Source organism: Dictyobacter sp. Z7_2, from assembly GCF_057551105.1.
In genome coordinates, this window is record NZ_BAAJPE010000002.1 from 4,151,944 (window position 1) to 4,267,286 (window position 115,343).

At 50.6% G+C, this 115,343-nt stretch carries 84 protein-coding genes and 2 rRNA genes (2 of these 86 only partly in view); 39 read left to right on the top strand and 47 right to left on the bottom strand.

Annotated features, from left to right (window positions below):
• From AC27N8_RS30880 to AC27N8_RS30900, 5 genes are all read right to left on the bottom strand, one after another.
• Positions 1–1,093, bottom strand: partial view of a UvrD-helicase domain-containing protein gene (locus AC27N8_RS30880; protein ID WP_487072735.1) — the 5' portion only. Its footprint begins 1,049 nt before the window's first position; 1,093 of the gene's 2,142 nt are visible here — the first part of the coding sequence; its start codon is at positions 1,091–1,093; the stop codon falls past the left edge of the window.
• 360 nt (positions 1,094–1,453) lie between these two features.
• Entirely contained in the window at positions 1,454–4,333 is a 2,880-nt protein-coding gene (locus AC27N8_RS30885; RefSeq protein WP_487072737.1) for an ATP-binding protein, read from the bottom strand.
• A gap of 188 nt (positions 4,334–4,521) precedes the next feature.
• Positions 4,522–4,923 carry a hypothetical protein gene (locus tag AC27N8_RS30890; protein ID WP_487072739.1) on the bottom strand — a complete coding sequence of 134 codons (402 nt, stop codon included), beginning with the start codon at positions 4,921–4,923 and terminating at the stop codon, positions 4,522–4,524.
• Between the two features lie 106 nt (positions 4,924–5,029).
• Positions 5,030–6,619, bottom strand: coding sequence for a hypothetical protein (locus AC27N8_RS30895; protein WP_487072741.1), 1,590 nt, complete (start codon positions 6,617–6,619; stop codon positions 5,030–5,032).
• A gap of 39 nt (positions 6,620–6,658) precedes the next feature.
• Positions 6,659–7,294 (bottom strand): DUF4388 domain-containing protein, encoded by a 636-nt coding sequence (locus AC27N8_RS30900; protein WP_487072743.1) that lies wholly within the window; start codon positions 7,292–7,294, stop codon positions 6,659–6,661.
• Positions 7,295–8,266: 972 nt separating this feature from the next.
• Here AC27N8_RS30900 and AC27N8_RS30905 point away from each other — a divergent pair.
• From AC27N8_RS30905 to AC27N8_RS30930, 6 genes are all read left to right on the top strand, one after another.
• Positions 8,267–9,747 (top strand): 16S ribosomal RNA (locus AC27N8_RS30905).
• Positions 9,748–10,057: 310 nt separating this feature from the next.
• Positions 10,058–13,037, top strand: a 23S ribosomal RNA gene (locus tag AC27N8_RS30910).
• Together the 16S and 23S rRNA genes form the textbook arrangement of a ribosomal RNA operon.
• Positions 13,038–13,322: 285 nt before the next feature.
• Positions 13,323–14,741 (top strand): APC family permease, encoded by a 1,419-nt coding sequence (locus tag AC27N8_RS30915; RefSeq protein ID WP_487072745.1) that lies wholly within the window; start codon positions 13,323–13,325, stop codon positions 14,739–14,741.
• A gap of 205 nt (positions 14,742–14,946) precedes the next feature.
• Positions 14,947–16,626, top strand: a complete 1,680-nt coding sequence (locus AC27N8_RS30920; RefSeq protein WP_487072747.1) for a peptide ABC transporter substrate-binding protein — start codon at positions 14,947–14,949, stop codon at positions 16,624–16,626.
• 89 nt (positions 16,627–16,715) lie between these two features.
• Positions 16,716–17,339, top strand: a complete 624-nt coding sequence (locus AC27N8_RS30925) for a cyclodeaminase/cyclohydrolase family protein (RefSeq protein ID WP_487072749.1) — start codon at positions 16,716–16,718, stop codon at positions 17,337–17,339.
• Positions 17,336–18,199 (top strand): bifunctional 5,10-methylenetetrahydrofolate dehydrogenase/5,10-methenyltetrahydrofolate cyclohydrolase, encoded by an 864-nt coding sequence (locus tag AC27N8_RS30930; RefSeq protein ID WP_487072751.1) that lies wholly within the window; start codon positions 17,336–17,338, stop codon positions 18,197–18,199. Before AC27N8_RS30925 ends, AC27N8_RS30930 begins: the two co-directional genes overlap by 4 nt.
• A gap of 68 nt (positions 18,200–18,267) precedes the next feature.
• Here AC27N8_RS30930 and AC27N8_RS30935 read toward each other — a convergent pair whose 3' ends face one another.
• Both AC27N8_RS30935 and AC27N8_RS30940 read right to left on the bottom strand, forming a co-directional pair.
• The gene (locus AC27N8_RS30935; RefSeq protein WP_487072753.1) at positions 18,268–19,740 is read right to left on the bottom strand and encodes a sensor histidine kinase; all 1,473 of its coding nucleotides are present in this window, start codon (positions 19,738–19,740) and stop codon (positions 18,268–18,270) included.
• A gap of 343 nt (positions 19,741–20,083) precedes the next feature.
• Positions 20,084–20,581, bottom strand: coding sequence for a hypothetical protein (locus AC27N8_RS30940; protein WP_487072755.1), 498 nt, complete (start codon positions 20,579–20,581; stop codon positions 20,084–20,086).
• Between the two features lie 433 nt (positions 20,582–21,014).
• Between AC27N8_RS30940 and hemA the strand changes: the two genes are divergently transcribed.
• The 7 genes from hemA (at position 21,015) to hemB (ending at position 27,609) form a co-directional block, all read left to right on the top strand.
• Positions 21,015–22,376 carry a glutamyl-tRNA reductase gene (gene hemA / locus AC27N8_RS30945; protein WP_487072757.1) on the top strand — a complete coding sequence of 454 codons (1,362 nt, stop codon included), beginning with the start codon at positions 21,015–21,017 and terminating at the stop codon, positions 22,374–22,376.
• Positions 22,282–23,280, top strand: coding sequence for a hydroxymethylbilane synthase (hemC, locus tag AC27N8_RS30950; protein ID WP_487072759.1), 999 nt, complete (start codon positions 22,282–22,284; stop codon positions 23,278–23,280). The genes hemA and hemC overlap by 95 nt, the downstream gene beginning before the upstream one ends.
• Positions 23,273–24,139: a uroporphyrinogen-III synthase gene (locus AC27N8_RS30955; RefSeq protein ID WP_487072761.1), complete on the top strand. Its 867-nt coding sequence runs from the start codon at positions 23,273–23,275 to the stop codon at positions 24,137–24,139. The genes hemC and AC27N8_RS30955 overlap by 8 nt, the downstream gene beginning before the upstream one ends.
• Before the next feature lie 75 nt (positions 24,140–24,214).
• Positions 24,215–24,985, top strand: coding sequence for a chlorite dismutase family protein (locus AC27N8_RS30960; protein WP_487072763.1), 771 nt, complete (start codon positions 24,215–24,217; stop codon positions 24,983–24,985).
• Between the two features lie 3 nt (positions 24,986–24,988).
• Positions 24,989–26,299: a glutamate-1-semialdehyde 2,1-aminomutase gene (hemL, locus tag AC27N8_RS30965; RefSeq protein WP_487072765.1), complete on the top strand. Its 1,311-nt coding sequence runs from the start codon at positions 24,989–24,991 to the stop codon at positions 26,297–26,299.
• Positions 26,296–26,595 (top strand): hypothetical protein, encoded by a 300-nt coding sequence (locus AC27N8_RS30970; RefSeq protein WP_487072767.1) that lies wholly within the window; start codon positions 26,296–26,298, stop codon positions 26,593–26,595. Before hemL ends, AC27N8_RS30970 begins: the two co-directional genes overlap by 4 nt.
• A gap of 36 nt (positions 26,596–26,631) precedes the next feature.
• Positions 26,632–27,609, top strand: a complete 978-nt coding sequence (gene hemB, locus AC27N8_RS30975) for a porphobilinogen synthase (RefSeq protein WP_487072769.1) — start codon at positions 26,632–26,634, stop codon at positions 27,607–27,609.
• Positions 27,610–27,663: 54 nt separating this feature from the next.
• Here hemB and AC27N8_RS30980 read toward each other — a convergent pair whose 3' ends face one another.
• Positions 27,664–27,825, bottom strand: coding sequence for a hypothetical protein (locus AC27N8_RS30980; RefSeq protein ID WP_487072771.1), 162 nt, complete (start codon positions 27,823–27,825; stop codon positions 27,664–27,666).
• 469 nt (positions 27,826–28,294) lie between these two features.
• Here AC27N8_RS30980 and AC27N8_RS30985 point away from each other — a divergent pair, with 469 nt between their 5' ends.
• Positions 28,295–30,283, top strand: a complete 1,989-nt coding sequence (locus AC27N8_RS30985) for a glycoside hydrolase family 15 protein (protein ID WP_487072773.1) — start codon at positions 28,295–28,297, stop codon at positions 30,281–30,283.
• Between the two features lie 183 nt (positions 30,284–30,466).
• A complete protein-coding gene (locus AC27N8_RS30990) occupies positions 30,467–31,675 on the top strand; it encodes a class I SAM-dependent rRNA methyltransferase (protein ID WP_487072775.1) in 1,209 nt (402 codons plus the stop codon).
• Between the two features lie 15 nt (positions 31,676–31,690).
• Here AC27N8_RS30990 and AC27N8_RS30995 read toward each other — a convergent pair whose 3' ends face one another.
• The 3 genes from AC27N8_RS30995 to AC27N8_RS31005 all read right to left on the bottom strand — a co-directional run bounded on the left by AC27N8_RS30995 (position 31,691) and on the right by AC27N8_RS31005 (position 33,355).
• Positions 31,691–31,927 (bottom strand): hypothetical protein, encoded by a 237-nt coding sequence (locus tag AC27N8_RS30995; RefSeq protein ID WP_487072777.1) that lies wholly within the window; start codon positions 31,925–31,927, stop codon positions 31,691–31,693.
• Complete coding sequence (locus AC27N8_RS31000) at positions 31,908–32,627, bottom strand: MBL fold metallo-hydrolase (RefSeq protein ID WP_487072779.1); 720 nt, start codon at positions 32,625–32,627, stop codon at positions 31,908–31,910. Before AC27N8_RS31000 ends, AC27N8_RS30995 begins: the two co-directional genes overlap by 20 nt.
• A gap of 140 nt (positions 32,628–32,767) precedes the next feature.
• Entirely contained in the window at positions 32,768–33,355 is a 588-nt protein-coding gene (locus AC27N8_RS31005) for a TetR/AcrR family transcriptional regulator (protein WP_487072781.1), read from the bottom strand.
• A gap of 142 nt (positions 33,356–33,497) precedes the next feature.
• On the opposite strand from AC27N8_RS31005, the gene AC27N8_RS31010 reads away from it, so the two are divergent.
• Complete coding sequence (locus AC27N8_RS31010) at positions 33,498–34,310, top strand: hypothetical protein (protein WP_487072783.1); 813 nt, start codon at positions 33,498–33,500, stop codon at positions 34,308–34,310.
• Positions 34,311–34,341: 31 nt separating this feature from the next.
• Here AC27N8_RS31010 and AC27N8_RS31015 read toward each other — a convergent pair whose 3' ends face one another.
• The gene (locus tag AC27N8_RS31015; RefSeq protein ID WP_487072785.1) at positions 34,342–34,791 is read right to left on the bottom strand and encodes an SRPBCC family protein; all 450 of its coding nucleotides are present in this window, start codon (positions 34,789–34,791) and stop codon (positions 34,342–34,344) included.
• A gap of 140 nt (positions 34,792–34,931) precedes the next feature.
• A complete protein-coding gene (locus AC27N8_RS31020) occupies positions 34,932–35,363 on the bottom strand; it encodes an SRPBCC family protein (protein WP_487072787.1) in 432 nt (143 codons plus the stop codon).
• 375 nt (positions 35,364–35,738) lie between these two features.
• On the opposite strand from AC27N8_RS31020, the gene AC27N8_RS31025 reads away from it, so the two are divergent.
• Positions 35,739–36,956 (top strand): hypothetical protein, encoded by a 1,218-nt coding sequence (locus tag AC27N8_RS31025; RefSeq protein ID WP_487072789.1) that lies wholly within the window; start codon positions 35,739–35,741, stop codon positions 36,954–36,956.
• Between the two features lie 189 nt (positions 36,957–37,145).
• Entirely contained in the window at positions 37,146–38,621 is a 1,476-nt protein-coding gene (locus tag AC27N8_RS31030; protein ID WP_487072791.1) for an acyltransferase family protein, read from the top strand.
• A 9-nt stretch (positions 38,622–38,630) separates the two neighbouring features.
• Here the strand turns inward: AC27N8_RS31030 and AC27N8_RS31035 are convergent, their stop codons facing one another.
• Together AC27N8_RS31035 and AC27N8_RS31040 are read right to left on the bottom strand one after the other, a co-directional pair.
• Positions 38,631–41,567: a sensor histidine kinase gene (locus AC27N8_RS31035; protein ID WP_487072793.1), complete on the bottom strand. Its 2,937-nt coding sequence runs from the start codon at positions 41,565–41,567 to the stop codon at positions 38,631–38,633.
• A 296-nt stretch (positions 41,568–41,863) separates the two neighbouring features.
• Positions 41,864–43,117 carry a YihY/virulence factor BrkB family protein gene (locus AC27N8_RS31040; protein WP_487072795.1) on the bottom strand — a complete coding sequence of 418 codons (1,254 nt, stop codon included), beginning with the start codon at positions 43,115–43,117 and terminating at the stop codon, positions 41,864–41,866.
• 228 nt (positions 43,118–43,345) lie between these two features.
• Between AC27N8_RS31040 and AC27N8_RS31045 the strand changes: the two genes are divergently transcribed.
• Entirely contained in the window at positions 43,346–43,630 is a 285-nt protein-coding gene (locus tag AC27N8_RS31045) for a J domain-containing protein (protein WP_487072797.1), read from the top strand.
• Here AC27N8_RS31045 and AC27N8_RS31050 read toward each other — a convergent pair.
• Positions 43,597–43,848 (bottom strand): hypothetical protein, encoded by a 252-nt coding sequence (locus tag AC27N8_RS31050; protein WP_487072799.1) that lies wholly within the window; start codon positions 43,846–43,848, stop codon positions 43,597–43,599. The two genes, AC27N8_RS31045 and AC27N8_RS31050, sit on opposite strands and share 34 nt — an antisense overlap.
• A complete protein-coding gene (locus AC27N8_RS31055; RefSeq protein WP_487072801.1) occupies positions 43,841–44,572 on the bottom strand; it encodes a zinc ribbon domain-containing protein in 732 nt (243 codons plus the stop codon). Before AC27N8_RS31055 ends, AC27N8_RS31050 begins: the two co-directional genes overlap by 8 nt.
• 200 nt (positions 44,573–44,772) lie before the next feature.
• On the opposite strand from AC27N8_RS31055, the gene AC27N8_RS31060 reads away from it, so the two are divergent.
• The 4 genes from AC27N8_RS31060 to AC27N8_RS31075 all read left to right on the top strand — a co-directional run bounded on the left by AC27N8_RS31060 (position 44,773) and on the right by AC27N8_RS31075 (position 52,433).
• Positions 44,773–46,029, top strand: coding sequence for an MFS transporter (locus AC27N8_RS31060; RefSeq protein WP_487072803.1), 1,257 nt, complete (start codon positions 44,773–44,775; stop codon positions 46,027–46,029).
• A 445-nt stretch (positions 46,030–46,474) separates the two neighbouring features.
• Positions 46,475–48,571 (top strand): DNA gyrase/topoisomerase IV subunit B, encoded by a 2,097-nt coding sequence (locus AC27N8_RS31065; RefSeq protein ID WP_487072805.1) that lies wholly within the window; start codon positions 46,475–46,477, stop codon positions 48,569–48,571.
• Between the two features lie 6 nt (positions 48,572–48,577).
• Positions 48,578–51,082 (top strand): DNA gyrase/topoisomerase IV subunit A, encoded by a 2,505-nt coding sequence (locus AC27N8_RS31070; protein ID WP_487072807.1) that lies wholly within the window; start codon positions 48,578–48,580, stop codon positions 51,080–51,082.
• 610 nt (positions 51,083–51,692) lie between these two features.
• Positions 51,693–52,433: a hypothetical protein gene (locus AC27N8_RS31075; protein WP_487072809.1), complete on the top strand. Its 741-nt coding sequence runs from the start codon at positions 51,693–51,695 to the stop codon at positions 52,431–52,433.
• A 122-nt stretch (positions 52,434–52,555) separates the two neighbouring features.
• Here AC27N8_RS31075 and AC27N8_RS31080 read toward each other — a convergent pair whose 3' ends face one another.
• Positions 52,556–55,405, bottom strand: coding sequence for a tetratricopeptide repeat protein (locus AC27N8_RS31080; protein ID WP_487072811.1), 2,850 nt, complete (start codon positions 55,403–55,405; stop codon positions 52,556–52,558).
• A gap of 317 nt (positions 55,406–55,722) precedes the next feature.
• On the opposite strand from AC27N8_RS31080, the gene AC27N8_RS31085 reads away from it, so the two are divergent.
• The gene (locus AC27N8_RS31085; RefSeq protein ID WP_487072813.1) at positions 55,723–58,110 is read left to right on the top strand and encodes an FHA domain-containing protein; all 2,388 of its coding nucleotides are present in this window, start codon (positions 55,723–55,725) and stop codon (positions 58,108–58,110) included.
• 55 nt (positions 58,111–58,165) lie between these two features.
• Here the strand turns inward: AC27N8_RS31085 and AC27N8_RS31090 are convergent, their stop codons facing one another.
• Positions 58,166–60,373 (bottom strand): protein kinase domain-containing protein, encoded by a 2,208-nt coding sequence (locus AC27N8_RS31090; protein ID WP_487072815.1) that lies wholly within the window; start codon positions 60,371–60,373, stop codon positions 58,166–58,168.
• Between the two features lie 171 nt (positions 60,374–60,544).
• Here AC27N8_RS31090 and AC27N8_RS31095 point away from each other — a divergent pair, with 171 nt between their 5' ends.
• Both AC27N8_RS31095 and AC27N8_RS31100 read left to right on the top strand, forming a co-directional pair.
• Entirely contained in the window at positions 60,545–60,802 is a 258-nt protein-coding gene (locus tag AC27N8_RS31095; protein WP_487072817.1) for a hypothetical protein, read from the top strand.
• Positions 60,803–60,814: 12 nt separating this feature from the next.
• Entirely contained in the window at positions 60,815–60,967 is a 153-nt protein-coding gene (locus tag AC27N8_RS31100) for a hypothetical protein (RefSeq protein ID WP_487072819.1), read from the top strand.
• A 66-nt stretch (positions 60,968–61,033) separates the two neighbouring features.
• On the opposite strand, the gene AC27N8_RS31105 is transcribed toward AC27N8_RS31100, so the two are convergent.
• Both AC27N8_RS31105 and AC27N8_RS31110 read right to left on the bottom strand, forming a co-directional pair.
• The gene (locus AC27N8_RS31105) at positions 61,034–62,905 is read right to left on the bottom strand and encodes a phosphoenolpyruvate carboxykinase (GTP) (RefSeq protein WP_487072821.1); all 1,872 of its coding nucleotides are present in this window, start codon (positions 62,903–62,905) and stop codon (positions 61,034–61,036) included.
• Between the two features lie 372 nt (positions 62,906–63,277).
• A complete protein-coding gene (locus AC27N8_RS31110; RefSeq protein ID WP_487072823.1) occupies positions 63,278–63,775 on the bottom strand; it encodes a hypothetical protein in 498 nt (165 codons plus the stop codon).
• A 254-nt stretch (positions 63,776–64,029) separates the two neighbouring features.
• Here AC27N8_RS31110 and murB point away from each other — a divergent pair, with 254 nt between their 5' ends.
• Positions 64,030–65,046 (top strand): UDP-N-acetylmuramate dehydrogenase, encoded by a 1,017-nt coding sequence (gene murB / locus AC27N8_RS31115; protein ID WP_487072825.1) that lies wholly within the window; start codon positions 64,030–64,032, stop codon positions 65,044–65,046.
• Positions 65,047–65,061: 15 nt separating this feature from the next.
• Here the strand turns inward: murB and AC27N8_RS31120 are convergent, their stop codons facing one another.
• The 22 genes from AC27N8_RS31120 to AC27N8_RS31225 form a co-directional block, all read right to left on the bottom strand.
• On the bottom strand, positions 65,062–66,405 hold the full coding sequence (locus AC27N8_RS31120; RefSeq protein WP_487072827.1) for a sensor protein KdpD: 1,344 nt from the start codon (positions 66,403–66,405) through the stop codon (positions 65,062–65,064).
• A gap of 112 nt (positions 66,406–66,517) precedes the next feature.
• Complete coding sequence (locus AC27N8_RS31125) at positions 66,518–71,362, bottom strand: NACHT domain-containing protein (RefSeq protein ID WP_487072829.1); 4,845 nt, start codon at positions 71,360–71,362, stop codon at positions 66,518–66,520.
• A 226-nt stretch (positions 71,363–71,588) separates the two neighbouring features.
• Entirely contained in the window at positions 71,589–72,260 is a 672-nt protein-coding gene (gene kdpC, locus AC27N8_RS31130; protein WP_487072831.1) for a potassium-transporting ATPase subunit KdpC, read from the bottom strand.
• A gap of 156 nt (positions 72,261–72,416) precedes the next feature.
• A complete protein-coding gene (gene kdpB / locus AC27N8_RS31135) occupies positions 72,417–74,594 on the bottom strand; it encodes a potassium-transporting ATPase subunit KdpB (protein ID WP_487072833.1) in 2,178 nt (725 codons plus the stop codon).
• A 55-nt stretch (positions 74,595–74,649) separates the two neighbouring features.
• A complete protein-coding gene (gene kdpA, locus AC27N8_RS31140) occupies positions 74,650–76,389 on the bottom strand; it encodes a potassium-transporting ATPase subunit KdpA (RefSeq protein ID WP_487072835.1) in 1,740 nt (579 codons plus the stop codon).
• 32 nt (positions 76,390–76,421) lie between these two features.
• Complete coding sequence (locus tag AC27N8_RS31145) at positions 76,422–76,517, bottom strand: potassium-transporting ATPase subunit F (protein WP_487072837.1); 96 nt, start codon at positions 76,515–76,517, stop codon at positions 76,422–76,424.
• A 176-nt stretch (positions 76,518–76,693) separates the two neighbouring features.
• The gene (locus AC27N8_RS31150) at positions 76,694–77,098 is read right to left on the bottom strand and encodes a response regulator (RefSeq protein ID WP_487072839.1); all 405 of its coding nucleotides are present in this window, start codon (positions 77,096–77,098) and stop codon (positions 76,694–76,696) included.
• 90 nt (positions 77,099–77,188) lie between these two features.
• Positions 77,189–77,686 carry a hypothetical protein gene (locus AC27N8_RS31155; protein WP_487072841.1) on the bottom strand — a complete coding sequence of 166 codons (498 nt, stop codon included), beginning with the start codon at positions 77,684–77,686 and terminating at the stop codon, positions 77,189–77,191.
• Positions 77,687–77,814: 128 nt separating this feature from the next.
• Positions 77,815–78,537 (bottom strand): response regulator transcription factor, encoded by a 723-nt coding sequence (locus AC27N8_RS31160; RefSeq protein WP_487072843.1) that lies wholly within the window; start codon positions 78,535–78,537, stop codon positions 77,815–77,817.
• The gene (locus tag AC27N8_RS31165) at positions 78,534–80,201 is read right to left on the bottom strand and encodes an ATP-binding protein (protein WP_487072845.1); all 1,668 of its coding nucleotides are present in this window, start codon (positions 80,199–80,201) and stop codon (positions 78,534–78,536) included. The genes AC27N8_RS31160 and AC27N8_RS31165 overlap by 4 nt, the downstream gene beginning before the upstream one ends.
• Before the next feature lie 171 nt (positions 80,202–80,372).
• Positions 80,373–82,706, bottom strand: a complete 2,334-nt coding sequence (locus AC27N8_RS31170) for a DEAD/DEAH box helicase (RefSeq protein ID WP_487072847.1) — start codon at positions 82,704–82,706, stop codon at positions 80,373–80,375.
• On the bottom strand, positions 82,703–83,716 hold the full coding sequence (locus tag AC27N8_RS31175; RefSeq protein ID WP_487072849.1) for a BREX system ATP-binding domain-containing protein: 1,014 nt from the start codon (positions 83,714–83,716) through the stop codon (positions 82,703–82,705). The genes AC27N8_RS31170 and AC27N8_RS31175 overlap by 4 nt, the downstream gene beginning before the upstream one ends.
• Positions 83,694–84,059, bottom strand: coding sequence for a BREX system ATP-binding domain-containing protein (locus AC27N8_RS31180; protein WP_487072851.1), 366 nt, complete (start codon positions 84,057–84,059; stop codon positions 83,694–83,696). The genes AC27N8_RS31175 and AC27N8_RS31180 overlap by 23 nt, the downstream gene beginning before the upstream one ends.
• 9 nt (positions 84,060–84,068) lie before the next feature.
• Entirely contained in the window at positions 84,069–87,518 is a 3,450-nt protein-coding gene (locus AC27N8_RS31185) for a TerB N-terminal domain-containing protein (protein ID WP_487072853.1), read from the bottom strand.
• A gap of 453 nt (positions 87,519–87,971) precedes the next feature.
• Complete coding sequence (locus AC27N8_RS31190; RefSeq protein WP_487072855.1) at positions 87,972–89,723, bottom strand: RICIN domain-containing protein; 1,752 nt, start codon at positions 89,721–89,723, stop codon at positions 87,972–87,974.
• A 311-nt stretch (positions 89,724–90,034) separates the two neighbouring features.
• Positions 90,035–91,957, bottom strand: a complete 1,923-nt coding sequence (locus AC27N8_RS31195; protein WP_487072857.1) for a glycoside hydrolase family 127 protein — start codon at positions 91,955–91,957, stop codon at positions 90,035–90,037.
• A gap of 23 nt (positions 91,958–91,980) precedes the next feature.
• Positions 91,981–92,811: a carbohydrate ABC transporter permease gene (locus AC27N8_RS31200; protein WP_487072859.1), complete on the bottom strand. Its 831-nt coding sequence runs from the start codon at positions 92,809–92,811 to the stop codon at positions 91,981–91,983.
• Between the two features lie 28 nt (positions 92,812–92,839).
• Positions 92,840–93,802 (bottom strand): carbohydrate ABC transporter permease, encoded by a 963-nt coding sequence (locus tag AC27N8_RS31205; protein WP_487072861.1) that lies wholly within the window; start codon positions 93,800–93,802, stop codon positions 92,840–92,842.
• Between the two features lie 127 nt (positions 93,803–93,929).
• On the bottom strand, positions 93,930–95,252 hold the full coding sequence (locus AC27N8_RS31210) for a sugar ABC transporter substrate-binding protein (protein ID WP_487072863.1): 1,323 nt from the start codon (positions 95,250–95,252) through the stop codon (positions 93,930–93,932).
• Between the two features lie 282 nt (positions 95,253–95,534).
• Positions 95,535–96,632, bottom strand: coding sequence for a LacI family DNA-binding transcriptional regulator (locus AC27N8_RS31215; RefSeq protein ID WP_487072865.1), 1,098 nt, complete (start codon positions 96,630–96,632; stop codon positions 95,535–95,537).
• 195 nt (positions 96,633–96,827) lie between these two features.
• Complete coding sequence (locus tag AC27N8_RS31220) at positions 96,828–97,301, bottom strand: DinB family protein (RefSeq protein ID WP_487072867.1); 474 nt, start codon at positions 97,299–97,301, stop codon at positions 96,828–96,830.
• A 203-nt stretch (positions 97,302–97,504) separates the two neighbouring features.
• Complete coding sequence (locus tag AC27N8_RS31225; protein WP_487072869.1) at positions 97,505–97,852, bottom strand: DUF4342 domain-containing protein; 348 nt, start codon at positions 97,850–97,852, stop codon at positions 97,505–97,507.
• Between the two features lie 400 nt (positions 97,853–98,252).
• On the opposite strand from AC27N8_RS31225, the gene AC27N8_RS31230 reads away from it, so the two are divergent.
• The 6 genes from AC27N8_RS31230 to AC27N8_RS31255 all read left to right on the top strand — a co-directional run bounded on the left by AC27N8_RS31230 (position 98,253) and on the right by AC27N8_RS31255 (position 103,917).
• Positions 98,253–98,891 (top strand): TetR/AcrR family transcriptional regulator, encoded by a 639-nt coding sequence (locus AC27N8_RS31230; RefSeq protein WP_487072871.1) that lies wholly within the window; start codon positions 98,253–98,255, stop codon positions 98,889–98,891.
• Between the two features lie 184 nt (positions 98,892–99,075).
• On the top strand, positions 99,076–100,641 hold the full coding sequence (locus tag AC27N8_RS31235; protein ID WP_487074780.1) for a multicopper oxidase family protein: 1,566 nt from the start codon (positions 99,076–99,078) through the stop codon (positions 100,639–100,641).
• Positions 100,641–101,162 (top strand): hypothetical protein, encoded by a 522-nt coding sequence (locus AC27N8_RS31240; RefSeq protein ID WP_487072873.1) that lies wholly within the window; start codon positions 100,641–100,643, stop codon positions 101,160–101,162. Before AC27N8_RS31235 ends, AC27N8_RS31240 begins: the two co-directional genes overlap by 1 nt.
• Before the next feature lie 63 nt (positions 101,163–101,225).
• Positions 101,226–102,455 carry an FAD-dependent oxidoreductase gene (locus tag AC27N8_RS31245; protein WP_487072875.1) on the top strand — a complete coding sequence of 410 codons (1,230 nt, stop codon included), beginning with the start codon at positions 101,226–101,228 and terminating at the stop codon, positions 102,453–102,455.
• Positions 102,456–102,641: 186 nt separating this feature from the next.
• Positions 102,642–103,055 (top strand): EVE domain-containing protein, encoded by a 414-nt coding sequence (locus AC27N8_RS31250; RefSeq protein WP_487072877.1) that lies wholly within the window; start codon positions 102,642–102,644, stop codon positions 103,053–103,055.
• Between the two features lie 25 nt (positions 103,056–103,080).
• On the top strand, positions 103,081–103,917 hold the full coding sequence (locus AC27N8_RS31255) for an aminotransferase class IV (protein WP_487072879.1): 837 nt from the start codon (positions 103,081–103,083) through the stop codon (positions 103,915–103,917).
• A gap of 75 nt (positions 103,918–103,992) precedes the next feature.
• Here AC27N8_RS31255 and AC27N8_RS31260 read toward each other — a convergent pair whose 3' ends face one another.
• Positions 103,993–104,619, bottom strand: coding sequence for a helix-hairpin-helix domain-containing protein (locus tag AC27N8_RS31260; RefSeq protein WP_487072881.1), 627 nt, complete (start codon positions 104,617–104,619; stop codon positions 103,993–103,995).
• A gap of 175 nt (positions 104,620–104,794) precedes the next feature.
• The gene (locus AC27N8_RS31265; protein ID WP_487072883.1) at positions 104,795–105,121 is read right to left on the bottom strand and encodes a hypothetical protein; all 327 of its coding nucleotides are present in this window, start codon (positions 105,119–105,121) and stop codon (positions 104,795–104,797) included.
• A 66-nt stretch (positions 105,122–105,187) separates the two neighbouring features.
• Here AC27N8_RS31265 and AC27N8_RS31270 point away from each other — a divergent pair, with 66 nt between their 5' ends.
• A complete protein-coding gene (locus AC27N8_RS31270; RefSeq protein WP_487072885.1) occupies positions 105,188–105,928 on the top strand; it encodes a spheroidene monooxygenase in 741 nt (246 codons plus the stop codon).
• 48 nt (positions 105,929–105,976) lie between these two features.
• Here the strand turns inward: AC27N8_RS31270 and AC27N8_RS31275 are convergent, their stop codons facing one another.
• The gene (locus AC27N8_RS31275; protein ID WP_487072887.1) at positions 105,977–107,044 is read right to left on the bottom strand and encodes a hypothetical protein; all 1,068 of its coding nucleotides are present in this window, start codon (positions 107,042–107,044) and stop codon (positions 105,977–105,979) included.
• A gap of 460 nt (positions 107,045–107,504) precedes the next feature.
• On the opposite strand from AC27N8_RS31275, the gene fxsT reads away from it, so the two are divergent.
• The 5 genes from fxsT to AC27N8_RS31300 all read left to right on the top strand — a co-directional run bounded on the left by fxsT (position 107,505) and on the right by AC27N8_RS31300 (position 114,661).
• Entirely contained in the window at positions 107,505–110,135 is a 2,631-nt protein-coding gene (fxsT, locus tag AC27N8_RS31280; protein WP_487072889.1) for an FxSxx-COOH system tetratricopeptide repeat protein, read from the top strand.
• 137 nt (positions 110,136–110,272) lie between these two features.
• Positions 110,273–111,514: an NAD(P)/FAD-dependent oxidoreductase gene (locus AC27N8_RS31285; RefSeq protein ID WP_487072891.1), complete on the top strand. Its 1,242-nt coding sequence runs from the start codon at positions 110,273–110,275 to the stop codon at positions 111,512–111,514.
• A 290-nt stretch (positions 111,515–111,804) separates the two neighbouring features.
• Positions 111,805–112,980: a hypothetical protein gene (locus AC27N8_RS31290; protein ID WP_487072893.1), complete on the top strand. Its 1,176-nt coding sequence runs from the start codon at positions 111,805–111,807 to the stop codon at positions 112,978–112,980.
• A gap of 108 nt (positions 112,981–113,088) precedes the next feature.
• Complete coding sequence (locus tag AC27N8_RS31295) at positions 113,089–113,370, top strand: mycoredoxin (RefSeq protein WP_487072895.1); 282 nt, start codon at positions 113,089–113,091, stop codon at positions 113,368–113,370.
• Positions 113,371–113,488: 118 nt separating this feature from the next.
• The gene (locus tag AC27N8_RS31300; RefSeq protein WP_487072897.1) at positions 113,489–114,661 is read left to right on the top strand and encodes a cysteine desulfurase family protein; all 1,173 of its coding nucleotides are present in this window, start codon (positions 113,489–113,491) and stop codon (positions 114,659–114,661) included.
• 96 nt (positions 114,662–114,757) lie between these two features.
• On the opposite strand, the gene gnd is transcribed toward AC27N8_RS31300, so the two are convergent.
• Positions 114,758–115,343, bottom strand: partial view of a phosphogluconate dehydrogenase (NAD(+)-dependent, decarboxylating) gene (gene gnd, locus AC27N8_RS31305; protein WP_487072899.1) — the 3' portion only. Its footprint extends 431 nt past the window's final position; only the last 586 of its 1,017 coding nucleotides appear in the window; the start codon falls outside the window, past its right edge; the stop codon is at positions 114,758–114,760.

Sequence of the window (115,343 nt, forward strand, 5' to 3'; positions counted from 1 at the left end):
GCATCTTGAGGCGACGTTCCAGCAATGTTCCCTCAAAATTTGTCGCTGTGATGGCTTGCCGCAAGTATTGATGCGCTTCTTGATTGGTATTGATGAGGGTTGGATTTCTCACCTGACCAAAGTGGTCGAGAATCGTGTAGGCCATACTATCAGCTGTACTGACCTGGACATACTCTGCTCTGGGACCCAGGAACTGCTGGAGTTGTTGCTGTGAAGATTTAATTAAAGCGTTCGTGTAGGTGGTGAAAAGTATCCTGGGCTGGCTTTGACCAGATTGGAGCAGCTGATCAAGGATCGAGCGTACGCGATAGAGTGCTACGGTACTCTTCCCTGTGCCGGGACCTCCTTTGACCAGGTTTGGGCCGCTGGTGCGCAATGACCATGTCGCATATTGCTCCTGTTCAGGCGACAGCAGAAGCAGAAAGTTCAAGAGATCTCCCTCTTTGTAGCGCAACAGATCGTTGGCGTCGTTGAGGACCAGATCTGGCTGCTGAATCGCTTCGCTCAGCGAGGGGGGATAGAGATAATCGATGAGGCGTGAAAGCGTCTTTTGATCGATGCCCTCGCAATTGAGCAAGCTATCCTCATCGACGATACTGAGTAGGTGCGAATGATATTCTTCAGTCACCCTTAGCTTGTTAAGTAGCTCGACTGTGATCGGCTCCGGCAATGCTGACTCTTGTTTGGATGTCTCGCAGGGGCCTCCCGTGGACCATGTTGACCATGTTGACCATGTTGAATCCTTTGTATCGGTTTCATCGAAGTTGATATCTAGATCGCTTAACTCATCTGTATCCAGATCGTCGTCATTGGTAACGAGATGCTTCTCATAGATATCCTCTTTGCGGATCGCAATTTTATAAATCGAGACCGTCTTCTGACTAAATGTATAAATAATGCGATATCGTCCGGAGCGCGCACGGTAGAGCCTCCCTGGCAGGTGGAGCAGCTGTTTCTTTGTCTTGCCGTCTGGTAGAGGATCTTGTTGCAACTGTGCCACCTTTTTGAGGATATTTTGCATATCTTTGAGGGGCAGTTTGCTGATATCGTCCAGCACAGTGGGCTTGATCAACGATTGTCGTTGTGTATTCATCAGAGGAAAAGCCCTTTCTACGGAGTCCGAATAGGACTGGAGATTTAGGAAGACGCCTGGTGCATTTAATCGTCTGCTTGCTTCTCGATGGGTTTGATGATTAGTATACCGTTTCATTCAGCAAAATGCTAGATAAAAATATCTATTGGGTATGCTTCATTTTTTTTGCAGTCGAACGCTTGCGTACGATGTCCCAGTTTCTCGTAAGAGACAGCAGCATCTCGTCACGCCGCGCTGGGGGCCTGATCGTACGTCGAGTGGAACATCGCACGCAAGCGTTCGACGCTACGGTGTCCTCGCTTCGCTCGACACAAAAGCGTTTTTAAGCAAGGGCAGGAGTTTTATGATAGGTATAATTACTCACATAATCTGATCAAGAGGCGTTTTGCTGCCTTTCAGCCAGAGCGTGCGGAATTCATCTTCGTCGAGGTGTTGACGGGCGATGGCGATGGCTTGCCTGTAGTCATGACGATAGGTGGGTGGCATGGGGGCGACGATGGCGGACCGTGTGGCGGCGGCCGCCCCCCACATCTGGACTGCCTGCCTGACATCTCCGTGGGTGGCCTGATAGTTCCCGTAGGCTTCCAGGAAGGTGGCCGCAGGTTCTCTCTCTCCCAGCTCTTTGAGCAATTTTGCGCTCTGCTGGAAAAGCTCTTGTGCAGTTTTATGATCATCTCGGTTGGCGGTCAGTTCTGCCAGCACGAGCGATGCTTCGGCGATGCCGAAACGCTCATTCATCCCCTTGAAGATGGTGAGGCTTTCTTCGATGAGATCATATGCTTCATCGATATATTTTGGGTCGGTGGACAGGATCTGGCTGAGCAGCGTGAGGGCATATCCCATGATGCGCCGATTGCCTGTTGCACGTAAGAGGGTAAGGCTTTGCTCCGCAAGCGAGCGAGCTTTAACTGGATCTGTCTGTGCGAGGAAATGGGTGCGTGCGATGTGAAAGAGTGGATATGCGCTGCTGTATTGCTCTCCCGCTGCTTTGTTGCTTGCCAAAACCTCTTCCAGGAGGGCGAGCGCCTGGGGATAATTGCATTGGACGATGGCGATCTGTGCCAGGGCGTTCTGGACCGATGAGACTTTCTGGGTTTCGTTGTACTCCAGGTAGATAGCCAGAGCCTCTTCGAGCAAGCGGCGTGCTACTTTGTAGTTGTTTTTGACGAGTGCGAGATTTCCTTGTAAGCGTAGGATGTTGGCCATGGCTGGTTTGTTGCCGTTGTTGCGGAAGAGGATCTGGCTTTCCCGTAGGAACGTTTCGGCCTGAAGCTGATCATCCAGCATGAGTGCCAGAAAGCCAGCCTGATGGAGTGCCTGTGCTTTGATCTCAGCGGAGACCTTCTGCTCACTTTGTAATGCCCGCTTCAGAACCGCCAGACCTTCATGCATATAGCCACGCGTTTCCCAGAATCTCATCAATGCAACGCAGAGACGTAGGGCTTGCTCTGTACGCTCTGGATTGGGATTTGTACTGTCTAGCAGCCATTCAAGCGCGATACGTATATTTTCATAGGCATGATCCAACTGATCAAAGCCGTGGATTAGCTCTGCGCCTGATAGGAGTGGCACGCTACGCTCTACCCAGTCCAGGAAATAGTCACTCTGAGCTGTGCGAGCTGCCGTATCTTCTCCCGCTGTGACGAGGCATTCGGCTCCATACTGGCGCAGGACGCGTAAGAGCCAGAAGTATCTACCATCTGACCCTCTATCATCGAGCTGCACCATGCTTTTATCGGCCAGCTCCTCGAGCACCTCATAGATCTCACCCTCTATTGGACTGACCGCCATGCATATCTGCTCAGCCGCCTCCAACGATATCGCGCCCGCGCACACTGTCAGCCGGCGGAAGACAGCTTGTTCCGCCGGCTCGAGTAGATCATAGCTCCAGGCGAGCGCTTTCCGTAAGGTGCGCTGACGTTCGGGGAGATCCTGTGCTTTCCCCGTGAGGACAATCATCCCTTGCTCCAGATGCGCCAGCAGGGCCGCAGGAGAGAAATGTCTGGAGCGTGCCGCGGCCAGCTCAATCGCCAGAGGCATTCCATCCAGGCGCTTGCAGATCTCCACAATATCGGCCCTGTTCGCCGTTGTCAGCTTAAAGTCCGGCGTCACCGCGTGGACTCTCTCCAAAAAGAGGGCGATGGACGCACAATGCAATAGCTCTTCTGTATCCTTTTCCTGTTTGTGTGTTGGGAGGGGGAGCGGTTGGACTTCAAAGATCCGCTCTCCTTGCAGATGCAGGATGATACGGCTGGTGACGAGGATTTTAAGCGTTGGACAACTCATCAACAGATCAGCTATGAGCAGGCGCGCTGGTAGCACCTGTTCGAAATTGTCCAATACGAGCAGCACAGATTGCTCTCGTAAGGCCTCTTTCACTTGTTTGGCCTGCGAGGAGCCTTTCTCTTCCTGGATACCCAATGCCTGAGCAATCGCGGCAATGACTCCTGCGTTATCTTTTAATTGTTCAAGCGCCACGAAGCAAATAGTATCGACAAAGAGATCGGTCAGCTCTGTGATTACCTGCAAGGTCAACCGTGTCTTGCCGACGCCAGCTGCTCCGATGAGCGTCAGCAGGCGCACCTCGGGACGGCGTAACAGCGTACAGATGGTACTGATCTCTTGCTCTCGTCCCACAAAGGAGGCCGTGGGCGAGGGGATGTTTCTCAATGGACGCTGCGAACTTAAGGTTGCGAGTGGTGGAAAGGTTGTCGGCAAGTCTGGAATGAGCAATTGAAACAGTCGATTGAGTCCAGAGATATCCTTGAGGCGATACTCGCCAAGGTCCAGAAGCTCGAAGGAGTTGGATTGCTCTGAAACAACAAGATCGTGGGTCGCCTGCGAGAGGAGCACCTGTCCACCATGTGCCGCACTCATGATCCGCGCCGCTTGATGGACATCCAGGCCGATATAGCCCTCCTCGGCGGGCTGTGGCTCGCCTGTATGCATCCCCATGCGTATCCGCACGCGTACCCCATCGGGCCAACTGGCTGTGAAGATGGCTTGTTGCGCTGTGACAGCCGCCGCCAAAGCATCCTCGGCACTCTCAAAGACCACAAAGAAGGCATCACCTTGAGTATCGACCTCATAACCGCTCCATTGCTGGAACGAGGTGCGTAGCAAGCGTCGGCACTCACGTAACAGATCGGCATAGCGGCTGCCAAGTTGGCGCACAAGGCGCGTTGATCCCTCGATGTCTGTGAAAAGTAATGTGAGTGTGCCTATCGGGAGCTGTTTCATCGTATGAACAAACCTCAACTACGATCAGATAGAAAATGTGTATATCTCTTCTCTATCTTAACTCTCTCGATGCTATCACACAAGTACCCAATAGTTCTCAGAGAGCGATACGTTTTCCCAGAAGAGGTCAAGACCACGGCGCTACGTCGGCTGGCGTTTGCGCCGTGGGCGAAAGGGTATTTCCCCGCTCAGGATTTGAAGAGATTGGGGTTGTTGAAGATCGCATTGACCATGATGATGGCAACGCAGACAACCGCATAGGGAATGATGCCGGGTACACCCAGTATTCCAAACATAATCGCGGTCAGTGGTACAAGTACGCATACGGAGACGATGGCCAGGGCCAGACGCATCCCCGCTAGAGGCGTCGAACTTTTGGTGTAGACTTTCCCCATTTGACCCTGTCCGAGGTTCATGTGTGGTGCCAGCGGATCGGCATAGGGATCATCATAAGGAGTATTCTGCGTAGGCGGCGTCTCGTAGGGTGGCCGATATTGTTGCTGCTGGCTATAGCTGGATGCACCTTCATATTTGCCATAATCAGGTGCTTGCTGTTCCTGTCTTGCATTGCTTGAATTCTGTGGCATCATGAATAAAAAATACCTCTTTCTTTCCCATTGAAAATGCCTCGTCTACCGCTCGTAGTATCTGTAGAATCTACGTATTGTTGAGTGCAAGGTTTCAGATCTTTCCGGCTTAGTGACCAATAACTGTCTGAAGCTCTTTGACGATTTTTTCAAGCTGTTCTGCTGACTCATTCGATGTGCGTGAACCTTCATGTAGCTGTTCGGCGACCTCGGTTGCCAGTGTCAGGGCGGTATCCAATTTTTGATTACTGGAACCCAGATAGGTTGATGCGTTTTTTACATAGGCCATGAGCTGCGCGATTTGTTCAATGCGCATCATGTTCTCGCGCATGTCTACCTGTTGCCATGTTTGAGCCAGCGTATGTATCATCTGCAATAGTTCGCTGGATGCGATATCGGTGGCACGCGTATAATAATTCACCGATTTTAAGCCTACCTGTGAAGATTCAACCACCCACATCTGTGATGAGGCTGCGTCTTGCTGGCGACTGGATAATGCATTGAGATATTTACTATTATTCTGTAGCTCGGTCACGGCACGCATAATTGGACGCGAAATGCCTCGCCCCACCAGTAATCCGATGATGGCTACGACCAGTGAGGTTAGAATTGCCACGAAAATAATGTTTGTTTGTTGCTGTTGCGCTACCGCTGTCTCCGAGCTGACTGGGCTTAAAACGATATAGTTCCAGGGGACCAGCGCTGTATTCATTTGCTGTCGTACAATCTGGTATTGTGTTGTTTCTCCGGCTGGCTGTTCCTGGATGCTGGACGATTGCTTATCTGATTGAACTTCTCGTGCGATTGCTGGATCACTCACCAGAGAGATGGGTTGGGTTGAGCCGAAGCGTTCTTCGCTGCTCAAGATCTGTTGCTCGCTTGTGCCTAGCGGAGTCAAACTGGTGAAGCGTTGCCGGGTATCCGCATCGATAATGCGAATATTATTATCATCAACTATATAGGCATAACTATCTGCGCCATTGCTTCCTGTGTCGCCCTGGACAATACTTGTAATGTATCTGAGGTTGAGGGTGGCTCGTAAGATGCCGATAGGAGCCGGGGGCGATTTCGTGGTCTGCGTCGACGCTGCTGCGCTCGCTTGAGCCGTTGGGGTGGCCGCCATGATGGGGGCATAAATATCGACGGTGCTTTCGTTCGTCTGCGCTGAATAATAGACTGGCGAAATAAATGTTTTGCCTGCATTTACCAGTGCTAGATCTTCGGCTGGAATTAACGATTTTCCGTGTGCCTGGACGAGTTTGGGCGTAGGATAGGCCAGGAGTAGCTGTCCACTCTTGCTGAAGATCGTCCAGTCTTTGTAATCTTTACTGCGAATCATACCAATCTCAACAATATAGTATCCGCCAATTGTCGCATCGGTCTGAAAGTCCAGCGAACCCGGCTGATCGACGGTCAGCATCCTTTGGACGTTGGGGACCTGCGAGGCTGCTTGTTGAACCGTCTGGACATCGAGTACGCGCTCTTGCAAGTAGTTATTGATGAGTTGGACGTTGGTTTGGGCATCGCGCACCATGGTTTTATTGGCCTGGTTGATCAATGCTGGCGTTGTCTGTAGATAAATAAATGCGAATGTGACAATCAGTGGAATGATAGCTGCGAAGACAAGCGCTACAGAGATGAGAAAGGGTAAAGATCTCCATCGATGTTTGCGCGGCGAAGAACTATCCTGTTTAGCCATAATGATGGTTGGTTCCTTTTCTTGAAAACTGGTTGGAATTTATAGGAAGATAATACCGATGCGTTCTAAATCGTAGAGAAGTTTTTGGACCTCTTGTGGACTATGGTTCAATAGGCGTGCCAGATCCTGGAGATTCCTCTCTTCATTAATTAAGAGGAACAGGCGCATATGCAAACGAGATAAACCAGCGCTCTTCAGGTACTGTAGGCTTTCGGCTTCTTGATGCGTACGCCCGGGGATGATGAGAGCTGCCGGTGCGTTGAGTGGATCTTGCGAACGCATGCTGGCTCTTCCTCCGGGTATGCTATTGGTCGCCGATGCTTGAGAGTACGGAGGGATGGCTTTTTTCGCATTCATTGATTGCGATGGGATCGATGGGGGAAGGGGACTTGTCCTGGGGGGCATTGCAAGAGGAAGCTGCTGTGGTTCCGTGTTTGTCTCAACTGTCGCAAACATAAAGCGACATTCTTCCCAGCTGAGCAAGGCATTGAATGCCTTTTGACGCGATAACTTGCCCAGTTTGACATCTGTGATTGCTCCGTGTACGAACGTAATCCACCCCTCTTCGATGACCTTTGACTGGTGCGTTACCGTCAAGATGCCGCTCTTGTTGCCAAGCTGCAAAACCTGGATAACGCTTCTTAATTGAGATGCCTGAGTTCCACGTTCCGACATGGACATGTTCACCTTTAATAATGGTTAGAGTTGTAACATCCGGCAAAGTTTATGCATCTTTTTGGGTCTCTTGGGATTATTTCAGGAGCTAACACTATTTCTAGGTTGCTAACAACGCAATCTAGAAATGCTCACATAAATCAGTTGTATACTTTATCTCTGGTATATTAATAGTTGATGTGGTTTTATTGTAATCAAAGTGGTACGTCGGCGTTACCTGATCTGATCTATCTTTCCTTCATAGTATCTGAATAGTTTAGCTCATTATTACTTATAACGTTTTTACATATCTTCATCAAGGGGATGAGAGGGACAATCTAAAACTCCATTCGCTTCAAATTTTAAGGAAGATTGATGATTAACACCAATAGTCATAGGGCTTGACAGGAATGTCTGCCTGTGGCATAATCACAAAGCTGTCAAAAAGCGACAATCACTGCATCTTCTTCTGAGAGTATGTGCTCCTGTCCTTGTATATCAGTTGTGCCACGCTAAGGTGGCTCTCCGAGATTCATCTCGCTGGACCTTCCCAACATTGGTTGAGACTTTCCTGTAGGATGCGTTGGCTCTTTTTTCGATCCTCTGACCTGTCTTGACAGGCCGAACGACACGAATCACGAGTTTTCGGAACCGCGCAAAAAGAGCGCGAAAAACGCTTGACAAAGCACAAGGGATATGCGATACTACAGCTACGGAACGAGCGAGACACAAAACAACGAAACGCTCGACCCACACGAAAACAGACGTTTTCGTAGATTGTACCTTGACAACTGAAGAGTGGAAAGCAGAACAGTAACTGGAACACACAGGTGTTCCACGTTCCTGTCAATTCGGTCCCACATGTCATGTGTGGTGACCATTAATCTCTGCGAATTTATAGCCAATGTTAATGTAACTTGGTCATGATCGCAACTTAACGCATATGCTTTTTCGCATCTCGTCCGCTGTGATGAGGTGTTTTATAAAAAACATTTGATGGCGAGTTTGATCCTGGCTCAGGATAAACGCTGGCGGCGTGCCTAACACATGCAAGTCGAACGCTCTGAGTAATCAGAGAGTGGCGGACGGGTGAGTAACACGTGGGCAATCTACCCCGAGGTGAGGAATACCGGCGAGAAATCGCCGACAATACCGCATACGCTCCGCAAGGAGCAAAGTCTGCAAAGACGCCCTGGGATGAGCCTGCGCTCGATTAGCTCGTTGGTGGGGTAATAGCTCACCAAGGCTTCGATCGATAGCTGGTCTGAGAGGACGATCAGCCACACTGGGATTGAGAACGGCCCAGACTCCTACGGGGGGCAGCAGTGAGGAATTTTCGTCAATGGGGGCAACCCTGAACGAGCAACGCCGCGTGCAGGAAGAAGGTTTTCGGATCGTAAACTGCTTTTCTCTGGGACGAGAACGGACGGTACCAGAGGAATCAGCCTCGGCTAACTACGTGCCAGCAGCCGCGGTAATACGTAGGAGGCGAGCGTTGTCCGGAGTTACTGGGCGTAAAGCGCACGCAGGCGGTCAGATCAGTCTGGAGTGACAGTCGTCGGCTTAACCGACGAAGTGTTCTGGAAACTGTCTGACTTGAGGGCTTCAGAGGGACACGGAATTCCGGGTGGAGTGGTGAAATGCGTAGATATCCGGAGGAACACCAATGGCGAAGGCAGTGTCCTGGGAAGTACCTGACGCTCAGGTGCGAAAGCTAGGGGAGCGAACAGGATTAGATACCCTGGTAGTCCTAGCCGTAAACGATGACCACTAGACGTTGGGGGTATCGACCCCTTCAGTGTCGCAGTTAACACGATAAGTGGTCCGCCTGGGGAGTACGGTCGCAAGATTAAAACTCAAAGGAATTGACGGGGACCCGCACAAGCAGCGGAGCGTGTGGTTTAATTCGATGCAACGCGAAGAACCTTACCAAGGCTTGACATGGATTTGCACCAGCGGTAATGCGCTGTCTCTTCGGAGCGGATCCACAGGTGCTGCATGGCTGTCGTCAGCTCGTGTCGTGAGATGTTGGGTTAAGTCCCGCAACGAGCGCAACCCCTGTCGTTAGTTGAACTGATCTAACGAAACTGCCATTTCAAAATGGAGGAAGGCGGGGATGACGTCAAGTCAGCACGGCCCTTACGCCTTGGGCGACACACACGCTACAATGGTCAGGACAAAGAGTTGCCAACCCGCGAGGGGGAGCTAATCTCGTCAAACCTGGCCTCAGTTCAGATCGGAGGCTGAAACTCGCCTCCGTGAAGGTGGAGTTGCTAGTAACCGTAGGTCAGCACACTACGGTGAATACGTTCCCGGGTCTTGTACACACCGCCCGTCACACCACGAAAGTTGGCAACACTTGAAGCCGCTGGGCTAACCCTTCGGAGAGGCAAGCGTCGAGGGTGGGGTCAGTGATTGGGGTGAAGTCGTAACAAGGTAGCCGTACCGGAAGGTGCGGCTGGATCACCTCCTTTCTAGGGAGCTACCGTCGAGGTTCGTGGATTCCATGAACGTTTCTAACTCGACGCACTTCCAGGTCGACACAGGACATGGTACATCTGTCCAGCATATCTGCGCTGGTTTCCACTCTCCAGAGGTTGGGGTTTCGCCCCACGGGCTACGGCTTGTGGTGTGCGCCAATCTTGCACGTTTACAACTGCATAGGATATCTCTTCAATTTTGCTGAGCACACAGTGTGGTCAGCCGAAACTGAAGCAGAGGATCGAAAGTTTTTATCACCAACAGATAAAATGTCAAGCATTCAAGACATGACAAAGATGTAGAGAACAAGCTACACAGAGTACGAGGTGGATGCCTTGGCGCTGAAGACCGAAGAAGGACGCGGAGACCGGCGAAACGTTTGGGGGGAGCTGCATGCAAGCGATGAGCCCCAAGATTCCGAATGAGGCAACTCTTCCAGAGTGATGTCTGGAAACCGCCTGCTGAACACATAGGCAGTGACGGGGGGCAGTGGGTGAACTGAAACATCTCAGTAACCCGACGAAAAGAAATCAACCGAGATTCCCGTAGTAGTGGCGAGCGAACCGGGAACAGCCCAAACCGGAGGTTCTTCGGAACAACCGGGGTTGTAGGACCGATATCAAGCAATGATGAACTACTCGAAGGCGTTGGAAAGCGCCACCAGAGCGGGTGAGAGTCCCGTAGAGGACGGTTTGTCAACGTGGATCGGTATCCTGAGTACCACGAGGCACGTGAAACCTTGTGGGAAGCTGGGGGGACCACCCTCCAAGGCTAAACATCTTCAGCGACCGATAGCGAACAAGTACCGTGAGGGAAAGGTGAAAAGCACCCCGAGAGGGGGATGAAAGAGACCCTGAAACCACGTACTCACCAGCAGTCAGAGGCCACTGTCTCTTGCGAGACCAAGGGCTAATGGCGTGCCTTTTGTAGAATGATCCGGCGAGTGCATCGTCGTAGCCTGGTTAACCAACGGTAAAGTTGGGGAGCCACAGAGCAATCGAGTCTGAACAAGGCGACCGTTGCGGCGATGCGACCCGAAACCGTGTGAGCTATCCATGAGCAGAGTGAAGCGGATGTGACAGTCCGTCGAGGCTCGAACCCACCAGTGTTGCAAAACTGGGGGATGACTTGTGGATAGGGGAGAAATTCCAATCGAACACGGAGATAGCTGGTTCTCCCCGAAATGTATTGAGGTACAGCTGCATGATTGAGAACTATCCTGGAGGTAGAGCACTGAATGGGCTAGGGGCCTTTTGCGGGTTACCAAACCCAACCAAACTCCGAATGCCAGGACAGATTGCATGCAAGTGAGACAGTGGGGGCTAAGCTTCATTGTCGAAAGGGAAACAGCCCAGACCATCAGCTAAGGTCTCTAAATATGCGCTTAGTGTCAAAGGGAGTCATTTCGCCCAAACAGCCAGGATGTTGGCTTAGAAGCAGCCATCATTGAAAGAGTGCGTAATAGCTCACTGGTCGAGTGGAGTGGCACCGACAACGTATCGAGGCTCAAGCGCGTTACCGAAGCTATGGAATTTTCTTTGACGTTTACGTCAAAGAGGGTTGGTAGGGGAGCGTTCTGGAGGCAGAGAAGCCAGATTGAAAGAACTGGTGGAGCGTCCAGAAGTGAGAATGCCGGAATGAGTAGCGTCATGTCTGTGAAAACCAGACACACCGAATGCCTGAGGGTTCCTGGGCACCGTCAATCGTCCCAGGGTGAGTCGGGTCCTAAGCCGAGGACGTCATAGTCGTAGGCGATGGAAAGCAGGTTGGACATTCCTGCACCGGAGTACTTCGTTACGAGCAATGGGGGGACGCGGTAAGGAAGGTGAGCCCATCGAATGGACAGGATGGGTCTGTATATGGAAGCGCGACGCCGAGGAAAATCCCGGAGTCCTGTGCGTGACCAGTGCAGCGAGCGGTCGCAAGACTGCGGAAGTCATTGCGCCCTACGCCGCCAAGAAAAGCCTCTCGCCAGAAGCCTACTCCGCCCGTACCGCAAACCGACACTGGTAGGCAGGGGGAAATCTCCCCAGGTGATCGAGCGACCCTCTGTTAAGGAACTCGGCAAATTGACCCCGTACCTTCGGAAGAAGGGGTGCCCTAGTAGCGATGTCTTTTCGGAGATGGCGTGAGGGGGTTGCAAGAAATTGGCTCAACCGACTGTTTACCAAAAACACAGGTCTCTGCGAACGCGAAAGCGGAAGTATAGGGGCTGACTCCTGCCCAGTGCCGGAAGGTTACGAGGAGCGGTGATCGTAGCTGCGAATCTAAGCCCCGGTGAACGGCGGCCGTAACTATAACGGTCCTAAGGTAGCGAAATTCCTTGTCGGGTAAGTTCCGACCCGCACGAAAGGAGTAACGAGTTGAGCACTGTCTCGACAGAGGACTCGGCGAAATTGAAGTACCCGTGAAGATACGGGTTACCCACGACAGGACAAAAAGACCCCGTGGAGCTTTACTACACCTTGATCTGGATACGAGGTGGATCGTGCGTAGCATAGGTGGGAGTCGGAGAACCTATCCTTGTGGGGGTAGGGGAGACAGCAGTGAAATACCACTCTCGATACAGTTTGTGTCTCATGCGTCACCGTGATCCGGGACGCAGACAAGGTCAGGCGGGTAGTTTGACTGGGGCGGTCGCCTCCCAAAGAGTAACGGAGGCGCCCAAAGGTTCCCTCAGGGTGGATGGACATCACCCATAAGAGTGTAAAGGCAGAAGGGAGCTTGACTGCAAGACGGACAGGTCGAGCAGGGACGAAAGTCGGGCTTAGTGATCCCACATTCCCGAGTGGAAGGAGTGTGGCTCAACGGATAAAAGCTACCCCGGGGATAACAGGCTTATCTTGCCCAAGAGTTCACATCGACGGCAAGGTTTGGCACCTCGATGTCGGCTCGTCGCATCCTGGGGCTGGAGTAGGTCCCAAGGGTTGGGCTGTTCGCCCATGAAAGCGGCACGCGAGCTGGGTTCAGAACGTCGCGAGACAGTTCGGTCTCTATCCGTCGTGGGCGTAGGAGAATTGAGGGGCGTCATCTCCAGTACGAGAGGACCGAGATGGCTTGACCGCTGGTGTGCCAGTTGGCCTGCCCAGGCCACAGCTGGATAGCTATGTCAAGAAGGGATAAGCGCTGAAGGCATCTAAGCGCGAAGCCGCACCCAAGATGAGTTCTCCCAACACTTTCGAGTGTTTAAGATCCCAAGCAGACGACTTGGTAGATAGACGACACGTGGACATCCGGTAACGGACGGAGCGAAGTCGCCCTAATGATCGAGCGGCTTGTTTCACAATGTATCTTCATCATGGACTTTGAATGCGGGTTCTCTGCTTCAGCAATTGGCTGACAGCACGGTGCTCGGCAAAATTGAGGACAGATCCTATGCAGTATGTACTCTTTCGAGAAGAGAGGCTTTACTCACACGAGTAAGGTCTTTTTTTGTTGGACCGTAACGTCGTAAGCTTGACAAGAATAAGCTCAAGAACTATTCTAATAAAGGAACACGTAAATCTTTACATGTTCCTTTATTTATACAGTTTTCTCTTCAACCAGAGCAGCCTTAAGGAGATGTACTGTGAGCACATTCGATGTCAACACCCCCGCTGAGGACTCTTCTACACGTCAGGAGACCAATGGATTTATTCGCAGTATTAAATTACCTACTGCGATTGCCATTAACATGACCCAGATGTGTGGTATTGGACCATTTATCACAATTCCACTTATGGTCGCAGCCTTTGGTGGTCCACAGGCCATCATCGGCTGGATCGCGGGAGCTATTCTGGCTCTGGCCGATGGATTGGTCTGGTCCGAACTTGGTGCTGCCATGCCCGGTGCTGGTGGAACGTATATTTATTTGCGCGAGGCATTTCAGTATCGTACGGGACGCCTGATGCCTTTCTTGTTTGTCTGGACGATCGTTCTTGCGATCCCTCTGATTATGTCCACTGGCGTGATTGGAATCGTCCAATATATGGGCTACCTGTGGCCGAATATGAGCTGGATCGAAATCCATGGAATTTCCCTTTTAATTGTCGCGCTCGTTGTCTTTGCGCTCTATCGACGCATCGAATCGGTGGGGATACTTACTAATATCCTGTTTGGTATTATGTTGCTCACGATTGGGACAGTCATTGTTGCCGCATTGACTCACTTTCAGGCATCACTTGCATTTGCCTATCCAGCCAACGCGTTTACACTTGACGGCCACTTTTTTGCTGGCCTGGGTGCTGGCCTGCTGATTGGCATCTATGATTACCTGGGATATAACACGACGGCCTATATGGGAGATGAGATTAGTAATCCTGGTCGTGTGATTCCCTGGTCTATTATCGTTTCCGTGTTTGGTATCATGCTCCTCTATCTCGTATTGAATATTGGCGTGCTGGGAGTGGTTCCCTGGCAGACTGTGGAGGGCTCATCCTCGATTGCTTCACTGATTCTGGAGACTGTCTGGGGCAAAGGTGTATCCAGCGTCGTGACTGTTCTGATCATTATTACGGCCTTCGCCTCAGTTTTTACGGGCCTGCTGGGCGGCTCGCGGGTCCCATACAACGCGGCACGCGATGGATTGTTCTTTCGTCAGTTTGGCCGATTGCATCCACGATTACACTTTCCCCATATCGCTCTCATCGTGATGGGCTTAATTACTGCCATTGGCTCCTTCTTTACGTTAACAGTAGTTCTCAATATGTTGATCGCCGTTACCGTAATTGTTCAGGGTATAGGACAGATCGTCGCTTTGATTGTGTTAAGACGGAGACAACCACAACTGAAACGTCCATATCACATGTGGCTCTATCCGTTGCCGTGCGTCATTGCTTTGATTGGTTGGGGTTATGTCTATTATGCCAGCACGTTGCAGCCCATATTACTCTCGTTGGGATGGCTCGCGATCGGCGTGATTGCCTTTCTTATCTGGGCACGTGTTGAGCATACATGGCCTTTCGGGCCAAAAGAGATTCGCGAGGCCTACATCGAAAAGGAAGTATAATTGAAATAATAGATCTGCGATGCTTCGAAGAGAGACTTTACTCGTTATGAGTGAAGCCTCTTTTTGTTATGGTGTGGTAATCATCTGCTTTTGTTTGTCATTGGGGACGACCTCCGTTATAATGTGTCTTGATTCTATGGTGCTGCTTGCGTCTGGTAGGTTGCACTTTATATGCATAAAATTTTTTATAGTGAGAGGTCAAAGAATGCCCTATCGTTCTTCATATATATATACTGAACACGTGCGGATGTGGCGTACGCCCTCGCTACTGCTTGTCTTATGTTCGCTCTTGCTTCTCTTATCGGCCTGCACGAAGAGCGGGACGCTGATCGGGAATGGGACGCCCGCAGCGACGCAGACTTTGACGATTCCTCTGATCGGAGTCACCAATGCGCCGGCGTTCGATCCAACGCTTGAGCAGGATGCCAATGGCCGCATTCTGATGAATATGCTCTATAGCGGGCTGGTGCGTACAGATCGAACATCGCAAGTGATCCCAGATCAGGCGACCTGGGATATCTCATCTAATCACAAGATCTATACATTTCACCTCAAGTCGGGCATTACTTTTGCCGATGGTACGGCAGTGACCGCTCAGACCTATGTTGACTCCTGGACGTATGCCTTCCGTGCCACCAACCAATCCTCGCAGATTGCGGCTGAAGCCTCTATTATTGATGGGGTGAGTCAATTGCACACAGGGAAGTCCAAAGTACTCTCAGGTGTGCGTGCGCTTGCTACAGATACCTTGCAGGTGACACTGACCCAACCGGCACCCTATCTATTGGCCCAATTGGCGAACCCTCTCTTTTTTCCGATGAACCTGAAGCTGGTAGCGGCCTCTCAAGGAGCAACATGGCCGGTCTCAGTTGTCAAGCAGGGAGTGGGTACGGGTCCATTTATCGTGAAAGACGTTGTACCGGGGATAAGCATGTTGCTGGTGCCCAATCCTCATTACTATGGAAACAAGTTAACATTGACTCAGGTGACCGTCTCCTTTCAGAATGATGCGCGTGTCGCCTACACAGCCAACCGAAATAGCAATTATGATCTGGTCTGGAACCTGGTGCAGGATGATCAACTAGCAGCTAATCAACTCCAGGGCTTTACGAGTGCCGAGCTGCTTCAGACCGATGCTTTATTTTTTAATATCACACAGGCACCATTTAATTCTGTCGCGGTTCGCCAGGCCTTTGCGGCAGCCATCAATAAGCAAACATACGCTCAGACTACTTTAGGCAACACTGCCCTACCGGCGGGTAGTATGTGGCCATCCAATCTGTCATGCTTTCAAGGCAAGCAGTACACCAAAGTAGCTGATCCGTCGTCCGCGGTGGCGTCCTACAACACCGCGCAGGCTAAGCGCCTGCTGAAATCCGCTTATCCTGATCAAAAGAGCATTCCAGCCATCACCTTTTCGTATCCGGTTGGTCAGATGACTCCCGCGATGGCCACTGCACTACAACATATGTGGCAGGCCTTGCCGGGCATCAAAATCAACGTGCAGTCATTGGATCTCTACTCTTATCAACAAGAGCTAAAAAATCATACACTCCAATTTGGCTTGATCAATTGGAAAGCTAAATTCGCAGATCCGTATGCCTTTGCAGAGCCTTTTCTCTCCACTTCCTCGCAAAACGTAGCACAGTGGCACAACTCTGACTATGATCAATTGATCACTCAAGCTAATGCGGCAACAGGTGCTCAGCGCCAGAGTCTCTACAGTCAGGCTGAACAAGTATTGCTGAAGGATGCACCGGTGATTCCACTTGATCATCAATGTATGGCCGGACTGATCCCCAACTGGATTGAGGGTATTTCTATCAATGCGCAGGGACTCTACTTTGGGGATTGGTCGCAGGTGAAGATTTTGAGCCATACATAACTTTGATGTGCGTGCTAAAATTGTGGTGGGCTGCTTTGATCTTTTCTGACAGCCAGAGGAAATTGATGATGAGGAAGATAAATTAACACATGTATCTAGATAAACCATTACAAACATATCTTGATGATCTGGCGTCGGCGCAGTCGACGCCGGGAGGTGGCTCGACTGCTGCTCTGAGCGGAGCTATGGGTTCTGCACTGGTCTGTATGGTCTCGCGTCTGACCTTGAGCAAGGCTGATTATGCCCCTGTTCATGAAGAGATTGAAACGATTATCTCGCGGGCTGAGGGACTGCGGAGTCGCTTTCAAGAGTTGATGCAGGCTGATATCGATGCCTATGGAAAGCTGTCTGCCTGCTTTAAATTGCCGCGTGCCACGGCTGAGGAGAAAGCTTTGCGGACGCATGCGATCCAGGCCAGCCTGGTGGATGCCGCTCTGGTCCCGCTTGAGATGGCTGATCTGGCGGCGGAGCTGGTGCACTATTGTCAGCGCGTGGCGGAGATCGGCAATAAAAATGTCCTGAGCGATATCGCGACCGCTTCTATGATGGCGTCAGGAGCCGCTACAGGAGCTTCCTGGATGGTGTATGCCAATATTAACTCGCTCAAGGATGCCACGCGTGTAGAGACGTTGAAACAACGTCTGCATACTGCTCTGGATGCTGTGGCCGTGGGAAGCCAGCGTGTGGTGACGACGATAGGGGAAAGAGTTTGACTGCTACAATTTTGAATGGTCGCGCGATGAGCGCGGAGTTGAAGAACGAGCTACGTGAGGATGTGCAGCGTTACAGACAAGCATATGATCAGGCACCTGGGCTGGTGATCGTGCGAGTTGAAGGGGATGCAGCCTCTGGTTTTTATAGTAAAGCCATCCTGCGTTTTGCCAACGATATTGGTGTGACGGCTCGTTTAGAATCGTTATCCGAGCAGACCTCAGCCGACGAACTGCGTGATACGCTGCTGCATTTGAATGCTGATCCTGCGGTGCATGGCATTATTGTGCAGATGCCTTTGCCTGAGCATCTTTCGCAAGAGATCGTCGTGAACACGCTTGCGCCTGAGAAAGACATCGATGGTATCAGCGTCCTGAGCGCGGGTAAGCTCGCGCTGGGACAGCCAGGCTTCCAACCATCGACAGCGGCCGCCGTGATGGAGATTCTCGCACGGAGCCAGACTCCTCTGGCGGGCAAGCATGTCGTTGTGTTGGGACGAAGTAATGTGGTTGGTAAGCCATTGGCCTTGCTCCTATTGCAGCAGCATGCGACTGTTACCATCTGTCATTCGCGCACTACCGATCTACCATCCTTCACGCGTCAGGCCGATATTCTGATCGCAGCCGTCGGGCGTCCATTGATGGTGAAAGCCGAGTGGATACGTCCGGGAGCGGTAGTGATCGATGTGGGCATCAATGCGTTGCCCGAAGGAGGTATGGTGGGGGATGTAGACTATGCAACTGCTCAGGATGTGGCCGGAGCGCTTACGCCGGTTCCTGGAGGCGTCGGACCCCTGACGAATGCATTGCTTTTGAAACAATGTGTCGAGGCTGCCTGGCGCCAGTCCTCCACGCGCGTGTAATCCTTAATTTATCGCACATCCTGTGCCAGGGCGCTCAGATATCAGATCAGGTGAGCGCCCTGGTACGGCTAGCCTGGTTCAGAGCTTTGCAACGTAAACCAGAAGGTCGTGCCTCGCCCCGGCTTGCTCTCAACGCCGACCTCGCCTCCGTGACGCTCTATAATCGAGCGGCTAATATAGAGCCCCAGGCCAAAACCTATGCCTGATCCACTCTGTACCTCTGTCTGTTGCACGCGATAAAAGCGTTCCCAGATCCGTTTCTGATCTTTCGCTGTGATACCTGGTCCATCGTCGTGGACGGCGATACGTATCTTCGAGCCTTCGCGTCGAACATCAATGCTGACAGGCCGATTTTCCTGACTGTACTTGAGGGCGTTCGAGAGGTAGTTTGTAAGTACCTGCTCGATGTGGTCACGATCGATCCTGACCTTGAGCGTTTTTTCCAGGTCATTCATCTGGATGGTGCGATTAGGGTTGAGCTGCCGTTGCTGATTGACGATTTCTTGCACCAGGGTCGACAGATTTTGCTCTTCTAAGCGTAGCTCCAGCTTTTTATCCTGGATACGCGAAATCAGTACCATGTCGTTGATGAGCTGGGTCAGGCGGCGAATCTGATTATCTGCTCGCGTGAGGAGAATCTGGATGTTCTCAAAACTTTGTTTATGTTCTTCAAGCGTGATATTTGTACGCTGTATCTCACGTCTGGTTGTCCGCAGAAGGATTTGAATTGTCCCTTTGATTGTTGTGATTGGCGTTTTGAGCTCATGAGCGGTCACTCCTAAAAAGTCGTTCATACGCTGATTGGCTTCGTGCCAGGCAATACGATGAGCCTGGGCCTCTGCCTGCTGCGTGGCTGTGCCCTCCTTCGACTCGGCTGATGATGCCTGCTGTCCCACTTCAGTCTCTAAAAGTTTTTCTAGCTCTGTCTGTGTGCCAAATGCCTGCTCGAACTGGCTGCGAATTGTTTCATCTTTTTCCTGGACCGTTTCTGGATCAGCCTCTATCCAGTTATGGCATGTGCGAATGTGGGCAAAAAGCGCCGTGAGGAAAGCGTAGTGTTCTCCCAGGAGGCGCTGGAGCTCTTTGCGGCAATGAGGCGCACGTTGTCGTTGTATGAAGAGATGAGCAATACAGGCGAAGAAGGCAATTTCCATCTGCATATCCTGCTGTGGCCAGGAGTTGAAGGTCTGGGGAACACCTTGCATGCGTGTCACATGTTGCATAATCTCTTGCTCGGTTGGCAGAGGCGTGCGTAAGAGCGTTATAATCTCATCGGCTGCTACCCCGTGCGTGTTGAGCACAATGCAGTGATGACGCAGGTCATAGGGTATCGCGCAGATGTACGAGAGATAGATGAAGATCTTCTCTTTGACGACTGGAGGCAGCGGGTTGTCAATGTAGGTGACACTCGTCTGATGCCAGAACGAAGCTAACAACTCGACGTTATTCTGGACGGCTGTGAAGTATGGGGGAATAAAGCCAAAATATTCCTTGATGTCATGCAATAATGATGAGGTAGTCAATTGATTTGAATCAGGCATCTTTTATTCCTCCAAATTAGATTTGATTGCCACAGGTGATACTTATCTATCCTCGCAAGTATCAGAAGGTAGGTATCATCAATTTTTGTGCGTTGTCGGTGGGGATAATAATGTTATAGTGGCATACATCTGCTTTGGTGGTTGTCATGTATGTATATATCTTTATCTCCACAATCGATAAGCATAAAAGTGATTGCTTTGACAACTCTCTCTATGGGTAACGGTTCAGGAGTGTTATTTAGATGCATGCTTGTCTCTTTGTTGAGCATGCATCTAAGGTGAAATATAAAAATGTGGGCAGATATTGGTTCTCTTTGCTGGTCTGTGGAGGAGATAGGATTGGTTATGCTCTTCCCGATTGTCGCCGACGAGCCGAGGCGGCATTTTTTCTTCGCTCTCGACGACGTTGAGCCTGTGCCGCACGCTGTTGAGGGGTGAGATCGGGCGGATTTGTCGTTGTCTCGGTCTCTACTATATGTTCTGCCGCGACCGGGCTAGCTACCCGTGTATTTTGGGCGCGCCGCGACCTGATGCGTTGGAATAATAGGACTCCCAGGATAACTGCCGCGAGAATCAGGGCCACGGTATAGAGAGGGATGACAATGAACGCTTGCGATTCTGGGAAGAAACCACTGGAAATGCCAGCGTTCAGCAGCAAGACGATCCCCAGCAGCGCGTATTCAAAGCCAGTTAAAATCGCTGTCTGCTTGTACCAGATAGCCCGACGGCCCAGCGCTCGTATCGCCTGCATACGCTTGCGTCCCATATAGAGATTAAAGAGCCCGATGGCGATAAAGAGCACGCTTAACAGTGCTGCAAAACGTGCATCAATACGAAACATATATGATAACTCCTCAAGTAGCATCGTGCCCTCGGGCAGATGTTCCACTCGACGTATGATCAAGCACACGAGCATGTGACGCTACTATATTAATGATGTATTGATATCATACAACTTTTTGTCGGTATGAGAAAATCGTGATCGGCGTGAAATTTATAGCTCAATTGAGTGTCACATATAAGGAATATGTTCTGTATGCATGATGTTTTCCTTTCTATATGAGATTTTTAAGCTGAGTGTTTGAGATTTTGGCAGAATGTCTGCAATTTGAAAGTAGGGCACTGTATCGCGTGAGCGCTGGCTATTGCAGGCCGGATTGCTTCTCCTAAGGTGTTTTCCTGATGAGATATCGGGAATTAAAGACTTGACTAACCCAAAAAAAACGCTAAAATCTCTATAGACTATAAATTATTTAGAGGTTTATGAGGTTTGCATGCATATCATTGTTGTCGGCGTTGATCACACTACCGCTCCTATTGCATTGCGTGAGCGCCTCGCATGTTCTGCTCGTTATATCCCGCAGCAACTCCAGGAGGCCCGCAAGGTCTCCGCTGAAAGTGTGCTCCTTTCCACCTGTAATCGCGTGGAGCTCTATGCTGTTTGCCAGGATGTGACTCAGGGACGTCGCGCTTTATTACAGGTTCTCAGTGAGACGCGTCAGGTGGATCTTGCCGAATTGGAATCCTATTGTTATTGCTTCTCCGATCGGCGTGCCGTCGCACATCTCTTTGGAGTCACCAGTGGCCTTTTCTCGCTGGTGCCAGGTGAGCCGCAGATTCAGGGGCAGGTGGTCGATGCGCTGGAGATTGCTCAAGGTGGTAGCTTTGCGGGACCTTTGACCTCGGCATTATTTCGAGCGGCCGTTGTCGCGGGAAAACGTGCACGTAGTGAGACCAGCATTAGTCGCAATGCCGTCTCATTGAGCCATGTTGCCGTGCAACTGGCGCGTCACCTGTTAGCAGATTTTCACCAGGCGCATGTGTTGCTGATTGGTTCAGGCAAAATGAGTGAACTGGCAGCTCGTAATCTCAAAGATAACGGAGCTCGTCAGGTTGTGCTTGTCAATCGCACCCAGGCGCATGCTGAAGAGCTGGCGGCCGCACTTGAGGCGACCCTGCGTCCTTTCCAGGAGCTTCCGGAGGCGTTAGTCGATGCTGATGTCGTTATCAGTTCGACTACGGCTCCGCATGCGATTCTGACTCCTGATTTGATGACACAAGTTATGGAACAGCGTCAGCAGCGCTCGCTATTGCTGATCGATATCGCCATGCCACGCGATGTTGATCCGGCGGTAGGAGAGCTGGCTGGCATCCATCTTTATAACCTGGATGACTTGCAGTCCGAGGTCGAGCGAGGTATCCAATTACGCTTACAAGAGACCGAGCATGTGCAGGCCATTATCGAGGAAGAAGTTCAAGCTTTTGAGCGTTGGCAAGCGTCCCTCAGCGTCGTAAGCACGATCAGCGATATGCGTCAGCGTGCTGAAGCCGTGCGCCAGCAGGAATTGACGCGCACCCTGCGTCAACTTTCTCCTACACTTTCCGAGCGTGAATTGGGCGTGGTCCAAGAATTAACCCATCGTTTAATGAATAAATTATTGCATACTCCAACCTTGAAATTAAAGGAAGCGGCAGTGGCGGGTCAGGGACATATCTATACTGAAGCTATGCGCTATCTGTTTGACCTGGAAGAGAATAATCATGAAAGTGACCATCGGAACACGAGCCAGCCGGCTCGCAATGATACAGACCAATTGGATCATTGCCAGATTACATCAGCAGTGGCCCAATCTTGAGGTTGAGGTCCAGCAGATTCGTACCACTGGCGATCGTGTTACCAGCATGCCGCTCTCGCAGATCGGCAGCGACGGCGTCTTTGTGACGGAGATCGAGAATGCCTTACACGATAGGCGGATCGATATTGCAGTTCACAGCCTGAAAGATTTGCCGACCGTACAGCCAGAGGATCTGAGTCTGGTTGTCGTGGGACCACGCGAAGATGCCCGTGATATCTTTGTGTCGCGTGTGCCCTTTGAGATTGTCGATCGTACATTGCAGCCAGTCGCAGCAACGGATCAGAGTATCCCCTTGCGGGTCGGTACCTGTAGTCTGCGTCGTACCGCGCAACTCAAAGAAATTGCCCCTCAGGCAGAGATCTTATCGCTGCGTGGTAACGTTGACACGCGCCTGCGCAAGCTCGATGCTGGCGAGTATGATGGCATTGTACTGGCAGCAGCTGGACTGCATCGCATGGAGATGCAGGAGCGCCTGGCGGGGCGTATGACATATTTCCCTTTTGAAATGTGCTTACCTGCTCCGGGTCAGGGAGCCATCGCGCTTGAATGTCGTAGCGAGCCTGGCCTGCTGGAGCTCCTGCTGCCTTTGCGTGACGATCTCGTCCAGGCGGCAACCAGTGCTGAGCGCATGTTTATGTATCGCCTGGGAGCTGGTTGCTATCTGCCGGTAGCAGCATACGCCTCCGTAGCTGGCGAGATATTGACGCTGAATGGGCTGGTGGCGAGCCTGGATGGCGAGAAGCAGATCCGTCTCGAACGTTCTATCGCCTGGACCGCTACGTCGACGCTGGCAGCGGCCGAGCTGTTGGGAATTGCTCTGGCCGAGCAAGCTCTGGAGCTCGGAGCGCAGGATATCATTCGCGAGATCGCTCTTCCTCGTGACCAGGAGCGTCTGAATGTCTGAACTACATGGAGCTGCCTTGCAGGGGAAGCGTATTCTGGTGACACGTACACGAGAACAGGCGAGTGTGCTGAGCGAGCAGCTCCGGGTCCTGGGTGCGACACCCATTGAGTTTCCGACTATTCGTATCGTGCCACCTCAGGACTGGACTGTTCTGGATGCCGCTCTGACGCGCTTATATACGCGGGAGCAGCCTGTCTACGATTGGCTGATCCTGACCAGTGCGAACGGTGTCCACATCTGCATGCAGCGCTTACGTACTCTGGGTTACGATCCCGCCGCCCTACGCGGTGTTCGTGTGGCCACCATCGGACCGGCCACGGCGGCAGCCTTGCAGCAATACGGCGTCGCCACCAACCTGATCCCGGATGAGTATATCGCTGAAGGAGTGGCCAGTGCTTTATTTGCCGATGCGCATGACCATCAGATATCATTGAAGGGACAGCATATCTTGCTTGCCCGTGCCGCCGAGGCGCGTAAAGTTCTGGTCACGGAGCTTGAGCAGGCGGGTGCTCTGGTGGATGAGGTGCCTGCTTATACGACTGTTACCGTCGATCGCGATGACGAGCAGGGACGTCAGATCCTCCAACTCTTGCAACAGAGGCAACTCGACCTGTTAACCTTTACCAGCTCATCTACTGTCAGAAATTTTGTGCTCTGGCTCCGTAGCTGCGCTCCTGACAGTGACGCGGCAGAGGCTCTGCTGGAGATGGTTCGGCAGAACGTCCAGCTTGCCAGTATTGGTCCCATTACATCGCAGACCGCGCGTGAGCTAGGCCTCAAAGTTACAATTGAAGCCAAAGAATTCACTATTAATGGTCTGGTTCAAGCGCTAGTGTTATATTTTTCTCCTCACAGATGAGGCGCGTGCGGCACATATTTCGTTATGAGCGCAACGTTTCTGTGAAGACTTTTATCAATAGGACGCGAGGAAATTATGGTAGAGCAAGCAACTCATACACAGACAAATGATACCCCACAGGTAGCTGCCAATCCGGCCCCTGCCCAGCCCAAAGCGAAGCAGCCTCGACAGCTTGTACGTTTTAGCTTTTATAAATTGGATAAGCAGTGGCAGTTATTGCCTGCCGATGTGCGTGAAGAAGGCAAGCGACAGCTCAAACAGATCTACAGCGACTATGCTGCTCAGGATGAACTCATCCGCACGTTTTCTCTTTACGGCGTCCGCTCGGATGTCGATTTTATGATCTGGCAGGCGACCTACGATATTGATAACTTACGCCATCTCAATAGCCTGTTCCGCCGCAGTATCATGGGTCCCTATCTGATTGAGGAGCGCTCTATGCTCTCTATGACCAAACGGTCAGTATATGTAGGCAAAAACGCTCGTGGAGCCCATGATCCGCGTCTGGTGATCACGCCGGAGGATAGAAAATATCTGTTCGTCTATCCTTTCATCAAGACGCGTGCCTGGTATGCCCTCTCGATGGAGGAGCGCAAGCGCATGATGGGTGAGCATATTCGTGTTGGCCTGACCTATCCGAGTGTCTCGCTCAACACCACCTACTCATTTGGCATCGACGACCAGGAATTCGTGGTCGCCTTCGAGACTGATAATCTCTCAGACTTTCTTGATCTCGTCCAGGAGCTACGCGAGACCGAGGCCAGTATGTATACACTGCGCGATACGCCTATGTATACCTGTATTGCTGAGCCATTTGATCAGATTTTAGAATCTTTGGGAGCGTAAACGATGGTCACATCAGACTCAAGCACGTTTTCGCTGGAGCATTCTCATACGCTGTATGAGGAAGCGCTGGAGCTCCTGCCCGGAGGCGTAAACAGTCCTGTACGAGCCTTCCGCGGTGTGGGAGGTGAGCCTGTTTTTATCGAGCGAGCAGAGGGGCCATATCTCTATGATGTCGATGGTCATCGCTACCTGGATTATGTTCAGTCCTGGGGGCCGATGATTTTAGGGCATACTCATCCCTCGGTCGTTGAGGCGGTCATCGAGGCCAGTCGACGCGGCTTTAGCTTTGGAGCTCCCACGGCGGCGGAGAGTGAGCTTGCACGTCTGGTGATTGACTCGGTGCCTTCCGTCGAGATGATCCGCTTTGTCAACTCAGGCACCGAGGCGACTATGAGCGCTTTGCGCCTGGCTCGTGCCTATACGCGACGCGATAAGATCATCAAGTTCAGTGGCTGCTATCACGGACATGCCGATATGCTGCTGGTTCAGGCTGGATCAGGTGTGGCGACCATGGGCCTACCCGATAGTCCTGGCGTCCCGGCATCTACCACGTTGAATACACTGACGGCCAGCTATAACGACGCCGCTGCGGTAGCGGCTCTTTTTGCCCGTTATCCCGATGAGATTGCGGCGGTAATCGTGGAGCCGATTGCTGCCAATATGGGCCTGGTGCCTCCCGTGCCAGGCTTTTTAGAGCGTTTGCAAGAGTTAACGCAACAATATCATGCGCTCCTGATTTTCGATGAGGTGATGACCGGATTCCGCGTCGCTCTGGGAGGAATGCAGGAGCGCGTACAGATGACTCCTGACCTCACCTGCTTTGGAAAAATCATCGGAGGAGGTCTACCGGTCGGTGCCTACGGTGGACGGCGTGAGATCATGCAACTTGTCGCCCCGGCTGGACCAATGTATCAGGCAGGAACGCTCTCGGGCAATCCACTTGCCATGGCAGCTGGCATTGCTACACTCAAAGAACTGCGCAAGCCGGGACAATACGAACTCCTGGAGAGCAAAGGCCAATTTTTAGAAGAAGGCATCAAGAAGGCGTTACGTGATAAGCAGATCGAAGCCCAATTCAAGCGTATTGGAGCCATGTTCTGTCTCTACTTTACCGCCGAACCAGTACACAACTACGAAGACGCCAAACGTTCAAACACAGAGTACTTCGCGCAGTATTTCTGGCGCATGTTGGAACGTGGCATCTATCTGCCGCCATCGCAATTTGAGTCATGTTTTATCTCGCTGGCCCTCACGGACGCCATGCTTGAAGAAACAATCCAAGCGCTCTCTGAGACCCTGACGATGTCCATGTGACGTACGATCAAGCCGGCGATGTTGCGCTCTTTCAAAGGTCATCGCAACATCACCTGGACAAGAACGATGATCCCTTGCGCCAGGCGTCCAAGTCAGCCGACGTAGCGGCGCGGCTCCGCCGTGCTGTCACTGGACGCACGACACCGTCCCACGTGCTGATGGAAGCAACGCCGACGAGACAATTCAGAGTGGGAAGATCACGCAATGGAACCCCATGTGGAGCATGGTCGTACGAGTCACAGACAGCACAGCGGAGCCGCGCCGCTACGTCGGTGGGCGTCTTCTTTGAAATGTAATATTTTCCATACGAACTAGCCTATGTAGGAGGCAATATGAATAATTTTCCGCATGTCCGTTTGCGGCGTTTGCGCCAGAGCGAGAAGTTGCGTGGCCTGGTTCGCGAGACGCATCTGCGTGTCGACCAGTTGATCTATCCAATGTTTATTGCGGAGGGCCTGACGGAGCCGCGTGAGATCTCGTCGATGCCAGGTATCATGAACTGGCCGCTTGACCAGATCGGGCAAGAGGTCCAACGGATCGCTGCATTAGGCATCCCGGCGGTCTTGCTCTTTGGCATTCCCAATGAGAAGGATGAAGTTGGCTCGCAAGCATACGCCGAGACAGGAGTTATCCAGGAAGCGATCCGCCGCATCAAGGCGGCCTCGCCTGAGACGCTGATTGTAACCGATGTCTGCCTGTGCGAATATACCAGTCATGGACATTGTGGCGTGATCCATAACGGGACCGTTCAGAATGATGAGTCGCTGACTTTGCTGGCACAGATGGCTCTCTCGCATGTTGAGGCGGGAGCCGATATCGTTGCCCCTTCCGATATGATGGATGGTCGCGTGGGCACCCTGCGCCATGTCCTGGATGAGCATGGCTATAATCAGACGCCGATCATGGCCTATTCGGTTAAATACGCCTCTGGCTTTTATGGACCGTTTCGCGAGGCTGCTGGCTCGACGCCCCAATTTGGAGATCGCCGCTCCTATCAGATGGACCCGGCCAATGTGCGCGAGGCTTTGCGCGAGTTGGAACAGGATATCCTGGAGGGTGCCGATATGGTGATGGTGAAGCCTGCGCTGTCCTATCTGGATGTCATTCGTCAGGTCCGTGATCATTGTGACCTGCCGCTGGTGGCCTACAATGTGAGTGGCGAGTATTCGATGGTCAAAGCGGCGGCTCAGCAGGGCTGGATCGATGAGCAGCGTGTGGTGATGGAGATCCTCACGGGTATTCGTCGTGCGGGAGCCGATATGATTATCACTTACTTTGCGCCTGAGGTTGCGCAGTGGTTGAGGGAGTAGTTGGGATCAGGTAAAAAGCGCTGGTCAGTTGTTGATAAGCGCTTTTTATTTTGTCTAGGATCGTTTCATACGGCTGGCTACAAAACGACAGAAACCCGCGAATAATAATGCTTTACTGGCCTCGCCCATCAAGGCGGCCAGGAAGCCGATAGTTAGCCCAACGGTAATACCAATTCTGCCCGCTGGATGGCGCATAAGTTGTTGAAGTGCCTGCATATCTGCTTGCCTCTTCTCGTGAAGTGAAATCATATTTGAAAACTACACACGGATCAACTCATCTTAAGTCGTAATCAGATTTTTCTGTGAAGAACCGTGATCCTATTCATTGCAAGGTAGCATATACAGGCTATTTTTGTCCAGCAGCGGGACAAGAGATTTGAAAGATACTACAATGGGCGTATTCCAAAAAGCCGACCTGAAAAGAGCAATGGAACAGTGATTTTTATCGAAGTGGTAACCGCAAATTAAGCGGCCTCTGGCGTACTCTGAAGGTCCTATGGTGGCCAAAAGGTTTGAAAAAAGTACGGACCGGGAAATCTTGTTACTATTCGCTACTCTACTGCGTTTTTCTTTGGTATAAGCTGCTAAATTTATTAAGGATTTTCTAAGCTTTCTCTAAGGTGGCTTTTTCTAATGTTAAGGTTTGTCGTTATTCTAGATTTTCAAAAGAGAGAAGTGTTGTGTAATGGTTGGGATGAACGAACTCAATCGCACATATCTGCCGATTAATTCGTATGGCGTCATCGGAGATTGCCATTCAGCGGTACTTGTATCGCCAGATGGGTCAGTAGACTGGGGATGTCTACCGGACTTTGATAGCCCGGCCATCTTTTGTCGTTTGTTGGATGCTGAACGCGGCGGGTATTTCCAGATCGCTCCAAGCGAAGGAACTATTCCTGGTTCACAGCGTTATCTACGCGGAAGCAATGTCTTGCAGACACGTTTTGCCAGCATTGCTGGTGAGATTGTTCTCACCGATTTTATGCCCGTTGAGACGTTGAATGCGTGGCCTTATCAAGCCATGAGTAACAATACCTGGACACGCGAAGATGGCTCTTGCCATTGTCTGGTACGCATCGTTGAGTGCGTCCACGGCGAGATGTCTGTGACTATGCGGCTCAAAGTCAGCCCCAATTATGCCTCTGATATGAGCGGGGTTGAACTCATTTCTGAACACCTGGGCGCTTTGATCTCAGGTGGTGATCAGCATGTTGCGCTGGCTATCGTGGGAGCATCCTTGCTGCCATCCTATTCGGTGCAAGTGGTGAAAGAAGAGAACGAACTTCATCCATCGGTCGTGGCGAAGGTCGTATTACGCGAGGGAGAGCGCTTGCTCTTCGCGGTTGGCATGGGCCGTACCGCACGTGCTGCTCGTCGACTCGTGCAGGAAGAATTGCCGACGCGTAACTTTGACGCGGAGCTGGCCTTTACCCTCCACGCCTGGCGTACCTGGATTGCCGGCAGCACCTATCAGGGTCCCTATGCCGATAAAGTTGAGCGTAGTGCGCTGGCCTTGAAGCTGATGACCTATGCGCCATCGGGATCCATTGTGGCCGCCCCGACGACCTCCTTACCAGAACACATGGGTGGAATTCGTAACTGGGATTATCGCTTTACCTGGTTGCGTGATGCAACCTTCACTCTCTATGCATTTAATGTGCTGGGCTTCACTGAAGAAGCACGCGCCTTTACTCACTGGTTGCGTCGCCTCTCTTACGCAAATGGTGAAGACCTTCAGATTATGTATGGCATACGAGGTGAACGCGAGCTCCCTGAACAATTGTTGCATCATCTCAGTGGGTACTGTGACTCCAGTCCGGTACGTATCGGGAACGATGCCGCGCACCAGAAGCAGATGGACGTCTTTGGCGAGGTGCTTGATTGTATCCATATGTATCGCCGCCAGGGCTGCTTCGAGCGCTATGGCGAGACGCTGGATGGACCTCTCTGGAGCATGATGCGCATGCTGGTTGACCATGTCTGTGCGCATTGGCACGAGCCAGATGCTGGTATCTGGGAAGTACGCGGCGAGCCACGACATTTTGTCTACTCAAAAGTTATGTGCTGGGTCGCTCTGGATCGTGGTATTCGTGCCGCAGAACAGATGGGACTTGAGGCTGATCTTGTGCGTTGGAACACCATTCGCGATCAGATTCGTGCCGATATCCTGATCAATGGCTATGATACGCATCTGGGAGCCTTTACGCAATCCTACGGTTGTGGCGCACTGGACGCCTCCAATTTATTGCTGCCCCTGGTCGGTTTTATCGCGCCCGATGATCCACGCATGCGCTCGACCGTCGACCGCACTATCGAGCAGCTGACCGACGAGCAAGGTTTTGTCTATCGCTATCGCTCGGATGATGGCCTGGAGGGAGAAGAAGGAACCTTCGCCATCTGTACATTCTGGCTGGTGGATAATCTCGCCATGCAGGGACGGGTTGATGAGGCTCGCTCATTATTCGAGCGCTTGACTTCATACGCTAGCCGTCTGGGATTATTCTCTGAAGAAATTGATACGAAAGATAACGTGGCACTGGGTAACTATCCCCAGGCGTTCACGCATATCGCGCTCATCAACAGTGCAAACAACCTGCGCAAAGCAGAGATTCGCCTCTCTGAACATCACACGGATCCTGTGATTGCAGCCATTCGTTTGCAGAAACAGCCTTAAGAGCTCAGAAAATTTATTATCCCGCAATCATTTCATTTATCAAGATCGAAGGCGCTTACAAGCGCCCTCGGTCTTTTTGGTTCCATCGCCCGAGCGTGCAGCATGAAGAGTTCTCTGTAGCCCTGCTTGTCTACGTATGCGATAATGAGTCGATTGTATAATTTTGTGAAGGAGTATGTGGCATTGGTCTCATCTATTCGTTATCCATCGGCAAGTCTGAAACCTCATCGTGAGAAAAACTTGTTGGCTGGACATCTGTGGGTTTTTTCTGGATCGTTACAACAGCCGCCGCACTGGGTTGAAGATGGCGGGTTGCTTGATGTAAAGTCCTCAACGGGACAATTTGTGGGGCGTGGATACTATAATTCTCATACCGATATCGCGATCCGCCTTTTAACACGCGATGCGGTCGACGTTATCGACGCACAATTTATTCGTCGACGCCTTCGTCATGCGCTGGCTCGTCGCAAAGTCTTTGAGCTGGATGACGAGTACACGAATGCCTATCGCGTCGTAAACGCCGAAGGCGACATGTTACCCGGCCTGATCGTTGATCGCTACGGCGATGTGTTTGTGATTCAAGTTCATACGGCTGGTATGGAGCGTCTGTATCCGCTCGTTGTAGATGCTCTGATAGAAGAGACCGAGGCAAAAGGTATCCTGCTACGCAACGACAGCCAGGCGCGTCGCCGCGAGGATCTACCTCTAGAGCCCCCACGAGTGGTCTTTGGTGAGGTCCCCCCTCTGGTACAGGTGCTTGAAAACGGTATCAAGATTCTCGTCGATGTCTGGTATGGCCAGAAGACGGGCCTCTTCCTGGATCAGCGTGATAAGCGTAAAGCATTGAAGCAATACACCAAAGGACAGCGTGTCTTGAACTGCTTCAGTTATACGGGAGGCTTCTCGCTCAACGCCGCCTTGAGTAAAGTCCCGGCCCATGTCACGAGCGTGGATATCTCCGAGACCGCCATCGAAGCCTCGAAACAAAACTTTGAGCTCAACGATATCGACCTTGCGCAGCACGAATTCATCGTCGCCGACGTCTTTGAATACCTCGAAGCCGCACGTATTCGCGGAGAAGTCTTTGACGTAGTTATCCTTGATCCACCCGCCTTCGCCAAATCGCAGCGAGCCAAAGATCAAGCCCTCAAAGCGTATCAGAACCTGAACTCGCTTGGCATCCAGGTCTTAAAGCGCGGAGGTATTCTCCTGACCTGTTCCTGCTCCAACATCGTCAGCATGGACGAGCTAAAAGACATCGTCGGAACAACTGCTCAGCGCCTCCACCGGCCCTTCAGCATCCTGGACACCTTCACGCATGGCGTCGACCATCCCGTGCATGGATCTATGCCCGAAACAGCCTATCTGAAAGCCATCATTTATCGCTTATAACTATGTAATACTCAGTCAACCTATGAATAAAACCCCTTTGCCCACAGCGTCAACGCTCACCAACGTAGCGGCGCGGCAATTCGCTTGATCGCGACGTACCGCCGTGCTGTCTGTGACTCGTACGACCACGCTCCACATGGGGTTCCATTGAGCGATCTTCCCACGGTGGGACGTGTTCGTGCGTCCAGTGACAGCACGGCGGTACGTCGCGATCAAGCGAATTGCCGCGCCGCTACATGAGCTTGTCGGCAAAGGCGCGGATGGCCGTTGCGGCGTCTCCAATGAAGGGCTTGCCATGTCCCAGGCAGAGTGTAGCCACATTCAGCGCGGCGACCTTCTGAATGGATCGTTTGGCTTCATCCAGATCGGGGCTGGCGGCTGCCATGGGCAAGATCAATTTTCCGGTCGGCGTGCGCATGATGAGATCGCCACCCAGCAATAGACGCTTCTCTTCCTGCCAGAAACTGGCATGACCGAGGCTGTGTCCGGGAGTATCGATTACCTTCAGGCCCGGCAGTACCTCGTCAAGATGATCTCCCTCTTTAAATTCGTAGTCGGGCTTGACCGCTATCTCAAAGCGCATCTGACGTTGTACCCAGACATCCTGGATCAGACGATCCATGCGGCTGAGTTGTGCCCGTGGAGGTAGCACAAACTTGCGCTCGCCGCGTAGTACCGAGCTCTCATAGCCCTGATGAGCATAGACTTTCGCTCCGCTCGCCTGCTGGAGAGCTGCCAGACTCCCATAGTGATCAAAGTGGGCGTGCGTGATGAGGATACGCTTGATCGAGCTTATCTGATGCCCAGCTGACTGGAGATCCTTTTCAATCTGTGGCAGGGAATTGGGGATGCTCGTGTCGACAAGCGTCAATCCATCGGCAGCTTCAATCACGTAGATACGCCCCAGGCGCAGACCTTCAATGCTAGAGATACCATTGAGAATGTGGTACATATCTTTTCTCCCACCTGCAAGTGGTCATGGCCTCATGCAGGATGACTTATAGTGCCACTAGTACCAATCAGTACTAGTGGCTGCGTAAAAAAAAGAGGAGGAGTATCAGTTCCTCAAGCCAAAGAGTCGCGTATGGATGGTTAAGATGCTGTTGAGAGCAAACCTAGTAATGCGTTGCGTTCCTCTCGCAAGGCAGCGGGACTTTTCTGAATGCTTGCCAGCATCAGGCTGCCTTCCAGCCAGGATGTGATGAGAGAAGCCAGTACTTTTAGTGGGAGATCAGAGCGTATCTCTCCCTGATTTTTCCCTGTTTCGAGGAGTTGAGTGAAAACGTCGGTCTGCTGCTGGAAAAAATCAGCCAGGCGCAGACGAATAGGCTCATTTGTTTTCCCTGCCTCCACCATCATCGAGATCAGCGGACACCCTCCGGTACAGTTACGCTCGACAAGATCCTGGATCAGCCAATCTATATAGCGCTCGAGCCTGGGCAAGAGTGCTCCGCTTGCTTCAAGCACATATTCTCGAAAATGTAGGTGCAGTGCGGAGATATCGTGTTCAAGCACCGCCAGAGCCAACTCATCTTTACTTTTAAAATGGTAATAAATGTTTGACTTGGACACACCGCTATATTTGACCACGTCATCCATACTTGTGCTGATGAAACCGCGCTCAAAGAAAAGCCTGGACCCTATTTTGATGACGTATTCACGATTAGATATGCTTCTCATGATTAGTACTATACAGTACTAATATTATCCTGTCAAGCTTCTATATGAGCTCGAAATAGGGTAGCAATCAGGATAGATAATTTGCTCAGAAGTAAGTATACTTGTGTATACAAGTTGATTTTATTGAGGGGAGGTTAGCTGGATGCCATCTAGACGTAAAGTAGAATTGCGCGTTACGAATATGGGTTCTGATGACGGGTTAGACTCTGGATCTGATACCCCTACAGCTCCCCGTGCGCCTGAGCGTGCCGATATTATCCGAAACACTGCCACTCGCAAAGAGACATTGAGTGAACTTGGTCGTCGCTTATTAAGAGAAGAGCAACCTGATTATGGAAATAATCCACGAGCTATATCCGGTGATCAAAGATCAAAACCTCGTATCGGGGTAGATGATCATTTTAAAATATCAGAGTACGTTGCTGAAAATGGGCGAATTTTATCTTATCCGGTGAATTCACAAGACCTTGACCATCGCTTAAAAGAAGAATTAAGGAAAATAGATCCCCCACCAAGGTATCATGATGGTCACGTGCCAATGACTTCAGCTGATCAGTATCGTTTGCCACAGCCGGAGGCTCCCTCTACATCTACAAATCAAAGAGGTTGGTCAATGCCTTTGGAACCTGATAGAAGGCAAGATATGATGTCTGCATTGGAGCAACAAAGAGCTACTGAAGGTAGCCGCGATAGATCTGCTAACTCTCCACTAAATAGTCAGAAGGACTCAAGTATACGGAGATTTTTAAGATTAGATCGCTCAAAAAAGGAAAATGATTTAGCCACACGCAGAGAAGCAGACTTAGAAAATCGTAGAAGATTCAATCAAAGCCTTAATCAGTCCAGCAATCGTGAATATAGGGTCGATAGATATAATACGGGATCCTCTGACAATCAGCCGCGCCCTGACAAGTCGCGAGGGGGACCATCTGGAACTGGTCAAGATGGGCAATAAGATTTTGTTTCCCCCACATTATCTTTATGTATCAGGAGTTGGCAGTTTGCAACTTTGCTTTCAGACATGAAAAGAATTGTCCTGTCAACTTCTCGGCTGTGCTGCTCATCAGACGTGCTCCTACGCTTGCCAGCGTGCCTCCGACCACCACATGCGCCTCCCAATCCATGCGTGTGACTTCCTCTGACACGGCTATCAGGTGCATATTTCCTGAGAGATCTACGGTACTGCCGGGAGCCTTACCGCGTCCTTTGACGACCATCAAATCCGGCTCATGCATCTCGGGACGTGTGACATCCAGTGTGAACTTGGCTTTCACTGGTCCGACCCCTACTGCGACCAGCGCCTTCCAATGTTCAGGTCCCAACTCTTCCAGACTCTGAAAGCCTGGGGCACATTCTGCCACTTTATGGACATCGGATAAATAGTCCCATACCACCGTAACTGGGACAGCAATCTCCTGCGAACCAGAAAATTCCATGACGAACAACCACCTTTCGAAGCTATATGCATATTCTATCGATATCGTCATAAAAAGACAAGAGCAACGCAGCAATCCTGCACTACTCTTGTCTCATTGTTCTCAGTCGAAGAGATCCGCTGTGAACCATTGGGCGTGCTTTAGAGGGATTTTTCCAGGTTTTTGAAGAAGGTGTTCAGGGAATTTTTGACGATGCCTTCTCCAATTGGATTATTAGCAACAGCCACGAGTCCCTCAAGTTCGGCATTAGCGTTGTAGCTTAATAAAGAACCTGTGGCCTCGTCGGCTATATTGATCTGTGCGAGTGCATTGATTGAGCCACCACGGCCCTGGCGGACGAGCTGAAGCTCCAGGTAGTTTGGATTCTGGGTGCGCGGAATAGCAGCGGTGAGAGCATATGGTCCATGCAGTTTTGGCAAGGACGTGGTGATCTCGATGGCCAGATGGCCGGCATCTGGGAAGCTGACACTGCTGGCTCCAGGAATGCTATTTTTTAGTATCTCTGGATTGAACAGGGCCTGATATACTTGAGCGCTAGATACTGCAAATTTGTGTGTTCCACTTAACTTCATGTAGGAAAATCCTTCCTTTTCGCTTCGGAAAAAATATGCTCATTGGGCCGTACCCCTTGTTGGGAGGCGCTGGCACATTAGCAGATCTGTTACTAAACGCGCATTCACTATCTAAATACACGCCCGTTTTGATCTAGTAGTAGATCCGTGGCTATTGTAACGGTTTCTGACAATACTTTCAAGTGGGGTAGCTGGAAGTTTTCATTTCTGCTCGGAACTGTTCGTGTCGTTGTAACAGGTACCGCTTAACAGCTATGCAATCCGTTGTAAGGCAAATGGCCTATGCTTGTTTGTTATCTTGCTATTTGTGCTATACTGTCGCTGTGTGTTCCAATATGTATCGTGTAACTAATGCGTTGGACTTCTGGAGTTGCGATGGTTTTGGATGAAGAACATAATGAGCAAAATCAGCAAAAATGGTTTTCTCGTGTTGCACGGGAGCGTCAAGATCTTTCTGTCTCTGTCGAGGAGACGTTAGGAGTTTCGATTCAAGAAGAGTTTAGCTGGTTGGATGATGAGGATACTTATGAGTCGACAGATGGTTATCCATCTGCGCCGGATGTATCTGTGTTTCCACCGCGCTTAAGTCTCCAATCCAGACCCATGGAGGCTGCCTCTTCTGGATATGCCGCTCAGGCTGATTTGCGTTCATCTGCTGTTGTTCCTTCGTGTGAGGTGGGAGGGGGAGATTCTGGTGCCCCAACACAAAATTCGAATATCCTGACGCGTTTTGCGCAGCGCCTGACGGCGTCGTTTAGTGCACTGAGCGTAAATATGCCGGGAGTTGATCCCGCACCGATGGATCAAGCCGGTCAAGCGCCGCCGCTGGACTTTGATCGGAAAGCCTCTTCCCTGGCATCTATTGCTGATATCGAGGTGTGTACAACCTCTACGATGACAGGATCAATGACGAGTGCTCAGCGAACACAACGAACGCCTCAGACACCACCGGCGCCGCAGGCCCAACAACCTGCTACCCCTGCAACCTCCCATAGCGAAGGCGATGGCACTCAGACGCGGCAGCGTCTGGCTGGCCGCACTACCAGGATTCGCCTTGAGGTGGTCCCTGGTCCTGATAACAAGAAGACCTCTCAGGCGGCTGTATGGGATGCGCGTCCGTTAGAAGTCGCTGAGGCTGAGGCAAATACTACAGGCATGCGCTTGCCGATTGCTCCTTCACATCGAAGTGATGCTGGCTCAACCAGCGCTCATCTGCCTGCTATGCAATCCGATCGAGATGCAGTTGGTCTGACCAGTGCTCATCTCTCGGCCATTGATCCTCAGCGGGATCTGGCTGGAGGTACCGGGGTTCATTTTCCTGACAGTGATCTTTTTGAGCCGAGTTTGAAAACAATGCAAGGAGCGTTGTCCGGCACCGCACGCTTTGAACGTGGACAGAGAGAGTTAACCATCTCAAATTCCTCTGTAACCGCCTCTAGCGTCGTCCTGGTCACGCTGATCACCAATCCTGGCCCGGTCGTCGTCCAATATATTTCTCTGCAACCGCAGGATAGCTTTACTGTTCACCTGACCGCGCCGGCTACTACAAGCGTCTCATTCAATTATCTGGTGCTTTTAGCCGAGCTCTTCTAATCGCAACGTCCCCACGACCCGTGTCGAGCACAGCGAGGACACCGTAGCATCGCACGCGAGCGTGCGATGCTACGGTGTCCTCGCTGTGCTCGACCGTCTGGATCATCCTTTCATCTTCAGTCGTTTTTTTGTGTGCTTTATACTAGAATCAAAGCAGCAAAATTAACGAAATGAAATGGAAGATGTTTGATGTGGAAAAGGAATGAGACGCTTATACTCTGGCGTCAACAAGTAGCAGAAAAAGCACACACTTATAGTCAATCGGTGACACGCTCCCTGGAGGATGGGAAGCAGAAAAATCCGATTTATGCCCTGGACGGTGTTCGTGGTCTGGCCTGTCTGGGAGTTGTCATGTTTCATCTAAACCTCTGGACCCTCTTTACGCATGCCTGGTATCCGTATCTCGATGACGGGGGGGCTATGTTCAGTTCGCTGGCTTTGTTTGGCGAATCGGGAGTGCTTCTTTTTTTTCTTCTTTCAGGTTTTCTCCTGTTTATGCCCTTTGCCAGAGCGATGCTCTTCGATAGCGCCTGGCCTTCGCTCAGACGCTTTTATCTGCGGCGTGCCTTTCGTATTTTGCCAGGCTATTATGTGGCCCTGTTTTTGATGCTGCTCTTTGTCAATCCGACCTTTTTGCAACCTGCATATTGGAATAAATTGTGGCTCTTTCTGACCTTGCGCATGGATTTCCCACTGACCTATCAGCAGCTGGATACGCCTTTCTGGACTCTGGCTATCGAGTTTCAATTTTATATGCTCCTACCGTTGCTTGCAGCTGTAATGGGTCGGATTGTGGCCTGGGGCTCATTGAAGCTACGTTTGATCAAGTTGACTACTTGTCTGATCGTAATGTTTGCCTGGGGAATGCTCATCCGCTACTGGGGCTTCAAGGTAGCTGACACGCATCAGTGGGATTTCCTGATACCTCATGGCATCGCTGAGGCATTGCGGCCCTATATCTTCGGGACCGTCGGAAAGTTTTTTGAGTCATTTGCGCTTGGCATGCTGATCTCGATGGTGTATATCTACTTTCAACATGCGCCCGTCACCAGCAAGCAATTGACGATTGTACAGCGTCTGAGTCCTATCCTGTTCGGATCAGGCATAGTTCTCCTGTTTTTCGTTAACATCTGGCATTATTATGTGATTTACATGATTCATAAAACTTTTCATTTTCTGGACCCCTATCAGGCCTTTTTGACGGGTTATCGGGACATTTTTATGCAGGTTGGCTATTCGCTTGGCTACGCATTCTGTCTCTTCGGATTGTTACATGGCTCAGCAAAACTCAGGCGTCCCTTTGCCTGGGCACCGCTTCGCTGGTCAGGTTTTATCTCTTTCAGTCTCTATATGTGGCATTATCCCTTTGTACTGTACTTTGTCTCGGTACTTTTACCGCGCTTTCAGTCCCTGCAATGGAGTTTAACTGCACAGTACAGTGCAGCTTTGCTATGGATCATTGTCACGACTATTCCACTCTCAGTGGTCCTCTATCAGTGTATCGAGCGGCCTGGTATTCGTCTGGGAGAAGTGTTGTGTCAACTATTGATCAGGAAGAAATCGGCGGTCGAGGCAGGTGTGACGGTAGCTGTCCCGGCACCAGTCGAGGCTGAACTGCCGATACATGTTTCTTCGGCAGGGAAGAGGAGTCGGCGTCGAGGATAATCGCATCCTTTATGCCCGTGATGGATGATCTTTGTCCAATGCGGGCAACGTCACGACGAAGCTGCTGCCCTCGCCGGGGATGCCGCTACTTTTGACGCAGATTGAACCTTCATGCAAGCGTAGAAATTCCGCGACCACATATAAGCCCAGTCCCACACCACTTGTCTGACTCTGTCCAATATTCGGAGCGCGATAGAAGCGCTCAAAGAGATGCTGTTGCGCCTCCAGTGGTACGCCGATCCCTTTATCTGAGATACTAATTTCGAAGCTATCAGGTTCGATTTTCGTGTGTCGATGTTGCAGGGAGATAGTGATCGGTCCCCCTTGCGGACTATATTTGATGGCGTTCTGGAGTAAATTGACAAAGATCTGTTGCAGTCGCGCTTGATCGCCACGTATCATATAGGGTCTGGCACTTCTGGCGACGCGATAACTGATTTGATGTTTGGGTGAAGTTGTACCGTGCTTCATAACGATGTCTTTGAGCAACGTATCCAGATTAAGATCCTCTGAGACCAGTTTAATCTGTCCCCGGTTGATGCGTGTCACCTCCAGAAATGTGTTGACGATATTGGTGAGCTGATGCGTCTGCTCGTCGATGTAGGAGATACTTTCGTTCAGGCGCTCCTGGAGTTTGGGATCGACGTCGCTGGCTTTGCCGAGCAGGCGTGACATCATCTGGCTGTGTGCCAGAATGATGGTTAATGGCGTGCGAAATTCGTGCGCCGTAATCGCCAGGAATTCGTCTTTGAGCGCATTTGATTCACGCATCGTGGCCTCATTGGTGCGAGCGATCTCGGCCTCCTGCTGCCAGCGCGTTTGCTCAATCGCCAGACCTGTGAACTGGGCAATGCCCTCCAGGATCGTCATATCCCAGGCATTGAATTCGAGCGCTGTGAGCGGGCGCGTCGCATTTAGATCCTCGGCTACTGCGGATGGATCATATTTGGAGAGAGTTGAGCGATCGATTAGGAGCATACCCAGCAAGCGCTTATTATAAGTGATAGGTGTAGCCAGCACGAGTAGATGCGTTATGCTGTGGTTATCATCAGATATCTGATCTTCACTAATCAGCGTTGCCCGACCGTCTCTCATGTGCTTAAAGAAATCGTTATACTGATAATGATTGAGCTGCTCGTCGGGAATGAGCCAATGAGCCTGTTTCTGGAGCCACTGCGTGAGCTCCTCCGGGATAAATCCCATCGAGAGGAGCGGGGTGAAGCGTTCCTGCTCTTCGTTGTAGATGTGCACGAGACCACGTTCACTATTCATCGTTGTCAGCGTCATGGCGAGCACGCGAGAAAGTATCTCCTTGATCTCGGTGATGCCAGAGATGGCTTCGGCGGCGTGCAACATAAACTCTAATGCGCGGCGGATGCGTTGCTCTACCCGGACCTGTTCGGTGATATCGCGAAATGCGCTCACGATCCCGATGCGATTTTGATGATTATCCAGTAATGGTTCGATATTGACTTCGATGGCATGCTCACTCCCGCCAGGATTTTTGCTGAGGAAGCGTTCGCCTCGAATACGTTCACCGGCCAGTGCGCGAGTGAGGGGAAAGATCTCGGGGGCGAGTGGTTTTCCCGTGAGTGTATACATGGGATGGTGTTGGAGATAGTTTGCCAGCTGTTTTTTTGTTGTGCGCGTAATGTCGATGAAGCGCGAGGCGTTATGATTGCTCAAGAGGACTTTTCCCTGTACATCAAGCACGATCAATCCCTCGGTCATGGCATTGAAGACTGCATCGAGCGTATTGGCGTGCTCATGCGCCAGCGCCTCGACGCGCCGAGTCTCTGACAGGTTATGGGCTTTATCGATGGCAAGTGCGCAGTGGGCTGCGATGTCCTGCGCAAAGGCAATATAGCCGGCTGAGGGGGAGCGTGTTTTGTGGGGATAACTGATAAAGGCAAAACCCACGCACCTTTTTTCCTGGCTGTATTGTCTTTTGGGGCTAACCGTTTCTGGCTGTGCCTGGGTGCCTCCAACGAGCAGGGGGACGATCAGGACGTTTTCCATGCCGAGGTAGTGAAACCAGGTCTTCTCGGCATCTGTGAATTGATCATGATAGATAAATTGTGGCGTCTGCTTCTGGCTGATCGCGACACATTGCGGGAACGTTGCGAGTAGAGCCGGCGGTGCCGTCAACGAATAGGCCAGAGCGCTTTGATTAGCCAACTGAAGTCGCTCTCTTTCAAGTAGCGCAATCGTGACGCGTTGCGCGTAGAGTCCTTTGGTCAGATGGCGAGCGGCGATCTCTAAGACATGCGAGAGCTCTTCGCCTGAGTTGACCGCCATTGCGACTTCATAAATGGATTGTGCGCGGGCGATCAAGCGTTCTGCTCGTTGCTTCTCCAGTTGTGCTTCCTGATAGAGACGAGCATTGTCGATTGCCACTGACGCTTGCTGTCCAATTGCGCGTGCTAATTGCTGCTGATCATGAGAAAACTCCGTGCTTTGCCCTGGATTATCGAGTGACATCAGGCCAACCGGACGATCTTCTCGCATCAGCACTACGAGCAGGATGGAGCGTACAAAAAACTTATCTGCCATGGCGGTCAGAGCGTGTTCGGTTTTGAGATCGTGTACGGCCAGTGGTGCGTTTTGCTGCAACACTTTTTGGATCGTGGGACTCTCGAAGGGGATTTTTCCTTGATGCCACATCCGATCGGCTATGTTCAGGCGTTTGCCCGTCATACTCTGCGTAGTCATATGATAGGCTGATGGGAGAAAATATGTCTGGCTTTCGTTGAGGAGCCAGACGGCGCAGCGTGACACTTCGCAAGCCTCTGTCGCTCGCTTGACGAGTACCTGTAAAATGCGGGTGAGGTCGAGTGAAGAAGCTAGCAATTCTGCCAGTTCTCGGAGCAGTTCACTTTCGCGCAAGGCTTTGAGCAAGCGTGTATGCTCCTGACCATGGCCGGTTAATGGACGATCACTTTTCATGTGCTCTTTAACCTCTTCATTATGAACTGCTTGCGCACGCATCACTTTTGATTGTCGACCACTTGTTTCTCTTGTATGTTTGCATGAGGTTTTTTTCAGTCGAGTCAAAGTGTAGCAGATTAGTCTAGCGTGCGTCAAGAAAAGCACGAGGAGGGATATGAAGTTTTTTCTTATCAGAGATAAGAGATTGGGAGTTTTCTATGGCCATTCAGATTTTGCCCTGGGAAGCCAGCAGAAAGCGGTCTTCCCAGGGCAAAACGGAGCAGGATGGTCTGGCTGGCGAGATTGTTCAGCGCCTATTTGCTCTGACGCAGCCGTAACGTTTCGATTAGCAGGGCCAACACTGATCCTCCGATCACGGCGACCGCTGTCGGGAGACTTTTGGTATCACTTTCTTTTTTGTTGTTGTTTTTCTGTTCCTTGCGTGTCAGCTTTTGAACGTGTTCTTCCTGTTTCTGCATGTTTAAGTGGAGATTCTCTTCTTCTTGCTGGCGTGATCTGGCGATATGTCTATCGTCGGCCTTCTCCGTTGGCTTGGGATCAATATGATGAGGCGATTCCTCATCAGGAAGATCGTCATTCAAACGCGCTCCCATCGTGCCGATAAAGGTGGCGAGGTTGTTTGGGAGTGGTTGAACATCTTCGAAGAAGAATGCGTTGACTTCTGCTCCCAGCATGAGAATGAGGGCGAAGTAGTAGAAGAAGGCCAACAAGATGACTGTGAAGGCTATCTGTCCCGAGTAACTATTCATGAAATGGCCGATGTACAGTGGGAAGAGTGCTATGAATAATTCCAGCAGGATCGCCGCTACAATCGCTCCTTGCCAGCTTTTTTTGAGCTGAATGCGTTGGTTCGGTACAATCATGTAGATGGCTTCAAACAGGAGGAAGGCAGCTAATAACCCCCCTGCATAGCCAGCTAAAAGCGCGATCACGCTATTGGAGGCCACGGTTGAGAGAAACGGGATGGCTTTTAGCTCTGGATTGGTTTTGACAAGATTCAAAATGATTGAAGGCAAGGTGGCTGCAAACACCATAATCGGGACCAGAACGGTGAAAATGAGCATCATACCGATGGCGACCAGGTTCTGACGTATCATTGGCCGAGGGCGCACGCGATAGATAATGTCCATGCTATTTTCCATGGCGACAAAGAGTCTTGATCCGCCAAAGATCGCCAGGATTGTGGCCAGAACAGCCAGAAAGCCTGCCGATTGTGATAAGCGTTGCGTAACGCTCTCCACCAGACTCTTCTGAGCATCGCCCAGCCCCGGTATACCTTTGATGCCGTTCAGAATAGAGGCGCCGTGTCCCTGTTGTCCCGGAATCAAGATGAGGGCGAAGGTTAGAACTGCGACGATGGCGATGGCGATCGGTAACATCGCTGTGAGCAGGCTATAGGCCAGAGCGGCCGAGAACGTCGTTGCCCAATCATTGCTAAACTTGCGCAAGAACGCGCTCATTGGTTTGGCCCCTTTTCCTGCTGACGAGAGTAGTCCGGTCGCTTTGTGCTTGAAAGAATGGTCTTCATGATGCGTTTCACTTGCCATGTAACACCTCCCTGTTGGATCTTGTGCTTGTGATAATTAGTATAATCGCGTTGCAAATATTTGAAGAAACGGTTACGATTGAATGCTATAGCTGACTCCTTATTCACGAGTAATAACCTCTTCACGTTTCATTATCCGAACAAATCGAGTATAGTATGGAAGTATAATTGAATTGATCTATGAGCTAGCCATAGCATTGATGTCATTTGACTGGGAAACATATCATACATGAATTCACGACAGCCAAAATCAATCATTTTTCTCTTGTGGGATGCCATGCGGATAGGCGCAAGAACCTTCTGGCATAGCACAGCCAATCCGGCACGACCATATATGCAACGCCAGCAGGCGCTGGCGGTGCTAGGACTCCCACTGAATGCCACTCCTGATCAGATCAAGCGCCGTTATCGTAAACTAGCCAAGCGCTATCATCCCGATCGTGGAGGTGATCCCAAGCAGATGCAGCGCATCATCGCTGCCTATGAGGTGTTGACCAAAGACGCCGCGAAATGACCCCTGAAGAAGCCAGGCCAGCCGACGTAGCGGCGCGGCTCCGCCGTGCTGTCACTGGACGCACGACAACGTCCCACCGTGGGAAGATCGCTCAATGGAACCTCATGAGGAGCGTGGTTGTACGAGTCACAGACAGCACGGCGGAGCCGCGCCGCTACGTCGGTGGGCGCCTCACCCCATCGCCTTCCGGGGATGTTTGGGATACACTCCTCAGGCAAAGCGGGCGCCGCAGACGTTACAAAAGCGTTTGCCGGGTCGTATACGTGCTCCGCATTGATCGCAGAAAATCGCGTTTGCTGATGCGGGTTGTGCGGGCGCAGGCTGTGGAGGTGGTGGCACAGAGCGTTGCGTAGGTATCGACGGTGCAGGCTGTGCTGGTTGCACTGGTTGTGCGGGTGGCACATAAGTAGGAGTGTTTGTCTGTGGAACTGCTGGCTGCTGCGTCGACTGTGTTGTACTCGTGCCCTGCGCGGCCTGCAAAGTTCCCTGGACCATTTTTGTCGCCTTGACCGCCATGCCGCCGATCGTGCTCGCTATTTTGAGTCCTTTGTTGATATCTTCCATATCTTTTTTGAGGCGATGGGTGGGTGGTAAGATCGTTGAGTCCGAGACTTTGGTGAAGTAGTTGGGACCAATCTGCATCGCCGAGCCGTCGGCGGCCAGATGCGCTTGCTCGTTGCCGCCGTTGTCGAATTGCATGCTGACGAGCAGTCCCTGCTGCGTATAGCCCCCTTCCAGACGTGTTTCGGCGACCGTTGTCGGTGCCTGTTGCCCCTGGAGAAAGGATTTGGCGGCGTTAGCGGCACGGCTGTGATTTTGGGTGGTCAGTACGAAACGTCCGTTGTTCTGGACGACCAGACGATCGATGCGTGACGTAAAGTAGTCTAATCCTACTCCTGAGCTATGCACACATTCGTATTGTCCTGTGATTGGTTTCATCATCTTCTTTATGCATCCTGAGTTGTTGCTTGTGGGATTATTTCTATAGTATCACATCTTGCTAGCCAGCGTAGTGGGGCCTATCATTACTACGTATGAGGGCCTCTGCAGTTGTGATACACTGTGGCTATATATATTCATATTTTGATGTAAGCTTGCTCAACAAACACTCCTCATGTGTTAGACACTGAAAGTAGGAAATCATGTCCAGGGCCGATCAGGCAGCAGGCAAGACAAAAGGTCTTGTCCATTTTATTGCGCCACTTACCAGAAATCCATTGCTGCATAACCGCGTCCTTATCTCCATCTCGCTGGTAGTCTTTGCGGCCTACACTGGTATTGGGATGGTTGGCCCTGTACGGGTGCTGTACGCCGAATCCCATGGAGCCTCACTGGCAATCATTGGGGCTATGGCCTCAGCCTATCTGATCTCAAACTTTGTCTTCCAGTATCCAGTTGGCTGGCTTGCCGATCGCTGGGGATACAAGCGCGTGATGGTGGTTGGGCTGCTTGCTCAAGCGATCCTGGCGGCCGTCTATCTCTGGATCACCGATCCGGTCTCATTTGTGGTCTTGCGCTTCTTCGAAGGCATCGCGGCTGCGGCCCTGCTGCCGCCTGCACGTGCTATGATCAATGATACCGTGCCACCCGAGCAGCAAGGAGAAGCCTATGGTCTATTCAGCGCCTTTTTCAATGGAGGCTTCTTGCTGGGACCTGGTATCGGTGGTGCTCTGGCCTCGCTTGGCTACTCGATGCCATTTATCGGAGCGGTGGTCTTTCGTCTGATCGCTGTTGTCGTCGTTGTGACATTGATCAAAACCCCTGAGCGTGCCATGCGCGTCGTGGGAGAGAAGCGTCAGACGGCTTTAGTGACGTATAGACTACTCTTTACGCCGCCTCTGGTAGCAGCGTACCTGATTGCTTTTGGAGACTATCTGTACGTGGGCTTTGATCTGACGTTGATGCCTCTCTGGATGCATGATCATTTAGGGGCTTCCGTCGCGATTATTGGGCTCTCCTACATGCTCTGGGCGATCCCGAACATGATCCTGTCGCCGATCGGTGGCCGTATCGCCGACAAACGGCGTCGCTCGACACTTATTCTCACATTTGGTCTGTCGCAGGTGCCGCTTTACCTTATCTATGGCCTGGCGAATACCTGGATGGTGGTTGTTATCTTCTTTGCCGTGCATGGAGCTATCTACGCGCTCATCCAGCCCGCCGTTGACGCGCACGTTGCCGCATCGGCCAGCAACAGCATGCGAGCGGGCATCCAGGGACTTTATACCACCTTTGGACTCTTTGGTGCGTTTATCGGAAACAGCGGCTTTGGTCCTCTCTACCAGATCAACTTTCGTCTGCCATTACTGGTGATTGGGCTGACCTACGGCATCTTTGTCCTCACCGGCGGCCTGATCATTCGCGCCGCAGAAAAACGCAAACTCCCCACTTATGCGTGATCTGTCAACCTGCCTGGGAGGACCTTTGGCTGTGACTTTTCCGGGTCTGTTTGGTGGAGAGGGAATAGAATTCTATCGTCTCTGGGTTATTGTGGGCATGTAACTATTCTGGCGATCGGTGCGTAAGTAGATGATAATGGTCCTGACTATCGGATGCAAAATACGACTTTCCTGGACCGTGGCTATAGCCCAAAGGTATCTTACTATTGATCATTTGCGATGTCGCCTTATAATGTTGCAAGCGTCACTACTAAAACGGTGGCAGATTTATGAAAGATAGAATCGCGATTCCGCTTCTCTTTTTTGCAGAAACGAAGAGAAAAAAGGGCTGCCTATCATCTTGCAGAGTCTAGAACTTTTGGTCGAATCGTGTCTTGACTTTCGGGAATGAAGGCTGTATGCTGAATAAGCAATCAAAGCATTCTGAAGAGAGGTACAAGGGTAGATGTTTCGTTCCCCTAACGCACTCCCTCCTATGCGAGATGAGTCGGATGCCAAGCATGAGCAACTCTCTCTCTTTGCCACAAGGAGAACAAGTGAAATTACAGAAGATATGGTTCCAAACACAGTAGAAGCAAAAAAGCCAACACGCTCAAAAAAGAGTGCGGATACGTATTCGTCCGCAGATATCCAGGTCCTTGAGGGCATAGCAGCCATCCGACATCGTCCAGGAATGTACATAGGTTCGACCTCCATGTCCGGCCTGATCCATCTGATCTGGGAGGCGCTGGACAATGCCGTGGATGAGGCGGTCGCTGGCTACGGCAAAAATATCTGGGTGCAGATCGATGAGGCAGGATGGGTCACGGTTCGTGACGAAGGGCGTGGTATGCCTTTTGATCCCATGTTGTATCAGGGTGAGTACCTTCCGGCGGCGACCGTGATCTTGACCGTGCCGCACTCTGGTGGCAAGTTCGCCGAAGGAGCGTATAAAACCGCTGGCGGGCTCCACGGCGTTGGTTCGACCGTCATCAATGCGCTCTCCGAGAAACTCGAATTGATCATCTGGAAAGATGGTCAACAATTTATGCAGACGTTTAGTCGTGGAGTAGCCTTACCACATCAAATTACGCCCTGTGATCCCAGGCTCCATGGGACGCAATTGCGCTGGATCTATGATAATACTATTTTTGATCCTGATGTTTATTATTCTCTTGAATCATTGGAGAGTCGTCTCAAGGCATCCACCTATCTCAATCGTGGCGTCACCTTCCATCTGAATGCCTGGGACGATGTGAGCAATGAGCCGGTAGAGCGTACGTTTTATTCGCGTGATGGCTTACCCGATTATGTGCGTGATCTGGCCACAACGACGAGTACTCCATTATTTAAAAATGTGATTAGCATCTCAAAAGATAAAGATGATGTCCGAGTTGAGGTTGCGCTGCAACCTACGACTGGCTATAAAATTTCGATGTACAGTTATGCCAATGCTGTTCGTACGCGTGATGGTGGTGTGCATGAGACCGGTTTCAAGGCGGCTCTAACAAAAGTTATCAATGATTATGCACTTAAATGGAATGTGATCAAGAATCGTGAGCGTGATGGTTTCCGACCAGAAGTAATTCAGCAGGGTCTGAACGTCGTAATCTCGGTCAAGCTCACCAATCCGCAATTTCAGGGCCAGACCAAAGATCGCTTGAATAATGCTCCGGTTGAAGGACTTGTGCGCTCGGTCGTCGATGAGGGTCTCAAAGACTGGATGGAGAACAACGCCAGTGTCGGCAAGGACTGGTTGAAGAAGATCCAGCAGATGCAGAAGGCTCGTAATGAAGCTCAACTGGTCGAAGAACTGGCACGCGCTGGTACCAAGAAAAATGGCGAACTGATCGATACCACGTTATCGAAGAAATTTTTGCGCTGCAACACCTCAGACCCATCGCGAGCGGAGCTCTTCATCGTTGAGGGAGACTCGGCCGGCGGCAGTGCCGGTCAGGGACGCTTCTCCGAGTTTCAGGCGGTCTTGAAGCTCAAAGGGAAGCCGCTCAACGTAGCCAAGGCTGATCTCAAGAGCATAGTTGAGAACGAAGAGATCAGAACCATTATCAACGTGTTAGGGACCGGGACACGTGATTTTTTTGATATCAGTCATCTCAAATTCAGTCGCGTGATTATTGCCACCGATGCTGATGTCGACGGTCTGCATATTCAATGTTTATTATTGACATTATTCCATCAAGAATTTAGTGACCTGATTGAGCAGGGACATGTCTATATCGCCTGCCCGCCTCTGTATTCGGTGAAGTATAAGGGCAAAGTGCAGTGGCTATTGGATGATGATGCACGTCTGCAATTTATTAAAGTCCATCCAGATGCGCAGGGATTAGAGTATAAGCGCTTCAAAGGTCTGGGTGAGATGAATCCCAAAGAGTTGCGTGATACGACCCTGGACCCCGCTCGCCGTATGCTCAAACGTGTGACCATGGAGGATGGCGTACTGGCGGCCAAGCTGGTTGCGGAACTGATGGAAGATAAAAATGCGGAGCGCAGGCGTAGCTTCCTGGCTGAGCATTCCCGCAAAATCAAGGAACTGGACGTGTAAAAAGACATGGCTCGTAATATCACAGAAACAGATAATTCAGAAGTTGGCATTATTCGCGAGGATTTTTCCGTAATTCTGTCGCAGGCCTTTGCGACATATGGACTCTCAGTCGTGACCGACCGCGCACTTCCTGATGCTCGTGATGGTCTCAAGCCAGTGCAACGGCGTATCCTGGCAGGCATGCTTGAGGCTCGTTATCTCTCCTCGCGCACGACTGTCAAGAGCGCCGAGGTGGTGGGATATATCCTCGGCAACTATCATCCGCATGGTGATGCCTCGGTCTACGATGCGGCCGCACGTATGGCTCAGCCCTTTACGTTGCGCTATCCCTTGATCGAAGGCCAGGGCAATATGGGGAGCGAAGATGGTGATGCGCCGGCCGCTTATCGCTACACCGAGATGCGTCTCTCGCCGATCGCCGAAGCGCTGATGGCAGACATCGAGCGTGAGACAGTGCCGTTGCAGCCAACCTATAAGCAAGATCCCAGAGTGCTGGAGCCGGATTATCTACCGGGACGCATCCCGCCGATTGTCAATCCATCGAGCGGCATCGCAGTAGGCATGTCCACCAACATCCCGCCGCACAACCTTGGTGAAGTCATGCGTGCCTGCATCGCCCTGCTCGATCGGCCCGCTATGACGGTTGATCAGATCCTGGAATACATCCCCGGACCAGATTTTCCGCAGGGTGGTCGCATTGTGGGCACCGAAGGCATCCGGGATTATTTTACGACCGGCAAGGGACGTATCTTTGTGCGTGCCGATGTGCGTCTGGAAGAGACGCCGCGTAGTCGTGCCCTGGTTGTCACGCAGATTCCGCCGATTGGACGCGATAAAGTCAAAGCATCGATCGTCAAAGCCATCAATGCACGGAAAGTTGAAGGCATGATCGTCGATATGCGTGACGAAAGCGATACAGAAAAGGGTACACGTATCGTGCTTGAGTTGCGCAAGGATGCTGATGCTGCTCAGGCGCTCACACAGCTTTACAAAGACACCGATCTCCAGATCGCGCTCTCCTTCCAGATGGTCTTTTTGTTTGGCGAATCGATGCAGCCTGGACGCCAGCCCAAGCAGGTAGGAGTCTTAGAGCTTTTAAACTACTGGAACAATCATCAGATCGACGTGTTGACTCGTCGTGCGCAATATGATCTGCGCAAGGCTCAGGAACGTCTGCATGTCGTGCAAGGATTGGTGATTGGTGCTGAGCATGCCGATGAGATTGTGAAGATTTTCCAGCAGGCCGAAGATCGAGCCTCAGCGCGTCGCGAGATCGAAGCGCGTTACCAGCTCACGACCATCCAGTCGGATGTCATCTCCTCGATGACGCTGGCTCAGGTGACGCGTCTGGACGCCGGGAAATATGCCAAAGAGCAAGAAGATCTGCTCGCCCGTATCGCCGAACTGGAGCATCTGCTGGGAGATCGCAAAGTATTGATCACTGCACTGAAAAAAGAGATGCAGCAATTGATCAAACAATTTGGCGACGAGCGTCGCACGGTGATCGAACATGGGAATCATATTCTCAATCCAGTTGCTCATGTAGAAAGCTTACATGAGCGTGAGCCCATGCTGATCGCCCTGACCCGCAATCAGGCCCTGAAAGCGCTCCCCGACGAGACGTTCAAGAAGAGCAAGAAAGCACCATTGGTCTACACGCCAGTGCGTGGAGATGAGCAATTGCGTCAGGTCGTATCGACCACGACGCAGGATTATCTGCTCTGCATCTGCTCAACCGGACGTGTCTGCCAGCTTGCCACGCATCGTGTACCAGCTGGGACGCGTTCGAGCAGGGGTGAAGCGCTCTTCGAACTGCTGGAGTTAACGCCAGGCGAAGAAGTTGTCACCATCCTGCCCGTTGACGTCTACGACGAGGATCGTTATCTGGTTACATTTAGCAGCTATGGCAAAGTCAAGAAATCCCCGCTGAGCGAATACAAGGCGGCCGATGTCGATGGCGTCCAGGATATGAAACTCTCCGACGGCGATCGCGTCGCAACCGCGCTCATCTCGCTGGGCCACGGTGAGTATATCGTCTCCACCGACAACGGTCAGACGCTCCGCTTCAGCGACGATCAACTCCGCAGCCAGGGACGCAGTGGACAAGGTGTCGCCGCCATCGCCCTGACAAAAGGTGGCGTCGTCGTTAGCGCATCGTATCTCGACAGCGATCCAGCCGAAGCCATCGACGAACTCTCAGAAGATAACCTCTTCGCAGTTACCAGCTTATTCGTCCTCACAGCCAGCGGCTGGGGGAAGCGCGTCCCGATCAGTCAATTTGCGCCCAAGAGCCGCGCCAGCACCGGCCTGCCGACCATCGAACTCGCCGAAGACGACCGCGTCGTGCAGACGCTCCTCGTCCAGGAACATAACACTCTCTTGATCGATTTCAGCAACGGTAAAAACGAACAAGCACTGGCATTCAACGCCACCGATATTAAATCCTTCGCACGCGTCCACAAAGGCGAAGCCATTGTCAACGGACATGCCATCAACGCCATCAAGTTGTAATTACCTCGCCCATCCAACTGTGGCCCGCTTTAAACGGGCCACAGTTGACCTTTTCCATCTTAGTGGGGCACTACCACATATCTATCTCACCTTTATTATTGAATGTGGGTCTCTCTGGTACTCTATTTGACCCTCTTTGTTTTGTATCTAATACGTAACTCTCAGAATTGCTCCTATAAAATCGATCCTCCCACAGAAATGGTACTTTGCAATTTGAATTGTTGAGCAGAAAACGAATATAAAAGAAGAAACGCGTGAGCGTCGCGACTGAAAATACCTTCAGTCGCTTCAAAAAGTGTTCTGTTTGCTGTCTATAATATGTTATCGTGCTGGCATATAGCCAGGTAGTCTTTTTGTGGGAGAGACAAAATACCGGGATAAGCTCAATTTGAGGATCACTATCGTGCCCAAAACAGAGATCTTGTGCTGAGTATAAAATGAAAGGACTTTCAGATTCTCAGGTTTCATTTCAATAAAATACGTTGGATTCAATGTGGCTTGTGTGCCTGAAGCGAAAGGGTCATCATTTCTTTTTCTCGTTGAAATATTATACTATGTTATAGTGTGGTTTTAGATGCCTGATCAGCTTTGTGTGATGTGGGGAGGAGGAATGATGATAGATGTGATGCTCGACATTGACGGACCACTTGCCGATCATGATCAGCGGACGCTAATCCAACTATACTGCGAATATTTCAAGATAAATCTCTCCCCTGAGCAACAGCAGACCTTGCGTGGCATCAGCGATTTTGAGGCATTGCCCGAAGTGCGCACATTCAAGGACGCTATGGGAGAGATAAAATATGATTTTCTCATGCAGATTATCGTTTTTGATCCCCGACACATCGAGGCAGCCATCGTACAACCTTTTTCCCTGGATGGAGTTGCGCAGCTTACTCGCTTTATGAATGTCAGCTATTGCACAGCCAGACGGGGTATGACAAACACATGGACCGAACGTGTGGAACAAGCGACTCATACGTGGCTTGGACGGCACGCCTTTCCCAATCCTGATCTAGTCACATTTTGCGAGGGGCCATCAGGGAAACTCCAATATATTGCGCATTCCATTATCCAAAATCCTCGGATTGTCGTTCTCATTGATGATCTTGCCACCAAACTCGTCCAAAACTTTTTCGCCTTGAGTCCTCAAGAGCAGCAGGCACTTGCCGAGTACTTCATTCTTGTGGCTTATGGAGTCAACCAGTGGTCTGATCAGACTCCTTTCCGCGTGGTGCCATTTTTTTCCTGGGAGAACATAGATTGCCTTTTACAAATCATGAAAGGACTTGAGGTATGTCCGACAACAAAGATCGGGAGAAAAAAGATGACGGAGCCAACGATTATATAGAAAAAGTCATCCTCAATAAACAGTTGGAGAAAGAACTCAAAGAGACGGGATCACCTTACAAAATCCCTGAGACCCCAAAGCCGGGTGAGGATAAAGGGGATAACATAACTAAAAAATAGCAATTATGTTTTGCCTTGAGCCATGATGGTCCGTATTGCTGTGACACGTGCTTCAAGCTGTGCGGCTTCCTCCTCGCGTTGCAACTGACGCAAAAGCATAGCGTAATTCTTTAAGGTATCCACAATCGACGGCTGCTCAGGTCCTGAATTTTGCTCCTGTATTGTCAGGGAGCGTTGATAGAGCGGCTCGGCCTCTGCAAATCTACTCTGTATCTGATAGAAATCTGCCAGCTTTTTGAGGGTTAGAGCGGTGTAAGGATGTTCAGTCCCTAACATTTGCTTTCTGATAGTCAGGGAACGGAGAAAGAGCGGCTCGGCTTCGGTATATTTCCCCTGGGTCTGATAGAGGTGTGCCAGGTCATCGAGGGGCCATGCCAGCTCGGGATGATTCGGCCCAAGTGTTTGCTCGTTGATCCTCAAGGCACGTTGATAAAGAGCTTCGGCCAGCTCACTCTTGCCCTGTGCCTGATGCAGGGTGGCCTGGTAAGTAATGATTGTGGCCGTGAATGGATGATCAGACCCAAAGGCGAGCTCAGAAATCTTCAAGGCGCGTTGCAGGAGTGTTTCGGCTTCAACAAATCTGCCCTGATCTCCGTAGAGTTGTGCCAGATTGTTGAGGAACGAAGCCATATCAGGATGCTCTGATCCCAGATTTTTTTCTTTTATTGTCAGGGCGCGAAGAAAGAGGGGTTCGGCTTCAACAAATCTGCCCTGTTCCCGATAGAGTGCCGCCAGAGCATGGATGCTATTAGCCAGGATTGGATGGTCAGAGCTAAGTGCTTGCTCGTTGATGGTCAGGACGCGTTGGAGAAGTGTTTCAGTCTTTGTATACTGGCCCTGTTTCCAATAGAATTGTGCCAGACTATGGAGGGCAGTTGCTGTTTCAGGATGGTCAGAACCATAAGCCCGCTCGCTGATAGAGAGTGCTCGCTGGATGAGCGGCCCGGCCTTGATGTGAGCGTCCTTATTCGGGCTCTGCAAATAGAAAAATGCCAGATTGTTGAGGGCGGTCAGGATGGCAGGATGTTCAGAACCGAGGCGCTTTTCTTCTATCGAAAATGAGCGTTGTAGTAGCGGTTCGGCCTCAATGTATTGACCCTGAGCACGCACAAAGGAACCTATCTTGAAGAGCAAGCGTGCAGCATAGGCCTGCTCCATGCTCCATTGCGCAATCAAATCCGCGCCCATCTGAGCGTGAGTTAGCAAGCGTCGGCACTGATCCCATGACTCAAACCTGACCTCTGGAAACGCTCGATTGAGTGCTCGTACGCTTCGTTCCGCCCACTCACGCCATACATCCTCGCTCATGGCATCTTTGATTACCACCTGGACGAGCCGATGCAGGCTCAGGGTTTTTTGTTCGGGCTCGCGTTGGATGAGTGAGTAACGAAAGAGCTCTTTGATGGCTGTATCCAGGAGATATGGTTCGGTGGCGAGCGCTTGTAACGCCGAAGTAAGTTCCATGGCTCCCTCTGTGATCAGCTCCTCGGGGATGGCATCGGGAGCCAGAAAGGCACAAAAGCGGAGCAGATCGGCTGCCGCCGGATTGGCATTTTCTACCTTCTCGAACGAGAGGGACCAGGTGGCGGCGACTGGCTCTGGATGATCCGATGGATATCCTCCACGTGTTTTGAGCAGATCCAGGCGTCGTTGCTGGTAGCGGACAAAATATCCTGCCAGGCCACATCCAGTCTCCTCGATATAGGCTCCGGCCTGATCCAGGGCCAGAGGAAGACCATCCATCGCCTGGACGATGTTTAAGGCGTTGGCTTGATCGCTCACAGCTACGTTGTCGAGTGCTGCGTCGGCTTCCAGCATACCGACGCGGCGCAGCAGAAAGAGGATGCCCTCTGCATGTTTCATCTGCTTGAGCTCAATGCGCTGAGCGAGACGTCCCACTGCCACGGCACGCGTCGTGAGCAGGATGTGACTGCTATGGATCTCTGGTAAGAAATTTCTGACCATCGCTAGATTATCGACATTATCCAGGATCAACAGCCATCGCTGATGAGTGCTCAGCCATTGTTTCACCGCTGCCACAATCAGCAACTGATCCGATTGATGCTGCTCAGGCAACTTCACAAGCCGTGCGATGGTGACATAATCCTGAATCAGATTCTCACGTGTGTCGGCTCTGACCCAGAAAATATTCTGATAGTGATCCCGAAAACTGTAGGCATATTCTAGCGCCGTCTGCGTTTTGCCGACGCCTCCTAACCCGCTAAGCGCCTGTGTTTGTGCTTTGTTAGCTGCTTTGTTGCTGTGGAACCTTTCTGCCAGCAGGTCGAGGGTATATTGGCGGCCAGTAAAGAGTTGGTTGCGTGGATAGGGAAGGTTCCATTGCGCTTGTAGCGATGGCTGATTCTGCGGATGTGCAGGCGTGGCGGGAGCGGATGTGAGATCCATGATGACGGAGCGAATACCGTTAGCGACATCGAGCAAAGCCTCATCCCGATTTTTCCAGGTTGTAACTGCTTTCCCATCTATTGGCAAAAAATGGAGCCTGGCAAATGGAGTGCCACTCAGATCGGTGGGGCGCAGGATGATGGGGATGACGCGTGCCTGTCCGGACTCATGTTGCTTCAATGCTTGCCGCATCTCGCTTCCGTAGCAGTAATCCGAGGCCATGAAGCTGGAGCTGATTAAGAGGAGAATTAATGAGGCCGAGGTGAGATGAGTGTCAATCTCCTGCGACCAGTCTGTGCCCGCCAGGATGTGACGATCGTGCCACTCATTGATATAGCCCTGTCGACGTAAGGTACTCAAATGTTCCACGAGCGCGTTACGTAGCTTTTCGTCCCTATGTGCATACACATAAAAGACGTTGATAGCGTGCGTTGGTCCCTGTGTCATTGGAACTGCTCCTCATTCGAAAGCATCTATATGTCATAGCGGCGTCGCCAGAATAGCAGAGATAGCTAGCACTGTCAACGGCTTCCGAATAATTTATGCTTGATCCTTGCTTGAAAGATGCAATCTCATCTTGTTGGGCTTATGAAGATGTTGAAGCTAGGCAGCTTTGCGGGTAAATATACGATCCCTGATTAATGGTGAATTACCTCTCTTTCTGGACCAATAAAAAATGCGCTCCATAACGTTTTTATAGTGAATAAAATCTGATGATCTCTTTCAGCGATCTCTAAGGCGACTTTTATCAGGAGGCAGGATATATGGATGCTGTAGATGGAGCAATCGTCGCTCCAGACTTTCTGGCATTAGGCATGGGCGGTACAAACATGATGGCTATGTTGTGGACGATAGCCATGGGTCGTCAGGCGGTAGGTGTGGAGATGCGTGGCGATCCTTTTCTCGGTGTACACTGGAACATTCGCGAAGACTTATACCATCAACTCGGGCTGATCGATCAGATGATGCTTGAGCGCTATGGGGAGGCACGACTCCCCCGCCGTGGCAATGGACAGATATTTCGCCTGGCTGAATGTTTCTATACTCCACAGACAACCGCCGGCGATATCGTTGCCGACGAGATCATTGATGGCTATGATACAGACCAGCATATTGTGGGCACCATACACGATGTTGAATTCATTGATGATCGTTGGCGCGATGGCCTACCGAACCGCGTGATCACCTTATTGAATCCACCGAAACCACCGGAAAGCCCTGATCCGCGTAAGATTCGCACCTCGATTGTTGATGTCCTCGATGGCCCATCGACCTTCCAGGCGGAAGCCGCCTCCATCCAGAAACTGTTGCGCCGTTATCTGGAGCGGATGGAGCAGCAAGATCTCGAAAATCATCAGCAGCCCCGCGTTCAACTATTCACGCATCATCGTGTGGTCCCGACGAAGGGCGAGGGCCTTGTTGATTGTCCTGATGGTCGCAAGCTGATTCGCATCGAGTCCCTCCAGGAGTTCGACTTCAAAGGACAATTTGTCCGTGTGCGGGAGCCCAACAGCGAGATGATTGAGATCGGCGTTCCCGAATTGTTCATGGTTGCTCAGGGATTCAACAGCTCTGACGCGAGACGCCTGGGCTTTGAGCAACAGGATGTCAAAGTTGATCATGCAGATGGACGCGGAGAGGTTGTCGCGCAAGCAGACTTCCTGGCTGGTCTGCTTGAGGTGCTTGTAGGTGGTCGCCTACGGAGACGTATCTCCTCCGAGTTTGATCAAGATGGCAAAGAATACTGGGTGAGACAGATCGCCGTTGGTCATGAAAATGATCCAGAGGTAGGCTGGGTCCTGGTTCAGGTGCCCGACTTCAAAACCTTCGACCCCATTGCGGAGGGACTTCTGCCCGAAGGGACAGATACCGGATCGCCCGAGTTTTTCGCCTCCTACCAACATCTGATCTACAACTACTACATCGAGCAGGCCGCCAGTATCCTTGAGATTCCGGCGCGAGACCTCATGAAGGTCCAGATGATCTATGGACCCACCTTGTTTAGTCTGGTTGAGCGCGTCGGACCCGATCCGCTGGTCGCCGTCAACGGCGTCGTCGCAGGAGATTCCTTTGGCAATGGTCACTTTCTGACCAGTGGTGGCGCGATGGCTGGCATGATTGGACATAGCGCTCGCGTCCTTGAGTATTGGCGTGCGCGGGACGCAGGTACTTCGGCGACCGACGCCATTCGTCGACTCGCCGACAGCATCCGGGAGGACACCCATGCCTGGCTTCAGGTCAGCGCCAAGGAGTACAGTCAGGCAGCGCCAATCAACTTCGGCGCGGAACGCATCGAGCAGATCAGCAAGGCGAGTGGCATCGACACAGATGTCCGCGCCAACTCGATCGACGCTGCGCGACGGCAGCGTCACTCGCTTCTTCCGCTCGACCCATCCAGTTGGCGCAGACTATTTGTGCGTAACGGCAAAGTGCTTTCATCGCTGCCAGAGCTCGACGCCTCCCATCCGTTACAACGCGCCATGCCAGCGACGCCTCAACCTGCACAGGCCGCCGCCGAGCAAAAAGCTAACGAAGAAGAGATGACTATCCACCGGCCGATAACTTACGTTGATCCGGGCATGCGAGAGGGCGAAATGAGTTTGCTCCGGCCCAGACTGAACATTGACCATGGGATGAAAGAAGGGGAAGTAACACTGCTCCGCTCCAAGCTCAGCATCGATCAACTGATAGAGCGGGACTCGTTCACCTTTCGCAAGTCCAGACCTGATGCTGAGAAGCATGTCCACGAGCAGACGCTTAGCGTAGAGCCCTTGACGCAGGAGAGCGCTAAGATTTACGCCTTTCTGGATATCGAAACGGAAGATCAGGTCATCCACAGCCTCGCGATCAGCGAGCAAGAAAGCATTATCGGACGCTCCGATCCCCATCGCAAGATTATGCCCGAAATCGATCTCACCCCATTCGACAACGTACGCAAAGTCTCGCGCAAGCATGCCCGTATTCGCATGAAGGGAGACCATTTCTACATCGAAGATCTCAAGAGTCAAAATAAGACGCAGCTAGGTGACGTTGCACTGGAACCACATCAATTGGAGATGCTCCACAGCGGAGATGAGTTGCAATTTGGCTCGGTCAAAGCTACCTTTCGCCTGTTAGGCACAAGCCAATTGCCCACGCCCTGGCAACAGTAGCGTCCGAAGCTGAGCAGTTATCGGTTAATTGTTGCCGGCCAGCAAAACATCGATATTATGGCGGACTCCACCTTTGGAACAGGAATTGTGTTGAAGGTGGTGACGTAGAATAGGAACCAACTGGCGTAGCCGTTTTCTGGCTGGCGATGATTAACTGATAATTGCTGGAGGAGGACGGTTGCCATGCTATCGCGTTATGGTAAGCGTGGTGTTGATAGATAATTTTCTTTTCCCGTACATCATAGACGTATACCGTCGAAGCACTGGCGTCCATTGTAGCCAGATACCGTTCATCCGGTGACCAGTGTATTTGCACTATTGAATTTGTATAATACTCCTTCGCGAGAGTAACCACGCCTGCATATGTTATGTGTACTGAAGTATTTTCTGCCATAATATTCCAGAAAAAGAAGCGATTAAAGATATCGCTAGAAACTAATATTCCTTTCTTAGACCAGGCCAGCGCACTGCTATAGCTACCAGAAAGGACCTTATCCGATGCCGTTTCTTTGAATTGTGCCTGGTTAGAAACGGTGATACGCTCAATACTGGTAACAGGATCAGCTATGTGGATGTTTCCCTGGTTGTCTCCGATAGCCAGACTCGAACTGTCCGGGGACCATACCAATGATGTTATTTCGGCGTTGTCTATTGTGATGGTACTTATCAAATTACCATCAAGGCAGGACCAGACTGTGACCATGCCCCCATTTACGGTATACGTGGCAAAATGGGAACTATCAGGAGACCAGTCTATCTGGTCCATGATGGTAAAAGGTTGGATCTTGAGTTTTTGAGCAGTGCCATTGGCGACATTGAACAGCAACGTAAAACCATCCTGATCGACGATCAGTAATGTTTTACCATCTGGAGCAGGTATGAGTATTGATCTGTTTGTCTGCAATGAAAACGTGTGTGTATCTCTCTGCTTTTTTCCTGTGCCTGTATCAATAAAGTTCACGTTAATGGAATTAGCCGCAGACGTATTCGTTTCAATAATGAAACATTGAATCAGGAGTGATCCATTTGCCACAATCATCGCAGGTAAAGTACGAAAAGAAGATTTAAGATTTGCCTGCGATCCATATGTCTTGAAATATGGATTAATATGTATAGAATGAGGAATAGTCTCATAGGCCGCAACGCATAGTCCTCCTACAGCGAGTATGCTCCCTGCGGCGAGACTCATACTCAGAAACGTGCGTCGGGCAGAAGATTGGGGTTGTACCGCCGGACCAGCGTTTCCATAGCTGACGTGCTTCGGCCAGGAGTTTGGTGGCGTTTGTCCCTGCGGCGCAGACCAGATTACTTGTTGGGAAGCAGGCTTACTGATCAGCTCAAGCTCCGCCTGCACATCGCTCATACTGGTGGGACGCTGGCTGGCATCGAGGGCTACCATGCGGCTGACCAGTGCTTCAAGGGAGCGTAGTTCCGTTGAGCTCTTGTCTGACCATGCGAGAAAATGGAATGGATCTTCCATTGGATCATGACCACTGATCAGATAATACAGGAGTGCTCCCAGGCTATAGATATCCGCTTGCGGAGTCGTCTGAGCTTTACCATACTGTTCGGGAGCCGCGTAACCGGGAGATCCAAAGGGGATCGTATCTTTCTGCTGTCCCGGCTTGAAGTGGCGCGCGATACCGAAATCGATCAGCATGTACGTCCGCTTTGGCTTTGTTGTATACATAATGTTGGAGGGCTTGAGGTCTCGAAAGATGACTGGAGGGGTGCGCGTATGCAAATACTCCAGTACCGTGCACAGTTGCAGCGCCAGATTTAAGATCTCGGACAGTGGGAGCAAGACAGGTGCCCCATTTTGGACTGCTAACAGCGAGGATGGAGGCTGTTGCTCAAGTAAGTGTTCGAGCGTACCCCCATCGATAAAGCTCATCACCAGATACCAGTGTTCGGGATCGGTAAAATGCTCGTAGATGCGAGGCAGCTGCGGATGTGTAAGATCGCTGAGAAGTTGAACCTCGCGGTTAAAAGTATCCATCGCCTCAATGATCTGCTGAGGGGTCAGGTCGCGCAAGTTGATCTGCTTGATCGCCACTGAACGTTTATCTGCTTGCATGTCGAGAGCATGATACACACAACCAAAGCCGCCAACACCAATCCGCTCTTGTAGCAGATACCGCTCATTGAGTAAAATTAGCTGTTCCGCTATTTCTGTATCTGCTTGACCACAAGCAAAACAGGTTGTTTGCTCCGGTGAACTGGCTGCCCCGCAATGTTTACAATACCAGATATTATTGCTCATACGCCATTGGCTCCTATTACTCTATCAACTATGTGCCTTCATATATTGATATCAGTAATACTACGCCTTCAAGCACAGTAAAGCTCACAGATACACTCATGCCCCTGGAAGATTAAAAGTCAAAGGCCATACGTCTCTATTGTATGGGAGATGTGTCTCCAGAACAGATCCGTGAAGCCGTGGGGTGAGACGCCCACCGACGTAGCGGCGCGGCTCCGCCGTGCTGTCTGTGACTCGTACGACCATGCTCCTCATGAGGTTCCATTGCACAATCTTCCCACCGTGGAGCGTCTTGTTGGCGTTGCTTCCATCGGCACGTGGGACGGTGTCGTGCGGGAAGTGACAGCACGGCGGAGCCGCGCCGCTACGTCGGTGGGCGTCTCACCCCGACGACTTCACGGATCTGTTTTGGGAACATATCTCCTCTGAGACAGAGGCGTGATGATCTTTGGCAGAGTAGTAGCGGCGCGGCTCCGCCGTGCTGTCTGTGACTCGTACGACCACGTTGCCCATAGCGTTCCATTGCGAGACGCTCCCAGGCCGAATCATACGAGTTACAGACAGCACGGCGGAGCCGCGCCGCTACGTCGGTGAGCGTTGACGCCGTGGGCAGAAGAGTTTTGTGTGTCTCTCTTCACAGCATTGCACGCTCACATGCGATTATCGGGCTGACTGATCCCAATGCTCGGGAGAGCGCCAGAGACTCGACAGAATCAGCTCGCGAATAAACACCATCTCTTTTGGCAAGCGGTCATACAGCTTCACAAACAGCTCTTCGTGCGAGAGGAGTTCCTGTCGCCACAGATTGCGATCAACGGACATCAGATCATTGAAATGCTCGCGTGTGAAATCTGAGAGTCCGCGCCAATCCAGATCCTCATAGCGAGGCATCCAGCCGATGGGGCTCTCGATGCTGACGGCTTTGCCCTGTGCTCGCTCGACGATCCACTTCAGGACGCGCATGTTGTCGCCGAAGCCAGGCCAGAGGAAATTGCCATCGGCGTCACGCCGGAACCAGTTCACGTTGAAGATGCGCGGAGGATTTGACAACTGGCGTCCGAAATCCAGCCAATGATTGAAATAATCGGCCATATGATAGCCGGCGAACGGCAGCATGGCAAATGGATCGCGGCGCACCTCGCCGATCTTACCGGCGGCGGCGGCAGTCATCTCTGATCCCATTGTGGCGGCGGAATAGACGCCATAGGCCCAGTTGAACGATTGATAGACCAGAGGAACGCCATCCGAGCGTCGTCCGCCGAAGATAAAGGCTGAGATCGGGACCCCTTGTGGATCGCTGGCCGATGGATCAAGCACCGGACACTGACTCAATGGGGCTGTGAAGCGTGAATTGGCGTGTGCCGCCTTGCGACCGCACTCGGGTGTCCAATCCTGACCGGTCCAATCGATCAGGTGGGCTGGAGGAGTTTTTGTCATGCCCTCCCACCAGACATCGCCGTCATCGGTCAGCGCGACGTTGGTGAAGATCGCATTTGCTTGCATTGAGGCCATCGCATTCGGATTCGAGCGTACGCTGGTACCTGGTGCGACGCCGAAGAAGCCAGCTTCAGGATTAATCGCGTAGAGCTTTCCATCTGATCCAGGCTTGATCCAGGCGATATCATCGCCGACCGTCGTTACCTTCCACCCCTCCTCCTGGAACTCGGTGGGAGGGACAAGCATAGCGAAATTTGTCTTGCCACACGCGCTGGGGAAGGCGGCGGCAACGTAGGTCTTCTCGCCAGTCGGATTCTCGACGCCCAGGATCAGCATATGCTCAGCCAACCAGCCCTCATCGCGAGCCTGTACCGACGCGATGCGGAGTGCCAGACACTTCTTGCCCAGCAGTGCGTTGCCGCCGTAGCCTGAACCATAGGACCAGATGGCTCGCTCCTCAGGGAAATGCACGATGTATTTAGTCTCTGGATTGCACGGCCATGAGACATCCTGCTGCCCATATTCCAGCGGCATACCGACCGAGTGCATACAGGGGATGAAATCGCTGTTATCCTCAAGGATATCGTATATCGCGCGACCCATCCGAGTCATAATCCGCATACTCGTTGCCACATAGGGAGAGTCTGTCAGCTGAACGCCAATCTGTGAGATCGGGGAATTGAGGGGTCCCATGCTGAAGGGGATCACATAGAGCGTTCTTCCGCGCATACAGCCATCGAAGAGACCAACGAGAGTCTCCTTCATCTGCTTAGGCTGAACCCAATTGTTCATCGGGCCGGCATCCGTCTTACTCAGAGAGCAGATGAAAGTCCGATCCTCGACCCGTGCGACATCTCCGGGGTCCGAGCGCACCAGAAAGCTGTTCGGACGCTTCTCGGGATTGAGTCGAATGAAGGTGCCTGACTCCACCATCTGCTCACACAGAAGATCATATTCTTCCTGTGTGCCGTCGCACCAATGGACCTGATCAGGTTTGCACAACGCCACCATCTTTTCAACCCAAACACGCAATTTTTTATTCGTGACATAGCCTGGTATCTGCAATTCCGTGACATAGCTTTGTATCTGCATCATTTACACCTTTTCAAACAGGACATTTATGAAGCCAAACCATCAGCATCTAATCGTCGCGCATCCTGTCACCCTGTTCGTTGCTCGTCATATCTATCTGGTCGGGAACATCACGATCCGCTCGCGTGCGAGATTTGCTTCATCTCAAATATACCACAGCCCCGCGCGCGCAAAGTGACGAGATATAGCTAGCAGAAAATTTATGATCATGCATCAGGGCAAAAAAGATGTTTAAAGAACATGGAAAACTTAAGATAATAATGAAGAAAGGCCGAAAATCCTTTTTTTCTATGGTTGTTATGACCATGTAATAAAATTTCACAGCCTTTGAGAAAGAAGCATCAGTCTACGAACGAAAGGGAATTGTGCCATGTTTCAAGATTTCGAAAGGTGATTGCGGTTCTGATAGTGTTTGAGTTCTTCGTCAGACCATATTTGCCAGCGAGGCTTCGCGTGAGCGGCTGGCTGAATTTCATATTTGTTATCGAGTATGGTTGCTCCCACAAAGACGTTATGGCGTTGAAAAGATGCAGGTGAAGTAGTGAGTAACCATTCTCTCTGAGAAGGTTCAGAGGATAGTAGCCAGGGATGATCAAGAGTATAAACAGACTGATATACCCATGATGGAGTAGGAAATGCGGTTCTTTGACATAGTTCTTCAACCATTGCCGCACAAAACGCTGCCCACTGGCGCCCTATCGAGCCATCGCTGCTTAGGGGTGGGGTGTCAATAAGCTGATGCCGATAGTTGACGGCGTAGTGCCACCAATCATGCAAAAAACTACCAATTGCAAACCACGAATCTTCTCCGCCAGCTATTAGAGTGGGAATGTTTGTTATTGGATGAATGGAATAGGGAAGATGTGTGTTCATCTGTTTCTCTTGTTATTGAATTTAGCATCATATAGTAGGAAGTATACCATGCAGAGAAAATTTATATATTTCGTTAATGATGTGACGTGATTGTGAGGGATAACAATGGCTTGTTGATCGTAATGTGACATTTAACCACTATACTTGTGCATAAGAAGATTGAGTTTTATTGGGCAGATGCTATTCTCTCTATTCCTTGCCGCGTGTTGTGTCGAATGAGTATGGGGAAAGAGAATGGTTTGAAAGGACGGAGAATGATGCTATTTCCAACAACGATTGCTTATGAGCAGCTTGCCCCATTTTTTGGAGATCACATGCGCCAGCATGAGCCGTTAGCACTTCATAATTCTTTAGGGATTGGTGGACCTGCGGATGTTTGGATCGTTGTGGAGCAGCGGAAAGATCTGATCAATCTCGTAAGGTTGTGCGTAGAGAAAGACTGGCCTTTGCTGATCGTGGGCGGGAATTCGAATATGATCTTTGCTGAAGACGGCGTGCGAGGAATCGTGGCGCAGTTGCAGACCAGCTCCTACACGATCGATCAGCAAGAAGACGGCACGGCACTGCTGGAAGTAGAAGCCGGAGCTCGTTGGTCGCGGCTGATTCATGAGCTTGTAGTGCAGGAGTGGGCTGGCCTCGAATTTGCCAGTGGCATTCCGGGGACGCTTGGTGGCGGCCTGGTCTGTAATGCTGGCGCTCATAATCGTGATCTGGGCGAAGTCCTTGAGTGGATCGATGTGCTGGATACGCGTAGCTGCCGGGTTGAGCAGGGCATCACGATTCTCCCACTGAGCCGCCGCTACACAAAAGAATTTCTTGATCTGGGATATCGTTCGAGTCGTTTTCGCAAAGAGCACGAGAGTAAAATCGGTCAGGATGGTCAGATTGTCTTTCATGAACGTGGTTTGATTGAGCCAGCCGAGATCATCCTCTCCCTTGGACTGCGGCTGCATCGTGAAGATCCATACACGCTATCAAAGCGCCTGGCATCGTATCAGGCGATCCATAGCCAGATCGTCCCGAGTGGGCTGCGCTCCGACATGATCTTTATGGACCCTGATGGTGAGGGCAGTGCGGCGAAGCTGATCAGACAGGCTGGCTTGCCCGGAAAGACGATTGGACAGGCTCGCATTTCTGAGAAGAACGCGAACTATATTGAGAACCTTGGCAGTGCGACCACGGAGGATGTCAAGGCATTGGTCTCAGAGGTGTATCTGAAGGTACGAGAGACGTCTTCTGTCTCTTTGCAGCTCAATATTGAGATCCGCTAGCCGGAAAAGCGCCGGCTAGTGTTCCACTTTCCTGTTTTGTGGAACCAGATGAATATCGACCTCCTGGCTCAGGCGCAGGAGGCGATTAATCACCGAACCACGTAGAAATTCCTCCCATGGGGAGCGGGTCGGCTGACCGAGCACAATCTGTGTCACCTGACGCTCTTTCGCTATCTCGACCAGCGTGCTGGCGATATTGCTGCTGCTACGTCGAATGACTTCCGCTCCCAGGTCTTCTGCCAGGAGCGCGTGCTCTTCTAAGCGCTGCTGAGAGGCCGCATACTGTTTTGCAGCTCCCTTGCCAAACTTGAGAAAGCCGATGATTTTGCTGGCAAACGAGAGGTAACCAACTGGTTGGATATAGACCGCGATCAGATCGGCATGGAGTCCGCGTGCCAGGCGCCAGGCGTCGCGGATCACGCGTCGTGAATGCGTGCGATGGTCAAAGCCGACCAGGATACGCTCGCTGGCGGGCCAGAGCTGGTCGATATGATGCTCATCCATATAGTGCTGAAGCTGGGACTCGGTCTTATCGGCGGTTCTACGCAGAGCCAATTCGCGTAACGCCGTCAGATTTCCCTCACGGAAGAAGTTGTTCAGTGCCGGTTCGATCCGTTCGGGCGGATAAATATTGCCGTGCTTCATGCGTTGTCGCAGCGCCACTGGTGAGATATCGATCAACTCTATCTCATCCGCCTGATCGAGAACCTGATCTGGCAGCGTCTCGCGTACGCGTACACCCGTAATGCTGGCGACCATATCGTTCAAGCTTTCAAGATGCTGGATATTGAGTGTCGTCACGACATCCAGACCAGCGTCCAGTAGCTCCTGCACATCCTGGTAACGCTTGTTATGTTTTGAGCCGGGCACGTTGGTATGGGCCAGTTCGTCAACCAGGACCAGCTCGGGATGGCGTGCAATGATGGCCTCGGTATCCATCTCCTCCAACGTAACTCCTCGATAGAGAATCCTCTTGCGCGGGATTACCTCAAGCTCTTTGAGTTGCGCCTCCGTCTGGACACGTTTATGCGTTTCGACAAACCCGACCACGACATCGGTGTTGCGTGCTTTACGTCGATGCCCTTCGTTTAGCATCGCATAGGTCTTGCCTGAGCCGGCGACGGCTCCCAGATAGATACGCAAGTGCCCTCGTTCACCTGGCCGATGATGATGTTCAGCTTGTATCTCGTCATCGTTGGCAACCGTAGACGACTGATACTCACCCTTGCTGTCTGGCTGTAGAGTGTTGTCGCTTGATGGATGAAGATCCTGATCCCTTAAATTATAGCGTCTGAGCAGCTCTTCGGGATTTGGTCTACCATCTTCCTGATTTTGTTGTCTGCCTGGTTTTTCGTTCATGTTATGTTAATCATACGCACAAATAGATCAAAAGATACTATAGAGAAAAAGCCAAACGCTCAAGATTTGCTCAAGATAGCAAGTCAGTCATGTCGCCATGGGCCATCCCTATTTACTCGCCTTCTATACCTTGTTCAAGCGAGAGAATTTCACCCAGGGCCTTATCGGCGGCCTGGCGCACAGATTGTCTCTCCGACGTTCGACGTAATGTCATTAATGCGCGAATGCTCGTATCTGGAATATTGCGTTTGATCGCGCCAAGCGCATTGGCTGCCTGCTTCTGTACATCCCATTGAGGATAACTGAGGAAGTTGGTGAGCATTTCCAGAACGGCTGGTGTGGCCTTTTCTATCATTTTAACTGTCTCTGCAATGCGATAGTAGGATCGTGTCGCAAAGGGCGCTGGGGGAGCTTCAAGACGTAACATTGCTTCGGCTTGCGGTACTAGCGTGCGGATGACCTCAGGATGTGTCTGCCACAGTGTTTCCAGTGCCTCGGGTCCCAATTCCGTCTCGCCGACCAGAGGTAATAGTGCCTTAACCGGTGCATGTGAGCCAAAGGCTGTCAGTGCTTGTAGTGCTATATGCTGTATCTCCCTGTCCTCTTCTATGAGTGCTTGTAACAAGGGCTCTGGAGAGAAATATTGACTACCCATACTCATTGTCACATATGCAGCTTGACGTACTTCTCTCTCCTGATCAGTAAGCGCTGCTTGTGTCATATGCAGATACGGTGTAATATCTTGATTATCTTTAAGCATCGTTTGTAACGAAGATTGTATTTCTTGACGTACAAATGCCAATGTGTGGTACTTCTTTGGTAGCGCTACTATGTTTTGTGGAGCAGTTTTGGCTAACGTCTCAAGTGCTGTTCTTGCACGATGGCTATCGAGGTTATCGAGCAAGAATTCGCACGGAGCTTGCTCCTTGAGATACCGAAATCCCCAAATGATTGACATTTTGCTCGCATCTGAGACTGTCTCTATGATCTGTAAGATAGATTGTATGGGGGCTTTTGCTCCCATTTTGCATAAGCAACTTGCTGCATATTGGCAGGTTGTATCGTCTTGGCTGTTGAGCAAGGAGAGAAAAGGAGCACTTGGCAGATCCTGCCCGCGCTCGATCATCGCTTCGAGCAATCGTAGCGCTCCTTGCACAAATGTCTCATCTGAACTCTCCAGGAGGCTGAATGCGCGTGCTGGAACAATTTCCTGGCTTGCTTGTTTGACTATAGTGAGCAACGCCTCCCATGCTTGATTTTGGAAGTTACGGTTTGAACCAGTTGCCATCTCAAACAGAGGATCGAGTGAGATATAGTCGCCTAAATTCGCCAAAGTTTGAAAGACATAATATCTGGTCTCACTATTCTCGGAGGGATCGTGTAAGATTTCCAGTAACTGTTGCTGCGGTGCACGTGCTTTGAATGCGGCGGCAATCTGGATACCACCCTGCCTTCTTGCAGGATCTGCATCAGAAAGTAGTTCTAGTAGGAATGCGTCTGGTAGTACATCTATCAGATGCATTAGCGCTTTTACGGAAAAAGCGCTGAATGTATGTTTTGAATGCGCGATGAATGACTCCAATGCAGTTTTTTGATCTCGATCTTGATAGAGAGAGAACGCTTGCATAAGTACATCACTTGCTTTAAGTGCTTTTTGATTTAGCGAAGTTATCCGAGTATCGCTTATCCAGGTATCCGCTGCCAGTAACACGTCCAGGGGCAAGATGATGTTATGCTTGTTGCATAGATCTACAAAAAGTGTCGCTATGTCTGCATTCTGGTTGCCATTTTTTAGATACTGGCAGATAAAATCCTCAGGAAATTTGCTTGCTACGGCCAGGATAAAGCAGGCCAGGTATTGATCTGATGCTGCATTGCTGAGTGCACTAAAGAGTAGCTCTGGTGTGATTTGTTCATATAAATGATGGAATAGACGAGGAAATATATCTTTATTGGTAGAGGCAAATTGAGCATCCAGTGAATACAACAATGTCGTAATCGCATAGGAAGATTCGAATTGTGGAAATGTACTCAGTAGAAGTTTTCCGCCTCCATTGGCATCAGAGATTGCGGCTCGAATAATTATCTGCCAGTCAAGCTTGAAATCATTGGTTACTAAAAAAGTAATCAACTTAAAGTAGGGTTTTTGTTGTCGCCAGGAAGTTGAAGCCTGATTCACTATCGCTTGCAGTGCATCCTGTGGTGGCTGTACTTTTTGTTTGAGTAGCAGAGAGATCAATGCGTGGCAGGTGGCAGGCTGTTTTTGGATATCAGGTCGATAGAGAGCCTGAAGGATTGGCTCAACTGGCACCTCTCCAGCTGAATGTGCAAGTAAAAGTGCTTCATTATAAACAGGTAAATTCTGATTGAGTAGCTCCAATAGGTGATCAATTGGAATTTGTAATTTCAAGCGTGTAATATTACGTAATGCAATCGGCGTGAGCGCTTCAATATTGAGCATTTGAAAGAGTACTTCAGGCGTGTATGTATAACCTCTTCGTTCTAAGATTTTTGCCACTTCTGCCTGGGTATCGCCAGGTGAATAATGAAGCATGATATCTATCCAAATGTTGTTAGAAATACGCTCTTTTAATAAATCTAATACTTCTATCGTTAAAAAAGAGACATATTCGTTTTTATCATATAAAATTGATAAAAACGGTTCGATTGGGATCGTTTGATAATACTCTGTGAATAAGAATTTGATACTTTCTTCCGTCTCATGATCTTCATCATCCCAGATGATTAGTGCTCTGGTTAGTGCAGTAATAGGAGGTAGGATTTTTCGTTGTGCGCAGGCATTTATTGCTGCTGTAATGATTAAATCACTGTCAATCTGCTGACATGCGGTATGTAAAAACTTCTGTGCTCTTTTGAACGTCTCTTTTTGTCCAATCGCTCTGATAGCGACAGCGCGTATTGCTGACCTTTTATCTTTATAGAGAGAGTAAAAAATACTTAATGGCACACGGTCTTGCTGTTGTTTGAGCGCTCCTGGCAAAGCCAAACGTATTTCATATTTTTCGTCTGGCTTTGCCAGGAGCGCTACAAGGAACTCAAGTGCGGCTGGCCTCTGAATGTAACCGAGCAAACCTATAACCGCTGTATGTAATGTAACTTCGGTCGTCTCAGCGTAAAAAGAGAGCAGTTTTTGCAGTTGTTGATCATTGTTCCAGGTCTCAATCAGGTAGCATTCGGTAAGACGTATATGGGAGAGATCCTCAAAGCTGGCCTTGAGTAATGATGATGGTAAGTAGAAAAGAATAGTTGTATTGCCTGATCTGGGATAGTAAGACCATGTTTGGTTCTGGCTTTCTAGTGTTTGAAAAAATGGCAGAACAGTGGACAGTTCCAATTCTGCTGCTACTGCGCTGAGCTCATACCAATGATTGCCACTCCTGCTTTTTGCATTTTCTTTGGCCCAGGCATGTAGCAGTTTGCTCTCAAGGGCGGCCAATTCTGCTTGATATATGTGTGGACTCAGTTCTTGCAATGAGTAGAGCGCGAGAAAGAGGCATAAATTCCCAATGTCACCTTCGGCTGCTTCTCGTTCGTTTGCCAGTCGGGTAAGCCAGCGCACGACGATGTGGATACCATGTTCTCCATAATCATGTGTGAGCACGCCAACCAGCAGGCGTAAGATTGTGTTCCAGCGACTGTAGAGATGCTTACTCCAAATAAATTCCCAGTTGCGTTGATAGAGAGTATCATCTTTGCTACATAGCTGCTGGGCGAGCGCGACGGCGGCCAGATACTCCTGGAATGTTTGATGCTTAAAACCGTACGTCTGATATGCTACTGTCTCGAAGATGCCGCTATCCAACAGCTGTGCCAGTAGAGTCTGTTGCTCCTCCGAACTTAGCTCCGCTATATGTGGAGGCACCAATGTTTGTAGTTCCTGGAGCGTGAAATTGCGTCCGTGCGTTTGATACAATTGAAGCGAAAGCTCGGCTAGCAGCTGACGTAACTGCTGGCGCTCTGCTGGCTCTGTGATGCGCATACTTAGCATTGTCTCGATGGCTTTGTTGTAGAGTTGGACACGTCTGGCCGGGAGCTTGCCTGTCTGTGCATAGACGACCGCAGCCAGACTGAGCAGTAAGGGGGTCTGGACCCAGCTTCTGGTCTGTGTATCGTTCTTTAACATGTCTATAAAAATCTTTGCGGATGGTTCTGGTACGTTCCCGGTTTCGGTATGCAAAATAGCCTGCAACGCGCTGAGAACTTGATGTGCAAGTTGGATTTGTGTCTGGTCATCCAATAATTGCAATTCCCATTCGGCGAATTGACTGTGCGCAAATTGTCCGCCCTTGTATTCAGTAAAGCGCGAACCGATAATCCAGGTTCCGCCATAACGCAACGCGTCCCGATTAAGCATCGTAATCACGTTTGTGCGTAGAGCCGGTAACACTTCATCCAAACTATCCAGACAAAGAAAAGCCTGTCCTTGCTCAACAGCTGCCATCAGGCTTGATGTAAATCCCTGCCCCAATCCGAGCTCTGTCACAAGTTTGCTACTGTACTCCTGAAGTGTCTGTCCTGAGCGAGCCAGATCTGGCAAGGAGATAAAGATAGGCAGGGGAGCCTGCTCATCCTGTTGTGCGTGGTGGATGGCTTGCTGTAAGAGGTCCTTAAGCATCGTTGTTTTGCCCATTCCAGGGCCACCCAGTACAACCATCCGCCGCTGAGGACTTTTCTCAAGTGCCGCAATCCCATTGTTGACCACAACTTTTTTATGTTGCTGGTCCTCCTGAAACAGATCTTCTTCATCTTGCTGCGTGATTTCCTGCCCATCCTTTTGCAGGAGCAAAGGATCATTAAGTAACATCAGTGGCTGGAAGACTGTTTGTAAAGGGACGCTGGCCCGTACAGATGCGATCGGGAGTGTGATATTCTGGTTGCGAAGTAACAATTGTCGGAGATAGTACATACGTTGCGATAAAGGCTCTATATTGCTCATTTGTCATTCTTTCCAGCTGAAAATTTAAATTTTGATATTTATCTGTCATAGTATAAAGTATTTTGCTGCATGTATAAAGATAGTAGAATGTTTCTTGTAATTAGAAGCTGGAATAATATAATTAGAAGTTGGAGAAGCACTATGAAATAAAGTAGATCGTGTATGTGGAGCTTTCTATCTGGGAGGCTCCGCATACACGGTCCTGTGTTAAAAATTTGTATCCGCGTTAGCTCTTTTGAGCATCGAGGGCCAGATTCAGGTCGAGGACGTTTATGTACGGCTCGCCGAAGATGCCCAGGAAGCGTCCTGTCTCATGGCTGTTGATCAGTTGTATGACCGTATCCTGACTCAAGCCGCGTGCCTTTGCGATGCGTGGTGCTTGATAGAGTGCTGCGGCGATCGAGATATCCGGGTCCAGTCCCGAACCTGATGCTGTGACAAGATCGACCGGTACTGGCCCTGCTGGCGCGTCCGGATTCTCTTTTTTCAGCTCGATGGTACGCTGCTGGACACTCTTGACCAGAGTGGCACTGGTTGGACCCAGGTTGGAGGCGCTGGAATTATCGGCCTCATAGGGTGTTGGCGTGCCGCTTGTATTCAAGGTTGCCGAGGGGCGTCCATGGAAGTACTGAGGCGCGGTCCAATACTGTCCGATCAACTCTGAGCCGATCACCTGTCCGCTCGAATTTTTGATCAGGCTGCCGTTGGCCTGATAGGGAAAGATTACCTGCGCGATGCCGGTGATGATGCCGGGATAAAGAAAACCTGTGACGATAGTCAGGATCAGGGTCATGACTATGGCTGGACGTAGATATGTGTTTGGGAACCTTTGTATCCATGAGCGCTTGGGAGCCTGCTGGGACGCCTTTTCGGGAGCGTCTGGTGTGATGGTGCTCATAACTTCCTTCCTCACTTCGCGATGTCATTGTATGTATGATGAATGATGAAATTCTCTCTATGGTTGTCAGGCTCCGCATTGACGGAGTCTCGGCTGGCAGTAAGTCATGTCCATTGCACTGAGGCGAACACTGACCTGCTGCCGCTGCCGATCTTTTTATAATGTCAGATGCAATACCTGGAGTATCATATCGATGACCTTAATTCCGATGAACGGAACGATAATGCCACCGAGCCCGTAGATCAGCAGGTTGCGCCGTAGCAATGGACCTGCTCCGATCGGGCGATATTTGATACCGCGTAGTGCCAGCGGAATAAGAGCGATAATGATCAATGCATTAAAGATGACTGCTGAGAGTACCGCGCTGTGCGGCGTGGCCAGGTGCATGATGTTCAATGCTCCCAGCTGCGGATACGTTACCGAGAAGGCGGCTGGAATGATCGCGAAGTACTTGGCGACATCGTTAGAGATACTGAACGTTGTCAGGGCACCGCGTGTGATCAAGAGCTGCTTGCCGACCTCGACGACCTCGATCAATTTAGTCGGATCGGAGTCCAGATCGACCATATTCGCCGCTTCCTTTGCCGCTTGCGTACCGGTATTCATAGCCACGCCTACGTCGGCCTGAGCCAGTGCCGGGGCGTCATTGGTACCGTCACCGGTCATCGCCACCAACCGACCGCCCAGTTGCTGTTCCTTGATGAGCTTCATTTTGTTCTCAGGAGTTGCCTGAGCCAGGAAATCGTCGACGCCTGCCTCTTTGGCAATTGCGGCGGCCGTCAGCGGATTATCGCCGGTGATCATAATCGTGCGAATGCCCATGCGCCTCATCTGATCGAAACGTTCGTGCATTCCGCTTTTCACAATATCCTTCAGCTCAATTACGCCCAGCACACGTGCTTTCGTCGTTGTGCTATTGGCCGCAGAGTCTGCTTCAGCCACCACCAGTGGTGTACTGCCGGCTCGCGCAATACTCTCGACAATATCCTTCAATTCGTCACTACTGGTACCGCCGTTTTCTGCGACATAACTATTAATAGAGTCGCCCGCGCCTTTACGTACACTATGCACGCTACCATTTTCTTCCAGATCAACTCCACTCATGCGGGTGGTGGCTGAGAAGGGGATAAAGGTCGTATTTCCGTTTGGTTTTTCTTCGGTTAGTCCATAATGTTCTTTTGCCAGGGCTACAATCGAGCGACCCTCAGGAGTCTCGTCGGAGAGGCTAGAGAGCAGTGCAGCTTGTGCCACATCGCGCTCATCCACGCCACTGACCGGAACGAAACGACTTGCCATGCGATTACCGAGTGTGATGGTGCCAGTCTTGTCGAGCAGGAGCACATCGACGTCGCCTGCGGCCTCAACCGCCCGTCCGCTCATCGCCAGGACATTGCGTTGCACCATGCGATCCATACCTGCGATACCGATTGCCGAGAGCAATCCGCCGATCGTGGTCGGGATCAGGCAGACGAGCAGAGCGATCAATGTCGTGATCGAGACTGCCTGTCCTGAGTAGATGGCAAATGGTTCCAGCGAGACGACGACCAGCACAAAGATGATGGTCAGGCTGGCGATCAGAATGTTGAGCGAGATCTCATTCGGCGTCTTCTGCCTTTTGGCACCCTCGACCAGAGCGATCATGCGATCCATGAATGTCTCGCCTGGATTGGCCGTCACGCTCATGACGATCCAGTCGGAGAGCACGCGTGTCCCGCCAGTCACCGCACTGCGGTCGCCGCCGCTCTCGCGAATGACGGGAGCCGATTCTCCTGTGATGGCTGACTCGTCGATCGAGGCCACACCTTCCGTGACCTCGCCGTCTCCAGGGATGACTTCTCCGGCTTCTACCAGGACCAGATCGCCCTTGCGCAGATCGGGAGCTGCAATCTCTTCTACTCCGCTATTACGATTTTTCCCCTTCAAGCGTCTGGCGACGGTCGTTGTCCGCGCCTTACGGAGCGTATCGGCCTGTGCTTTGCCGCGTCCCTCCGCCATCGCCTCAGCGAAGTTGGCGAAGATGATGGTAAACCAGAGCCAGATGGCGACCGCCAGCACAAAGATGAGCTCGTACGTTAACTGTGTCTGTGGTAGTGCTGCCGATGGTTGAACAAACAGCAGGCGGATGAACTCGATCGTGGTAACGACGCTACCGATCTCCACCACGAACATGACCGGATTCTTGATCTGTACGCGTGGGTCCAGTTTCTTAAATGAGTCCGGGATGGCTCGACGGATGATCTTTGGATCAAAGATCGAGATCTCTCCCTTGCGATGTGTTTTCCGTTCTTTAGGTGTTTGGGCATCTAAAGTCTGGGGTTTTATCTCAGTTTGCATGTCATATTTCCTTGCGTTCAGAAACGCTAGCTTCATTTCTGAACGAATATGGGTACTAGAACGTCTTACCACTGTACATAAGCAAGTGTTCTACTATTGGTCCCAGTGCATAGGCCGGGAAGTAGGTGAGTGCTCCCACTATGACGATGACACCCATCAAGAGCGCTACAAAGAGTGGTCCGGTGGTCGGGAAGGTTCCAAGGCCCGCTGGTATCACCCTCTTCCTGCCGAGAGAGCCTGCGAAGGCCAGCACTGGTATGACTTCGGCAAAACGACCTATCAGCATGACCAGACCGAGCGACCAGTTGTAGAAGCCTGTATTGGCAGCCAGCCCTGCGAAGGCTGAGCCGTTGTTGCCGTTGGCGGATGTGTATCCGTAGAGCACCTCCGTCAATCCATGCGGACCTGCATTGGCAATGCTCGAAAGTCCCTGGGGAACTCCCATCGCGAGTGCCGTGAAGGTGAGGACCAGTAGCGGTGATATCAAGAGGGCCAGTGCGGCCATCATGATCTCCTTACGTTCTATCTTCTTGCCAAGATATTCCGGTGTTCGACCAACCATCAGTCCAGCGATAAAGACCGCAATGATCGCGAAGTAGAGCATGCTATACAGTCCCGAGCCGACACCTCCAAAGATGAGTTCGCCGAGCGCGATATTGGTGATGAGTACCAGTCCACCAAGTGGTGTGTAGCTATCGTGAGCACTCATAACGGTGCCGGTTGAGGTTGCTGTCGTCGCAACTTCCTGGAGCGCCGAAAGGGTGATGCCGTAGCGTACCTCTTTGCCTTCCATATTGCCACCTGACTGCGTGCTGCTCACCTGTTGGTTCACGCCCAGATTGGTCATGATTGGATTACCTGTCTGTTCGGCAGGGATAATCACTGCGGTGCCGATTAAAAAGATGATTGCTGATACTGCCCAGAGCACCCAGCCCTGACGCGTGTTGCCTACCCATTTGCCAAACATGTAGAACAGGCCAGCTCCCAGCGTTATCTCACAGAGTATAATCAGCAATCCTGTAAAGGCATTGGGATTCTCAAATGGATGAGCCGAATTTGCATTAAAGAAGCCGCCACCATTCGTCCCCAGATCTTTGATGACCTCCATCGAGGCGACCGGCCCCTGCGCAATGGTCTGTACCTGTCCGTTTAGCGTATGTACTACCGTATAAGGGCTGAAGTTTTGGATCATGCCCTGCGAGACGAAGACGAGTGCACCGACAAAACAGATCGGCAGTAGTATATAGAGCACGCAGCGGGTCAGATCGATCCAGAAGTTACCCAGATATTGTGCGCTGCGACGTGCTAATCCGCGTACCACGGCCACTGCCAGTGCTATACCAGCGGCTGCAGAAACAAATTGATGAAATGCCAGGCCTGCCATCTGTGTCAGATAGCTCATTGTCTGCTCACCGGTGTAGCTCTGCCAGTTAGTATTGGTCGTAAAGCTTGCGGCGGTATTGAAGGCCAGTTGTGGCTCTACGTTTGGCAGTCCTTGCGGATTAAAGAATGATCCCTGCCACTGCTGGGTGCGCTCGAACAGATAGAGGAGCAGCATTCCCACCAGACTGAAGACCAGCATGGAGATGATATAGCCCGTCCACTTTTGCTCATCCTCCTCGCGGATACCGGAGAGCTTATAAAAGAAGCGCTCAACGGGCACGACGACTGGTGAGAGCCAGGTACGTTCTCCATTAAAGACCTTGTAGAGGTAGAGACCGACTGGTTTGGTCAATAAAAGTACAATGCCCAGGAAGATCAGTACCTGCAGGACACTATTCAGCGTTACAGGCATAATGTTTTACCTCGCTTATGATGAAAGAACAACTAAAATTTCTCGGGTGCCAGGAGGGCGATGAGAAGATAAATCAGAACACCAAGTGTGACGATCCCGACCAGAATGTATTCCAGTGGTGTGTTCATAGCTCCGTCCTTTGACTTTCTATAGAGAGCAAACTACTCCAAGTAAAATGTTTGCTAGAGACGCTCGCATCCTTCTGTGAAGAAGGTAAACGCCACAAACATGACGATGGTGACGATGATGATCAGTAGATCAAGCATAGTCTTTCTCCTTGTGAACTGGTATGAATTTCGGCTTGTCATCCCATTGGTGGTGTTGATGCTTCTTTGCGCTGTGAGACTTCGGCGGCCAGGCGTAGCAACGCATCCATTGGAAATGGCTTGGGCAGATATGCAATCGGATGAAACTCTGCCAGGCGGCGCGGGCTGACACGTACTGCTGAAAGCACGACCACAGGTAGATATGGTTCTCCATTCGCGTTTTCTTGGGGATGAAGGCTACCGTTTTGTTGTGCGATGCGCAGAATATCCCATCCGGTCAGATCGGGTAGATCAATATCCAGAAAGATCAGATCAAATGTGATGGCTTGAAGGAGTTGTAATGCTCGCTGGGCTGTGCCCGCAAGGCTTACTTCATAGTTACGTGCCCGCAAGTTGCGTGCCACAACGTCACGCAACACCTCATCATCTTCTACAAGTAACATATGTACTCCTTGCATTCTCCTTGCTCCTTCTCTCTTCAAACACGCCAGCCTATGATGAAATGTGACAATAAAACTTTCAGCCTCGCTGCTTTACTGGGATGTTACCAGATGGCTCTCCTGTGGCATGTCCCGCTGTCGCCAATTTTTGATCAACTGTTCAATCAGTACTGATCCCTTCCGTTGTCGATGTTCCGGTATGTGCAGGAGCAGCAGTGAACTGTCGGTTTGCTTCAGGAGAGCTTGCACTTCTTGCAATTGGATCAGCCATGTTTTTTGTGTTGACATGATGATAATGTCGCCCTCGCAAGCCAGCTCTTCATTCAGACGTGTGATGGAAGCGATGACATCGCTGGTATAGCACTCATAGCACTCAACGGGGACCTGAAAGCGTATTGCAATCGTCCGAACCGTCTCCAGAAAATCTTGCGACTGCTGGATATGCTCCAGCCGTACCTTTTTACCTTCCTTGTGGTAAATGAGCGCGAGTGGTACAAGCACAGCATCCTGACTCTGTGCGAGCTGCACTGCGTACGTGATTGCCTGAGAATCAACTCCAGACGTGAAAGGGAGGAGTAAACGTGATGTCATGATCAAACCTCCTGTCATTGCAACACCACCATGTATCGAAACAAGAACTACAACTGCTTACATATAGAGTCTAATCCAGAATCACTCAAGGCGAGCTATAGAGATAAGCGAATATTCTCAAGATATTCTCAGGATAAAATAGGCTTTGTCATCGCCTCATCGTCGTTGAAACGGTAGCCGACGCCTGGGATCGTGACAATAAAGCGTGGATGTTGTGGTATGGGTTCTATCTTGCGACGGAGCTGACCCACATAGACATGCAAGCTATGATCCTTATCTGTTGATTGTGCTCCCCACATGTCGGTCAGCAGCATCTGACGCGTCATGATCTTGCCGCGATGGGTAATAAAGGTCTTCAGTAGCGTATATTCTGTTGGCGTGAGGATTACCTCTTTGCCATGTAACAGCACCTGCCGCGAGGAGAAATCCACCATGAGTGGTCCTGTCTCAATGCGCGGCTCCGTCCCGATCTGTCTCTGCGCGACATGGCGTAGGGCTACACGCACACGTGCCTGTACCTCAAGCATGCCAAAGGGCTTGGCGACATAATCGTTGGCACCCAGATCGAGAGCGCGAACCTTATCATGTTCGTTATCCTTGACAGAGATCACCAGGATCGGCAGGTTAGAAACTTTGCGTACCTGCTTACATACCTCCAGTCCGCTAATACCGGGTAGCTCCAGATCGAGTAGCAGCAGATCGGGACGGAGATCCGCAATCGCCTCCAGAGCTTCTTCGCCGCTACCAGTTGTGAAGACCTGATAGCCATTGGCCGTCAGACCGCGTCGTAAGGCGCGCTGGATCTCTATCTCATCGTCAACAACCAGAATACGCGCACCAGTTTTACTCATACGAGCAGGCCAGTCCTTTCCGTCAGAGGTAGTGTGATCGTAAAAATTGAGCCACCTCCGGAGCGTGACTCCGCCCAGATGTGACCATTATGTGCTTCAATCAAGCCCTTACAGACAGCCAATCCCAGGCCCGAGCCGGTCGCATGATAGCGTCCGCTTTGGACGCGATAGAATTTATCGAAGATGCGCTCACGATCCTCTGCCGGGATGCCCGGACCACGATCGGCGATCATGATCGTGATCTGATCGTCCTGGGCATTGATATTGATATCGATCGGTTTATCCGCTGGCGTATAGCGTACGGCGTTCTCCAGTAGATTCGTCAGCACTTGATCAATCTGTAAGTAGTCGAGCGGCACCGGCGGCAGATCGTCGGGCACCTCCGTATTGATCGTACGCCCATGCAAAAGCGGACTCAGGCGATCGAGCACATCATTCATCAGCTCGTCGAAGGGATACAACTCTTTTTCCGGCACCAGCGCGCCTCCCTCGATGCGCGACATGTCGAGCAGATTTCCTACCAGACGATTGAGCCGATCGGCTTCGCGCTCAATTGTAAAGGCAAAACTATGGCGTTCCTCATCGTTCCACACGATCTCCTCCTGGAGCAGGCTGCTGGCGGCAGCTTTGATCGATGAAAGTGGCGTCCGCAGATCGTGGGAGACCGATGAGAGGAGCGAAGCGCGTAGCGCATCGGTGCGACGTAGCAGCTCGACATGTAGATTCTCACGCCGCAGGTGAGCCCGCTCGATGATTAAAGCCGCTTGATCGATAAACATCCAGAAGAAAGTCGTCCGCGCATTGGGACGGATGCGCTCATCTTCGAGATGTTCCTCTTCCGCAAACCAGCGCGGATCGTTCTGGATGCGCAAGCAGGCGACTCCAATGGTTTGCTGACCCATTTGCAGCGGGATAAAGCGCAGCGAGCGCCGATCGCTCTGACGCGTTGCGGTGCGATGCACAAATAAATGTGGAGCTATTCCCGCTTCTGCTGGTGTATCGCGTAAGAGCACAGACTCTCCTTTTGTCAGAGCCCACAAAGCGGAAGCTCGCTCATCGCCGGAAAGAATCTGATGCTCGGATAACAGGGGAGCTTGTCCCTGCACGCTCAGAGAGCCATCCTTTTCGGGGAGCAGAAAGGCGCACTCGTAGACTCCCCAGGATGCAAAGACGCTGATGATGGCTTTGGCGATAATCGTCAATTGTTGCTCAAGCTGCTCTTTGCCATTGATGGCTCGCATCAATTCATAGAGGATACGTGTCTCACGTTCGCGGCGTCCCGCCTCTTCGGCGCGCTGGCGTAGCGATGAGGCGAGCTGACTGGTCAGGATGGCGGCGACCAAAAAGACAAATAAGGCCAGCCACTCTTCGATGCGATTGATCGTAAAGCGATACAGAGGCGGCACCAGGAAAAAGTCGAACGCCAGGAAGGCCAGTACCGAGGCCAGGATCGCCGTATAGCGACTCCGTGTACTAGCCAGTGCCAGCACGACTAGCAGGTAGACGATCGAGATGTTTGGAATACTCGGATAGAGATGGAATAGGGCAATGAATGCGGTCGGTAGGAGTGCTCCTGCGCAGGCCAGCATACTTTCAACAAGATAATACCGCCAGCGAGGCACTTCGTGCCTCTCCAGCGGATGTAACGGCAGAGCTGAATGCATGATTAGCACTTCCTTCTTATCACCTCTGACAACTTTCTTACGCGTGGGTGCGAAACGATGATGTTTTGCCGTTTTCAGTATAGGCGTAAAGAAGTCAATGAGGTGTATAGGAAAGCGCCAAAATGCTCAAGACCTGCTCAAGATTACAGTGGTTTTATCTTATTGTAAGAGTTACTCTGTACAGTTTGCTAGCCATTGCATAGTTCCCGTAATATCAAGTATATCATTGATGTACGCTTTTTCTAGCAATGCGCGAGGAGCTAGATGGTCATACTTGCCTTGCCATAATTGTGTATCTTTCATCTCTGGGATTAAGGCTGCTATCAGTGTAGGCACCTGAGTGCTTAACATGCGTAACGCTGTCTGTACATCGCTTGCTTTGCCATCGAAAACTATTTCTATATAATAGATAGAATTGGTACTTATATGATACCAATTTAGATGCTCGAAAATATGAGTAAGTGTGGTCTTAATACGCCATCCAGCCCAGGGGAACACTGCAAAATGTCCGGGTTCGAGAGGGATAATGGCACGCTCAAAGCCATTGGATGGACTGGCTATCTGGCGCGCTAAAGATAGACTTTGACGTGCTGGAGCAGAAAGGTATGTATATATATTCTCTTCCTGTAAGACCTGACGCACGCGTCGGACTACGTGCTCATGGAAGTGCAGATTAGTAAAGGTTAGCCAGGCTTGATTGACCGTCCCCTGTGTATGCGTTACATGTACAATTCGTCTTGGCTCATCAACAGAGATAACTCTCCAGGCATATCCTGCTAAACCAATGAGGCTATCGACCTGTGGTGCTTGTTGAATTGTACCGACATCCTGTGTGCCGTCTAATACTTTATACTCCTGCTCATTGGCAAAAATTGAATAGAAGTGATAATGACTTGTTAACTGGGCGCCTTTTATTCCCACTATTAGTGTTCCCTCATCCATTTGCGCGAGGTGATCAGACTGCACTAGTTGCTGAAGAAAAAGGCGATATTCATCTAATGTGATGCTTCGAAAGGGCGATAGCTTTAAGATAGATTGTGCTAATTGGGCTGGTGTCATTTCTGTTCGTGCGAGCATGATACTCATCGTCTGTTGATAGAGCAAGCTCAATGGCATAGTGGGGATATCGGGTGGCTCAATCCATTGTTCCTCGAGGTAGAGTTGGACTATTGCAATCGTCTGGAGCAGATCCCATGGGATCTGTTTCAAGTTTGATAAATGTCGTGAATCGTTGTTCAGGTATTCAAATGTGTAGAAGCACATACGTGATGGTGTTCCACGGCGACCAGAACGTCCGAGCCGTTGGACAAAACTAGAGACAGTATTTGGAGCACCTATCTGAATTGTCAGGTCTAGTTGACCAATATCGATACCTAACTCCAATGAAGCAGTTGCTATAGTGCATACCTGCTGAGATTTATCTCGCATTTTCATCTCTGCAAACGCTCGTACGTCTGAAGCAATACTACTGTGATGAATAAAATAGCTATCAATATGTGTGTTTTCTTGCTCCAGACGTTGGCGGAGCTCGGCTGCTATGCGTTCAGCGTTGGTGCGCCGATTAGTAAATACAAGTGCCTTCTGATAACGCCTCGTCATCGTAAAGAGGTCATCATAGTAATCGTTAATATCTTGCAGCAGTTTATATCGTTGCTGAGAGACGTTTGCCATCAATATCTCATCATTTATCCCATCTGGTAATGATGACGTGGTCGAAATAGTGTTATCTTTAGAGGAAGTCGCTGCTCTATGCGGAGTGAACAGTTCAGGAATAGACGTTTTTTTAGTTAATAGTACAAAATGCTTGGCGAGTAACTCTATACGTCGGCCATGTGTTATTTCTGTGACCAGACGAGCCGGTATTTGGAATTGAGAGCTACTTGCGAGCCATTGTAATGCGATATCAGTATCACCAATGGTCGCGGATAATCCAATCCGTCGCACAGGTCGGCGGATAATATTTTCCAGACGTTGTAGGTGGCAATGCACTTGCTGTCCACGCTCGGTGCCTAAAAAAGCATGGATTTCATCGATAATAATGAAACGTAGATCGCTAAAGATCGTTTTTAACTCGCCTGAACGGTGTACGAACAATGCTTCAACAGACTCAGGCGTAATCTGCAAGATGCCTCGTGGTTGTTTTAAAAAGTGTTTTTTTCGATGATAGGAAATATCTCCATGCCAACCATGAATAGGAATATCTGGATGTTTTTGTAATAGCTCTTGGATGCGCTCAAATTGGTCATTGATCAGAGCTTTCAGCGGCCCAATGTAAAGGATACCTACCGACTGTGCAGGTGATTGTTCTAATAAGGTTAGCGTTGGCAGCAAAGCAGCTTCGGTCTTGCCACTTGCTGTACCACTCATGATGAGTACATGATCTGTTGTATCTAGAATAGCAGGAATTGCGGCCTTTTGAATGTCACGTAGATCGTCCCAACTGTTCTGATAAATATACCTCTGAATGAATGGTGCTAGACGATTAAAAGCGTCATTTGTATTCATAGTGTGAATCCAGCAAAAGATGAATCATCATCAATAATCTCATTGAGTGGCGTCAATACATCTGGATCGGCGTGAGGTTGAGCACTTACAAAACTGCGTTTATGAATGATATCCAGGAATGTAAGCGTATTGTCATGTCGCATCATCTCCATGACCGTAATCAGGTCTCGCGATATCTCGCGTGGAGTCAGTAGCTGATGTGAGCCTATTTGTGCAGTTACGACCCCCATGAATTGCTGAAGATCATCGTCGCTGATCTTTGTTGAATAGTGATAATGTGATGCATGGATATTTCTCAACTTTTGCAAGAGCACAAAAAGTTCTTCGTTGGTCAACGTATCTAAACGAATAATTGGCCCGGCAAATGAACGCTGTCCACTCTGAGTAAAACGGCTCTCTTGTAGACGTGAGCGTAGTGCTTCATAACTATATAAGCCACGTTTTGTATCTTCGACTAACTGAGGTGTGCCACTGAAAATCAGGCCAATATGCTGAGCAACACCTTGGTTGACATCATTGAAAAAAGTTAATAATTGCTCATAGTTATTGTTACGCGCTACCGCATTACTGATTTTATAGAGATTGACAGCCTCATCAAAAAAGATGATCAAACCCTGGTAGCCAATAATTTGAAAAAAAGAGGCAAAAAGCTTGAGATAATTATACCAATTTTTATCTGTTACCATTGAATTAACTTGTAGATCTGCACGCACCTCGTTGAGGATTTGATATTCACCACGCAACCAACGCGTCGCCTGCTCCATTTTTATATCATCACCTAGCTGATAGGCTCTCCAATAGATAGAAAGTACACGTGCAAAATCAAAACTGTTTGATAAAAAGCTAATTGAACGGAGCGTCTCTTGTACCTTTTGTTCAATTAGCAACAAAAATCTTGGATCGTCAGGTAGCAAATTAGAGAATTGCATTACCTGTCCCTGAATAGTGTTCATCCAATGTTCCAGTAACGGTGAAAAAGCACCACCTTCAGGACGTGTTCGAATAGCCATATTTTTCAATAGCTCGCGATACAAACCAACTCCCTGTCCCTTTGTGCCTGTCAAACGACGTTTCAGCACTTAGATCAGCATCCGCAACTACAAAGTTACGTTGGAGCGCATAATTACGAATTACTTGAAGCATAAAGCTTTTACCAGAGCCATATGGGCCAACCACCAGACGAAAGCTTGCTCCATCTTGCGCCACGTGATAGTCTAAATCATCAAGCATGGCTGATATTTCTGCACTACGTCCAACTACCACGTGTTCTAGTCCAATACGCGGCGTTACTCCATTACTAAATGCCTGCAAAATTGCGCTACTTTGGCGCGGTGATATTTTACGTTCGCTCATAGAAATACTCTACCAATCTTTAGATGAATGATACCAACTTATGAGACTCTCAACAGTCGTATGTAGATGGTGAAAAATAGTGTGTGTATCAGGATCAATCAATAAGTCCCCAAGGTGTTCATCGACCGGTAGATTAACCTCGTCAATAAGTTGAGAAACAGGACGATGAATTTTGCGTGCTATGGCCGGTAACTGTGCAGATTGCTCCTGGTATAAGGCAATAATGGCTTCCCAATGTTCTGGCTGCCACTGTTTCAGAATGATTCGCCAATCCTCATCTATCGCTAAATCTAGTATAGGCATGTCATGCTTTGCAGAATCCTCTGGAGCTACCAATGATAGAGATTGCGATGGTAATTGCTCATTGTCCTCGATAGTTAAACGTTCTTGTAGCTGCTCAGCTTCCTGATGTAGCTGGACAATAGTTTTTTGATTTAATTCGATAGTATAGCGTTTTGGTGCTATGTTTGTTTGAGAAAGTCTATCATCCGGCGCGGTTTTTAGTATTTCCTTCTTTACTAACATATCAGGTTGCGAAATGTGTGCCTGGAATAATGTAAGCGTTTTTGACACGTCCGGGTTGGTAGTTTTTCTTAGTTGATCAGATGATTTATCTATCAACTTCGATTCTATTGCGGCTTGCCAGGCTGGGTCAATCGAGGATTGGAAAGGAACTGTAGTGCTTTGATGTAGTTTTCGTTGCAGGTAATCGGCATATTTTAATATCCCTAACAACGCATGACGAAATTCTACATTAGTAAAGGCTGCACTGATTTCAGCTATTGTGATTGAGGCATATGTCTTTTCCATTAATGCACCCTTAAAAGGCTCTCTTGTTACAGCATGCATTGTTTCATGTGCAAACATTTTAATTAATGTTTGCTGGCCTTTTTGGGAGTGAAGATGATCGTCGACGGCACTAATAGCAAGTCGATATTTGTTATCTAATTTGTATGCTTGTTGATTTTTTTGATAGAATTTTGTCTGATTATTGAATCCCGCTAATTTATAAAGTATTGTTGGTGGCATTTGTGTCCAATTAGTACCTTGACGCCGCCATGCTTCTGCTATGAGTTGCTCATCAACAGTACAATGAGCAACTGCCAGCAAGGAGGTATACCACTGTATCGCAGTGAATGTTAACTTATGCACTACGCAAAAATCTGCAATCCAGGGAATGAGATAATTATCCAACTGCGGAAAACTATTTCGATAGTGCATCCATAAATTTCTGAGGCGTGTACATGCCAATGTAGGGGTTATAAAGCCAATGCAGGCAAGTGCTTCATACACATGCATTAAAATGTAGCTAATATCAGTTGTTGGGTAGCGATCACGATTGATTTCACCTCGCCAGTAGAAATACCACTGAAGCTCTTTTGTCTTCATGTCAGTATAAACAGGATAATCACGCTGGCATGCTATCATTGGTGTGGGACCATACGATAAGTCCTTCCATATTCGTGCCTGTTGCCAGAAAGATATAAATTGTGATGGGATTGGGCCAACAGTCTCTACTGGTGGAGTAGATACAGATAGCGGTGGAGGTGTTACAAAGGAAGGTAGCTTCTCTACTCTTTTGGGTAAAGTTGGAGGTGTCGATTGAGTTCTCAACTGGGTCGACGTGCTTTTCGCTTGTACTATCCTATTAATATCGAAAAGATAGCGCTTAGAAAATTGTTCGTAGTAGTAACCAGGTATATGCAGTACCTGCATCATTGATGAATTTACTGCCTCCTTTGTATGAACTGATAGAAGCGCCCACCTCCATTTTAGCAATTGTAATCTCTTAGAGAGGACATTCCCGTCCAATAATTGATCCAGTTCTTGAAAAATGACCAATGTCCATGAACGTAACATGAGCTCAGGTTCATCTCGCAAGGTCACAAGAGAGGCGACCTTTACATGATCGTCAACAGTTGACTTATTAATGGCGCGTATGACCGAGGCTTTTTTATGGGATGAAACTAGCCAGAGAATTTGTGCCTGGTGTCTGGAATCTAATGCTAATTGCTCACAAATCTTGACAAACATTGCCACAAATTCCACTGATTCACCAATTATTCCACCAGGAATACCATGATGCTGCAATTGTTCAAAAATAGATTGGGCGAGCTCAGAAGCCAGTTCTGTATTTTTGAGGTGGATAGTGGAATCAGGCAGTTTGTCCTCCAAAAGAGGAGCATGTTGTGCTTTAAACCCCATTATCTCTTCTAAGGTTAATCTTCTTTTTGTGCGTTGCTTCTGGATCGTTTCATAGAGATCTTTTGAGGCATAGGGCCACTCAAACCAAATGCCATGCTGTAACGTAAATTCCTGGTTTTGTTGATATGCTAGCATGAGGACATTTATATCAAGAATGTGTTGTTGGTATGTATATATTGCAGTGATAGTATATACACCGATACCACCTTCATGCGCATGGCTCAGTGAATACGTTGGCTGTAAAGTTGCAATAGATACAATAGGATTTGCTTGAATAATCCTATCTGCCATATCTTTGCTTATTTGTTGGTAATAAATTAAATATTGCAACTGTTTTCTGATAAAAAGAGGTACTTCAGCACCATTTATTGTGAATGCAATCCCACTTTGTAATAATTGGAGTAGAGCGGGTGTTAATTTCTGGTCTGGAAACTGTATGATGGTCTTATTCGCTAACAAGACATCGACTTTATATTGAGATACTTGAGTAATGGGCAATAATTGGGGGTAGTTGCATTCTAATGAAAGAATAAGTTTTCCGCTGCTAATAGCGGAAACAACCACTTGTAGTTTAAAATCAGTGATGATCTGAAATTCAACACGTGTAGGTAGGTAACGTTGCAGATCTGGAATAATCGTATGTAGTAATGCATCAGCTTGTTGAAGAGTCATGATTAGGTCTTCGAAGCGTGTGTATGTAGAATTCTCGGGAACACTATATAAAGGCCAGATTTTGTCTCCTTTTTGAAACCAGCCCATGCCAAGATAATTATCTATACCTTGATAATGGCCTTCTATACGCTCTAAGGAACGATTCAATGTCCAAACCAGTACAAAATCAGCTGGTTGATGGACCTCTTTTAATGTGGACAACATCGATGTATCAATAATAACTTTTTTAGATGCCAATGGCATAAGATTTTGCCAGATCTGCTTGAACAATGGATATGGTTGGGGTTTCATTGATATCTGCTGGACGTTGATCCAATCAATAAATGACGCTGGTAATACGGACAGTACAGCTCGATCATGCCAGCTTTTTAGCATTTGGTTATGTTTATACAATTGAATTTCGATGCCACCATGGACAATTACAAATTTAATTACTAATGGAGAGAGCCAGGGAAATAATGATTTGAGAGAAGAAGAACGACTTTTTTTCATAAATCTTGCCACCATGAAAGATTGCTTTTGTGCATACAAGCCGATAAAGGTTTTTTCGCCTGCTGGTTTATATTTATCTAAAATCCTCATCGACATACTTTTTAAAGCATGTTTAAAGTATATTCAGTGTATCGATTTATATTGCGACTGTCAAGAAAAAAGCCCTTGTGCAAGTGTATCTCTTGGTTGGATAATCTGTGAGGTGATTACTCCCTGACAATCGGAGATCGTGCGGCTCTACGCCCGATGCAGGGATAGCGAGTTAGCTTCAAGCGACTCAAACAACTGTTGCAGGTGCTGGCCAGACGACTGAGGTTGGATATGCTACACTAGTGGTGGTGTGGGCGTTGATGGAAGCTGTATAAATTGACACGATATTCCATCAAGGTGTCAACTAACGAGGCTCCCTGTATCGTCGCACATGTCAATGGCTAGTCCATCCTCTTGCAGGCCAAGAGGATGGACCAAAGAGGTTAATCGGATGACCTTTGGGTAAAGGCCCCTTAAGTTTATATCCATTATGCTTGCATACGATGTATGTAATTAGCTCTGGATGCGCCAGAGATGATCGGCGGTCCCATTATCCGACCATTGCAGCGCGACAGCTCCCGCAGCGGTAGAGGCGTTGCTAATGCCAAGCACCAAACCACTATTTTTATTCACAAGCTTGAAGTAGCCTCCACCAGCATCGACCATCTGCCAGAGGTGATCGGCGGCCCCATTATCCGACCATTGCAGCGCGACAGCTCCCGCAGCGGTAGAGGCACTGGTGATCCCGAGTACCAGTCCGCTGTTCTTGTTGACAAGCTTGACGTAGCCGCCTCCGGCATCGATTATCTGCCAGAGATGATCGGCAGTCCCATTATCTGACCACTGTAACGCCTGTGCTCCCGCCGCAGTGGAGGCGTTGCTGATGCCGAGCACTAAGCCGCTGTTTTTATTGACAATTTTGTCATAGAGAGTGGTAGTGGTACTGCCAGGAGTGACAAGTATATGATATCCACCTGTGCTATTCATGCCTGTGATGGGGACAGTGATAGATCCGTTGGTGATTGTATAGTTTGTTACTGAGAGCACTGTTGTCCCGGCGACAGCGGTGGTGCGGCCTGCCGATGGGACATATTCCAGCGTGACGCTTGCGCTGCTGCCAAAAGCCGAAAGCGAGTTTAGTCCATTGATTGTGACATTATTGGTACCGCTTCCTCCACCTGTGATCACGCTCACCTGATTCTGCGCGCTGTTGATTGAGGCGGCTCCATCCAATCCGGTCTGTGCCGGAGGAGTTGTGACCAGCATATTGCCAGACATATCGCCGTACCATTTGTACATCCACCAACCGCCATTGGGTTGATTGCCATTGACAACCAGATCGCTGAAGGTGCCATACTGGTTCCAGAAAGCCAGTTCGGCATCAGTGACGCCGCCGCGCTCAAATTTTGAGATATATCCTACCAGTGAGCCTGGGATGCCTACTTCGCTGGTCTCGGCGTATTCCTCGATGTCGATGGGGAGCGGACTAATACCCAGGCTGCTTTCCAGGGCACGATAGGCGCTGATATCCGACGCGATGCGCCCCTGACCGCTGAGCTCATGCCAGCTGATGATATTTGGCAGGGCGTTGTTAGCTTTGGCGTAGGTCAGGAATGAGCTCATATAGCTGGCATTGTAGTAGGAGATACTTGGACCCTGGATCGGAGTTGTAGCATCCTTCGAGCGGACTTCATTAAATGTACGTACCCAACCGGCATTAAACGTCCCGGCGTTGGTCGTATCCCAGGTCCAATCGGGCTCATTCCACAGCTCCCAGGATCTGATGTTGGTGATATTGGTTGCGGCCTTGCGTGCGGCGATCTGCGTGTCGACCGCGCTGAGCCAGTTGGACCAGCTGACCCATTTGTATGGGAAGTTGGGATAGTAGTCGGGCATGCGGATCGTCACGACTGCGCCGGCACGAGCGGCTTTGGGAGCGACAACCAGGGCGTCGCCGCCCGGAGTGCTTTCTCCATTGGGTAATTGATGCCCTCCGGGAGCCATCTGCACAAACTCTTTGGGATGTAGTGGCGTGACCAGACTATCGGGAGGCGTTGCGTCCGTGCCCAGCCCATACAGTCCGCCGGAGGCGACGTGCGTGACTGCGTGGAGTACTTGATTGGCATTGACGACCAGCGTTGGGGTCGCGGTTGCGGCGCTGCTTGCTGCCCGGGTTAACGATACTGATAAGAGGGATGATCCGACTACCGTGAGAAGTATGGTCAGGTAGATACCTGTCCAGAAGCGACCAAAGAAATGTTTCATTGCATTCCTTCTTTCTGCATTCATTGCACTATTTCTTTCCTGCATTCATTGCATGGTTGTGCGTTCTATTTCGCAGCTTCGAATGGACTGATATGACTGTTCATAAAGGATACTTTTTTATGTCGCATCCTCTTATCCAATCCAGGTATAGACACATAGCTCCTTTCTCTTTTTACTCGTAACATGACGTAATCTATGCGTCTCACGGGTTTGAAACTCTACGGAGAATCGTATCCCGTAAACATTGTCTTATCTGAGGTGTATTTCTACATCCCTCTCTCTGGGCACCTGTTGTTCTTATAGTCTTTAGGTTAGTCTTCGTTGCCAGTTCTTAGCCAGACACGCATTTCGCCGGGTTCGCGCTGATCCCACGCGTAGTAGGGGATCGCGGTGAGCGTGCAGGGTTGTGAGATGGGTGGCTCTGCGCGATACAGTTGATTGCTCCAATCGGAGGTTGTAAGCGCAGACGCTGTTGTCGTCAGCACAGAGACTCCTCCCAGGAGATCGGGCACAAAGCGCTTCTCAAATATGGCGTCGGTGGGGAGCGCGATCTGGTGTAATGGGATTGGATTATCTACGCTTTCCAGGCAATAGATCAATGGACCCGAGCGTAATGCGACGGTGCCGACGTTTTCCCGTATCGATGGATGAGGATAAATGCGCTCCACAGGCATTGCCAGATGCAGTGTCAGACTCTCGCCAGACTGCCAGATCCGCGACACACGTGCGTATCCCTTTCGCAACTCGCAGGGGATATCCTCGCCGGCCAGTGTCAGACGAGCGTCGCGGCACCAGCCTGGGATACGTAGATGCAGTCCGAACTCAACTGGTTCAGAGCATTCAATCTCCAGACGCACCGTGCCATCCCAGGGATAATTAGTGTGCTGGTGCAGTGTGATGTGATGCTCTCCTATGGTGAGCGTACTGGTGCTCTGGGCGTAGAGATGCACGAGGATATCTGTATCGGTGGTGCTATAGAGATAATTTCCCAGCGACAGGAGCAGGCGTGCCAGATTGGGAGGGCAACAGGCGCACTTATACCAGTCTTGTCGATGATGTGTCCCATCGCTCTCCAGAGGATTCTCATAGAAAAAGCAGGTGCCATCGAGCGAAACTCCGCTCAGCACCCCGTTGTAGAGAGCCTGTTCCAGCACATCGGCATAGCGATGATCTGCATCCAGTTGCAGCAGGCGCTGACTCCACATCACCAGACCGATCGCCGCACACGTTTCAGCATAGGCGGAGGAATTGGGGAGGTCATAATCGGCGGTAAATCCCTCGTTGCCGTCGGAGGAGCCCAGGCCGCCTGTGATGTAAAGGCGTTTGGCACAGAGATGATTCCAGATCTGCTCGCAGGTTGCGTAGAGGCTTTCATCCTCCAGTATGCGTGCCAGATCAGCGACGGCGCTAAACAAGTACATGGCGCGTACAGCGTGCCCGACAATCTCGTGTTGCTCGCGTACCGGCACATGTGATTGATTATACTCATACGTCCTGGCCCAGAAATCGCTGGCCGCTTCTCCACGCCACTGAGCTTCGACATCAAAATAATTGGGTTGTTGACCACGTTCTTCAACAAAATACTGGCATAAACGCAGATAGCGCTGTTCTCCCGTTGCGCGATAGAGCTTGATTAATGCCAGCTCAATCTCCTCATGTCCACAATAGCCACGCCTTTTCCCCTCCTCTGGACCAAAGGTGGCGTCGATATAATCGACATAGCGACAGGTCGCGTCCAGCAAACTGCGCTGGCCTGTGGCTTGAAAGTGCGCGATGGCTGCCTCGATCAGGTGACCTGCGCAGTAGAGTTCGTGATAGTCACGCAGATTGGTCCAGCGCTTTTCCGGCTCAACCTGCGTGAACCAGAGATTCAGATAGCCGTCGGGCTGTTGTAGTGTCAGAAGGAAGGCTATAGCCTCGTCGACCAGAGCTTCAAGCTGAGCATCTGGCTGCGTTGCCAGACTATAGCTGGCGGCCTCTATCCATTTAGTGATATCAGTCTCCCAGAACACATATGGGATAGGATGTCCGGCCTGCCAATCTTTGCGGAAAGCCGTAAAGTGTCCGGCCTGGTGTATGCGCTGATAAATAGTCGGGAGCGTCTGCTCGCGCAGCGTCTGCAAACGAGGAGCCCAGAAGGTGTCCTCGAAGTGCGTTGCGGTGTGTGCGACGGCGGATGAGCGCAGTGCCGTGTGCGTATTCGCTTGCGCTTTGGACGATGATAATAAGGTCATGCGAGATCCTTTCCGAGAAATGTTTACCCTTTCACTGCACCAGCCGTCAGGCCGGCCGTGATATAGCGCTGGAAGAGCACGAGCAGAATCGCGGCTGGGATTGAGGCCAGGGTTGCTACAGCCATTGCGCTATTCCATTGGTCGCTGAACTGGCCCAGATAGGTGAAAATGCTCAGAGAGATTGGCTCAATGGTATTATTTGTCGAAAGAGTCAGGGCATAGATAAAATCTCCCCAGGCAAAGAGAAAAGCGAACAGTCCAGCCGTGATCACTCCCGGCACGACCAGCGGCAAAATGATGCGAATAAAGGCTCCCCATTCGCCCGTACCATCCACAAACGCCGCCTGCGCCAGCTCTTCGGGTACAGAGAGAAAGAAGGAGCGTAAGATCAAAACTGCAAAGGGAACGGCATAGGTGCTATCGGCCAAGATCAGTCCCAGATAGCTGTTAAGCAAGCCAAACTGATTAAAAATCAGAAACATCGGTGTGGTCAACGTGACCGTTGGGATCATCTGGGTGAGCAGGAGTACAAAGACAATGACCAGCGTGATCCGCAGACGAAAATGTGCCAGTGCATAGGAGGCGGGCGTTGCGATCAGGATCGAGAGCAAGGCAGTACCCACGGCGACCAGCAGGCTGGTCGCCAGATGTGGTAGCTGTGTTTGCCAGACACTGATATATGCAGCCAGGGTCACCTGCGTGGGCACGATTGCCACCGGGATACTGAAGATCTCCTGCGTGGTCTCGAAGGAATTGATCAGCATCCAGTAGAGCGGAAACAGCATGATGATAGTCAATACCAGGCCAATGAAGGTTGATCCCCACGGCACGAGCAATTTGCGAGACAGGCGCATAAAACGTTCTCCTTTCACGAAATGAGTATCAGATCCACTTCGTGGTGCGTCGAGACAATCCAAGGTAGATCAGGGATAGTACCAGCGAGATCAGGAGGATCATATTGGCCTGTGCTGCGCCCTGTCCGAACATCTGCTGACCAAAGGAGAGCGAGTACGACCAGGTAGCAAAGGTCTGAGTATCATTGGCAGGTCCTCCCTGCGTGATCACATAGATGAGATCGAAGACCTTGAGCGTATAAATCAGTCCCAGCATGAGCACAATTCCAATCACCGGCTCCAGCAGAGGCAAAATGATATAGTGAAAGCGTTGCCAGCTATTCGCCCCATCGATCGAGGCGGCCTCATAATATTCCGTGGCAATGCCCTGCAGGCCGCTATAGAGGATCACCATATTAAAGGGAATGCCCAGCCAGATGTTGGCGATGATGAGAGAGGCCAGCGCCCAGCCAGGGGTGGTGAGCCAGCCAAAGTGTGCGGGAGCCAGATGCAGGCCGGCCAGTAGCTGATCGATCAAACCATTCGTCTCATTGAAGAGCCATTTCCAGATCGTGCCGGAGACAATCAGAGGTAGCAACCACGGTAACAGGAACAGGGCTCGTAAGAAACGTCCCAGAGGGAAATGGCGCGAGAAAAAGAGTGCCAGCGCCAGACCAATCAGGAATTGCGGCACAATCGACAGTACTGTAAATAGCAGCGTATGTAGAGCCGCACTCTGAAAGACAGGATCGCTAATCACCGCTACATAGTTAGCCAATCCAATAAAAGAGGCATTTCCTGTGATCTCTGCTTGCAGATCGTATTGTTCCAGACTAATCTGGAGGCTATACAAGAGTGGATAGCCATAAAAGATCACGACGTAGAGGAGCAGGGGAAGCAGGAACGTCAGGCGTATCAACTGCCGACGCCAGCGGCGGCGTGGTCGGACAGTAGTTCCCGGTGCTCTTGCCAGTGTCAGATCACTGGTGAACGTGTGTGTTTTGACAGACAATGTTCTGCTACCTTTCTCGCTGACGGGGATGGATTGGAACGCCTTATGGATTGCTATCGGTCAGGATTGCTTTCCGAACCTCTCTGCGTCGTCCATAAGACGCTCCAGCAGCAAGCTCTCCTTTGAGCTATTGAAGGATGCCATCGATCTGTTTTTGTGCCTGTGTCAGCGCGGCCTGTGGCGTTTGACTGCCGGTGAGAGCCGTCTGCTCGGCTGTCCAGATCGCCTGCGACACCTTGGGATATTTCTCTCCCAGTTGCGCGGTGCGAGCACGAGCTGTATCAAGCTCGCTGGCAAAGACCTGTAGATCGGGCTGGCTTTTTAGCAATGGAGTCGCTACGCTTTTGATAGCCGGAATATAGCCAAATTCCCGATCGATCTCCTGTAACTGTGCTGGCTGTTGCAACCAGTTGACGAGATCCCAGGAAGCCTGTACTGCTGCGCTATCTTTGCTCAGCGGAATTGTCCATTCCTCGCCTCCCAATGGACTGACTGGCGCGACGCCTGTCTGAGGAACGGGTAAGGAGACCACCCCGAAATCAGTGCCGTACTTCATGTGATACTGCTGCTCCAGCACGGGCAGTTCCCAGGGACCATTCTCCATGATCGCCGCATTGCCCTCGCCGAACTGCGTCGCGACATCGGGCTGTCCCCAGTTGAGTGCTCCCTTGGATGCCGAGTGACTCTGCACCAGGCTGGTCAAGACCTGTAACGCTGCCACTCCTTGTGTCGAGTCGACGTGCGAGAGATCGCCCTGGTTGGCCCATAGGTAGGGTTCAAATTGGAATGTGGCCTGCTCATCAGCGGGAGCCGAAAAGGCAAACCCATAGGTATTCCCCTTTGTGAGCGTTTTGGCATCCGCGAGCAACTGACTCCACGTGGTAGGAGGTGTGAGATTAGCGGCTTTGAACATCTTCATGTTATAAAACAGAGCCAGATCGTTGCTGCCCACCGGAAATGAATAGGTCTTACCCTTATACGTCATGGTTGAAGCGGGACCGGCATAGAAGTCCGAGGTATTATATTTGCCCTGCATAAAAGAGTCGAGTTGCGTGAGGGCACCTGTGGCTGCGAAGGCGGCGACGTCGGGATTATCCAGCACCAGGATGTTTGGTAGGCTGTTGGATGCGGCTTCCTGATCGGCTTTAGGTAAGAGACTGGCGAAGGGGACAGCTGTACGCTGGATCGTAATGTTGGGATGCAGCTTGTGGTAGGCTGTAAACAATTTCTGGAGTACGGCACTTTGCGAGGCGATGCTCCAATAATCCATCTCGGTAATTGTGATTTTACTGTTGCTGCTATTTGATCCCGATGATGAGCCGCCACACGCGGCGACAAAGCTGAGACTTATCAGTATGATACATCCAAATGAAAAGATCTTGAAAATATGCTGGAAAGGACGATGATTTCTTTCCTGCGCCGCAGGAAAATGATGAGGTTGTTGCTGCATTGCTGGACCTCTTTCTGTTCTTTCTCAAAGAATGCTTTAATGCTGGCGTCACTATAATGAGGATTGATCAGGATGTGAAAAACTCCATAGAGATACTTGTACAGTGCTCCGGACGATAGGACATCAGCACTGTATTAATTAAAATGAATCATTTTTCCAACCTCGATGATTGTAAAATGCTACCTGCTATGAAATGTTATTTCTTCCTCCTTTCTGTATGAGCTTCAGGCATCCAGGCAAAATCGGGGAAAAATTTCCACTGATGGCAACTTGATGATTGCTTTATCTATCGGCTACGCTGTTGGCATGGATGACGCTGCTCGATGCTCGGATAATCAGATCGCACGGCAGGCGCGTGATCCCCGAGATGACTTTCCCTGCGAGCAGGTCCAATAAGGATTGCCCTACATACCGACCGATAGCCTGGAGATTCATATCAACCGTTGTCAGAGCGGGCCGTGTTGCGCTCGCGATTGGCTCCCAATTATCAAAGCCCACAATTGCCACATCGTCTGGAATGCGCAAGCCCAACTCATGGAGAGCCTCAACGGCGCCGCGAGCTAATTGATCGCTACCGCAAAAAAGCGCATCGATTGATGAATCCTGCTTAAAAAGATACTGAGTCGCAGTATATCCCCAGCTCTCGTGCCAGGGACCTGATAGCACGCGTTGCTCCGAAAAGGGGATAGCGTGTTCCGCCAGGACCTGACGCATCGCGCCTTCGCGTAAACGGACCGCATCAAAATAGCTGGGACCCGTGATGTGTGCGAATTGGCGTCGACCAGTACTGACAAGATGCTCAACGGCCAGACGTGCACCTTGAGCGTCATCCGGGAGAACGCAGAGCGCTCCTGGATCCGTCACCTGGGTATGGGCATAGATGACCGGTAGAGACATCTGTCCCAGATCAATTGGTGCTCGTGGATCTTCGCGACGAGCAGAAACCACAATACCATCCACCTGACGCTCACGCAGCATCTGAATATGCGCCTGTTCCTGAGCCTGATCTCGTGTGGTACAGAGAACCGCAGAGATAGAACGTCCCTCAAAAGCCTCCTCGATCCCCGCCAGCAGTGGAAGGCTGAAGCGCCCGTAGATATCCGAAGTCAGCACACCGATCATTGCACGTCGATCCGTAAGTACATCCTGCTCCAGATTGCGAAAGCGAAACCCTAAACGACGCGCCTCATCGCGCACGCGTTCGCGTGTCTCCTGCTTCAGCTTGCCGCGCCCATTGATCGCTTTGGATGCTGTGCCTAATGTGACTCCCGCTGCTTCCGCCACATCCTGTAGCGTTGCCCCTTTTGCTGCTAAGCCTGTCGTAGAAGAGGTTTGTTCCTCTTCAGTAACGTTCGCACTCTGATCTTGCTCTTTATACATAGACATAATCCCAGGAAAGTATTTCCTTAAAATAAAGAAAGTGACGCTGAAAGTAGTATAACATGGCTGTCTGGAGAAAATCAAGGTTTGATTCCTCTTCTCCAAGAGCCACATTTCTGCGACTTTCTTGGAGAAAAGCAAAAGAAAGGAAAACTTTCCTTAATAGTATAGAAATGAGGAAAGAAAAGATTCTGCTTATCGCGGTAATGCTTGCTTGATAGTTTCAATTTGCCGTAGATGATTTTCGCCATGCTCAGTATACTGCTGCAAGATATCGTAGATGGTCATCTTGCCGCGCTCCGCATGGATGCTGGTGAGTTCCCAATCCTCATCGGGAATAAGCTTGAGGAGTGCCGCCGTGGATGTGCGCAGATCAGCAAATAGACGTAGCGCCAATGCTGCATCTTGCTGACGATAGAAAAGTGCCTTACTCCAGGCATCCTCATCGTAGACAGCCAGCACAGAATCCCGCTCGGCCAGAGATTTGCGAACGCGCCAGAAGCCAACCGCCTCGCTATCGGCCAGATGGATAACAACACTGTGGATATCCCACTCTTTCTCTGCGGGAATGTAATGGAGCTGGGCCTCTGATAATCCTTCGATGGCGTGCGCAATGCGCGTAGGGATTGAACTATACGTTTCGAGCTCTTCAAGTGTAGCAACTGACATAGCAATAAGTATCCTTTCGGTTTTGCACAAAGATCAATTGTCTACATCTATTATATGCCAAAAAAAGTAGCGTCGTACCCTTGGGTACGATGTCCCACTCGACGTACGATCAGGCACGCCAGCGTTGCTCGCCGAGAGCCAGCGGCCTCGTACGAGAAACTGGGACATCGTACCCAAGGGTACGACGCTACTTTGGTGTTACATTAGAGTGTTTCGCCGCCGTCCAATTTGACCTCTTCCACGCTATGTGCAGCGGGTGTGGGTGTTGGGATGAAAGGCTCATCGGTGCGCACTACTTCAATGGAGCAGTTGCCGAGCAAGGCTCCCAGGACGCCGACTGCGGCCCAGACTGGTGCGATTGCGAAACTGACTACACCGACAGCCAGAGGAAGCTCAATGATGGACTTGCCATCTTGTTTGATGATAATACGGCGTACATTGCCTTCGTGTGCGAGCTCTTTGACTTTTGTCAGCAGCTGCTCGCCGACAACCTGTAACTCTTCGACGCCATAACTGAATTTCTGCTCAACATTTGGATCTGTCTGTGTCATCGTGTATATTCTCCTTATAATGTGTCAACCGGCACAACTTTTTATGGTTTTTTTCGAGGCGCTACGTTGATGTTAAACAAAGTATCTGTTCACTGCAACTGTGCCTGCTCCATTGTTTTAAGCTGGATATCTTTTATAGTCGTTTGTGATTGCCCGTATGATTTTTTTCAACGACACTATGTATACGTAAATACCTGTTCCTGGGTTGAATAAAAGAGCATCAATTTGACTGTTTTTATAGCAATTTAATTTCTGTAGAGCTTATAGTGGGCCACTCGGAGCCAGAGCGCCAGCGAGCAATCAAGCTCCTGCCGGAAATGCAAGAGCGAGTTTCTGGGAGACTATAGACTTTAACCATTTGGTTGACATGCCATATACCAGATGTTACAATGAAAAGCAGATGAACTCACCACATCCTACAAATCGCCGCTTTGCGGTGCAGAAGGCTTCGACTGACGAACAAAGAGCGCGGCTGGTGCAGTCTGCCTACCAACTCATTACGGAGAAGGGAATGGCTGGACTCCGCATCCGTGACGTGGCTTCTCGGATTGGACTCAATCATGCCACATTGCTCTATTACTTTCCCACCAAAGAAGCACTCATCCAGGCCGTGGTTGCCTTTTGTATTCGTCAGCTTCAGGTATTACAGGCTCCTCGTTCCTCTCCTCCCTTAACAGCGGGCGAACACTTACGCCAGCGCTATCTCGATGATCTGGCCTACCAGCTGCACGAAGCTCCCGAACTGTTTCTCGTGCTTGATGAATTGCTGCTCCACTCACGGCGCGATGCCGCTATTCATAGCATCCTCTCAGAAGCCGTCACGAACTGGCAGCATTCCATGGAAAGCCTCATTCAGGAAGAGATAACTGCTGGACGTTTTCGTCAAGATCTCGATGCCAGGAGTGCAGCGCTTACGCTGATGGCGTTTTGTCAGGGAATCGGTCTCTTATTACACACCCAACCGGCAGATATCGATGGTATCCTGGCACAATTTGCGCACTGGTTTAGCACTTTGTCTTCCAACCAGACAGAGAAATAGTCCGTCCTGGCCTTTTCCCCAGCTGACAAGAATATAGCGTTCTTCTCTGCGCCTTTATACAATGCTAACCACCTGGTTGACAATAGCGGAGGGAAAAGGTATACTCTGAATGTCAACCAGGTGGTTAGCATTGTATAAAATGGAAACATGTCACTGCTATGTTTTCGAGAAAGAGAGAACCGTGATGAAGATGACCCGACGACAGGCTCTCAAATGGGGGATAGCGGGTACGGCTGGTCTGGCTGTTCCCTTGGGGGTTTTACAATTTCCTCTCACACATATTCGTGCTATCGAATCAGCGAGCAGCCCGCTCATACAAGCCTTTCGTGTTCCGCTTCCTATTCCTCCCGTCCTTGCGCCTGTTCGCAGTGATGCAGACGCTGACTACTATGAGATCACACAGAAACCGGGGATTGCTCATATTCTTCCTGGTCTTTCTACATCCATCTGGGGCTACAATGGTATCTTCCCTGGACCAACTATCGAGGCAAGAAGTGGACGCAAAGCTATTGTGCGTCAGATAAACGAGTTGCCAGTTCCAGTCTCGACGCATCTGCATGGAGGCGTTACCCCGCCGGAAAGCGATGGGCATCCAATGGATTTCCTTTTGCCTGAAGATCCTTCACCATTTCAGGCGAACCTCACCAATGGGGAGATGCGTCAATTTATGTCGTCATCTGGTCTGGGGCGTTCGCTCCATATGCGGATGCAGCAAACAAAAGAGTATATCTATCCTAATGCTCAGCGTGCGAGCATCCATTGGTATCACGATCATCGCATGGACTTTACCGGACCACAGGTCTATCGAGGACTGGCTGGATTTTATCTGATCCGGGATGAGATTGATGATGCGCTTCCCTTACCCAAAGGTGACCACGACATTCCTCTTATGATCACTGATCGTACCTTCAATGCCGATGGCTCATTCTTTTATCCATCGCTTGATCCTACTTTGACGACGACTCCCGGCGTCCTGGGTAAATACACAAATGGTATGGTAGGCGACACCATCCTCGTAAATGGTGCAGCCCAGCCGTTTTTGGAAGTATCTACCACGAAATATCGTTTTCGTCTGCTCAATGCCTCAAATGCGCGTATCTACCAGCTAGAACTCAGCTCTGGTCAACCTCTTGTCCAGATAGGCAGTGATGGCGGATTACTCCCAACACCCGCCACTCACCAGACGCTTCGCATCGCCCCTGCCGAGCGTTTTGATATCGTTGTCGATTTCGCGAAGTCACCGGTTGGCTCACACATTCTCCTCAAAAACGTGCTTGGTACGGGACGGACGGCGGAGATTCTGCGCTTCGATGTGGTACATCAGGCCAAAGATGAGAGCATCGTCCCCCAGAAACTCGCGCCTTTTGAAGCGCTCGATCCAGCCAAAGCCTCCGCCACACGTACCTTCAAATTCTGGAGCGGCCTGGGGATGTGGTTGATTAATGGCAAGTACTTCGATCCGAACAGAGTTGACGCCACACCTCGCCTTGGAACGAGCGAGATCTGGGAGTTTACCAGCGATAGTAACCACCCCATCCATATGCATCTGGTCGATTTTCAGGTCTTGAGCCGTGATGGGCGAGCTCCTGATGCAGAAGATAGGGGATACAAGGATACGATCTTTCTCAGGGCTGGAGAAAAAGCCCGCGTGATCACGCGCTTTGAGGGCTACCGGGGACTGTACCTTTTCCATTGTCACAATGCTGAACACGAAGATATGCGTATGATGAGTCAATTCGAGGTAATCTGATGAACTATACCACGAGACCGCAGCACCAGAGTGCTGCGTTTCCGCCCATGCGACCAGATGTGAGACAGAGCAACAGTCATGCTCTTCTGACCGCCTCGCAGAAGCGTCTGATAAGCTATGCAGGAGCAATCTGCTGTTTTTTCTCCGAGCTAATCCATTTGTGGCTTCTGCCTAAACAATACGAGATCTATTTTGTCTATGGCCTCATCTTCTTGCTCATCGCGATGGTGCAAGGAGTCATCGCGGCGAACCTCCTTTTTGGATCACGCCGTCGCCTCTTGACCTTCGGCCTATGGATCAACGCGCTTATTGTCGTGCTCTACGCTTTTACACACACCATTGGAGTTCTCGTTGGATTAGCCTTTCTTCCTTTACAGATCGATATCTGGGGGAGCATCGCCACGCTGGCCGAGATTCTTGTGGTGATCGCCATGGTATTGCTTCGCCGCGATATGCCCTGCCCCAGGCGAAGTAGAGAGCGAAAAGCAACAAAAGATATTAAAGCGGGAAAATATAAATAAAAAGTAAAATTACTGTTTTATAGATAAAAATAGGGTTATGAAGAAGCTGTGAAGGAAAAAGCAATGAAAGTTTTGATTATCGGCGCAGGTATGGGTGGACTCTGCCTGGCCCACGGATTGCGCAACGTAGGCATCGATGTTGAGGTGTTCGAGCGCAACGCCGAGAGTGTCGATGGATTGCCTGGTTTTGGGATTCATCTGAACCGGCATGGCTACGGGGCATTGCATGACTGCTTGCCAGAGGAGAACTGGCAGATGTTCGACACGATGGCGGGGTATGCAGGAAATCTTGCCCGGTTCTATGACGAGAGGCTCCATGTTCTGGCTGTCCAGGGCGATGACCAGAGCGCAGACGGTTCCTACGGGGCGGCTGGTGGACGCCGCTCGATAGACAGGCTTGAACTGCGCGAGATCTTGATCCATGGGGCGGAGGATCTGGTCCACTGGGACAAGAAATTTGTCAGGTACGAGCAGACGAACGACAATCGTGTGCGAGCACATTTTGAGGACGGGAGTTCCATCATCGGCGATCTGCTGATTGGAGCAGATGGCAGCAATTCGCGTGTGCGTAGTCAGTACTTGCCTGAGTTTCGCCGCATCGACCTGGATGTATTGAACATTGCCGGACGATATCCACTCACCCCGGAGCGTGCAGCCAGGCTGCCTGCGGAGCTCATTGACGGCTCACCGAACAGCATCGTTTCTCCTGGTTCGGATTGGATGTTCGTTGCGGCCTGGCGCGAACCCGAAAGCTTCGACGATTACGTGGTCTGGGCATATGCTGCATCGCGTGCCAGTTATCCCTCAGATATCGTGCAGTGGGATGGAGAGAGGCTACGCGATCTGGTGCGCTCTCGGATCAAAGGATGGGCTTCACCATTGCACACTCTGGTGGACGATGCAGATATCAACACGATTGCCCCGATAGAGATGCAGAGTATGCCAGCGCTGCCATTATGGTCATCGAGTAATGTAACGCTTCTTGGAGACGCTGTACACAATATGACCCCAATGGCAGGTATCGGAGCAAACACCGCCTTGCGCGATGTGGGCGTATTACGCCGCGCATTACTTGAGGTGACTGCAGGCCGAGAGCAGCTCGTCGATGCAATTGCCAGATACGAGGAGGAAATGCGTGTCTACGCGAACCGGGCCATCAGCGTGTCTACGCGTAACGCGAAGGCTGCCGGGTCAGATGCCTGGCTGTCACGGCTGGCTTTCCGCACGCTGCTACGCGTTGCCGAAGTGGTGCCGGCAGTCAAGCGTCGCGTCCTCGTCAACACCAGTTTGTGAACACGTCATCGCTTGCACATCAGAACTATCTTTGATAGCTTGATTACTCGACGGTGTTCCAGGGAACGTTATGGTATCTTGCTCGCCTGTACGTCGACACTGTTATTTGCTATCATGAGAGGAGAAAGTTTTATTGTGACAGCTTTATCTCAAGAGATGAGGCTGGCACAATGGTGAGGGGATACGATGGCCTATTTTTTAGCGAAAACTGATCCTGAGAGCTATTCGATTGAGCGCTTTGCGCAGGAGGGGGAGACGACCTGGGATGGTGTGCGGAACGCTCAGGCGCTTGCTGTGATCCGGCGTATGCAGCCGGGAGATACTGTCTTGATCTATCATAGTATGGGGGCGGCGGCTCTTGTTGGTGTGGCGCGGGCGATTTCGGAAGCGCGTCCAGATCCTCACGATGCGAAGAGCTGGGTTGTGGATCTGAAGTTTGTGCGTCATTTTGCAGAGCCAGTCACGCTACGCGTCATCAAAGAGACGCATCTGTTTGATACCTGGAGTCTGGTACGTCAGAGCCGCCTGTCGACGATGGATGTACCAGACTCTTTTATAGATTGGTTGCGTGAACACTATCCGATGAATGACGTCGATTAGTGCGGCGTACGAGGAGCATGTATATATGGATACGACTGCCTGGTGGTATATCAACGGCGACTGGGTACATCCGCAGGAGGCGACAATTTCGATCAACGATGTTGCTTTATTGAGAGGCTATAGCGTTTTCGAGTCGTTGCGGACCTATCATCGTCGTCCCTTCCATCTGGATGAGCATTTGAAGCGCCTGTATCGTTCGGCGCAGCTGATCGAGCTGGATGTTTCCTTTACGTATGAGGAACTGTCCCAGGTTGTGCGGGACTGCATTCAACGCAATACGTACGAGCATGCCACGATTCGTATGCTTGTCACGGGAGGGATCAGCGAGGACGGTATCTCTCCGGCGGCCCAGAACGGTCTGGCGGTCCTGATTACACCGCTCGCCGAGCGCGATATGGATCGTTTTGAGCGTGGCGTTGCAGTAATCACAACTACCCTGACGCGCATGACGCCGGAGGCCAAATCGTCGAACTACGTCGCAGCCATCCGAGCGTTAAAGGACGCCGCTCGGCGTGATGCCAGCGACGCTCTCTTCACCAATGAGCATGGACATGTTCTGGAAGGAACCAAGAGTAACTTCTTTGTCTTCCGTGGCGATACTCTGGTGACTCCCAGGGCTGACGTGCTGATGGGCGTCACGCGTAACGTCGTTCTTGAGCTCGCTCGCGGACGCTTTGCCATTGAAGAGCGTCCCATCTTACGCGACGAATTGCCAGACGTTGACGAAGCGTTCATCACGTCATCATCGAAAGAGATCACGCCGGTCGTCAAGATCGACGAGCGCATCATTGGGAACGGCACGCCCGGATCTCGTACCAGGGAGCTTGAGCAGCGCTTTATCGATCTCGTGGAGCGCCATTGATCATAGAAGTGGTCCTGTGAAGCTGGAAACCTCACAGGACCACAAGACTCATGTGCGACTATTGACGCGATGATTTTATGCAACTCCGCCGAGAGGCGTGAGATGGTTTGTACGCTTATTACGGTTGAGGATCTGCTCAGCTGCGGTTTTTAGACGAGCTTCGCTACGCACTCCAAAGCCTGGCAGGCTGCGAATATTGTGCTGATAGGCTGCCTGCCACAGCTTCTCTGCGTTGTCGATACCGAGCTCCTGCTGGAGTCGGATCGCCGTATAGGGGCCAATATGCTCGATCGTCATGAGGGTACGCACGCCCTCCGGGAGTGTCTCCATGCAGAAGCCATTATTGATCGTCATCGATCCGCTCTCGATCAGCTCGGCGATGCGCTTGCGTAAACGCTGGCCTAATCCTGGGATCGGCAGTGCCTCGCGCCGCGCCAGGATGTCGGTGGCGGCCTCTGATAGATCCAGGACGCCGCGAGCGGCGTTGCGATAGGCCTGGACACGATAGGGATTACCATTCTGACGCTCGATCATATCGGCGATACCGGCCAGCACCTCAGCTATCTGACGATTTGAGATGGTAGGCTGCTCTACTGCTTCAACTTCCATACCTGGCAGAGTCGGTTGAGCAACCTTTTTGCTATACCGCATCGGCAGCGACGGTAAAATCTGGACAGTTTGTGTGATTTGCATGATACTCATGATTATTGCTCTCCCCCTTTACATGTAGAGAACACTCTACCAGGGAATTCTTTTTCAGTCGCCCAAAAGTGGAAATATACGAGGAACATGTTCAGATTTTACAGGTAACAGGTAAGAAGTTGTATCGAAATCTTGTTCTAATTGTACCACACCCGGAGGAGCGTGTCAAATAGCATTAAGCGGCCTCCAGAGCTATCTGACACCCCAAAAAAATTGCCAACTGGCCCGAATATAGCAGAGTCAGCGTCATATATAATATCTGTAGCTCCGCAATCCGCTTTAAAGAAGAAAATATCCCTTTGTAAAGAGCAAGCAACCAAACGTAGCGGCGCGGCTCCGCCGTGCTGTCACTTGACGCACGAAAATGTTCCTCGTGCATCTGGAAGCAACGTAGACGACCCGATCCATTGTGGGAAGATGTCTCGATGGAACCCCATAAGGAGCGTGGATCGTACGAGTCACAGACAGCACGGCAGAGCCGCGCCGCTACGTCGGTGAGCATTTGCCTCATGAGCGAAAGTGTAATATCCTTTGATCGGATGTTTGAGCGATAGAAATGAAGGAAGGTATGTACATCAAAGAATCTGATCCTGTTGTAGCATTCACGCTGACGCGTTATCCACAGCGGCAGAGCCTGCGAGCTCTCTCGCATCTCGGGCTGGATCGCTGGCCGTTGATGCGTACGCCTGGATTGCGCTTCTGGCGTCTGCTTGGAGTGGGTCAAGGACGCGTGTTTAATCCGCATGCGGACCTCCAGCGCTATGGACTGTTCACCGTCTGGAATTCTCTGGCCGACCTGAAACGCTTTGAAGCGCGCTCGTCAGTGATGAAGCGTATCAACGAGCGAGCGGATGAATCCTGGACCATCCACATGCTGCCGGTGCGCTGGCATGGCAAGTGGGGAGGTCGTGATCCTCTACGCGATTTCAGGACCGCGCCCGCGCCGCAGCCAGGCCCCTGGATGATCTTGACGCGGGCGACGATCCGGCCGAGCAAAATTCGCACCTTTCAGAAAGCGGTCCCGGCGGTCGCGGAGCAGCTTTTGCTCCACGATGAACTGATCAACTCTGTCGGCGTTGGAGAACTCCCTCTTATCTATCAAGCCACCTTCAGCCTCTGGCGGACCCTGCCTGCCATCACCAGATTTGCCTATGACACCAGTGCCGATAATCCGCACGTCGACGTTGTGAGGCGCACACGCCAGGAGAACTGGTATCGCGAGGAACTTTTTGCCCGCTTTCGTCCCATCGCGTCGCGTGGTACCTGGGATGGTATTGATCCACTCGCCACTTTGCTCGATCCCTGGTAGTCAGACAAGAACGTTCTTTGACCGATGAGATCCTATTTTGTATTGACGTTACAACACGCCGACACGAGGAGAGTTGATCAGATCAAGCATATACTCCTCATTGTCACTTTTTTCTGCGCATTTGTCGCAAAATGTAGCGTCGGTAAGGCCATCATAGACATCCTCCATGAATACTTTTGTGGCAGGTTTTCCGCAGACGCTACAGGCAAACGCTGGTGCTCTATTTTGGGCCAGGAGTTGTATTGTGTGCTTCTTCTTTGCCACGATACCTTCTCGTTCGGCGATGACCTTTAGATTGATGTAGGTAGACGTCCCGAAATCATAGGTATACGCGAACTTCTGACCAACTTTGAGGACGTGATCTAAAGACACAATCATGCTTGTATCCTGGATCTCTTCCAGGAGCGCTTCAAGTGTCAATCTTTTTAGGTTAGCCAAATTCGGCGTTAGATATCCTGCTTTGCTTGCCAGAAGAGTAATATCTTGCGGTAGAAGCTTGCTCATACTTGCTTCCTCTTCCTGTTTTGCGCTCACCAACTCATCCCTGAGAAAAGTCTCTAACTCATCGAAAGTACGTACTTTTCGGATTTCCTCGAGCCATGCATCTGAAATGGAGACATGACTGTTTGGCTGTGACTTGTTGACTATTTGAGACCGTAATGTATATAACTTCACGGCATTTTCTACGATTTCTTTGACTTCTTGCTTTTCGTCCTCTTCGCTCTTGTGATCGTCGACCTTTTTGTCGTCGTTGGAGACTATGAAATTATAATAATCCATTACTTCAGTGTCATAGTTTGTATTGTTAATCTTGAAACTGCTCAGATGATCCAAGTCATCTATCCACATTTCCTTAATAATGGAATCTATCTCCCATAAAGATGCATTCGCAGGTATCTCAAAGTGGAACCAGTATTCTGGACTGTAGCGGCCTTCCGCCAGAATATGAAACAGACGTGTCTCTGACTGCCTGGATTTTTTCTTTTGCTTCTCAATTGTTGCCTGTCGCTGTTTACAGGATTTGAGATGTTGAGTCATCTTTGCTTTAGCAAATTCAAGTTGGCAAAAGGCACATGTGCCCTGTGATGTCGGTTTTGATGCAGTCCTGGTTGCCATTTTCTACCCTCCTGGCTATATTACCATCAGAATAATGGATTGATTTCTGGTTGCATTGTACTTTTTTGTGTATCTTTGTATATTATCCTACTTTTCTGTCTGATGCTCAACTTAGCTTGTCTCCACAAGCCTTTTCTGATCGTCACGCGAGCGGATAGCTCCCTTGCCACAGGATACGATCGTGAGCGTCTTTGGCTAGCTCGCCTGCGATATCGTCGAGCTTCATGAACGCCTCCCAGGCTTCTTCCTGGCACTGCTGAGCTACCTGCTGAGCTATCGTGCGTTCCAGGAGCGGATCGCGTTTTCCTTTATGATTGAGTTACTATATAAAGATGATTAAGTATGTCTCTCCTTCCCTCCTATAATTTTCTTTTGGCAAATTTTATTCGTTTTATATAACACATACTACTTTATACTACTCTACTCCCTTCAAGGAATGATTTTACCAGGAGGCTCTGACATGACGAAAGGATCTCCGCCGATTGAGGCTTTTTGTTCGTACGCGCATGAGGATGAAGTTTGGGCCTTGAAGCTCATCAGCCATCTGAGCATACTTGAAAGCGCGGGATTGCTGCATATCTGGCATGATCGTTTACTCCAGGGCGGTACGGATTGGAAGCAAGAGACCGATGACCATTTAAACAACTCCAGGCTCATTCTTTTGTTCATTAGCCCTGACTTCATGGCTTCTGAATATTGCATCCTTCAAATGAGGCGTGCGCTGGATTTGCATCGTGCCAACCAGTCACGTGTGATCCCCATCCTGGTAAGACCGGTAGGAAATTTACAGATGGCTCCATTTGCAGACCTACAAACCCTTCCTGCTCATCGCTTCCTCGTCGAATGGAGTGAACGTGAAGAAGATACTCCTTTTGCCGAAATCGCCACAAGTATTCAAGCTATCCTGAGTGATCTATCCTCGCAATCGTCTAGCCTGCCTGGGATAAACCGACGAACTATCTGGAATGTTCCTTTTCCACGTAAAACGTTCTTCACAGGGCGTGAAAAACTGCTGATGCAGTTGCACACGCGACTTCTTACTGCGCAGACCGTCATCAGCCAGCCTCAGACGCTCAGCGGCCTGGGCGGGATCGGTAAAACGCAGCTTGCTGTTGAGTATGCCTATCGTTATCGTCGTGAATATCGTGTGATCCTCTGGGCGTATGCCGAGACGACGGAGACGCTCACTACATCCTATACTGAGATCGCCCGTTTGCTTCAACTTCCGCAAAGAGATGCGCAGAAGCAGGAGATTATTGTGCAGGAAGTCAAGGACTGGTTGAGTAGTCAGTCGGACTGGCTGTTGATCCTGGATAATGTTGATGTGCCAGAAATTTTGATCGAGTTTCTTCCACCACAGATGAATGGGCATTTGATTGTTACTACACGCTCGGCTGATCTGAGTTATCTTGGTCTGGGCTTTGAGCATGCGCTTACGGTGCAGCCGTTTACCAAAAGACAGGCTCTCTCATTTCTCTTGTTTCGTGCAGGACTGAAGAACGTTTCTACCCAGGATCGTTTTTATGCTCGCTTGCTCACGAACGAGCTGGCTGGATTGCCTCTAGCTCTGAATCAGGTAGGAGCATATCTCAAGGCTACGGGCAGCAATCTTGTATCCTATTGGAAGATGTATCAAGTGCAGAGAGCGACCCTGCTCAATACTCGCTACGATCTGGCTTATCCACGCTCGGTGGCGGCAACCTTGCTGCTCTCTTTCGAGCGTGTGGAACTGCGCAATCCTGTGGCGGCCGACCTACTGCGCATATGTGCCTTTCTGGCCTCGGATGCTATCCCCGAAGAGCTGCTTATCAAAGATGCCAGGGAACTCAGTCACGAACCTGGTCCTGAAACCGCAGATACGATCCAATTGGAGCTTGATCAAGCATTCAAGGTACTGCATGACTATTCGCTGCTTACCCGCGATCCGCAGACGCAGACGCTTATCGTGCATCGCCTTGTCCAGGCTGTCGTGTATGATAGCATGGCTCCTAAAATACGACAACAATGGATGCAGCGTGCTGTGTCGGCTGTCATGACCGCTTTTCCCGTGACCGATTTTGAAGATTGGTCTACCTGTGAACGTCTGGTGCCGCATATGATCACTTGTGCCTCCTGGATCGAGCAAGTGCCTTTTGCTACCTTTGGTGCCGCGAACCTGCTCAATAAAGTTGGCTACTATTTAAGCCATCGTGGCAGATACAAAGAGGCCGAGCCTTTGTTTCATGCTGCTCTAGAGCAGCCCGGTGCTCGTCCCCTTGAGATAGCCAAGAGCCTGAATAATCTGGCTGAACTTAATCGCCTGCAAGGGAGTTTTGTGGAGGCGGAACCATTATATCAGCAGGCTCTGGCGATCCGCGAACAGCATCTGGGACCTGATCATTATGCTATTGCCAGGAACTTGAACAATCTGGCGATCCTTTACTGGCTCCAGCAAAAGCACGATCAAGCCGAGCAATTGTTTCGACAAGCGCTCACTATCTATGAAAAAACTCTGGGACAAGATCATCCTGACACAGCCAAGAGCTTGAATGGGCTTGCAAACCTGTATCAATCCCAGAGGAAATATGCTCAGGCCGAGCCACTTTATCTGCGAGCTTTGCGTATCTGGGGACAGCATTTGAGGCCTGATCATCCCTACACTGCGGCTTGCCTGAACAACCTGGCAGAAAACTACAGGCAACAGGGGGAGTATGAACAGGCGGAACAGTTGCTTCTGAGAGCTCTGGCGATCCATAAGCAGCAGTTAGGAGTTGATCATCCTGATACCGCCAGAAATATAAACAATCTGGCCCAACTCTACCTGCACCAGGGAAAATACGAGCCAGCCGAGCGCCTGTTTCATCAAGCGCTCACGCTTTATAAGCGTTTCCTGATTGCAACTCATCTCGATACCGCGGAAGCTCTCCATGGATTAGCCCGGCTTTATCATAAGCAGAGAGAGTATCTTCAAGCCGAGCCATTGTATCTGCGTGCGCTCAATATTTATGAGCCGCAATTAGGCATTGATCATACTATCACCCAAAGCGTGCTGGCGGATTATGATGCCCTTTTGCATGAATTGCGACAGGTGAACAATGATGGCCTTTCTTAAGCGACAACTCTGTCGTTTTTTTGTGATAGCCAGTAGACAGCCGGGAGCAGTTAGACTATACTACCATCGATAAGAGCGAAAGCAAGCACACTCTATTCCACGGCTTTTATGCATCATTCCTCTAGAGAAGGATTTCCATGTCAGACGATTATAAAGTGCTCGTAGTTGGCGGTGGACCTGCCGGCCTGGCTGCTGCTGAGGCATCGGCGAAGCAAGGTATCCGCACGCTTGTTTTGGAGCGTCAGAACGAGATTGGCTATCCCATTCACACCAGTGGAGGGACCTGGGTCAAAGATATGCAGGCATTGGGCGTACCGTCGCACCTGTATCATCCGATTAAAACCATTTATTTCATCACGCCGCATCGGGAAGTCACCTTTCAGTACGACATCGCAACCTGTTGTGTTGTTGACATCCGGGGACTGTATCAGCATCTGGCGTCGCGAGCGATCGCCGCTGGCGCGGAACTGCGTATGCGTCACACGGTCGAGCAGGTTCTCTTTGAGCAGGAGCGCATTGTCGGCGTCACTGCCAAGACGCATCTGAGCGAGCGAGCAACCTTCCATGCCGATGTCACGATCGACGCATCGGGCTTCTCGCGTCACATCGGCGTGCGTGCCGATATGGGTGGAGCTTTTCATCGCTACGGTTTTGGAGCCGAATACGATCTATACGCGCCCAACTATCCGCAAGAAGAGCTGTACCTGATCATGGGGAGCGCGTTTGCGCCCAACGGTTACGCCTGGGTGTTTCCGCGTGGCAACGGACGTGTCCGTGTAGGGACAGGCGTGATTCATCCCGATAACGATGAGGATGCTCGCAAGTATCTTGATCGCGTGATGACAGACATCCCCAAGCTGGAGCCCTATTTCAAAGGAGCGAGCCCGCTGGAGTATCATACGGGATTATTTCCCTCGGAAGCGGTCCTGCCCAGCTTCTCGAAAGACGGATTGCTCCTGGCCGGCGATGCTGGCGGACACGGTTCAACGCTGGTTGGTGAGGGGATTCGTTTCGCGATCTACTCCGGCCAGATGGCTGGCGAGACGGCGGCGGAAGCCGTCAAAGCCGGAGATACCTCCGTAGCCTACCTGTCGCGCTTCGATCAGCGCTGGCGTACGCGTTTCGCCCGCGATATGGATATCTCCTACATGGTCAACAAACATATCGCCGCCTATAGCGATACGCAGTGGGATAACTCTCTGGATCTCTTAAAGCGTCTCACTCCTGCCCAGGCCGCTCAGCTGATCCGTGGAGATTTCACCGCTAGCCTGGTGATGGGGATTCTGGCGCGTAATCCAGCGCTTATTGCCACTGGAGGCAAGCGCTTCCTCGACAAAATGCTCGAACGCATCAACAAGCCGGCGATTATGAACGCCTGATTTTTTCCTCGTCCAATACTTCGCAAGAGGCCAATTCTGGCAGAATAGTTGCTTGCTATTCTGCCAGAATTGGCCTCTTTCTTTTTTCTCTTCTCTCTTCGTACAGCAAACAACAATCCGCATGCTAATTGCGTTCTTGAAAAGCGACCTATAAACGATCTATAGCGCCCTGTAAGATAGCAGCCTTCCATGCTATTTTTTGTTAGAACGAAGGGTAAACGCTTCTCATCTTTATCTGTAATGGTATGTGAACTACTCACGTTTTCTCAGTAGAGTAAGAGGTGAAATTGATGGAACACAGAAAAATGGGACCCAGAGAGATGACTAAACCAGCTGCTCGTCGTAGAGCACGAACAGAGGCCGTTTCTGATCGAGATAATGGCGAGGGAAGGAGTGCAGGTAGCTCTCAAAGAAATATGCGTGATGTTGTTCAGTCCGAGGCGGCTCGGGTGCATGAACAGCAAATGTCTTCCCAGTCTATACAACGCGGTCAATCAGAAGGGCAATTCTTTAACTCGCCAGAGCCGCTCCCTTTTTCTCCGCCAAGATTTGTAGAGCCGCGATCCTCTTCGCCAGAGGGGTTTCCCTCTCCTCCGCCAAGATTATTTCCTGGAGAGACGCGATCCTCTTCGCCAGAGAAACAGTTATCATCCAATGATATTATTAAGTTAGTTGCCGATACATCAGGTAATGGTCGAGTTCATGCGCCACGTGAGTTATCTCTTCCTGAGCCAGCCAGGAGGACGTCTTTCGGAATAGATGAAGGGACCGGTGATCGTCGTGCTCACTCTGGATTGCCTCGCTCAGAAGTAACTCCTGAGAGGCTCAGTGAACTTGCAGCTGCAAAAATGAGTACTGATGATAGAATACGCGACATCGCAAAACATCTGCAAGATGCAAACAAGCAATATAAGGATACAATGCATTTTCAAGAAAAATTTGAAAAATTCCAAGATGAAGTTATAAAAAAAGATCAGATTTTAAGTGAACGAGAAGCAACCAACAAACGTTTTCTTGATAAGTTGGATCATATTGAAAATACAGAAAGTGCCGGTATTAGAGAGATGGATAGGTTAAGAAGTGATTTGCAGAGCTATGATACAAAAGTTGTATCCGATGCAAAGGAATCTTTAGCTACTCTGGGTAAAACCATGAGATCTTATAGTCAGGCACGCCTGGAACTCACCAATGAGTGGGTAGAAGCGAAGAGTATAGGGTCGCGTAAAATATACCAATTGGGTCAGAAAGATCTCCGTACTGCTCTTAATGAGGATGCTGCACACAATGCCAGTCAGAGAAGAGAATGGCAATCACAAAAGGGAACGCTAGAGATACAACGTTCGCCTTATGAGCAAAGGGCAGGAGCACTCCAGCAGCTTAGTTATCGGATTGAAGATCTCCGTGGGGAGCGATTGGCGGCTAATATGCACTCATCAGAAATTAGTAAAGAGTTAGAGAATTTATAACATAGATTGCGTGGGGATGTTGACTATGCTGGGAATAAGCTTCTACTCCTTGCGTGTTGAAATAGTCAGAATATGAATGCATTGGCTAGATTTCGAGGAGTATAAGGGATGTCTGAAGCTACGACGGAGAATCCGCAGGGAGAACAAAAAATTACGATGTATGCGACCAACTGGTGTGGCGATTGTCGCTTTGCGAAGCGTTGGTTTGACTCTCACGGGGTCGCCTACGATTATATCGATATCGAGCAGGATGATGACGCCGCGGCCTATGTTGTCAAGGTCAACCATGGCCACCACAGCGTGCCCACGATCGTTTTTCCTGATGGCTCGATTCTGGTTGAGCCTGATGCACGAGCTCTCTCGGCGAAATTCCCCGAGCTCAGCAAATAGTAACTGGCTGCTAAAGAAAAAGCTCCCGTCCATGATGGGAGCTTTTTTCTATTGGCAAGGTGGTCTATAATAGAGACGCGTGCTACTGTTCTTGTCAGACGGAAGGGGAGCTCAAATTATGACTCATCCAGGCTTACAAAATGGACCAATCTATCTGGATTATAATGCCACGACGCCCGTTGATCCGGCGGTGGTAGCTGCAATGGCCCCGTATCTGTCTACGTATTTTGGTAATCCGTCGAGCTCTCATGCGTATGCGCGAGCAACGCATGAGGCGATGTCTACGGCACGCGGGCAGGTCGCTGAACTGCTCGGGTGTATTGCTGAAGAGATTGTTTTTACTGGCAGTGGAACAGAGAGCAACGCGCTTGCCATTCGTGGGGCGGCCTTAGCCAATCGTTTTCATGGCAATCACATTATCACGCAGCAGACCGAGCATCCAGCCGTCCTCAACGTCTGTAAAGCACTGACGCGCTTCCACGGCTTCCGTGTGACCTATCTGCCGGTCGATAAATACGGACTCGTGAATCCCGCCGATGTTGATAAGGCGATTGAGGCGCAAACGACCTTGATCTCAATCATGTATGCCAACAACGAAACGGGAACCATCCAACCGATCGCTGAACTGGCTGATATTGCTCGTCGTCATAACATCTTGCTGCATACTGACGCGTCGCAGGCGATCGGCAAGATCCCCACTAATGTACGTACCCTGGGTGTCGATTTTCTTACGGTCGCAGGACACAAGTTATATGCGCCCAAAGGCGTTGGAGCGCTCTACATCCGCCGCGGCTTACAGGTCGAGCCGTTGCTCTATGGAGGCGGTCAGGAGAGAGGCTTACGTGCTGGCACCGAGAACGTCGCTTTTATGGTTGGTCTGGGTGCGGCTGCTATCCTGGCTGGAGAGCAATTAGTGGGAAGCCAGCAGCGTCTTCAGCTCCTGCGCGACCAGCTTCAGCAGCATCTCCAACAGGAACTGCCGCGAGCGGTCCGTCTGAACGGGCATCCAGTTGACCGCCTGCCGAACACGCTCAATGTAAGTATCGATGGTGTGATCGGAGAAGATGTCTTAGTTGCCACGCCAGAGATTGCGAGCTCGACCGGATCGGCCTGTCATGAAGGAACATCGACGCCATCGCCAGTCTTGACCGCGATGGGAGTATCACGCGAGCGTGCCCTGGGAGCCTTACGCTTGTCGCTGGGACGCTGGTCGACCGAGGAGGAGGTTCAGCAGGCCGCCGATCTGTTGATCCATACGATCCACGATTTCTGGGAGAAGCGCGATAATTAGCGATAATTAGAGGTTGACATAAAGAGAGAGACGGCGCTATGGTCAAAGGCCGCAGCGCCGTCTCTCTTTGGGCTTTGTCTGTTATCTGGAAGGGAATTAGCGCTCGTGGTGACCACCGAACTCGAAGCGCATCGCTGATAGAATCTTGTTCGCGAACTCTGCCTCATTGCGTGATTCGAAGCGGTCATAGAGAGCTGAGCTCAGGACGTGAGCAGGAACGCCCTCGTCGATCGCGGCCTTCACGGTCCAGCGACCCTCACCGGAGTCGGCCACGCGACCATTGAAGTTGCTCAGATCGGGACTCTCCAGGAAAGCATGAGCGGCCAGATCCAGCAGCCAGGAGCTGACAACGCTGCCACGGCGCCAGAGCTCTGTGATCTCAGGCAGATTCATATCGTACTGATAATGCTCCGGGTCCTGCACGGGAGCGGTCTCGGCGTCGATTAACGAGGATTGCTTGCCGATGTTGGCGTGGCGCAGGATATTCAGTCCCTCCGCATACGCGGCCATGATGCCATACTCGATACCGTTGTGGACCATCTTTACAAAGTGTCCCGCGCCATGCTGTCCGCAATGGAGATATCCCTGCTCGGCCGAGGTGATTGGATTCTTCTCGCGTCCGGGTGTGCGCTCAGCGGCTTCGACGCCGGGAGCCAGGGTCTTGAAGATGGGATCAAGGAAC

Coding starts and splice junctions, on each gene's coding strand:
- AC27N8_RS30885 (WP_487072737.1), bottom strand. CDS start 4,333: ATGAAACAGCTCCCGATAGGCACACTCACATTACTTTTCACAGACATC.
- AC27N8_RS30890 (WP_487072739.1), bottom strand. CDS start 4,923: ATGATGCCACAGAATTCAAGCAATGCAAGACAGGAACAGCAAGCACCT.
- AC27N8_RS30895 (WP_487072741.1), bottom strand. CDS start 6,619: ATGGCTAAACAGGATAGTTCTTCGCCGCGCAAACATCGATGGAGATCT.
- AC27N8_RS30900 (WP_487072743.1), bottom strand. CDS start 7,294: ATGTCGGAACGTGGAACTCAGGCATCTCAATTAAGAAGCGTTATCCAG.
- AC27N8_RS30920 (WP_487072747.1), top strand. CDS start 14,947: ATGCCCTATCGTTCTTCATATATATATACTGAACACGTGCGGATGTGG.
- AC27N8_RS30925 (WP_487072749.1), top strand. CDS start 16,716: ATGTATCTAGATAAACCATTACAAACATATCTTGATGATCTGGCGTCG.
- AC27N8_RS30935 (WP_487072753.1), bottom strand. CDS start 19,740: ATGCCTGATTCAAATCAATTGACTACCTCATCATTATTGCATGACATC.
- AC27N8_RS30940 (WP_487072755.1), bottom strand. CDS start 20,581: ATGTTTCGTATTGATGCACGTTTTGCAGCACTGTTAAGCGTGCTCTTT.
- hemA (WP_487072757.1), top strand. CDS start 21,015: ATGCATATCATTGTTGTCGGCGTTGATCACACTACCGCTCCTATTGCA.
- hemC (WP_487072759.1), top strand. CDS start 22,282: ATGAAAGTGACCATCGGAACACGAGCCAGCCGGCTCGCAATGATACAG.
- AC27N8_RS30955 (WP_487072761.1), top strand. CDS start 23,273: ATGTCTGAACTACATGGAGCTGCCTTGCAGGGGAAGCGTATTCTGGTG.
- AC27N8_RS30960 (WP_487072763.1), top strand. CDS start 24,215: ATGGTAGAGCAAGCAACTCATACACAGACAAATGATACCCCACAGGTA.
- hemL (WP_487072765.1), top strand. CDS start 24,989: ATGGTCACATCAGACTCAAGCACGTTTTCGCTGGAGCATTCTCATACG.
- hemB (WP_487072769.1), top strand. CDS start 26,632: ATGAATAATTTTCCGCATGTCCGTTTGCGGCGTTTGCGCCAGAGCGAG.
- AC27N8_RS30980 (WP_487072771.1), bottom strand. CDS start 27,825: ATGCAGGCACTTCAACAACTTATGCGCCATCCAGCGGGCAGAATTGGT.
- AC27N8_RS30985 (WP_487072773.1), top strand. CDS start 28,295: ATGGTTGGGATGAACGAACTCAATCGCACATATCTGCCGATTAATTCG.
- AC27N8_RS31000 (WP_487072779.1), bottom strand. CDS start 32,627: ATGTACCACATTCTCAATGGTATCTCTAGCATTGAAGGTCTGCGCCTG.
- AC27N8_RS31005 (WP_487072781.1), bottom strand. CDS start 33,355: ATGAGAAGCATATCTAATCGTGAATACGTCATCAAAATAGGGTCCAGG.
- AC27N8_RS31010 (WP_487072783.1), top strand. CDS start 33,498: ATGCCATCTAGACGTAAAGTAGAATTGCGCGTTACGAATATGGGTTCT.
- AC27N8_RS31015 (WP_487072785.1), bottom strand. CDS start 34,791: ATGGAATTTTCTGGTTCGCAGGAGATTGCTGTCCCAGTTACGGTGGTA.
- AC27N8_RS31020 (WP_487072787.1), bottom strand. CDS start 35,363: ATGAAGTTAAGTGGAACACACAAATTTGCAGTATCTAGCGCTCAAGTA.
- AC27N8_RS31025 (WP_487072789.1), top strand. CDS start 35,739: ATGGTTTTGGATGAAGAACATAATGAGCAAAATCAGCAAAAATGGTTT.
- AC27N8_RS31030 (WP_487072791.1), top strand. CDS start 37,146: ATGTGGAAAAGGAATGAGACGCTTATACTCTGGCGTCAACAAGTAGCA.
- AC27N8_RS31035 (WP_487072793.1), bottom strand. CDS start 41,567: ATGAAAAGTGATCGTCCATTAACCGGCCATGGTCAGGAGCATACACGC.
- AC27N8_RS31040 (WP_487072795.1), bottom strand. CDS start 43,117: ATGGCAAGTGAAACGCATCATGAAGACCATTCTTTCAAGCACAAAGCG.
- AC27N8_RS31045 (WP_487072797.1), top strand. CDS start 43,346: ATGAATTCACGACAGCCAAAATCAATCATTTTTCTCTTGTGGGATGCC.
- AC27N8_RS31055 (WP_487072801.1), bottom strand. CDS start 44,572: ATGATGAAACCAATCACAGGACAATACGAATGTGTGCATAGCTCAGGA.
- AC27N8_RS31060 (WP_487072803.1), top strand. CDS start 44,773: ATGTCCAGGGCCGATCAGGCAGCAGGCAAGACAAAAGGTCTTGTCCAT.
- AC27N8_RS31065 (WP_487072805.1), top strand. CDS start 46,475: ATGTTTCGTTCCCCTAACGCACTCCCTCCTATGCGAGATGAGTCGGAT.
- AC27N8_RS31070 (WP_487072807.1), top strand. CDS start 48,578: ATGGCTCGTAATATCACAGAAACAGATAATTCAGAAGTTGGCATTATT.
- AC27N8_RS31075 (WP_487072809.1), top strand. CDS start 51,693: ATGATGATAGATGTGATGCTCGACATTGACGGACCACTTGCCGATCAT.
- AC27N8_RS31080 (WP_487072811.1), bottom strand. CDS start 55,405: ATGACACAGGGACCAACGCACGCTATCAACGTCTTTTATGTGTATGCA.
- AC27N8_RS31085 (WP_487072813.1), top strand. CDS start 55,723: ATGGATGCTGTAGATGGAGCAATCGTCGCTCCAGACTTTCTGGCATTA.
- AC27N8_RS31090 (WP_487072815.1), bottom strand. CDS start 60,373: ATGAGCAATAATATCTGGTATTGTAAACATTGCGGGGCAGCCAGTTCA.
- AC27N8_RS31100 (WP_487072819.1), top strand. CDS start 60,815: ATGATCTTTGGCAGAGTAGTAGCGGCGCGGCTCCGCCGTGCTGTCTGT.
- AC27N8_RS31105 (WP_487072821.1), bottom strand. CDS start 62,905: ATGATGCAGATACAAAGCTATGTCACGGAATTGCAGATACCAGGCTAT.
- AC27N8_RS31110 (WP_487072823.1), bottom strand. CDS start 63,775: ATGAACACACATCTTCCCTATTCCATTCATCCAATAACAAACATTCCC.
- murB (WP_487072825.1), top strand. CDS start 64,030: ATGATGCTATTTCCAACAACGATTGCTTATGAGCAGCTTGCCCCATTT.
- AC27N8_RS31120 (WP_487072827.1), bottom strand. CDS start 66,405: ATGAACGAAAAACCAGGCAGACAACAAAATCAGGAAGATGGTAGACCA.
- AC27N8_RS31125 (WP_487072829.1), bottom strand. CDS start 71,362: ATGAGCAATATAGAGCCTTTATCGCAACGTATGTACTATCTCCGACAA.
- kdpC (WP_487072831.1), bottom strand. CDS start 72,260: ATGAGCACCATCACACCAGACGCTCCCGAAAAGGCGTCCCAGCAGGCT.
- kdpB (WP_487072833.1), bottom strand. CDS start 74,594: ATGCAAACTGAGATAAAACCCCAGACTTTAGATGCCCAAACACCTAAA.
- kdpA (WP_487072835.1), bottom strand. CDS start 76,389: ATGCCTGTAACGCTGAATAGTGTCCTGCAGGTACTGATCTTCCTGGGC.
- AC27N8_RS31145 (WP_487072837.1), bottom strand. CDS start 76,517: ATGAACACACCACTGGAATACATTCTGGTCGGGATCGTCACACTTGGT.
- AC27N8_RS31150 (WP_487072839.1), bottom strand. CDS start 77,098: ATGTTACTTGTAGAAGATGATGAGGTGTTGCGTGACGTTGTGGCACGC.
- AC27N8_RS31155 (WP_487072841.1), bottom strand. CDS start 77,686: ATGACATCACGTTTACTCCTCCCTTTCACGTCTGGAGTTGATTCTCAG.
- AC27N8_RS31160 (WP_487072843.1), bottom strand. CDS start 78,537: ATGAGTAAAACTGGTGCGCGTATTCTGGTTGTTGACGATGAGATAGAG.
- AC27N8_RS31165 (WP_487072845.1), bottom strand. CDS start 80,201: ATGCATTCAGCTCTGCCGTTACATCCGCTGGAGAGGCACGAAGTGCCT.
- AC27N8_RS31170 (WP_487072847.1), bottom strand. CDS start 82,706: ATGAATACAAATGACGCTTTTAATCGTCTAGCACCATTCATTCAGAGG.
- AC27N8_RS31175 (WP_487072849.1), bottom strand. CDS start 83,716: ATGGCTATTCGAACACGTCCTGAAGGTGGTGCTTTTTCACCGTTACTG.
- AC27N8_RS31180 (WP_487072851.1), bottom strand. CDS start 84,059: ATGAGCGAACGTAAAATATCACCGCGCCAAAGTAGCGCAATTTTGCAG.
- AC27N8_RS31185 (WP_487072853.1), bottom strand. CDS start 87,518: ATGAGGATTTTAGATAAATATAAACCAGCAGGCGAAAAAACCTTTATC.
- AC27N8_RS31190 (WP_487072855.1), bottom strand. CDS start 89,723: ATGAAACATTTCTTTGGTCGCTTCTGGACAGGTATCTACCTGACCATA.
- AC27N8_RS31195 (WP_487072857.1), bottom strand. CDS start 91,957: ATGACCTTATTATCATCGTCCAAAGCGCAAGCGAATACGCACACGGCA.
- AC27N8_RS31200 (WP_487072859.1), bottom strand. CDS start 92,811: ATGCGCCTGTCTCGCAAATTGCTCGTGCCGTGGGGATCAACCTTCATT.
- AC27N8_RS31210 (WP_487072863.1), bottom strand. CDS start 95,252: ATGCAGCAACAACCTCATCATTTTCCTGCGGCGCAGGAAAGAAATCAT.
- AC27N8_RS31215 (WP_487072865.1), bottom strand. CDS start 96,632: ATGTATAAAGAGCAAGATCAGAGTGCGAACGTTACTGAAGAGGAACAA.
- AC27N8_RS31220 (WP_487072867.1), bottom strand. CDS start 97,301: ATGTCAGTTGCTACACTTGAAGAGCTCGAAACGTATAGTTCAATCCCT.
- AC27N8_RS31225 (WP_487072869.1), bottom strand. CDS start 97,852: ATGACACAGACAGATCCAAATGTTGAGCAGAAATTCAGTTATGGCGTC.
- AC27N8_RS31230 (WP_487072871.1), top strand. CDS start 98,253: ATGAACTCACCACATCCTACAAATCGCCGCTTTGCGGTGCAGAAGGCT.
- AC27N8_RS31235 (WP_487074780.1), top strand. CDS start 99,076: ATGAAGATGACCCGACGACAGGCTCTCAAATGGGGGATAGCGGGTACG.
- AC27N8_RS31240 (WP_487072873.1), top strand. CDS start 100,641: ATGAACTATACCACGAGACCGCAGCACCAGAGTGCTGCGTTTCCGCCC.
- AC27N8_RS31245 (WP_487072875.1), top strand. CDS start 101,226: ATGAAAGTTTTGATTATCGGCGCAGGTATGGGTGGACTCTGCCTGGCC.
- AC27N8_RS31250 (WP_487072877.1), top strand. CDS start 102,642: ATGGCCTATTTTTTAGCGAAAACTGATCCTGAGAGCTATTCGATTGAG.
- AC27N8_RS31255 (WP_487072879.1), top strand. CDS start 103,081: ATGGATACGACTGCCTGGTGGTATATCAACGGCGACTGGGTACATCCG.
- AC27N8_RS31260 (WP_487072881.1), bottom strand. CDS start 104,619: ATGAGTATCATGCAAATCACACAAACTGTCCAGATTTTACCGTCGCTG.
- AC27N8_RS31265 (WP_487072883.1), bottom strand. CDS start 105,121: ATGCTCACCGACGTAGCGGCGCGGCTCTGCCGTGCTGTCTGTGACTCG.
- AC27N8_RS31270 (WP_487072885.1), top strand. CDS start 105,188: ATGTACATCAAAGAATCTGATCCTGTTGTAGCATTCACGCTGACGCGT.
- AC27N8_RS31275 (WP_487072887.1), bottom strand. CDS start 107,044: ATGGCAACCAGGACTGCATCAAAACCGACATCACAGGGCACATGTGCC.
- fxsT (WP_487072889.1), top strand. CDS start 107,505: ATGACGAAAGGATCTCCGCCGATTGAGGCTTTTTGTTCGTACGCGCAT.
- AC27N8_RS31285 (WP_487072891.1), top strand. CDS start 110,273: ATGTCAGACGATTATAAAGTGCTCGTAGTTGGCGGTGGACCTGCCGGC.
- AC27N8_RS31290 (WP_487072893.1), top strand. CDS start 111,805: ATGGAACACAGAAAAATGGGACCCAGAGAGATGACTAAACCAGCTGCT.
- AC27N8_RS31295 (WP_487072895.1), top strand. CDS start 113,089: ATGTCTGAAGCTACGACGGAGAATCCGCAGGGAGAACAAAAAATTACG.
- AC27N8_RS31300 (WP_487072897.1), top strand. CDS start 113,489: ATGACTCATCCAGGCTTACAAAATGGACCAATCTATCTGGATTATAAT.